Source organism: Pseudomonas sp. Con_6 (assembly GCF_059379395.1).
On sequence record NZ_CM182011.1, the window covers coordinates 57,672 to 169,153 of the forward strand.

A 111,482-nucleotide genomic window follows, 5' to 3' on the forward strand; every position below is an offset into this window, starting at 1 on the left:
GGGGCTGGCTGCAACCAGTACGGCCATCGCCCGGTAGAACGAGTCACGGAACGGCTCGTCAAGGAAAATGCCGGCAAATAGCAGCCCGACTACCAGCAGTAAAACCAACGGGACGAATATGCGTTGGAAGCGGTCCGTGAATCGCTGGGTCGGTGACTTCCTGACTTCGGCTTCACTGACCATCTTGATGACCCGCGCCAAGGTACTCTCCGTAGAGCGCCGTGTTACCTCAACCTCGATGAGCGTTTCGCCATTGATGGTACCGGCGAAGACTTTCGAGGCTGCATCCACTGCATCTGGCTTGCTGCGTGCGAGTTCGGCATCAGGAACAGGTTGCTTGTCCACGGGGACGCTCTCACCGGTTACTGGCGCCTGGTTGATACTTGAGGAGCCTACGACTACAAAACCATCGGCCGGCAGGCGGTCATTGGGGCGCACGATGACAACGTCACCGGGAACCAGCAGCTCCACGGGCATCTCCACCGTGCCATTTGCTCTGCGTACGATCGCGGTGGCTGGTGCGAGCTTGGACAGTGCCTCAATCGCTTTCTTGGCCCGCCCCATCGCGTAGCTTTCAAGGGAATGCCCCAGACTGAACAGGAACAGCAGCAGAGCCCCCTCCGCCCAGGCGCCGATGCTCGCGGCACCGACTGCGGCGAGAAGCATCAGCGAGTCGATCTCGAAGCGTTTCTGACGGATGTTGGTAACCGCTTCCTTAGTGGTGAACCATCCACCGAACACGTAGGCCGACACGTACAGAATCAGAGGCAGACGATCAATCAGGCCAAGTTTTCCTGCGAGAGCTCCGGCACCCAGGAGAGCACCACAGATCAGCGCGAAAATCAGCTCTGTGTTCATTCCAAAAATGCCGCCATGCTCATGGCTATGACCTTCATGCCCGGCTTGGTCATCAGGGCGTTCAAGCAAACTCTTCATAACTCGTCCCTTCTGGGGTCAAGGCTTCCAATTGCCCTCTGCAGTTGGGGAGCCGTCTCTGTTGGTTGGCTAAGATCTATTGCACGGTTTGCCCGAGCCCAGGCGTTAACATTTCGAAGCTATGGGGTATCGGGCGTAATAAAAAATGCCAGGCACTGCCTGGCATTTATGAATTCTCTAATTGTTCTGTTCAAATCGTTTACTACTTGTTGTTGATGCATTGCGAATACATCGAGTAACGAACAGTCTTGAGCGTGCCCTGGGAGTCCTCGAAGGTCATCAACCGTGGATAGACCTGGCAGGTACGGGGGTCCTGCGACTGACGTACGAATTTCGCAACGTCTATCTTCATGCCATATTTGTAATCCTGAATCTCTGGCATTGGCTTGCCATTTTTCTCCGCGTACTTGGCCACTGCGGTCTGGTGTTCCTTGGTGTATTGAAGCTGCTTGCTCTCGGAGAAAGTGTTGGCCTGCGAAGCCACCGAGAAAACAACAAGTGCAGCAGCGATAATTAGCTTTTTCATAAAACCCTCTCAATTTCAAAACTTCTCGGGCGTAACCTTAGCAATGCATAGGCATCACCGGCATGACGAGAAACTTACAATTTTGAAAGGTAAGTGCATCTACTTCACTTTAAACAAAAAAGCCCACAACACGTGTTGTGGGCTTCTCTTTAGCGGAGGCTGTTAGCTAACCACTTCGGCCTCGTCGCCGTCTTCATCCTTGCGGTGTGCCCAGTGATACAGGGCAGGCAGTACCAGCAAGGTCAGTGCGGTGGAGGACAGGATCCCGCCAATCACCACCGTCGCCAATGGCCGCTGAACTTCGGCACCGGTGCCGGTGGCCAAAGCCATCGGGATGAAGCCCAGGGACGCTACCAAGGCTGTCATCAGAACAGGTCGCAGACGGGTCAATGCACCTTCATCGACTGCCTGTCTGAGCGTTCGTCCCTCCTCCCTTAGCCCGCGGATGAAGGCAATCATCACCAGGCCGTTCAGTACTGCAACGCCGGACAGTGCAATGAAGCCGACACCTGCCGAGATCGACAGTGGGATGTCCCGCAGCCACAACGCCACAACACCACCGGTGAGTGCGAATGGAATACCGGTGAAGACCAGCATGCCGTCCTTCAGGTTGTTGAACATCAGGAACAACAAGGTCATGACCAGCAGCAAGGCGACTGGAACAACGATCTGCAGGCGTTTGGCAGCCGACTGCAGCTGCTCGAACTGGCCCCCCCAAGTCGTCCAGTAGCCCGCAGGGATTTGCACCTTCTTGTCCAGCGATGCGGTCGCCTCCTCAACGAAGGACCCCAGATCGCGGCCTCGAACGTTGGCGCTGACGATAACCAGACGTTTGCCGTTCTCGCGGCTGATTTGGTTCGGGCCCAGTTGCAGGTCCAGATTAGCGACCTGCGACAGCGGGATGAAACCGATCTGGTTGGCACCCTGAGCCGCATTGGCAGGCACCGGAATCAGCAAACTGGACATCCCCGCTACGTCGGTGCGAACGGTCTCAGGCAGGCGCACTACCATGTCGAACCGACGGTCGCCCTCATACAGCGTGCCGGCCTGGCGACCACCCACGGCGATAGCGATCGAGTTCTGAACATCCGCGATGTTCAGGCCGTAGCGTGCTGCTTTTTCGCGGTCAATGTTGATGGTCAGCACCGGCAGGCCGGATGTCTGCTCAACTTTCACTTCCGATGAGCCCGGGACCGCTTTGAGCGCTGCCGCGATCTTGTTGGCGGTGTTGTTGAGCACGTCCATGTCATCGCCGAAGACTTTCACAGCGACGTCACTACGCACGCCCGAAATCAGCTCGTTGAAACGCAGTTGGATTGGCTGCGACAACTCGTAGTTGCTTCCTGGAACACCCGCTGCGGCCTTCTGTACTTCAGCAATCAGCTCATCACGAGGCTTCTTCGGGTTAGGCCACTGATCCTGAGGCTTGAGCATGATGTAGGCGTCAGAGGCGTTCGGCGGCATCGGGTCAGATGCAATTTCTGCGGTACCCGAGCGTGCGAACATCCGCTCAACTTCAGGCACCTGCGCAATCACCGCTTTCTCCAGACGCTGCTGCATCTCGACAGATTGAGTGAGGCTCGTTCCAGGCACACGCATGGCCTGCATCGCAAAGTCACCCTCACTGAGGCTTGGGATGAACTCGCTACCCATACGACTTGCCAGCAAACCACTGAGCACGACCAAGGCTACTGCGGCCGAGAAAGCGATGTTCCGATGTCCCAGCACCCATTGCAGAACCGGTTCATAGCGCAGTCGAGCTGTGCGCATGACCACGCCTTCCTCTTCCTTCACCTTGCCAGTGACGAACATGGCAATAGCTGCAGGAACAAAGGTAACGGACAGGACCATTGCACCCAGCAGCGCCATCACAACGGTGAAGGCCATCGGGTGGAACATTTTGCCTTCGACGCCGGTGAGGGCGAAGATCGGCAGGTACACCACCATGATGATCAGCTGACCGAAGATCAGCGGCCGGCGAGCTTCTCGCGCCGCGGCAAAGACCTCGTGGAAGCGTTCGGTTTTGGTGAGCATGCGGCCATGCTTATGTTGCGCATGAGCCAGTCGACGGATCGCGTTTTCTACAATAACCACGGCACCGTCGACGATGATGCCGAAGTCGAGTGCCCCCAAACTCATTAAGTTGGCACTGACCTTGTTGTTGAACATGCCTGTGAAGGTGAACAGCATGGACAGCGGAATCACCATCGCGGTGATCAGAGCCGCACGGATGTTGCCGAGGAACAGGAACAGAATGGCGATAACCAGGATCGCGCCTTCCACCAGGTTCTTCTTCACCGTCGCGATGGCTTTTTCAACCAGGTTGGTACGGTCGTAAACAGTCACAGCCACCACGCCCTTTGGCAGGGTGCGGTTGATGTCCGCCAATTTGGCGGCGACAGCTTGAGATACGGTGCGGCTGTTTTCACCAATCAGCATGAACACGGTACCGAGCACGACTTCGCGGCCGTTCTCAGTAGCAGCACCTGTACGGAGCTCTTTACCGATGCTGACGTCAGCAACGCTGCTGATGCGAATCGGTGCACCATCCACACTGGTGATCACGATGTTGGCGATGTCTTCGATATTGCCTACCTGACCCGGTGCACGGATGAGCAACTGTTCACCATTACGCTCGATGTAGCCGGCACCGACGTTGGCGTTGTTACTTTCCAACGCTGCGACCAGGTCATTGAGTGTCAGCTTGTAGGTAGCCAGGCGCTTTGGATCCGGCGCAACCAGGAACTGCTTGGCATAACCGCCGATGGTATTGATCTCGGCCACACCCGGGACGTTACGCAGCTGAGGCTTGATGATCCAGTCCTGGATCACGCGCAGGTCGGTCGGGGTGTACGGCGTACCGTCCTCTTTGACCGCGCCATCTTCGGCTTCAACAGTCCACAGGAAGATCTCGCCGAGGCCGGTAGATACCGGACCCATGACGGCCTCTACACCTTCTGGCAGCTGTTCCTTCGCAACCTGCAGCCGCTCGTTGATCAACTGGCGGGCAAAGAAGATGTCAGTGCCATCCTTGAAGATCACGGTGACCTGAGACAGGCCAGAGCGAGACAGGGAACGGGTCTGCTGAAGGCCCGGGAGACCGGCCATGGCCGTTTCAACTGGAAACGTGATCCGTTGTTCGGTTTCCAAGGGCGAGTAACCAGGCGCTGCAGTGTTGATCTGCACCTGGACGTTGGTGATATCGGGTACCGCATCGATGGGCAGCTTTTGATAGCTGTAGATACCGATACCCGCCATGATCAGAACGGCGATCATTACTACGATGCGCTGCTCGATGGCGAATCTGATGATACGTTCAAACATGAGAAATCATCCTGTCAGTTCGCATCAGTGACCGTGTTCGGCAGAAGCTTTGCCGAGCTCGGACTTGAGTGTGAAGCTGCCACTGGTTGCTACCTGGGCGCCGGCTTCAATACCGTCGATGATTTCCACGTACCCATTGTCGCGGCGACCCAGTTTTACCGGGCGGGTGTCAAAGCCATCTGGGGTGCGTACGAATACCGAAGGTTTGTCTTCAACGGTCTGCACAGCGTGCTCAGGGACCGCTACGGCAACTCGATCGGTCTGGGAGGTGACCGCAATGTTTACGAACAGGCCTGGACGCCAGGCGCCGTTGGGGTTGGTCAAGGTGACGCGGACAGTAGCTGCACGGTTTTGCTCGCCCAGCAGGCTGCCGACATAACCCACCTTCCCTTCGACCTCGACGTTCATGTCAGGCGAAGAGACTTTCACTGCACGGCCAGTCGTGACCTTGCCCAGATCTGTCGGCGGAACTGCGAAGGTCGCCCAGACCTGATTCAGGTCGGAAAGGATGAAGGCGTTGGTCGCCTCGCTGACGACTTCGCCGACGGTCAGGTGTTTCTCCACTACCACGGCGTCGAAGGGAGCGCGGAGCTCGTAACGATTACCGCCAACGGAGTTAACCGAGGCACCGATTGCGCCGACCTTCTGCTTGGCGTTGGCCAAGGAGATCTCCGCTTCTTGCAGCGCTTGGCGTGCTTGGAGGTAGTCTTGCTCTGCAGAGATCTTGTCCTGCCACAGTTGCTTCTCACGTTCGAAGGTCACACGCGCCAGTTCGACGCGACGCTGTGCGGCCTGTTGTTCGCTGCGCAGGTCAGAGATCTGCTGGCTGGCGATTACCGCGAGGACTTGCCCTTTCTTGACCGTCTCGCCCAGGTTGGCCTGGACAGCCTCAACAACGCCAGGAACACGAGGAACCACGTGGGCAGTACGATCTTCGTCGAAGCGAATTTCGCCAGGGAAGCTCACGACGGTACCGAGGTCACGAGGCGCTGCAGCTTCCAGGGCAACACCAGCGGCCTTGATCTGTTCAGCGCTGAGCGTCAGCTTGCCCTCTTCTTCACCGCCCTCTTCGCTGTGGCCTTCTTCACCATGGCCCTCATCACCTTCCTCTTTGGCGGCAGATGCGGCTTTCTTTTCGTCGCCATGGCCATCGTTAGCGCCATGCTCGGCAGTACTGGCGGCCTGCTGTCCGGAACTGTTGTTCCAGGCAAGGCTGCCAAATCCGAGGGCTGCCACAGCGGCTACCGCGAGGGCGATCTTGCGTTTGTTATCCATTGCTACTCCTGCTGATCGTAGGCACCGGCTTGTTCAAGGCTGTGTGCCGAAGAAAATGTTTGGCCCGTTCAGCGAGTGCCGGCGGTTGAGCCGACTTCGCCATAAACCCTTTCCACCTGCGCACGCGCATTGGTCGCCGCTGCCAACGATTCGAGGTATTGGCCACGAGCGACGATCAAGGTGCGCTGGGCATCCAGCACTTCGATGAAACCGAATTTGCCCATCTCGAAGCCGCGGGTTGCGGTCTCTACGGCTTGTTGGGCTGAAGGCAGAATGGTCTTGTCGTAGGACTCGACCTCCTGCATGGCGGTGGACCATTGGTTCAACGCGGTTTGGGTTTCGGTGCGCAGGCGCAGCTCAACAGCATTGCGCTGGTCCCGGGCCTGATCTGCACGACGAGAAGCGGAAAGAATGTTGCCCTGGTTACGATCGAACAGCGGCAAAGGCATAGACAGGCCCACAGTGTTGACCCGCTCGCGCACAGAGCGGTCGTACTGGCTACCTACACTGACAGTAAGGTTCGGGATACGCTGAGCTTTCTCTGAGCCGAGCGAGGCATCGCTCTTGTCTATCTGCACCACGGCCTGACGCATTTCTGCTGTTTGGTCGAGCTTAGCCAGCAGATCTTCAGTGCGAGGTGGCAAGCCCGGGGAGAGGGTTGGCGATTCGAGTCGATCAAACACGGTGACTGAGCTCCCGGTAATTTGAGCGAGCTGTTGGTAAGCGGTCGCTTTTTCCGTTTCTGCACGTCGAACTTGCAGCTGGGCTTCGGCCAGTTGCACTTGAGCGCGGGTCGCCTCCACTGGGGACGACTTACCTGCGCGAACACGGCCATCGACGATGCGAAGACCGCGCTCAGTCAGTTCGAGAGATTGCTTGGCCAGGTCGAGACCTGTCTGGGCCCGCAACGCGGCGTAAAAGGCTTGGACGACATCTGCACGCAGGCCGTTAACGCGACGGTCTAACTCAAGCTGTGCGGCGGTCTGCCCGTATGTGGCGACGTCAACACGAGCCCCCCGCTTACCGCCCAGCTCAAGGGTCTGGCTGAGAGAGACAGTCGTCTGGCTGGTGTTACGACGGGTGTCTTCCACGTCATACGAGATTGTGGGGTTGGGGATAAGCCCGGCCTGCTTGCGAGCACCATCAGCGATCCCAATTTCTTGCCTGGCCGCGGCCAGGTCTGGGTTGGCATCCATGGCCGTCGAAAGCGCCTGGGGCAAGCTGATGCTTTGGGCAAGGGCTGCAGGCGCCATCAACCCAGAGATGACTGCACAGAGTGCAGCGATCTTCCAGGGCGAGACGGGGGTCTTGGGTAAGACATTGCGGTTATACCGGGGCACTTTGATGGTCCTCGTGCACAAACTTCGATAAAGCTTGGCGAGAACGCCGAAACAGCTGCCAAGCCCCACTTGATTAGGTGATGGCACTCTAATGAGCGGTAGCTATCAGAGGGGTGGCTAGAAAATTACAATTCCGTAAGAATGTCCTGTAATGCCCGAAAATACTGGGAAACCAAACCCGACACGATGATTTCGTTACAAGCAACGGAGATGGCAAACACGCGGTGCGAAGGCCCGAACAACAGGTAGATGACGAAATTGTAATTTTCCTATCACCCCCCCGTTATCTTCGGCCTGCAAATATGAGCTCGCGCTACGCTAGGCGCGCCGCCTGGTCAGAACAATTAACGACACCCGCGCCGGTAAACATAATAAAAACTGCCGTGAATCAAAGGAGCATCGGATGAAAATCAAAGTACCACTGTATTTGGCGGCAGTTTCTGCGCTGTCTGGAAGCTATGCTATTTCGGCACAGGCAGAAGACAAGCCAGAAGGCTTCATTGAAGGCAGCAGCCTTACAGTGCTGAACCGTAACTTCTACTTCAACCGTGATAACCGCGACAGCACTGCCCCCACTTATAACAGTGGCAAGGGCAACACCAACGGCTACTCCGAAGCCTGGGCGCACGCGATCATCAGCAAATTCAACTCTGGGTTTACCCAGGGAACCGTTGGCTTTGGCGTTGATGCCTTCGCCATGATCGGCCTCAAGCTCGACACCGGTGATGGGCGCAACGGCGGCCGTAGCTCCTTCGACGTGCTACCCGTTGATAACAAGGGCGAAGCTCGCGACGAATACACCAAGGTCGGCGGCGCAGCCAAAGTCCGCTTGTTCGATACCATCGTGAAAGTAGGTGATGTTTTCCCATCGACTCCGGTCGTTGCATCCGGCGACTCTCGCCTGCTGCCAGAAAGCTTCCGCGGCGTGACCGTTGAGAACACCAGCATCCAAGGCCTCACCCTGCAGGGTGGTCGTCTGCATGCGATGAGCCAGCCGGTCTCAAGCAACCTGAACGACAACTTCGTGACGTTCTACGGCGGCCCGGTCAACTCGCCATGGATCGGTTACGGTGGCGGTGACTACTCGATCAACGACAACTGGACTGTGAGCGTCTACGCCAGCCAGCTGAAAGACGTCTGGAATCAGTACTACGCCGGCACCAGCGTGGTTTACCCGCTGAGCGACGATCTGGCGCTGATCGGTGGCTTCAACTACTACAAAGCCGTAGATGAAGGTAAGAAGCGCCTGGGTGAATTCGACAACAACATCTGGAGTGCCAAGGTCGGCGTGCGTTACGGTGCCCATACCCTAGCCCTGTCGCACCAGCGCAACAACGGCGACGACGATTTTGACTACCTGCGTCAGTCGGACTCGATTTTCGTCGACAACTCCATCCAGTACAGCGACTTCAACTCGCCGAAAGAGCGTTCCTGGATGCTGCGCTATGACCTGAACTTCACCAGCTACGGCATTCCAGGCCTGACGTTCATGACCCGCTACGCCAGAGGCTCGGGCGCGGATTACTCGAACGCTAACCAGTTCTACATGCGCACTGATGACAACGGCAACCCGCTCGACAATCAGAAGCGTTGGGAGCGTGACGTCGAAGTCAAATACGTTGTCCAAACCGGTCCAGCAAAAGATCTGTCCTTCCGGTTGCGCCAGGCAACCACACGTGCCACTGCATTCGAATCGGATCTGGATGAAACCCGTGTGATCATTGAGTACCCGCTTTCGATTCTGTAATTCGCTAACTGGACCAGTTATTCATTAACTGGTCCTATTAGTAAAACGAGCATTACGAATTCACCTTGAGTGGCTTAAGTGCTCCTTTGGTAAAAGGTGGATATTTGGCGCCCATTGGGCGCCTTTTTTTGCCTAAAATTCAAGTAGGCGTTCGATTGTACGCATCGCATGCCGGTGAAGTTCATGACTACACCAATGACCAGTCTCTTCAATGTGAGCGACCTCGCCGTCATCTGAGCGGAACGAAGCCAGCACAAAGAAGAAAATAACCCAATACTTCATAAGGTCAAATCACCTGCTGGAGAGAGGGCCCGCAACTGTCAAACCCAAACCGCGACAAGATATACCGCCAGACTATCAACTGTATTACCTAGAAATTACAAATCCGTCATTTGAGCCCCGGCACGCTCATTTTGATTTACCATCCCTTTCAATAATGCCGGCGCGCGTGCGCGGTTAATTGCTCAGTGATATCGAGACAAAATCCCATGCGAATTCTGGTAATTGAGGATGAAGTAAAAACTGCGGAGTATGTGCGTCAAGGTCTGACGGAATGTGGCTATGTCGTAGATTGCGTCCACACCGGGTCAGATGGATTATTCTTGGCTAAGCAGCACGAATATGAGCTGATTATCCTGGATATAAATCTGCCAGAGATGGACGGTTGGCAGGTCCTTGAGTTGTTGCGTCGTAAAAACTGCCCTTCCCGTATCATGATGCTGACGGCGAGAAGCCGGCTGGCGGATAAGGTCCGGGGGCTGGAGAACGGAGCAGATGACTACCTGATCAAGCCATTTGAGTTCCCTGAGCTGCTGGCCCGGGTTCGCGCCTTGATGCGCAGGTCAGATCACCCTGCATCCGTAGAGGTCATTCGCGTCGCTGACCTGGAGCTTGATCAGAGCCGGCACAGGGCATTCAGGGACGGTCAGCGCATTGACCTGACCACGAAAGAATTCGCGTTACTGCATTACCTGATGCGTAATACCGGTGTGGTGCTGAGCCGCACCCAAATTATTTCGCAGGTTTGGGATATGAATTTTGACTGCGACACAAACGTTGTAGAGGTGTCGATTCGAAGACTCAGAGCCAAGATAGATGACCCTTTCGAGACCAAACTGATACATACGCTTCGGGGCGTAGGGTATGTGCTTGAAAAACGATAGTTGCCAAGCTCTCTAGTACCGAAAATCCGCTACATGCTCCCGTCGCTTGCGAACTTGAGGTTTCTGTTTACGATCCGCGGCGCTGATTCCTCACTCAACAAATGAGGTAGGCTGTACATGAGGTATAGCATTGATTATCAGCAGGTTTCGCAAGGACAATCCGATGCCAGCATTGATGCCTGTCCAGCTGACATTGTCTTCAACAGCGACCATGGCCTAGCTCTTATCCCGTGCGTTGGCGATGTTATCAACCTCCCCTCTACGGCGGTCAAAGAAGGGGTTTGCGGCATCGTTAGATCAAGGATTTTCAATTATCTCAGAGGTCCTGAAGAGCTGTACTGTCACGTCAATATTCTCGTTGAGGAGGCGGACATCAATTTCGAAAGTCTCATCTCGGAATACATGCGCAATCAGTCACGTGCTCGCTCGCCTTCTTCATAAAGTCGAAGGCGGGCCAGTCCATTAATGGTTGTGTATGGGTGAGGGTTCAGCAGAGCGAGCGCCTACTGAGCACCAGAGATGAATAGTCACAGCCTAGTGGTTTAACGCGGTACTGCTGGTGTACGCAGGGCCGGACTCATTGTTTTTTGAATGGCGCATTGCAGCACATAGAAATATAAAACCCCGGAAGCAAATACGATTGCGGACAGATAAGCAAACTCAGAGTCTAAAACCCCGGAAACCATATACAATTTAATCGTGATAGAACCCATAATAATTCCGGTACAGTACATGACGCCTGTGAACTGATTGCCCAAAAAACTCAGTATGCCGCTGAAGGCATTGTTCGCACTCAACAGCATTGCTTTCAGTATCGTCCAGCCGAGAACTGGCAGAAAAGCCTTGATCATGAAGGCGAATAACATCGACGATGCAAACAGTTTTATCGGGGTTTCTGCCCACGGCTTGATGGTGCCGTCTACTTCAACGCCGGTATACAAGATGATATTCAGAATAATCGCCATAAGGGTGCATATGCCGAGGCGTATCATTTCCCGCTTAAGCGGGGCCATCATTATCACTGCGTGAATCTTGTTTCCAAAGTATCGTTTTAGTCCTTGGATCGACATTTTTCTTCCTATGCTCTCGGGTATGACGCTGTTGTAGCGTTGTATGACGGTCATGCTTTTACCCGAAGAGAGGTGACGCTTCAACGGTCCTGAATTGCGCAGGGGATCTCATGTCCTTCCCCTGGCTGGGTAGCTTGCTGAGAAATTCTCATCTACCTGCGTGGCAACGATGCGGCCACCCCGCCGCCGTCAGAGCTCTGGAGGACTGGCTGCTGTCAGCAACTCATCGAGTGACGGAACCTTAGCGTTTGCACTGAGGACGAGTGTTCTGGATCGGAGTATGGATACATCAAAGAAAGATTCGCACTCGACTCTTCCGTTTACTTCTCTCCAGTGGGTGACTTCTGGTATCAACTCATTAGGCACCGGGTATAGTGCCATAGGGTTATGGAATACCTCCACTTCAGCAGACCACGGCTCGTAGCCATATTGCGGCCAGAGCTGACCGTAGTCGCTGGACGCTACATCCAACAGAAATGGGATACCTCGTGATGCTCCCGGAGAACGGTCGAAAAACTCACCAAACCGCAAGTATCGGTACCCGTCTAGATGAGCTCCACCTGAGATCGGCACTCGGCTGAGCTTTGGCACTGTGCAGGCATTGGTGAAAATGACCGCTGAAAGATGGGCATTTTCCATTAGCGTAAATAGGCCGTTGGGGCGCCCTGATAGCAGAGATGTCTCTTCCTCCACAGTTATCAGGTGCGTACCACGATGCGCAGATGAGTGAACTGCAAAGCCATAGAGATAGCTGATGAGCGACTCCCTGCTCCACAGCATTGAACTGGGCGCATGGAAATCGGCTAAGGCCAGAATGAGCGGCTTACCCTCCACGTGCGGTAGGGATTCGTAACGCTTGTCCAATTTGTTTTGGATGGTCCTCGCAAACCTTTCTGCAGCCGCTCCTAAGAAACGCTCATGTCGGTCAGCGGGTGGGGGGGACCGGCGAGGCGCCAAAATGCTCATACCGCTCTTCCGGGTTGGCTGTCACTGCTTCAACCCAGGCCTCATCTCCCAGCCTATTCTCGATGTGAAAATCGGGTGATTCTTTAGGCTGGGTGACCAAGAGTCCCTGTTCACGAAAAATCGCTAATAGGTGGGCTTCCCAGAGGCGGGTGTGAAAATTCTCAGTCTGGCAATCGGGAACCCAATTTCTGTCTGGGGATGGCAGTGCGAGATACAGTTGATTCAGCGCCCACGCCCCAATACGGCGGCTTGGATCAAATAGTGATTTGAACACCACGCTTGGTGTGCGCTTACCCATTCTGCTTAGAGGAGCACGTCGTCGTTCACCTGAAGGGAGTGGAAGCGGATGGGCTTGGGTATAGAGAAAATGGCTGATTGAGGCGCGGGCTTCAGACTCGCCAGTGGTGCGCTCACTATGGCTGAGGAGCACCCACACGCTATCGACACGACGCCGCAAGGTGACAATTCCGAAGCTGCCGGAATGGATATTTCGGGTTAGAGCGGCACAAGAAATTCCGTCCTCACTAAGCCATGCCCCTACTGGCGGGCTGTCCCCAAACCCCAACCCTCGTGGAAGCGACAAAGCGATTAGATCGAACATCGGCGCAGCAATTTCTTTCATTCGCTGATCTCGGCAGCCGTCAAAATGCATTCCATCAATGCCTCGGAGCGTGCCCGCCGGCGATGGCATCGGTGGAGGTACCTATTGAAGAAGGGGGCCTTGTTCCACCAGGACATCTCGGTTGGTGAAGATGGTCTCAATGGTTGCAGCCTCGGCAGCCACATGAGTCTTTCGCGTGATCTCTTCAAGGGCCAGTTCGAGCCGGTAGTCTTGGAAATACTCGTACAGCTTTTCAGAGCTCTCGGATATCTCCTCCCCACCATTCTTCGCGAACAAGATGTGGATGATCGCTGCGAGTGGGAGAGAGATGTCGAGATCCTTCTCTTCTGCATCTGAATCCGAGTTCAAACCGTCGAAATACCTCTCCAGATGACTCTGGAGCTCCTCAAGCCAGAACTGAGATAGGTTGCTTGGAAGGGAGCTTTCAGGCCCGGTCAGAAGGACTTCATCTCTGAATAGAGCCAGCAGATTGGGGTTTGCCATGGAGGACCTCACGATTAGATTTGAGAGCAACTGGTCAGCATAGTCCACCTCAAGATGACCACCTCCTTGACGCCCATCCTGGTGCTCCTGAGCATCAGACGAGTGAATCGCCCCGAAACCTGTAGATACAAAATGACCGCTTCTCGCCGTTAGCTGCCTTTCTTGAAGGACAGCTTTGGGTCGATAGCGGCCTTCGTGGAGGTTGGTGTCTACGGGGTCGGTTTAGTCAATCTGAATCTCCGGTTTCACCTCCGTGAGGCCGGCCATCGTCATGCATCAGATCTTGATTGACACGCGTGCCGCTTTGGATAGCCTTGCAATTGAGGGCTGCAACTGCGCATTTGTCGGGCCTGGGTACCAGCATGAGCCCCCCGCAATTTTGGCAGCAGAGGAAGCTGGTTCCTCTGAAGTAGTGACGGCGGGCATTGCCAGTCGGATTCTGAACCCAAGGTCGCCAGACTAGGAGCTAAAGGATCGCTGCGACTACTCCTCATCCCTTACCGAAAAGTCACGCGTCGGTCGTAAACGGCCCTTTCCAGGCCAATCAACTTTTGTGATTGGTGAGTAGGGATTTCTCGGCTTTTCTGTGAAAAGCACCCCTTCATTTCACAAAAAAAATGGCGAAGATTCCAATTTCACGGGGTCTGGCCTATCACCTATTTTGTGAACCTACACCGGGTTTCCCGCGCGACGAAAAGGCCAACCCTGCGAAGGGTTGGCCTTTTTTATTGTCTTGGCAAATGTGGCGCTTTTCATTGGTCCAGCTAGTGTCAGAAGACTGTCCACGAGGGATTCAACATGAAGCCATGGATGATTGCAGGCTTGGCGCTCGTGCTTGCCAGTCAAGCGCCGATGGCCGCGGAGCAGGAGCGTGAAGGTGACTACTGGTATGTGCAGACCAGCGCCTACACCCGGCATTGGAGCCATGACCCAGAGCACAATAATCACCAGGAACTGGTGGGTATCGAGCGTGTCTACACCGATGGCTTATTGTGGGGGGCGGCGACCTTCAAGAACTCCTTCTACCAGCGTTCCTACTACGCCTATCTCGGCAAGGTCTGGGAGAACGAGCGCTACCCGGTGTACGTCAAACTTAGCGGTGGTTTGATCGAAGGCTACAAGGGCGAGTACGACGACAAGATCCCACTCAACCACCTTGGCGTTGCACCGGTGATCATTCCTTCCTTCGGCGCCCATTGGGGACCGGTGGGCGCTGAATTCGTCGTGCTCGGCGCAGCCGCAGGGATGATCAACGTGGGACTTCGTTTCTGAGATGTTCCACGTGAAACACTAAAGGCCGAGTTCCTTCAGGCGCCGATACAGGGTGCGCTCACTCAGGCCCAAGTGTTTCGCCAACTCGCTGCGCGACCCTTCGAAGCGTTCCAAGGCATGAGCCAGCCGGCCGCGTTCGTCCTGTCCCCCTCGACGCTGTGCAACAAACGTCCCTTCCCCGGCGACTTCCGACGGCAGGTGCTGCATCCGGATAACACCGTCATCGGCGAACAGCCGAGCCCGTTCAAGGATGTTACGCAGCTCGCGGATATTGCCCGGGAAGCTGTAGGCCTGTAGCAGGCTCAATGCCTGCTTGTCGATCTGCGGCGCGACCGATCCGGCGATGCGGTGCAGCAGAGTTTCGATCAGCAGGGGCAGATCCTCTACTCGCTCCTTCAATGACGGCAAGCGAATAGGGAACCCGCTGATGCGGTAGTAGAGGTCTTCACGGAAGGTACCCGCCGCAGCCATCTCACGCAGCGGTTTGTGCGTGGCACAGACCAGACGGAAATCGGAGTGCACGGTTCGCAGGCTACCCACCGGACGGAAGCTCCCCGACTCGATCAGGCGCAGCAGCTTGACCTGCATCGCCAGAGGCACCTCGCCAATCTCATCGAGGAACAGCGTGCCGCCATGGGCCGCTTCCGCCAGGCCAATCTTGCGCTGCAGGGCTCCGGTGAAGGCACCCTTCTCATAGCCGAACAATTCACTCTCGAACAGCGACTCGGTCAGCCCGGTGCAGTCCACCACCACCAGAGGACCGTCGGCACGCGGACTGCCCAGATGCAGGGCGCGGGCGAAAAGCTCCTTACCGGTGCCTGACTCGCCTTGCAGCAGCACCGGAATTTGCGCCGGTGCCGCCCGTTGCAATCCCTCAAGTGCAATCTTGAACGCAGCAGAGCGACCCACCAGACCATTCTGCTGTGGCTGCGCGGAAGCCAGGGTGATGCGGTTCATCCGCTCAACGAAGGCGATCACCAGCCCGTGCTCGTCGAGGATCGGCCGCAGCTCTACATCCACATGCTCCGGTCCGCGCGGCGTGTGATGCACATGCAACATGCGCTCGGCGACCCGGCTCTCCCGCGCCTTGCGCATTGGGCAGACCTCTCCGGCCTGGTCACAGGGCACGGCGTAATGGTGCGAGACGCGATGACATTTGGCGCCCACTGCTCCCCCGCCGAACTGCCGTTGGTAGGCACTATTGGCGGCAAGGACGTTGTAGTCGGTGTCGAGCACGATCGAGGGCTGCGGGTCGTGTTCGAGATAGGACACCAGCGCCTGGATGGCGGGGTGGGAGATAAGGGTCATGGCAATACCTGGCAGAACGTGCCGCGAGCTTAACCGAAGACCCTTGCACTGCCAAAGACTGCCAAAGTCTGCCACCGACCTGCCATCTGCCACGGCAGTCGTTGTCAACCAGATGAGCCAGACTCAATGAATCCGGGCGCCCTCAAGCACAGCGGCAGTGGCATGCATCTTGAAAAACACCGGAAACGATTGATTGGCGAGCCTGCGTGCAAGGCGCCAGCCTGACCCCCGGAGAATGGGCAATGATCATTGGCGGCAACCTCTATGTGGAAGCGCTGTTCGACAGCGCGACCTGGACCATCAGCTATCTGGTGATGGACAACCAGACTCGTCACTGCGCCCTTGTCGACAGTGTCCTCGACTACGACCCCAAGTCCGGCCGGACCGATACCGCCAGCGCCGACCGCCTGATCGCGCGGGTGCGCGACCTGGGTGCCAGTGTGCAGTGGATCCTGGAGACCCATGTGCACGCCGACCACCTGTCCGCGGCCGCCTACTTGAAACAGGCCCTTGGGGGGCAACTGGCGATTGGCAGCCGGATCACCCAAGTGCAGAAGACCTTCGGCACCCTGTTCAATGCCGGTCCCGGTTTCGCCCGTGATGGTAGCCAGTTCGATGTGCTGCTGGATGACGAAAGCACCTTCGCCATTGGCAACCTCCGTGCCCGTGCCTGGAACACCCCCGGTCACACGCCCGCGTGCATGACCTACCTGATCGAAAGCGCGGGCGAGACCATCGCCTTCGTTGGCGACACTCTGTTTATGCCCGACTACGGCACTGCCCGCTGCGACTTCCCCGGTGCCGATGCCCGTACCCTGTTCCGCTCGATCCAGCGCATCCTCGCCCTGCCCGCCCGCACCCGTCTGTTCATGTGCCACGACTACCTGCCCGGTGGCCGCGAGCTGCGCTACATGACCACCGTGGAAGAGCAGCGCGCCAGCAATATCCATATCCGCGAAGGTATCAGTGAAGACGACTTCGTCACCATGCGCCAAGCCCGAGATGCCACCCTGGAGATGCCGGTACTGATGCTGCCGGCGGTGCAGATCAACATGCGCAGCGGCCAGTTTCCCGAGCCTGAGGACAACGGCGTGAGCTACCTGAAGATCCCGCTCAACGCCCTCTGAGCTGCCGTACCCGAATCATTATTAGAAAGGATGTACCCATGCCTGCTGCCCCCTCCTCTGCCACCCGCCGCGAGGCGGATCATCACACCGTGCTCGTCGTCGGCGCCGGTGCCGCCGGGATCGCTGTCGCCTCCAGCCTGCTGGCGCGTGATCGCTCGCTGGACATTGCCCTGGTCGATCCCGCCGACGTGCACTACTACCAACCCGGCTGGACCATGGTCGGCGGCGGCATCTTCAAGGCCGCCAGCACCGCCCGCACCATGGCCTCGACCCTCCCCGCCGGTGTGCGCTGGATCAAGGCTGCGGTCAGCAGCTTCGAGCCCGAGGCGCAGCGAGTGATCCTCGCCGACGGTCGTCGGGTGAGTTATCAACAGCTGATTGTCTGCCCCGGCCTCAAGCTCGACTGGAGCGCCATTGATGGGTTGGAAGAAACCCTCGGGCGCAATGGTGTGACCTCCAACTACCGCTACGACCTGGCGCCCTATACCTGGGAGCTGGTGCAGAACCTGCGGGAAGGCCGCGCGCTGTTCACCCAGCCGCCGATGCCGATCAAGTGTGCCGGCGCGCCGCAGAAGGCCATGTACCTGTCCTGCGACCACTGGCTGCGCAATGGCCGGATCGGTGCGGTTCGTGCGCAGTTCTTCAGTGCCGGTGCCGTGCTGTTCGGCGTCGCCGACTATGTGCCGGCACTGATGGAGTACATCGACCGTTACGCGATCGAGCTCAACTACGTCCACCGCCTGGTGGCTGTCGATGGCCCGAACCAGCGTGCCACCTTCATTCGTACCCTGCCCGACGGCAGCACGGAAACCGTGGTGCAGCCGTTCGATATGCTGCATGTGGTGCCGCCGCAAGTCGCGCCCGAGGTGATCCGCAGCAGCCCGCTGGCCGATGCCGGCGGCTGGCTGGATGTCGACCCGGCGACCCTGCGCCACCGGTCCTTCGCCAACATCCATGGCCTGGGTGACGTGCTCAACACCAGCAATGCCAAGACCGCCGCCGCTGCCCGCAAGCAGGCCCCGGTGGTGGCGAACAACGTGCTGGCGGCGCTCGGTCGGTTGTCGAAAGTGATGGCCTATGACGGCTATGGTTCCTGTCCACTGACCGTGGCCCGCGGCAAGATCGTCCTCGCCGAGTTCACCTACGGCGGCAAGCTGGCGCCGAGCTTCCCCGCCTGGCTGCTCGATGGCCGCAAGGCCACCAGCCTGGCCTGGTGGCTGAAGGCACAGGTGCTGCCGCCGCTGTACTGGCGCGGCATGCTCAAAGGCCGCGAATGGCTCGTCAAGCCGGTGCAGGAGGCACATTCGTGATGGAACACGATCTGCTTGGCGGCGGATTGGGCGCCATCGTCGGATTGATCCTGGCGCTGACTGGCGCCGGCGGCGGCATCCTCGCGGTACCGTTGCTGGTATTCGGCCTCGGCCTAAGCATGGTCGAAGCGGCGCCGATCGGTTTGCTGGCGGTGGGACTGGCGGCCGCCGTCGGAGCGATCCTCGGCTGGCGCCAGGGGCTGGTGCGTTACCGCGCGGCATTCTTCATCGCGGCGCTCGGGCTGGTCACGGCGCCATTCGGTTTGTGGCTGGCGCATCGCCTGCCCAACGCGCCACTGGCCCTGGGCTTCTCCGTGATACTGGTCTACGCCTGCTCGCGGATGTTGCTCAAGGCCCGCCGCGAGCTGCGCGGCGAGTCACCCTGCGCCAACCGCAAGCTGCAACCCTGCGTGCTCAACCCGCTGCAGGGCCGTCTTCGTTGGACCCTGCCCTGCGCCCGTGCCCTGGCCTTCACCGGCATGCTCAGCGGGCTGCTGTCGGGCTTGCTCGGGGTTGGTGGTGGCTTCGTCATCATTCCTGCGCTGGGCCGCTACACCAACCTGGACATGAAGAGCATGGTCGCCACATCGCTGGCGGTGATCGCCCTGGTTTCCACCGGTAGCGTGCTGACTGCCAGCCTCAGTGGCGTGATGCACTGGGCGGTCGGTGCGCCCTTCGCCATCGGTGCACTGGTCGGACTGCTCGGTGGCCGCCAGGTCGCCCATCACTTGGCTGGCCCGCGTCTGCAGCAGGCCTTCGCCGTGGTCGGGATTGGCGCGGCATTGTTGCTGGCGGGTAACACTCTATTCGGTTAATGCCTGGGTGCGCTCTGCGGCCCTTCGCGAGCAAGCTCGCTCCCACAGGTTGCTCGCGAAGGGCTGCGAAGCAGCCCCAAAAGTCTACTCGGCCAGTAGTTCGGCCTGTTCCTCCGCACACAGCGCCAGCAGGTAATCCCACACCACCCGCAACCGCACCGACTTGTGCAACTCCCGCCGCGTACTGATCCAGTAACTTCGCTGGATCGTCTCACTAGGCAGGATACGCACCAGCTCCGGGTCATGACGGGCCATATAGTTGGGCAGCACGGCGATGCCTAGCCCGGCCCGTGCCGCATGCTGCTGTGCGATCACGCTGGTGCTGCGGAATACCACGTTCGGCGCGCGGCAGAAGCTGTGAAGGAACAGCAGCTCCTGACTGAACAGCAGGTCGTCGACATAGCCGATCCAGCTGTGCCGGGCCAGGTCTTCGCGACTGTTCAGCGCTGGCGCCCGCGCCAGGTACTCACGGCTGGCGTACAGCGCCAGGCGGTAGTCAGTGAGCTTACGAGTGATCAGCAGGTCAGCGTTGGGCCGTTCCAGATGGATGCTGATTTCCGCCTCGCGGTTGATGATGCTGACGAAGCGCGGCACCGCCACCAGTTCTACCTCCAGCCCCGGATAACGCTCGAACAGCCCGCTCAGGCGCGGAGTGAAGAAGACGATGCCGATGCCTTCGGTGACCCCCAGGCGGATCTTGCCCAGCGGTGCGATGGCCTGGGTAATCTCTTCCTGGGCCAGCAGCGCGACATTCTCCATCGCCTCCGCATGCTTGAGCAGCGCCTGCCCGGACGGCGTCAGCTCATAGCCCTGGGCATGCTGGACGAACAACGCAGTGCCCAGGCTCTGCTCGATATTCTCGATATGCCGGGCCACTGTGCTGTGGGTGGTATTGAGGCGCTTGGCGGCGGTGAGCAGGCGCCCGCTGCGCTGGAGTTCAAGAAAAAACCGCAGATCATTCCAGTCGAACATGCTGTTCCCGTTAAGCCGGTGCTGCGCTAAAACGCACAGCGGTTGAGTGAAATCTCTCGTTTTCATCTCGAAAGTAATCAACAACACTGGAGGAAGACAAGAATAAAAATCAGGCGCGAGGTGTGAAATGCCATCAGCCGATCCGTCCTACGACTACGTCATCGTCGGTGCCGGCCCTGCCGGTTGCCTCCTGGCCAACCGTCTGTCCGCCGATCCGTCCTGCCGCGTCGCCCTGCTCGAAGCGGGCGGGCGCGACAACTACCCCTGGATTCACATTCCGGTGGGCTATCTCTACTGCATTGGCAATCCACGTACCGACTGGTGCTTCAAGACCGAGAACCAGCCCGGCCTCAACGGCCGCAGCCTGGGTTATCCGCGAGGCAAGGTGCTCGGCGGCTGCTCGTCGATCAACGGCATGATCTACATGCGCGGCCAGTCTGGTGACTACGACCGCTGGGCCGAGGAGGGTAATCCCGGCTGGGCCTGGAAGGATGTGCTGCCACTGTTCAAGGCCAGCGAACGGCACTTCGCCGGCAGTGCGGAGTTCCATGGTGGCGACGGCGAGTGGCGGGTCGAGCAGCAACGCTATTCCTGGGCGATCCTCGATGCCTTCCGCGAGGCGGCGGCGCAGCAAGGCATCGCCAGCGTCGACGACTTCAACGGTGGCGACAACCAGGGCTGTGGATACTTCCAGGTCAACCAGAAGGCCGGGGTGCGCTGGAACGCCTCCAAGGCCTTCCTGCGGCCGATCGCCAACCGCCCCAACCTCGATGTGCTGACCGGCGTCGAAGTCGACCGTGTGGTGCTGGAGAACGGCCGTGCGGTGGCGGTACGCGGACGCTGGCAAGGCCAGTGGCAGGCATTCGCCGCGCGCCGGGAGATTCTCCTGTGCGCCGGCTCCGTCGGCTCGCCAGGTATCCTCCAGCGCTCCGGTATCGGCCCGCGGCCACTGCTGGAGCGCCTGGGCATCGGCGTTCAGCACGAACTGCCAGGCGTCGGCGGCAACCTGCAGGACCACCTGCAACTGCGCCTGATCTACCAGGTGGACAACGTACGCACCCTCAACCAGGTTGCCAACAGTCTGCTCGGCAAGATGGGTATGGGTCTGCGTTACCTCTATGACCGCAGCGGACCGCTGGCCATGGCGCCGAGCCAGTTGGGCGCTTTCGTGCGTTCCGGCCCGGAGCAGGCCTCGCCGAACCTGCAGTACCACGTGCAGCCGCTGTCCCTGGACCGCTTCGGCGAGCCGCTGCATCGCTTCGCCGCTTTCACCGCTTCGGTGTGCAACCTGCGCCCGGTCAGTCGCGGGCGTGTGGATATCCGCTCCGCCGATCCTTCCGTGGCGCCGGTCATCGATCCCAACTACCTCAGCGATGCCCAGGACCTCAAGGTCGCCGCCCAGGCCATTCGCATCACCCGCGCCATCGTCGGCTCCCCTGCCCTAGCGCCGTTCTCGCCACGGGAATACCTGCCGGGCGCGGCGCTGAGCACCGAGGAAGAACTGCAGAAGGCCGCCGGCGCGATCGGCACCACCATCTTCCACCCCTCCGGAACCTGCCGCATGGGCAGCGGTCCGCTGGATGTAGTGGATGCACAGCTGCGCGTGCACGGCATCCCCGGCCTGCGGGTCGCGGATGCCTCGATCATGCCGAACATAGTGTCCGGCAATACCTGTTCCCCCACCCTGATGATCGCGGAGAAGGCCGCGCAACTCATCCTCCAGGGCCATGAAGCCGCTGGCAACCGCAGTGACCGAGCAACGATAACGACGCCCTGAACCCGGGGCGGCGCGCAACAGCGACACCGGCAGCAGTCGACCGGTGTCGACAGTGGAAAAAAACAATAATCACTGTGCCCCCGCAAGGGGCCGAGAGGACAGCACGATGTCGGACACCCTCCAGCAACAGGGCGCGACCGCGACGGCAGGCAGCCGCCGCGAAGAGCGCAAGATCATTTTCGCGTCATCCCTCGGGACGGTTTTCGAGTGGTATGACTTTTTTCTCTACGGGGCCCTGGCCGCGGTCATCAGCAAGCAGTTCTTCGCTGGGGTCAACGACACCACGGCGTTCATCTTCGCGTTGATGGCGTTTGCGGCCGGCTTCCTGGTTCGCCCCTTCGGTGCGCTGGTGTTCGGCCGCCTGGGCGACATGATCGGCCGCAAGTACACCTTCCTTGTCACCATTGTCCTCATGGGCCTGTCGACCTTCGCCGTCGGCCTGCTACCCACCTACGCCAGCATTGGCATTGCCGCGCCGATCATCCTCGTGGTGCTGCGCATGCTTCAGGGCCTGGCCCTGGGCGGTGAGTACGGCGGTGCGGCCACCTACGTGGCGGAGCATGCGCCGCCCGGCAAGCGTGGCTTCCACACAGGTTTTATCCAGTCCACCGCGACCCTCGGCCTGCTGCTGTCGCTGCTCGTGGTGCTGGGCAGCCGCTATATCAGCGGCGACCAGTTCGAGACCTGGGGCTGGCGCCTGCCCTTCCTGCTGTCCATCGTTCTGTTGGCGATCTCCACCTGGATCCGCATGAGCATGCACGAGTCGCCAGCCTTCGTGAAAATGAAGGCCCAGGGCAAGGTCAGCAAGTCGCCGATCCGCGAGTCCTTCACATCATGGCCGAACCTCAAGGTGGTGCTCACCGCGCTATTCAGCATCAACGCCGGGCAGGCGGTGACCTTCTACACTGCGCAGTTCTACGTACTGTTCTTCATGACCCAGATGCTCAAGATGGACCCGGCCCAGGCCAATACCCTGCTGATCATCAGTGTGGTGATCGGTGCGCCGTTCTTCGTCTTCTTCGGCTGGCTGTCGGACCGGGTCGGGCGCAAGCCGATCCTGATGCTCGGGCTGCTGCTGGCCACCGTGCTCTACTTCCCGCTGTTCAAGGCCCTGAGTCACTACGCCAATCCCCAGATCGACGCCGCCAGCCGCCAGTCGCCCATCGTGGTGATGGCCGACCCGGCCGCCTGCACCTTCCAGTTCGACCCTGTGGGTAAAGCCCGTTTCGACAGCCCGTGCGACAAGGTCAAGACCTTCCTGGTCAAGCAGGGCCTGCCGTACAGCTCGCAGTCGCTGCCAGCCGGTAGTGCAGTGGCGGTGACCATCGGCGAGCAGCGTATCGACGGCTTCGACGAAGCGGCCATGCGTTCGGCCATCGAGAAAGCCGGCTACCCGGCCAAGGCCGAGGCCGCCAATGTGAACGAGCCGATGGTGGTGCTGCTGATCGTGGTGATGATCCTGATCGCCACCATGACCTACGGCCCGCTGGCGGCTGTAATGGTCGAGCTGTTCCCCACCCGCATCCGCTACACCTCCATGTCCCTGCCCTACCACATCGGCAACGGCTGGTTCGGTGGCTTCCTGCCCACGGTGTCGTTCGCCCTGGTGGTGTACACCGGCGATATCTTCTACGGGCTCTGGTATCCGGTGCTGATCACCGGCGTCAGCCTGGTGGTCGGGCTGTTCTGCCTGAAAGAAACCCGTGATGTGGATATCGACAAGGTCTGAGAAATTCCAGGCACAAAAAAACCGGCTTAAAAGCCGGTTTTTTAATTCCGCGAAAAAACTTATGCACGATTTACATGAAGCGGTCATACACAGAAATATGTAGACAGATTAATGACTTAGCGCTTTTTTCCGCGATTGATCCAAATATTGTCAACAAGTTATCCACAGAACGCTCAGGCCACCGACGAGGTTTCGCTGGAGGCCGGTTGCGCCGGCAGAGAACCCATTTCGCGCTGGGTCTTTTCGTTCCATGCGGCAGCGCGGTCGTTGAGTTCGGCGATGGCCCGCGGACCGCTGCCTTCAGCCCACATCGGTTCGCCAATCACCACCTCGATGGTGCCGGCGCGCTTGCCCCAGCCTTCCTTCGGCCAGTACTTGCCGGCGTTGTGGGCAATCGGCAGCACCGGCAGGTCGGCGTTCACCGCCAGCGCCGCGCCGCTGCGCGAGAACTTGCCGATCTGACCGAAGGGCACGCGAGTGCCTTCCGGGAAGATCAGCACCCAGGTGTGTTCCTTGAGCAGCTTGTCGCCTTTGCTGGCGACCTGCTTGAGGGCGACCTTGGGGTTGTCACGGTCAATGGCGATGGGCCGCAGCATGGCCATCGCCCAGCCGAAGAACGGCACGTACAGCAGTTCGCGCTTGAGCACCTGGCTCAAGGGCTGGAAATAGGCGGAGAGGAAGAAGGTCTCCCAAGTGCTCTGGTGGTTGGAGACGATCACGCAGGGGCGCTCGGGGATGTGCTCGGCGCCGGTCACCTTGACCTTGATACCGAGGAACAGCCGCACCAGCACCAGTGCGAAACGGCACCAGTACACGTTGATGAAGCGATAACGGATACGGAAAGGCAGGAAAGGCGCGACAAAGAAACTCAGCGAGCACCAGAGCAGCGCACTGGTCCCCAGCAGCACATAGAAGAGTGCAATTCTGATCGCCTGCAGGATCGACATAGCGGCTTGTACCGTTGCGGGGAGCACCCGCCTTAGCAAGAACGCGCCCGTTAGGCGGGCGCGCTATTTGTGGATAAGTTCTCTGGCTAGGGTGGCCAGGTCGTCGAAAACCAGTGTATCCGGCGACACGCCTTTGGCGAGGGTCTTTTCACCCTTGCCGGTACGCACCAGGACCGGTTGTGCATCGACGGCCTTCGCGGCCTCCAGGTCACCCGGACTGTCGCCGACGAACCACACGCCGGTCAGTCCGACGCCGTAGTGTCCGGCGATCTGCCGCAGCATCCCGGGCTTGGGCTTGCGGCAATCGCAGCCCTCGTCCGGCCCGTGCGGGCAGTAGACGATCAGGCCGACCTCACCACCCAGCCCGCGCACCAGCTCGCGCAGGCGAGTGTGCATGGCGTCCAGGGTCGCCAGCGAATAGTAGCCGCGGGCGATGCCGGACTGGTTGGTAGCGATCGCCACCGTCCAGCCGGCCTGGCTCAACTGCGCGATGGCCTCGATCGAGCCGGGAATCGGAATCCACTCTTCCAGCGACTTGATGTAGGCGTCGGAGTCCTGGTTGATCACTCCGTCACGATCGAGAATCAGCAGTTTCAAGGCTTACCCCAGCAGCGAGATGTCGGCCACGCCCAGGAACAGGCCGCGCAGGCGGCTGAGCAGGGCGTAACGGTTGGCGCGCACGTTGGCGTCCTCGGCATTGACCATCACCGCTTCGAAGAACGCGTCTACCGGCTCGCGCAGGGCTGCCAGGCGAGCCAGCGACTCGGTGTACTGGCGCTGTGCGGCCATTGGCTGCACGGCCTGGTCGGCCTGCTGGATCGCCGAGTACAGGGAGAACTCGTTGGCGTTGTCGAAGTACTTCGGCTCGACGTGAGTGGCGATGGTGCCTTCAGCCTTGCCCAGCAGGTTCGACACGCGCTTGTTCACTGCGGCCAGGGCAGCGGCTTCCGGCAGCTTGCGGAACGACTGCACGGCTTGCACGCGCTGGTCGAAGTCCAGGGCGGAACCCGGCTTCAGGGCACGTACCGACAGGTAGGTGGCGACATCGATGCCTTCGTCTTCGTAGCGAGCACGCAGGCGATCGAAGATGAACTCCAGCACCTGTTCGGCCAGGCCGGCAGCCTTGACCTTGGCGCCGAACTGCTTGACGGCGAACTCCACCGCTTCGGTCAGGTCGAGGTCCAGCTGCTTCTCGATCAGGATGCGCAGCACGCCCAGGGCCGCGCGACGCAGGGCGTACGGGTCCTTGCTGCCGGTCGGCAGCATGCCGATGCCGAAGATGCCCACCAGCGTGTCGAGCTTGTCGGCGATGGCCACGGCCGCACCGGTCAGGGTCGATGGCAGTTCGGCACCCGCACCGCGCGGCATGTACTGCTCGTTCAGGGCCAGGGCGACGTCTTCCGGCTCGCCGTCGTTGAGGGCGTAGTAGTAGCCGGCAACGCCTTGCATCTCAGGGAATTCGCCGACCATCTCGGTGGCCAGGTCGCATTTCGACAGCAGGCCTGCACGCTGGGCGCGGGTGGCGTCGCCGCCGATCTTGCCGGCGATGAACGCGGCCAGCTTTCCGACGCGCTCGGCTTTCTCGAAGACGCTGCCCAGCTGGGCTTGGAACACCACGTTCTGCAAGCGCTCGTTGAAGCTTTCCAGCGGCTGCTTCTTGTCCTGCTTGAAGAAGAACTCGGCGTCGGTCAGGCGTGGGCGCACGACCTTCTCGTTGCCTTCGATGATCTGTTTCGGATCGCGGCTCTCGACGTTGGCCACGGTGATGAAGCGCGGCAGCAGCTTGCCGTCGACATCCAGCAGGCAGAAGTACTTCTGGTTGTCCTGCATGGTAGTGATCAGGGCTTCCTGCGGGACTTCGAGGAAGCGTTCCTCGAACGAGCACACCAGCGGTACTGGCCACTCGACCAGCGCGGTGACTTCGTCCAGCAGCGCCGGCGGCACGATGGCGGTGCCTTCCTGCTGCAGGGCAAGTTCCGCGGTGCGCTTGCTGATGAGGTCGCGACGCTCGGCGAAGTCAGCCAGGACGTAGGCCTTGCGCAGGTCTTCCTGGTAGTTGGCCGGGGCGCTGATACGCACGTTTTCCGGGTGGTGGAAGCGGTGGCCGCGGGATTCGCGGCCGGCCTGCTGGGCGAGGATGGTGCAATCGACAACGTCGTCACCGAGCAGCATCACCAGCCACTGGGTCGGACGCACGAACTCTTCCTTGCGGGCACCCCAGCGCATGCGCTTGGGAATCGGCAGGTCGTTCAGCGAATCCTCGACGATGGTCGGCAGCAGGCTGGCGGTGGCCTTGCCCGGGATGTGCTGGGAGAAGCGCAGTTTCGGACCGCTCTGGTCGATTTCCGACAGCTCCACGCCGCACTTCTTGGCGAAGCCCAGGGCGGCCTGGGTCGGGTTGCCTTCGGCGTCGAAGGCGGCCTGGCGGGGCGGGCCGTCGACGTTGATGCTGCGGTCTGGCTGCTGGGTGTCCAGGTTGCGGATCAGCACGGCCAGACGGCGCGGCGCGGCGAAGACTTTCTTGTCGCTATAGTTCAGACCGGCGGCCTGCAGGCCTTTCTCGATACCGGCGAGGAAGGCGTCGCCGAGCGTGGCGAGGGCTTTGGGTGGCAGTTCTTCGGTGCCCAGTTCTACCAGGAAATCTTGAGCACTCATTCCGCAGCCTCCAGCTTGGCCAACACTTCGTCACGCAATTCGGGGGTCGCCATCGGGAAGCCGAGGCGGGCACGGGCTTGCAGGTAGCTCTGGGCAACGGCCCGGGCCAGGGTGCGCACGCGCAGGATGTAACGCTGGCGCTCGGTTACCGAGATGGCGCGGCGGGCGTCCAGCAGGTTGAAGGTGTGCGAGGCCTTGAGGACCATTTCATAGGTCGGCAGTGGCAGTTCCAGCTCGATCAGGCGGTTCGCTTCGCTTTCGTAGAAGTCGAACAGTTCGAACAGCTTCTCGACGTTGGCGTGCTCGAAGTTGTAGGTCGACTGTTCCACTTCGTTCTGGTGGAACACGTCGCCGTAGGTAACCTTGCCGAACGGACCGTCGGTCCAGACCAGGTCATACACCGAGTCGACACCCTGCAGGTACATGGCCAGGCGTTCCAGGCCATAGGTGATCTCGCCGGTGACCGGCAGGCACTCGATGCCGCCGACCTGCTGGAAGTAGGTGAACTGGGTGACTTCCATGCCGTTGAGCCAGATTTCCCAACCCAGGCCCCAGGCGCCGAGGGTCGGCGATTCCCAGTTGTCCTCGACGAAGCGCACGTCGTGAACCAGCGGGTCCAGGCCGATGGCCTTCAGCGAGCCCAGGTACAGCTCCTGGAAGTTCGCCGGGTTCGGCTTCAGGACTACCTGGAACTGGTAGTAGTGCTGCAGGCGGTTGGGGTTTTCGCCGTAGCGACCGTCGCCAGGACGGCGGCTTGGCTGGACATAGGCGGCGTTCCAGGTTTCAGGGCCTACGGCGCGCAGAAACGTGGCGGTATGAAAAGTGCCGGCGCCCACTTCCATATCGTAGGGCTGAAGCACCACACAACCTTGCTCGGCCCAGTACTGCTGGAGCGCGAGGATCAAGTCTTGGAAGGTACGCACGGCTGGCGTAGGCTGGCTCACGAAATTCACCTGTTTCTAGGGCTGCGAATATAAAGAGCGGGAGTATAACCCGATTCGCCCCGGCCTCTACCCATGGTGCTTTATGCCACGTTGCTTTTGGTGTACCGACGATCCGCTGTACCAGACCTACCACGACGAGGAGTGGGGCACGCCGCAACGCGACCCGGGGCAGCTATTCGAGATGCTTCTGCTCGAAGGGTTCCAGGCCGGCCTGTCGTGGATCACTGTGCTGAAGAAACGCGCGCGTTATCGCGAGGTCATGTTCGGCTTCGATCCCCATCGGCTGGCGCAGATGAGCGACGAGGAGATCGAGGAGCGCATGCTCGATCCCGGCATCATCCGCAACCGTCTCAAGCTCAATGCCGCGCGGCGCAATGCGCGGGCGTGGCTGGCGCTGGAAGACCCGGCGACCTTGTTGTGGTCGTTCGTCGGTGGCCAGCCGAAGATCAATCACTTCACCGCCCGCGGCGAGGTGCCTGCCGTCACCGACGAAGCCAAGGCCATGAGCAAGGCCCTGCAGAAAGCCGGCTTCACCTTCGTCGGCCCGACCATCTGCTACGCCTTCATGCAGGCCACCGGCATGGTCATGGATCACACCACCGATTGCGATCGATACGCCGCCCTGCTGCGCTGACGGTTACAATGCCCGGCTTGTGTATGGAGGAACCTGCCTGTGGATAAATTCAAGGGCGCCTTGATGGTCGGGGCGTTGCGGTTGTTTGCCAAGCTGCCCTGGGGCGCGGTGCAGCGGGTTGGCGCGGCGATTGGCTGGATCATGTGGAAGGTCCCCAACAGCTCGCGCGAAGTGGTGCGCATCAACCTGGCCAAGTGTTTCCCGGAGATGGACCCGGTCGAGCGCGAGAAGCTGGTGGGGCGCAGCCTGATGGATATCGGCAAGTCCTTTACCGAAAGCGCCTGTGCCTGGATCTGGCCGGCGCAGCGCTCCATCGACCTGGTGCGTGAGGTCGAAGGGCTGGACGTGCTGAAGGATGCGCTGGCCTCGGGCAAGGGCGTGGTCGGCATCACCAGCCACCTGGGCAACTGGGAAGTGCTCAACCACTTCTATTGCAGCCAGTGCAAACCGATCATTTTCTACCGGCCACCGAAGCTCAAGGCTGTGGATGATTTGCTGCGCGAGCAGCGCGTGCAGTTGGGCAACCGCGTGGCGCCGTCGACCAAGGAAGGCATCCTCAGCATCATCAAAGAAGTACGCAAGGGTGGCCAGGTGGGGATTCCGGCGGACCCGGAGCCGGCGGAATCGGCGGGGATCTTCGTGCCGTTCCTCGGGACGAAGGCGCTGACCAGCAAGTTCGTGCCGAACATGCTGGCCGGGGGCAAGGCGGTGGGGGTGTTCCTGCATGCGCTGCGGCTGCCGGATGGCAGTGGCTTCAAGGTGATCCTCGAGGCGGCGCCGGAGGCGATGTACAGCCTTGATACCGAGACTTCGGCGGCGGCGATGAGTCAGGTGGTGGAGAAATATGTGCGGGCTTATCCGAGCCAGTACATGTGGAGCATGAAGCGCTTCAAGAAGCGGCCGGCTGGAGAGGCTCGCTGGTATTAAAGGCAGTACGCGGACCCTGTGGGAGTGGGTTTACCCGCGATTACGGTAGTGGATTCACCGACGCAATCGCGGGTGAACCCGCTCCCACAGGGTTCGCGGTGAATTCAGTTGCCGGCTTTTTCCAGCTTCTTCAAAAACACCACCATCTCCTTCTCGGCCTGCTTGTCCCCATGAGCCTGCGCCGCCACGATGCCCCGCTCCCAGGCCTCCCGGGCAGCAGAGTTATCCCCAGCCGCCACCCACGCCTTGCCCAACAGCTTCCACGCCGCCGAATACTTCGGATCCAGCTCCACACACCGCGCCAGATGCACCGCCGCCTGCGCCCCATTCCCCTCATCCAGCCACGACTTGCCCAGGCCAAACCGCAACAGGGCGTTATCCACACCCTTGGCCAGCATCTTTTCCAGCGATTCGCGCATCACGCCACTCCTCTCAGAAGAACGTCAGGCCGACGTGGAACAGCTTCTCCACGTCACGGATGTACTTTTTATCCACAACGAAGAGGATCACGTGGTCGCCGCTCTGGATCACCGTGTCGTCGTGGGCGATCAGCACTTCCTCGTCGCGGATGATCGCGCCGATGGTGGTACCAGGTGGCAGGTTGATGTCCTCGATGGCCTTGCCCACCACCTTGCTCGACTTCGAGTCACCATGGGCAATCGCCTCGATCGCCTCCGCCGCCCCCCGGCGCAACGAGTGCACGCTGACGATATCGCCGCGACGCACGTGGGCCAGCAAGGTGCCGATGGTGGCCAGTTGGGGGCTGATGGCGATATCGATCTCGCCACCCTGCACCAGGTCGACATAGGCCGGGTTGTTGATGATGGTCATCACCTTGCGCGCGCCCAGGCGCTTGGCCAGCAGCGAGGACATGATGTTGGCCTCGTCGTCGTTGGTCAGGGCCAGGAAGATGTCGGCGTCGGCGATGTTCTCTTCCAGCAGCAGGTCGCGGTCCGAGGCACTGCCCTGCAGCACCACGGTGCTGTCGAGGTTGTCCGAGAGATAGCGGCAGCGCGCCGGGTTCATTTCGATGATCTTCACCTGGTAGCGGCTCTCGATGGCCTCGGCCAGGCGTTCGCCGATCTGCCCGCCGCCGGCGATGACCACGCGCTTGTTGGTCTCGTCGAGTCGCCGCAGCTCGCCCATCACCGCCCGGATATGGGCCTTGGCGGCGATGAAGAAGACCTCGTCGTCGGCCTCGATCACCGTATCGCCCTGGGGCAGGATAGGCCGGTCGCGGCGGAAGATCGCCGCCACCCGGGTATCCACGTTGGGCATGTGCGCGCGGATCTGGCGCAGTTGCTGGCCCACCAGCGGCCCACCGTAGTAGGCCTTGACCGCCACCAGTTGGGCCTTGCCCTCGGCGAAGTCGATCACCTGCAGGGCGCCGGGTTGTTCGATCAGGCGCTTGATGTAGTGGGTCACCACCTGTTCCGGGCTGATCAGCACGTCCACCGGGATGGCTTCATTGTCGAACAGGCCGGCGCGGGTCAGGTAGGCCGACTCGCGCACCCGGGCGATCTTGGTCGGGGTGTGGAACAGGGTGTGGGCGACCTGGCAGGCGACCATGTTGGTCTCGTCGCTGTTGGTCACCGCCACCAGCATGTCGGCATCGTCGGCTCCGGCCTGGCGCAGGATGGTCGGGAACGAGGCGCGGCCCTGGACGGTGCGGATGTCCAGGCGGTCGCCCAGGTCACGCAGGCGGTCGCCATCGGTGTCCACCACGGTGATGTCGTTGGCTTCGCTGGCCAGGTGTTCGGCCAGCGTGCCGCCGACCTGCCCCGCGCCAAGGATGATGATCTTCATCCGCTGTCCCCTTCCCTAATTCCTGTTAGCCGCGCGAGGCGGCGATCTTGATCAGCTTGGCGTAGTAGAAACCGTCGTGGCCGCCTTCCTGGGCGAGCAACTGGCGACCGTGGGGCTGGCGGATGCCGGCGTCGGTAGCCAGGTCCAGCTCACGGGCGCCGGGGGTACGGGCGAGGAAGGCCGCGATCACCTCGGTGTTTTCCGTGGGCAGGGTCGAGCAGGTGGCGTAGAGCAGCATGCCGCCCACTTCCAGGGTCGGCCAGAGGGCGTCGAGCAGTTCGCCCTGGAGGCTGGCGAGGGCCGCGATGTCGTCGGCCTGGCGGGTCAGCTTGATGTCCGGATGGCGGCGGATCACGCCGGTGGCCGAGCACGGTGCGTCGAGCAGGATGCGCTGGAAGGTCTTGCCGTCCCACCAGTTGATGGTGTCGCGGGCGTCGCAGGCGATCAGCTGGGCGTCGAGGCCGAGGCGGTCGAGGTTCTCGCGGACCCGGGTCAGGCGCTTGGCTTCCAGGTCGATGGCGACCACGCCGGCCAGCTTCGGCTCGGCTTCCAGCAGATGGCAGGTCTTGCCGCCGGGGGCGCAGCAGGCGTCCAGCACCCGTTGGCCGGGGGCCAGCTCCAGCAGGTCGGCGGCCAGTTGCGCGGCTTCGTCCTGGACGCTGATCCAGCCTTGCTCGAAGCCCGGCAGGTTGCGCACGTCGCAGGCTTCTGCGAGGAGGATGCCATCGCGACTGAACTGGCACGGCGCGGCCTCGATGCCGGCTTCACGCAGCAGGTCGAGGTAGGCGTCGCGGCTGTGATGGCGGCGGTTGACCCGCAGGATCATCGGCGGATGAGCGTTGTTGGCGGCGCAGATGGCTTCCCACTGCTCCGGCCAGAAGGCCTTCAGCGACTTCTGCAGCCAGCGCGGGTGGGCGGTGCGTACCACCGGGTCGCGTTCCATCTCGGCCAGCAGGTCGTTGCCCTCGCGCTGGGCGCGGCGCAGCACGGCGTTGAGCAGGCCCTTGGCCCAGGGCTTCTTCAGCTTGTCGGCGCAGCCCACGGTTTCGCCGATGGCGGCGTGCTCCGGGACGCGGGTGTAGAACAGCTGGTACAGGCCCACCAGCAGCAACGCCTGGACATCGGCGTCGGCTGCCTTGAATGGTTTCTGCAACAGGCGCTCGGCCAGCGCTGACAGGCGTGGCTGCCAGCGCGCGGTGCCGAAGGCGAGGTCCTGGGTCAGGCCGCGGTCGCGGGCTTCGACTTTGTCCAGTTGCGTCGGCAGCGAACTGTTCAGCGAGGCCTTGCCGCTGAGTACGGCGGCAAGGGCCCGGGCGGCGGCCAGACGTGGGTTCATTGGCCAAGTACCGTGCCGGGGGTGAATTTCTCGCGACGGCTGTTGAACAGGTCGCTGAAGTTCAGCGCCTTGCCGCCGGGCAGTTGCAGACGGGTCAGGCACAGCGCGCCTTCGCCACAGGCGACGATCAGGCCGTCCTTGCTCGCGCAGAGGATTTCACCCGGCGCGCCCTTGCCCTCGGCGAGGGCCGCGGCCAGCACCTTCAGGGCTTCGCCGCCGAGCGTGCTGTGGCAGATCGGCCACGGATTGAAGGCACGCACCAGGCGTTCCAGCTCGACCGCCGGACGGTTCCAGTCGATGCGCGCTTCGTCCTTGTTCAGCTTGTGTGCATAAGTCGCCAGGGCGTCGTCTTGCACTTCGCCGTGCAAGGTGCCGGCATCGAGACCGGCGATGGCTTGCAGCACCGCCGGCGGGCCCAGTTCGGCAAGACGGTCATGCAGGCTGCCGCCAGTGTCTTCGGCGCTGATGGGCGTGCTCACTTTGAGCAGCATCGGGCCGGTGTCGAGACCCGCCTCCATGCGCATCACGGTGACGCCGCTCTCGGCATCGCCCGCCTCCACCGCGCGCTGGATCGGCGCGGCCCCGCGCCAGCGTGGCAGCAGCGAGGCGTGGCTGTTGATGCAGCCGTGTTTCGGAATATCCAGCACCACCTGCGGCAGGATCAGGCCGTAGGCCACCACCACCATCAGATCCGGTTGCAGCGCGGCCAGCTCGGCTTGCGCCTCAGGGTTGCGCAGGGTCGGCGGTTGCAGCACCGGGATGCCGTTGTCCACAGCCAGTTGCTTGACCGGGCTCGGCATCAGCTTCTGCCCGCGCCCGGCCGGACGGTCCGGCTGGGTGTAGACGGCGATGATTTCGTGCTGGCTGGCCAGCAGGGCCTTGAGGTGTTCGGCGGCGAACTCGGGGGTGCCCGCGAAGACGATGCGCATGCAGTTCTCGCTTAAAAGAAAAAAGGCTTGCCGGAGCAAGCCTTCTGGAGTGAGGAGGATCAAGCTTGCTGGCGGTGCTGCTTTTCCAGCTTCTTCTTGATGCGGTCGCGTTTGAGGTTCGACAGGTAGTCGACGAACAGCTTGCCGTTGAGGTGGTCGCATTCGTGCTGGATGCATACGGCGAGCAGGCCTTCGGCGATCAGTTCGAACGGCTTGCCATCGCGGTCCAGGGCCTTGACCCGGACCTGCAGCGGACGGTCGACGTTCTCGTAGAACCCTGGGACCGACAGGCAACCTTCCTGGTATTGGCCCATGTCGCGGGTCAACTCTTCCAGCTCGGGGTTGATGAACACCCGCGGCTCGCTGCGATCTTCGCTGAGGTCCATGACCACCACGCGCTTGTGCACGTTGACCTGGGTCGCGGCGAGGCCGATGCCGGGGGCTTCGTACATGGTTTCGAACATGTCATCCACCAACTGGCGGATGGCGTCGTCGACTTCCGTCACCGGTTTGGCGATGGTGCGAAGGCGCGAGTCCGGGAATTCGAGGATGTTCAGAATGGCCATAGGCGTATGAGCTGCACTGTGCGATGTGTGACAAACATGAATGCACATAATAAAGGGATTCGGCGCGTTCGGCACCTGTGAAAAGGTCGGCTAGGGTTGAAAAACCGGCTGTCGACGGCTCTTCGGAGGAGAGTTGTCAAAGCATTATCAACAGAGTTATCCACAGGTTGTAAAGGGTGGAGGCTCCCCGAAAGATCAAGGATGGTCTTATGTCTTGCGCTGAATTTCCTGCCTGCCCGCCTGCCGAACTGGAGGCGCGCTTGCGGTTGCAGCAGTTGCCCGAGATCGGTCCGCGGCGCTTCCTGAAACTGATCCAGGCTTTTGCTGGCGCCTCGTCCGCGCTTAGCGCCCCGGCCTCGGCATGGCTGGCGCTGGGGATGCCGCAGGCCGCCTGCGATGCCCGGCGCAGTACTGCAGTGCGTGACGGCGCCACGGCGGCGATGCGCTGGCTAGAGCGTCCCGGCCAGCATTTGCTGATGTGGGACGACCCCGGCTATCCGGCCCTGCTCGCCGAAATTCCAGACCCGCCGCCTCTGCTGTTCGTCGCCGGTAACGCCGCGCTTGTGGATAAACCCCAGCTGGCGATCGTCGGCAGCCGCCGGGCCACGCCATCCGCCCTGGGCACTGCGGCGGCTTTTTCCCGCAGTCTGGCGAAGGCCGGTTTCGTCATCACCAGTGGCCTCGCCCTGGGTATCGACGGTGTCGCACACCAGGCTGCGATCGATGCGGATGGCGAGACCATCGGTGTGCTCGGCACCGGGCTGGAAAAACTTTATCCACAGCGACACCGCACGCTGGCACGGAGCATGCTGGAAAAGGGTAGTGCGCTGATTTCCGAGTTTCCCCTGGACGCCGGTCCCTTGCCGGGCAACTTTCCCCGGCGCAATCGGATCATCAGTGGGCTCTCGCTGGGTGTGCTGGTGGTGGAGGCCAGCCTCGCCAGCGGTTCGCTGATCACCGCGAAGCTGGCGGCGGAACAGGGCCGCGAGGTGTACGCCATTCCTGGCTCGATCCACCATCCCGGGGCCAAGGGTTGCCACCAACTGATCCGCGATGGCGCGTTGCTGGTGGAAAGCATCGAGCAGATCCTCGACAGCCTGCGCGGCTGGCAGAACCTTTCGCCAGCGCCTGTGGATAAACCCGCTCATCCACTGGTCGCCCTGTTGCTCGCGGCGCCGCAAACCAGCGAAGCTCTCGCAAACAGTAGTGGCCAGCCATTGGCCAAGGTGCTGGCGGCCTTGACCGAGCTGGAGCTGGACGGGCTAGTCTGCAATCAAGCGGGACGTTGGTTTGCCCGCCCTGCCTAAGTAAACTGCGCATCAGCCTTGAAGCGGAGTGAAACGAAAATGGTCAACAGTTGGCGTGCGCAACAAGCCGCGCGGGAAATCCGGGCCGGAGCGGTGATCGCCTATCCGACCGAAGCGGTCTGGGGCCTGGGCTGTGACCCATGGAACGAAGAAGCGGTGGACCGCTTGCTGGCGCTCAAGTCGCGTTCGGTGAACAAGGGCCTGATCCTGATCGCCGACAACATCCGTCAGTTCGACTTCCTGTTCGAAGACTTCCCGGACCTCTGGCTCGACCGCATGGCCAGCACCTGGCCGGGTCCGAACACCTGGCTGGTGCCGCACCAGGGCATGCTGCCGGAGTGGATCACCGGCGTGCACGACACCGTGGCGCTGCGGGTCAGCGATCATCCGCTGGTACGTGACCTGTGTTCGCTGGTGGGGCCGCTGGTGTCCACCTCGGCCAACCCGGCCGGGCGTCCGGCGGCGAAGAGCCGGTTGCGGGTTGAGCAGTATTTCCACGGGCAACTGGATCTGGTCCTGGGAGGGGCCTTGGGTGGGCGGAAGAATCCGAGTGTGATTCGGGATCTGGCGACTGGAGAGATTGTTCGGGCCGGTTGATTTGTGTTGTGGCTGATGGCCTCATCGCGGGCAACGCCCGCTCCCACAGGTATCGCGTACACCGCCGGACCTTGTGGGAGCGGGCGTTGCCCGCGATGAGGCCATCAGCCACACAGCAACACTTCAGGGAATCAGAACAGTCGATCCAACGGTCCGCCGCGCCGACAGCTCTTCCTGCGCCTTGGCCGCCTCCGCCAGCGGATATCGCTGCTGGATATCCACCTTCACTTTCCCGCTAGCAATCACTGCGAACAGCTCATCAGCCATCGCCTGGGTGTTCTGCGCGTTGTTCGCATAGCTGGCCAGCGTCGGCCGGGTCACATACAACGAACCCTTCTGCGCCAGGATCCCCAGGTTCACCCCGCTCACCGCACCTGACGCATTGCCGAAGCTGACCATCAGTCCGCGCGGCGCCAGGCAGTCCAGCGAGGTCAGCCAGGTGTCCTGCCCCACGCCGTCATACACCACCGGGCATTTCTTGCCATCGGTCAGTTCCAGCACCCGCTGCGCCACATCTTCATGGCTGTAGTCGATGGTCGCCCACGCGCCCAGCGCCTTGGCCCGCTCGGCCTTTTCCGCCGAACTTACGGTACCGATCAGCTTCGCGCCAAGAGCCTTGGCCCACTGGCAAGCCAACGACCCGACCCCACCCGCTGCCGCATGAAACAGGATGATCTCGCCCGGCTGCACATCGTAGGTCTGGCGCAGCAGGTACTGCACGGTGAGACCCTTGAGCATCACGGCCGCGGCTTCCTCGAAACTGATGTTCTGCGGCAGCGACACCAGGTTGGCCGCCGGCAGTTCGTGCACTTCGCTGTAGGCACCCAGCGGGCCACCAGCGTAGGCCACGCGGTCACCGACCTTGAAGCGGTTCACGCCCTCGCCCACCGCCTCCACTACCCCGGCACCCTCGGTACCCAGGCCGGACGGCAGCGAAGGCGGCGCATACAGGCCACCGCGGAAATAGGTGTCGATGAAATTCAGACCGATGGCATGGTTGCGCACGCGGACATTGCCCGCTGCGGGCGCCTTGGGTTCGAACTCGACCAGGGTCAGGACCTCGGGGCCGCCATGCTGGCTGAACTGGATACGCTTGGCCATCTGCACTCTCCTTGGACATCGGGGAAAGGGTCTATCGGACGCCTTTTGCTTGACCGCCGTCAACACCGAGGGGCACATGCACGGTGGTATGCTGTGCGCCGAATTTTCCGCCAAGCCCGCTTCAAGGTGACCTGATGACTAGCCGCACCGAGGCCGTGAAAGCCTACCTGCTCGACCTGCAAGACCGGATTTGCGCCGCCCTGGAAAACGAAGACGGCGGTGCGCGTTTCGTCGAGGACGCCTGGACTCGCGAAGCCGGCGGCGGCGGACGGACCCGGGTGATCGGCGACGGCAAGGTCATCGAGAAGGGCGGCGTCAACTTCTCCCATGTCTTCGGCAGCGGCCTGCCGCCGTCCGCCAGCGCCCACCGTCCGGAACTGGCCGGCCGTGGCTTCGAGGCCCTCGGCGTGTCGCTGGTGATTCACCCGCACAACCCGCACGTGCCGACTTCCCACGCCAACGTGCGTTTCTTCATTGCCGAGAAGGACGGCGAGGAAGCGGTCTGGTGGTTCGGCGGTGGCTTCGACCTGACTCCGTACTACGGCAACGAAGAAGACTGCATCCACTGGCACCGTGTCGCCGAACAGGCCTGCGCGCCGTTCGGTGCTGATGTCTACCCGCGCTACAAGGCCTGGTGCGACCGCTACTTCCACCTCAAGCACCGTGGCGAGCCGCGTGGTATCGGCGGCCTGTTCTTCGATGACCTGAACGAATGGGACTTCGACACCTGCTTCGCCTTCATCCGCGCCATCGGCGACGCCTACATCGACGCCTACCTGCCGATCGTCCAGCGCCGCAAGGCCGAGGCGTACACTGCCGAGCAGCGTGAATTCCAGGAATTCCGCCGCGGCCGCTACGTCGAGTTCAACCTGGTCTACGACCGCGGCACCCTGTTCGGCCTGCAGTCCGGCGGGCGTACCGAATCCATCCTCATGTCGCTGCCGCCGCAGGTGCGCTGGGGCTACGACTGGAAGCCGGTACCGGGCAGCGACGAAGCGCGGCTGACCGAATACTTCCTGACGGATCGCGACTGGCTCGGTCTGGACAAGGCCGTACACTGAGCCCATTGTGCTCACCCCGTCTGACCCAGGAAGCGCGTGAATGGACCAGTATGTTGTATTCGGCAATCCCATCGGCCACAGCAAGTCGCCGTTGATCCACCGGCTGTTCGCCGCCCAGACTGGCGAAGAACTGGAATACGACACCCTGCTGGCCCCGCTGGACGACTTCAGCGCCTGCGCCCAGGGCTTCTTCAAGCAGGGGCTGGGTGCCAACGTCACCGTGCCGTTCAAGGAAGAAGCCTTCCGCCTGGTCGACAGCCTCACCCCCCGCGCCCAACGCGCCGGGGCGGTGAACACCCTCACCCGTCTCGATGATGGCCGCCTGCAGGGCGACAACACCGACGGCGCCGGGCTGGTCCGTGACCTCACCGTGAATGCCGGCGTGGAACTGACCGGCAAGCGCATTCTTCTGCTGGGTGCCGGTGGTGCCGTGCGTGGCGTGCTGGAGCCGTTGTTGGCGCACAACCCGGCCTCGCTGGTGATTGCCAACCGCACCGTGGAAAAAGCTGAGCAACTGGCTCGCGAATTCGCCGACCTGGGCCCGGTGGCAGCCAGCGGTTTCAACTGGCTGAAGGAGCCGGTGGACCTGATCATCAACGCCACCTCGGCGAGCCTTGCCGGCGAGCTGCCGCCCATCGACCCGAGCCTGATCATTCCGGGCCAGACCGTGTGCTACGACATGATGTACGGCAAGGAGCCGACGCCGTTCTGCGTCTGGGCCAAAGAGCATGGCGCGGGCAAGGTGCTGGATGGGTTGGGGATGCTGGCGGAGCAGGCGGCGGAAGCGTTCTTCATCTGGCGCGGCGTGCGTCCGGATACGGCGCCGGTGCTGGATGAGCTGCGCCGGCAACTGGCGCGGGCTTGAGTCCTTCTGGATTTCCAGAACCATAGAGGACCTTGTGGGAGCGGGTGAACCCGCTCCCACAAGGTTCCGCTATCAGATCAGCACACTCTGCGTCGACTTCGCCGAGGCGACGACCAGAAATGCCTTGGCGATCCGCATGTACAACAGCGACTCACCGAGCATTTCCTGATGACGCTTCTTGGCGGGCTCGGGAAGCCCCGAGGCGGCGGCAATGGCTTTCATGACGAACTCTTCGGCCTTGAGGATCGCTTCTTCGTGCGATACGCCGGGAGTGATGTAGGCATAGGGTGGATCGGGGACGAGTTTCTTCATGTTCAGTTCTCCAGGGGTAGATAACGGGGAACTGCCAACGCCGCTGTCAAACGGTTGGGTGGCAGCTGTGCATGGGTTGACAGACCAAGGACCCCTGGAGCCCCGGCGCACCGTGAGGTGCCCACACGCACAGCTGCCATAAGCAACTGCGGCACAGGGGATTCAGAGGCGGTCTGTCAAAACCGGTCGTTGATTTGGCAACGACGGACGAAGACTAGGCAGCGTTTCCCCACTACGCAACAGCTGATAAGCCGGCGGAGTATGCTTGGGAAATTGCCTACAAGAAAGCTGGAAATCGGTGAATTTCGTAGCCTGATGCGACCTTGCAGATCATGGCCCGCGTTATCCAGTTGCAGCCATGAACTGATTGAACTACCGAAGTTTCACTCTTCGAAATGAATCGGACACCTCTCCATGCCTTCCAGTTTCTGCAACTCCTCCACCACCTGCGGCCGCGCCCGGCGCAGGGTCAGCCCGCCGCCCTGGCGGCGCAAGCGCCGCGCCTCCTGGTGCAACATCTCCACCCCGGAATAGTCGATGAAGTTGATCTGCCGTGCGTCGATCACCACGTTCAGCGCATTGCAGCGTTGCAGGCGCACTTGCAGGTAGTGGCTGGCGCCGAAGAAGATCGAGCCGCCGACCCGCAACACATCCATTTCCCCTTCCCGCACCTGCTGCACGCGGGGCTGCGAGGTGCGCTTGAGGTAGAAGAACAGCGACGCCAGCACCCCGGCGTAGATCGCCGTCTGCAACTCCAGCAGCAGGGTGGCGCAGAAGGTCAGGGTCATCACCACGAACTCCGGGCGGCTGACCCGGTACAGCGCGCGGATCGCCCGGTGATCCACCAGCCCCCAGCAGATCAGCAGGATGCTGCCGGCCATGGCCGGGATCGGGATATGCGCGATCAACTGCGCGCCAGCGACGGCGAACAGCGCCACCCACAACGCAGAGAACACCCCGGCCAGCGGCGATTGCGCGCCGGCGTCATAGCTCAGCCCGGAGCGGGTGAAGGAGCCCGACGACAGGTAGCCGGAGAACCAGGCACCGACCATGTTCGACAGACCCTGGGCACGGATTTCCTGGTTGGCGTCGATCAGTTGCTCGGAACGGATCGATAGCGAACGGGCAATCGACAGGCTGGTGACCAGGCCGAGCATGCCCACCGCAACGGCGCCGGGCAGCAGGCGCAGGACCAGTTCCAGGTCCCACAGCGGAACCGGGCTCAGGGGGGGCAGCTTGCCGACGAAGGCGGAAACCCGGGCGACATGGCCGAACATCGCCGGCCAGAAGTACGCGAGCAAAGTGGTCCCCAGCAGACTTATCAACAGGGCCGGCCAGCGTGGGCGCAGCAGCTTTATGGCAAGGCCCAGCACCAACGAGGCCAGCCCCAGCAGCAGCGATGGCCAGTCGAGCTCGCCGGCATGGGTCAGCAGGCTTTCCAGGGTTCTCAGCGCTGTCGCCTGGCTCTCCAGGTCGAGGCCCATCAGGCTGGGCAACTGGCCCAGGGCAATGACCACCGCTGCGCCGCAGGTGAAGCCGATCACCACAGAATGGGAGACGAAGTTCACCAGCGCGCCGAAGCGCAGCATGCCCAGCAGCCACTGGAATACGCCGCCGAGGAAAGTCAGCAAGAGGATCAGGGTGATGTAGTCGCCGCTGCCCGGCACGGCCATCGGGCTGACGGCGGCATAGAGGACGATGGAGATGGCGGCGGTCGGCCCGCAGATCAGGTGCCAGGAGGAGCCCCAGAGGCAGGCGATCAGCACCGGGACGATGGCGGCGTAGAGGCCGTATTCGGCGGGCAGGCCGGCGATCAGGGCGTAGGCGATGGACTGCGGCAGGGCCAGGATTGCACCGCTCAGGCCCACCAGCAGGTCGCGGCGCACGCTGGTGCGGGTCTGCCGGGGCAGCCAGCGCAGGAAAGGCAGGAGTCTGTGGCGGTCGGGCCAGGGCATCGGGTCGCTCTTTACCGGTGAGGCTGTCAAGGGTGCGGGGTCTGGTGCGCTACCGCAAGTTCCCTCTCATGGAACAGCACATGACTTATTGATTTAGCGGGGACCTGTGGGAGCGGGTAAACCCGCTCCCACAGGGTATGCGTCGAGTTCTCGACTTGTGTTCCTCCCACACGGGTGGGTTACAGCCGGGCCTTCACCGCCGCCAGGGCGTCGCCGCCGTCGCGGGTACTGACGCCTTGCAGCCAGCCATCCAGCAACGCCGGGTTGGCGCGGATCCAGGCTTTCGCCGCATCGTCATAGCTGACCTTGTTATCCACAACATTGGCCATGATGGTGTTCTCCATCCCCTGGCTGAACGTCAGGTTGCCCAGCAGCCTGGCCACATTCGGACAGGCCTGTGCATAACCCTTGCGAGTCAGGGTGTAGACGCTGCCGCTGCTGCCGAACCACTGCTCGCCACCGGTCAGATAGCGCATCTTCAATTGCACGTTCATCGGGTGCGGCGTCCAGCCGAGAAACACGATCGGTTTATCGCGCTTCACCGCCCGCTGCACCTGGGCCAGCATCGCCTGTTCACTGGACTCCACCAGCTTCCAGCCGCCAAGGTTGAACTCGTTCTTGTCGATGATCGATTGCAACGACAGGTTGGCCGGGGCCCCTGAGCCGATGCCGTAGATCTTGTGATCGAACTCGCCGGCGCGTTTCTGCAGGTCGGCGAAGTCCTTCACGCCGGACTCCCATACCGCCTCCGGCACCGCCAGGGTGAACTCGGTGCCTTCGAGATTGCGCGACAGCCGGTCAACCTCGCCACTGGCGACGAACTTGTCGTGGAAGCCCTGCTGCGCCGGCATCCAGTTGCCGAGGAAGGCGTCGACCAGGCCGTCCTTGAGGCCGCCGTAGATGATCGGCACGGCCAGCGAATCGACCCGCGTCTGGTAGCCCGCGCCTTCCAGCAGGAAGCGCGCGACCGCGTTGGTGGCAGCGATGTCGCTCCAGCCCGGGTCGGCCATCCTGACCATTTCGCACTTGCTGTCGTCGGCCTTCACGGCGCCGACGACCAGGGTAAGAACAACCGCAACAACGCTTGTGGATAACCCTTTCATGCTGCGTCCCTCGAATGATTAACGGGCAGGTTGTGGATAACGCGCCTTGCGCTCCAGATCGTCGAGATCGATGTGGTTGCGCATGTACTGCTGACTGGCATCGACCAGCGGCTGGTGGTCCCAGCTCTTCAGCGTGCCGGTGGCCAAGGCTGCGGCGACGAAACGGCGGCGGCGCTGGCTGGCCAGCACCTGCTCGCGCAGTTGCGGGATGTTCCAGCGCTGACGGCACTCGGCAAGCAATGCCGCGACAAGATCGGCATGCCGTGGACGTTCGGCGAGGTTGTCGAGTTCCTGCGGGTCGGCCTCGACGTCGTAGAGCAGGCAGGGATCGTCCTCGCTGTAGATGAACTTGTACGCGCCGCGACGAATCATCATCAGCGGGCTGATGGTACCTTCGGCCATGTACTCGCCGATCACCTCGTCGTGCCCGCCCTCCCCGTTCAGGTGGCCGAGCAGCGAGCGGCCGTCCAGCGGCAGGTTGGCTTCGACGCTGCCGCCGGCCAGTTCCACCAGGGTCGGCAGCAGGTCGCAGGTGGACACCGAGGCGGTCACCCGCTTCGCCGCGAATTGCCCCGGCGCATGGACCAGTAGCGGCACCCGGGCGGACATCTCGAACCAGTGCATCTTGTACCAGAGCCCGCGCTCGCCAAGCATGTCGCCATGGTCGCCGGAGAACACGATCAGGGTGTCGTCGGCCAGATCGGTTTCTTCCAGGGTCTGCAGAAGCTTGCCGATGTTGTCGTCGATGTAGCTGCACGCGCCGAAATAGGCGCGGCGGGCGTCGCGGACCTTATCCACAGGCAGCGGCTTGTCCCACAGGTCGTAGACCTTGAGCAGGCGCTGCGAGTGCGGGTCCAGTTCGTGCTGGGCGAATGGCACCTTAGGCAGCGGGATCTCGTCGTCGCTGTAGAGGTCCCAGAACTCCCTTGGGATGGTGTACGGGTCGTGGGGGTGGGTCATCGACACGGTGAGACAGAACGGCCGCTCACCGCCCTCGCGGACATGGTCGTAGAGGTACTGGCGGGCCTTGAACACCACCTCCTCGTCGAAATCCAGCTGGTTGGTGCGCACGCAGGGTCCGGCCTGCAGCACTGAGGACATGTTGTGGTACCAGCTCGGGCGCTCGTGCGGCGCATCCCAGTTCACCGCCCAGCCGTAGTCGGCCGGGTAGATGTCGCTGGTCAGGCGTTCCTCGTAGCCGTGCAACTGGTCCGGGCCGCAGAAGTGCATCTTGCCCGACAGCGCCGTGCGGTAGCCGAGGCGGCGCAGGTAGTGGGCGTAGGTGGGAATGTCGGCGGGGAAATCGGCAGCGTTGTCGTAGGCGCCGATCTTGCTCGGTAACTGACCGCTGACCAGGGTGAACCGCGACGGCGCGCACAGTGGGCTGTTGCAGTAGGCGGAATCGAACACCACCGCCTCGGCGGCCAGGCGGCTCAGGTGGGGCATGCGGATCGGCGACGGCGCGTAGATCGGCAACAGCGGCGCGGCCATCTGGTCGGCCATGATGAAGAGGATGTTCTTGCGTTTCATAAGGTCACGGCATTCCATCGTCAGGCATTATGGGATACGGCTGTGGATAAGCCTGTTCCTCAACCGAAATCGGGTAAAGCCTGTGGGCGACAATGACTAGGATTAGCTGAGCTTATGTTTGAAGCACTGGAGGGCATGTCCCTGGACGTGTTGCGTGTGTTCGAGGCCGCGGCGCGTCATCACAGTTTCACCGCGGCGGCGGTCGAGCTGGGCACTACCCAGCCGGCGGTCAGCCAGCAGATCAAGCGCCTGGAAGAGCAGCTCGGCGCGCGCCTGTTCGACCGTATCTACCGCGGGATAGAGCTGACCGAGGCCGGTGTACTGCTGTACGAGCAAGTACACATGGGCATGCTCAATCTCGACGATGGCGTGTCCCAGGTGGCCGGGCGTGGCCAGCATGAAGTGCTGCGGGTGGCCACGGATTTCGCCTTCGCCGCGTACTGGTTGATGCCGCGTCTGCAGCGTTTTCACCAGGCCCATCCGCGGGTCGATGTGAGCCTGGTCACCAGTGAACGTAGCCACGCCATGCTGCGCCCGGACATCGATGTGGCGGTGCTGTTTGGTGACGGACGCTTCCGTCAGGGCGAGGCGCAGTGGTTGTTCGATGAGGAGGTTTTCCCGGTTTGCAGCCCGCGTTTGCTGGGGGAAAGGCCTGTTCCGCTGGCGCCGGAAAGCCTGGCCGAGCTGCCGTTGCTGCACCTGCGCGGCGAGTCGGCGAGCCGCTGGTTCGACTGGAGCGGTGTATTTCGCGAGCTGGGCCTGGCCAGCCCGCCGACCTCCGGACCGCTGCGATTCGACAATTACACCTTGCTCATTCAGGCCGCGATTGCCGGGCAAGGCGTGGCCATCGGCTGGCGCTATCTGGTCGACGCCCTGCTCGACCAAGGCCTGCTGTGCCGGCCTCTGAATGCATCAATTCGTTCCACAAAGGGATACTACGTGGTACGTCCTCCGCGTAAGCGGCGCAACGTACTGATCGAGCGATTCGTCGAGTGGTTGACGGAAGAACAGGCCGGGCAGCTCGTATAGACTGCGGCGCAGCGAGTTGTCGATTTCAGGAGTTCAGCGGTGGAAAGGATCAAGGGCTATCACGCCCACGTGTATTACGACGAGCGCACCTTCGAGCAGGCGCGGGAGTTGTGCGAAGAGACGGCCAAGCTGTTTCCGGTGACCATGGGCCGGATGCACCGCAAGCCGGTGGGGCCACATCCGGACTGGAGTTGCCAGCTGGCGTTCGAGCCGGAGTTGATCGGGGTGGTGTTGCCGTGGCTGGCGTTGTATCGGAAGGGATTGGTGGTGTTCCTGCATCCGCTGACTGGGGATGAGCTGGCGGATCACCGGGATCATGCGATCTGGATGGGGGCTATCCGGCCGCTGGATCTTTCGATCTTCGAGTGAATTCTGGGCATTGATGGTGTTGCTGATGGCCTCATCGCGGGCAACGCCTGCTCCCACAAGGTTTGGCGGTGTGCCAGGACCCTGTGGGAGCGGGCGTTGCCCGCGATGGGGCCATCACTATTTACAAGAAGGTCAGGCCTTGCGTGCGCCGCGTACACCTTCGGCCAGTGCCGAGCACAGCGCCAGGACGTTATCCACAGCCTGCTCCGGGTTGGCAGCGGTGGCGATCTTGTCCACCAGCGCCGACCCCACCACCACACCTTCCGCCAACCGCGCGATCGCCGCAGCCTGCTCCGGCGTACGAATCCCGAACCCAACGCTCACCGGCAGATCGGTATGCCGACGCAGACGCGCCACGGCCTCGGTCACATGCTCGGTGGTCGCCGAACCTGCACCGGTCACACCGGCCACCGACACGTAGTAGACGAAGCCCGAACTGCGCTCCAGCACTCGCGGCAGGCGTACGTCGTCGGTGGTCGGGGTGGTCAGGCGGATGAAGTCGATGCCCGCGGCCTGGGCCGGGGTCGCCAGTTCGGCATCATGCTCTGGCGGCAGGTCGACGATGATCAGGCCATCGACGCCGGCTTCATTGGCCTCGGCCACGAACTTCTCCACGCCAAAGCGATGGATCGGGTTGTAGTAGCCCATCAGCACGATCGGCGTGGTCTGGTTGTCCACACGGAATTCGCGAACCATCTGCAGGGTCTTGGCCAAGGTCTGGCCGGCATCCAGGGCGCGCAGGGTCGCCAGCTGGATGGCCACGCCGTCGGCCATCGGGTCGGTGAACGGCATGCCCAGTTCGATCACGTCGGCACCGGCCGCCGGCAGGCCCTTGAGGATCTTCAGGGAGGCGTCGTAGCCCGGGTCGCCGGCGGTGATGAAGGTCACCAGGGCGGCACGGCCTTCTTGCTTCAGCTCGGAAAAACGTTGTTCGAGACGGCTCATGCCTGCTTCTCCTGCTCTGCGGTCGCGGCCATATGGCTCATTACGGTTTGCATGTCTTTGTCGCCGCGCCCGGACAGGCAGATCACCATCAGGTGGTCCTTGGGCAGGGTCGGTGCGCGCTTGATGGCTTCAGCCAGGGCGTGGGAGCTTTCCAGCGCCGGGATGATGCCTTCCAGGCGGCAGCAGGTGTGGAACGCGCCGAGGGCTTCGTCGTCGGTGATGCTGACGTATTCGACGCGCTTGATCTCATGCAACCAGGAGTGCTCTGGGCCGATGCCCGGGTAGTCGAGGCCGGCGGAAATCGAGTGGGCATCGGTGATCTGGCCGTCCGCGTCCTGCAGCAGGTAGGTGCGGTTGCCGTGCAGCACGCCCGGTACGCCGCCGTTGAGGCTGGCGGCGTGCTTGTCGGTGTCGACGCCGTGGCCGCCGGCTTCGACGCCGATGATCTGCACGCTGGCGTCATCGAGGAAGTCGTGGAACAGGCCCATGGCGTTGGAGCCGCCACCGACGCAGGCGATCAGGCTGTCCGGCAGGCGGCCTTCCTTTTCCTGCAACTGGGCGCGGGTTTCCTTGCCGATGATCGACTGGAAGTCGCGGACCATCGCCGGGTACGGGTGCGGGCCGGCCACGGTGCCGATCAGGTAGAAGGTGTCGTCGACGTTGGTCACCCAGTCGCGCAGCGCTTCGTTCATCGCGTCCTTGAGGGTGCCGGTGCCGGCGGTGACCGGGACGATCTCGGCGCCCAGCAGCTTCATGCGGAACACGTTGGCCTGCTGGCGCTCGATGTCGGTGGCGCCCATGTAGATCACGCAAGGCAGGCCGAAACGGGCGGCGACGGTGGCGGTGGCCACGCCGTGCATGCCGGCGCCGGTTTCGGCGATCAGGCGTTTCTTGCCCATGCGCTTGGCCAGCAGGACCTGGCCGATGCAGTTGTTCACCTTGTGCGCGCCGGTGTGGTTGAGCTCTTCACGCTTGAAGAAGATCTTCGCGCCGCCGCAGTGCTCGGTCAGGCGCTCGGCGAAGTACAGCGGGTTCGGGCGGCCGATATAGTCGCGCTGGAAGTAGGCCAGCTGTTCGAGGAATTCCGGGTCGGCCTTGGCCGCTTCATATTCGCGGGCCAGGTCGAGCACCAGTGGCATCAGGGTTTCGGCGACGTAGCGGCCGCCGAAGGCGCCGAACAGGCCGTTGGCGTCGGGGCCGCTGCGAAGGTTGGTCTGGGTCATGGGTCGCTCCGGTAAGAAGGATTGTTCTGACAATGGGCCTACTCTAACCACGACAGGCCTCGCTGAAAACCGATAAGATCGCCGCAATATGTCAGGAAAACTCACACATCATGTCTCGTGAACTGCCCCCGCTGAATGCCCTTCGCGCCTTCGAGGTGACTGCCCGCCTGGGCAGTGTCAGTCAGGCGGCCGAGCAACTGCACGTGACTCACGGCGCGGTCAGCCGGCAATTGAAAGTGCTGGAAAGCCATCTCGGGGTCAGCCTGTTCGTCAAGGACGGACGCGGCCTCAAACTCACAGATGCCGGCCTGCGCCTGCGGGAAGTCAGCGGCGAGGCGTTCGAGCGCCTGCGCTCGGTCTGCGCCGAGCTGAGCCAGAGCGGTGCGGATGCGCCGTTCGTCCTCGGCTGCTCGGGCAGCCTGCTGGCGCGCTGGTTCATTCCCAGGTTGGGCCGCCTTAACGCCGACCTGCCGGACCTGCGCCTGCACCTGTCCGCCGGTGAAGGCGACCTCGACCCGCGCCGCCCGGGGCTGGATGCGCTGCTGGTGTTCGCCGAGCCGCCGTGGCCGGCGGACATGGAGGTGCATGTGCTGGCGCAGGAATGCGTGGGGCCGGTGCTCAGCCCGCACTTCGCCGGCTTCGAGCGCCTGCGGGACAAACCGGCCAGCGCCCTGCTCGACGAAGCGCTGCTGCACACCACCTCGCGGCCGCAGGCCTGGCCGGACTGGGCGCGGCAACAAGGTATCGAGCCCGGCGCGCTGCACTACGGACAGGCGTTCGAGCATTTGTATTACTTGCTGGAAGCGGCGGGTGCCGGTCTGGGTGTGGCGATCGCGCCGCAATCATTGGTGGCCGACGATCTGAGAAGCGGACGTCTGGCCGCGCCCTGGGGGTTCAGCCCTACCGAGGCGTCACTGGCGCTGTGGGTGCCGCGACGCGCCGCAGACGGGCGCGCCGAGCAGTTGGCGGGATGGTTGCGCGCGGAACTGGCGCAACAGGGCGATCAGTCGCCGCGCTTGCACATCAGGTAAGCAGCCAGAAGGCCGAGGGCGCCGATGGCCACGCCGGCGGTGGTCCAGGGATGTTGCTGGGCATAGTCGCGAGTGGCCAGGCCGGTCTCGCGAGTGCGGGTCTTGACCTCTTCGTACGCATCGCCGAGCAGTTCCCGGGAATGGCGCAGGGCGTTCTCGGCGCTGCCGCGCAGGGCCTTCAGGGTTTTGCGCGATTCGTCCGAGGCATCGTCTTTCAGGCTCTCCAGGGATTTCAGCAGGCTTTCGATTTCCGCTTCCATGCTTTGCAGCGAGGCTTTGCGTAGCGAGCTATTGGCCATGGTGACTCTCCTTCAGGGTTGAGTGAGGTGTGTAGGTTCCGACTCCGGGCCGCCAGGAAAGTGCAGTGCGATCGAACGTTTAGCGCGATGGCGATCTCAGAGGTAAAACGGCCCGGCGCTGCTAGGCTCAATGCGCACAGTCCAGAAGGAGAACAGCGATGTCCGATCATCACACGTACAAGAAGATCGAGCTTGTGGGCTCGTCCCCCACCAGCATCGAGGATGCGATCAACAACGCCCTGGCCGAAGCCGGCAAGAGCATCAAGCACCTGGAATGGTTCGAGGTGGTGGACACCCGCGGGCATATCCGCGACAACAAGGCGGCGCATTTCCAGGTAACCCTGAAAGTCGGGTTCCGCATCGCCAACAGTTGAAATGATTGAGCGGTTACATAGGCAAGGCTTCGAGGGGGACTCGGGGCCTTTGTCGTTTTGATCCAACAAGGAGAGCGATCAATGAAGCAGGTGATTCTGGCGGTAGCACTGATGGGCCTGGCCGGCGGCGCGTTTGCGGCGGGCAAGCCGTGTGAAGAGCTGAAGAGCGAGATTGCGGCCAAGCTGGATGCGAAGGGGGTGAAGCATTATTCGCTGGAGGTGGTGAACCGCGATGCCGGTGGCGGGCATGTGGTGGGGACCTGTGAGGCTGGCACCAAGGAAATCGTCTACAAGCGCGGTTGATCTTTCGGGCCTCATCGCTGGCAAGCCAGCTCCCACAAGGACCGCATGCACCGCGGACCCTGTGGGAGCTGGCTTGCCAGCGATTGCGGTCTAACTGCCCAGCACGGTCTGGGCCATCAGTTCATATGAGCGCACCCGGTCCGCATGGTCATACAGATCCGAGGTGAAGATCAGCTCATCCGCCCCGGTCTGCTCCAGCAACACTTCCAGCTTGGCCTTCACCTTCGCCGGACTGCCGATCATCGCCAGGCCGAGGAAATCCCCCACCGCGTCCCGTTCATGGGGCAGCCACAGCCCGTTCATGCTTTCCACCGGCGGCTTCTGCATCAGGCTCTGGCCGCGCATCAGCGCCAGGATGCGCTGGTACACCGAGGTCGCCAGGTACTCTGCCTGCTCGTCGGTCTCCGCCACCACCATCGGCACACCGAGCATCACGTACGGCGCATCGAGCACTGCCGACGGCTTGAAGTGGTTGCGATACACCCGGATCGCCTCGTGCATGAAGCGCGGCGCGAAGTGCGAGGCGAAGGCATAGGGCAAGCCCAACTGCCCGGCCAACTGGGCACTGAACAGGCTGGAACCGAGCAGCCAGATCGGCACATTGGTGTCATGCCCGGGCACGGCGATCACTTTTTGATCAGGGGTGCGCGGGCCGAGGTAGCGCATCAGCTCGAGCACGTCGTCCGGGAAATCGTCGGCGCTACCAGAACGCTCGCGACGCAGGGCGCGGGCGGTCATCTGGTCGGAACCCGGGGCGCGGCCCAGGCCCAGTTCGATGCGACCGGGGTAAAGACTGGCGAGGGTACCGAACTGCTCGGCGATCACCAGCGGCGCATGGTTGGGCAACATCACGCCGCCGGAGCCGAGGCGGATGGTCGAGGTGCCACCGGCCAGGTAACCCAGCAGCACCGAGGTGGCTGAACTGGCGATGCCATCCATGTTGTGGTGCTCGGCCACCCAGAAGCGGTGATAGCCGAAGCGTTCGGCATGTCGCGCCAGGTCCAGCGAGTTGCGCAGGGCCTGCGCCGGGCCGCCGTCCTGGCGCACCGGCACCAGGTCGAGGGTGGAAATCTTGATGTCCGTGAGTCGCTTCATGGAGTCTCCAAGGCAAACGAAAGCCGCCGGAATGGGCAGCCTGATGGTGCTTCTGTGGGGGCACTTGCCGGGGAATCAATCCCCGGGGCGACAAACCGGCTGAACTTGCCCGCAGGCCGGGCCTCTGAAATCAGGAACGGCGCCCACAGCGCCGGCAACCCGAGGAGGCATCATGAAAAAGACAGCATCGGCGCACTGGGAAGGCGGTCTTAAGGATGGCAAGGGCCATATTTCCACGGAGAGCGGCGCGCTCAAGCAGATTCCCTACGGCTTCAACACCCGCTTCGAAGGCACGCCGGGCAGCAACCCGGAAGAACTGATCGGCGCTGCCCACGCCGGTTGTTTCTCCATGGCGCTGTCGATGATCCTCGGCGAGGCCGGCTTCAAGGCCGAGAGCATCGACACCACCGCTGAAGTCACGTTGGACAAGCAACCCGACGGCTTCGCCATCACCGCCGTGCACCTGATTCTCAAGGCCAAGGTGCCCGGTGCCAGCGATCAGCAGTTCCAGGAACTGGCCAACAAGGCCAAGGCCGGCTGCCCGGTGTCCAAGGTGCTCAACGCGAAGATCAGCCTGGACGCCACGCTGCAGTCGTGAACGGTTGGTAGCAGAACCATGGCATGCTCCTTCGGTCCAACGTTCGTTGGCTGAAGTTCTCTTGCCACGAGGAAACTGCTCATGATCCGTAGTGCAATTGCTGTGCTGGTTTCGTTATTGGCGGTCAACGCCTTTGCCGCGCCCAAGCCGTGCGAGGAATTGAAGGCTGAAATCGAGGCCAAGATCCAGGCCCGCGGGGTGACGTCCTACACCCTGGAAATCGTGCCCAACAGCGAAGTCCACGACCAGAACATGGTCGTGGGCAGCTGTGAAGGCGGTACCAAGAAGATCATCTACCAGCGTAACGACCGTTGATTCACGGTACGCAGTGGGTCATCCGCTCTTCGGCCAGCACCTTGCGCTCGGCGTCGTAAAGCCGGGCGTTGGGCTGGTTGGCCACGGCCCTTGCTTCCAGGCGGTAGCGCTGGCCGGCCTTGAAGCCGTCGTACTCCACCGTCAGGTAGCAGGTGCGCTCGGTCGGGTCGGTGTTGAAACCGCCGCCGGTCTGGACCTCGTAGTCGAAACGCACTACCAGTTCGTGCTTGCCGGGCGTCACCTGGAAGAAGCGGCCGTCCTGCAGGCGCTTGCCGTCGAGGGCTTCGGCCATCACCAGCTTGCCGGGGGTGATGGTGTAGAAATCGACCCAGGCCTGTTTCTGGTCGACCGGGGGCATCGGGCTGGCGCAGGCGCCCAGGGTAGTGAAAGCGAGCAACATCGCTGGCTGGCGCATCGTGGTCTCCGCAGGCAGGCGATATAAACATCAAGCATAGCGCCATTAGTGGCCATCAGGTGCGCTGGCAGCCAGCCGGCATGCCGCTGCCGACCAGTTTGCTTCGTTCGTCATACAGTTTTGCCCAGGGCCGGAAGCCGATGGTGCCGGTTTCCAGGCGATAGCGCTGGCCGGCGCTGAAGTCGGCGAACTTCAGGTTGAGCTGGCAATCGCGCCACAGCGGCTCGCTGACCGGACCGATATTGCTCGGGTCGACCGGGAACAGGTAGCGCACGGTGAGCTGGTGATTGCCGGGTGGTACCTGGAAATAGCGCTTGTCGGCCCAGGCGCGGTCATCCACTTCGACGGCATGCAGGGTCTGGTCCTGGCCGGGGGCGAGGTCGACCCAGGCCTGTGACGGGTCCGGATCGGGCAGGCCGGCACAACCGGCGAGCGCCAGCAGGGTGCTGGCAGCGAGCATCGTTCGCATGGCAAAACTCCGGGCGGGCAGGATAGTCTTGAGGCGAAAGGACTTGAGCGAGACCACCCCACGCATGATTCGAATTCTTCTTCTGCTGCGCTCAAGCTCCGGGGCACTCGACCGCGTATTCAGGGTGTTTGTTCCCGTCCTTCTGCTCGGTCTGCTGAACGGTTGCAGCAGCCTCGGCTATTACAGCCAGCTCGGCGAAGGCCAGTTGCAGTTGCTGCGGGCGCGCACGCCGGTGGAAAAGGTGATCGCCGACCCGGCTACCGACGACAAGCTGCGCAGTCATCTGCAGCAGTCACAGCGGGCCCGAGTATTCGCTAGCGAGCACCTGAAGCTGCCGGATAACCGCAGCTACCGGGTGTATGCCGATATCGGCCGGCCCTATGTAGTGTGGAACGTGTTCGCCACGCCGGAGTTTTCCCTCGATCCGCTCACCCACTGCTTCCCCATCGCGGGGTGCGTGGCCTATCGCGGCTACTACAGCCAGGGTGGCGCACGTGGCGAGGCGGCGGTGCGCAAGCTGGAGGGGATGGATGTGTATATCGGCGGGGTCGAGGCCTATTCGACCCTGGGCTGGTTCGATGATCCGATCCTCAATTCCATGGTCGGCTGGGGCGACGAGCGCCTGGCCACGGTGATCTTCCACGAACTGGCGCACCAGCGCTTCTATGTGCAGGACGACACGGCGTTCAACGAGTCCTTTGCCACGTTCGTCGAGCAGGAGGGGACCCGGCAGTGGCGGGCCTTCCGTGGCTTGTCGGTGCAGGCGGCGGATGGTGGCAAGCAGCGCGACCAGTTCATCGCGTTGGTGCTGGCGACCCGGGAACGGCTCAAGGCGTTGTATGCGCGGCCTTTGACCGCGGAGGCGATGCGGGCGGCGAAGCAGGCGGAGTTCGAGCGGATGCGCCGGGAATACCGGCAGATGCGGGATGGCGAATGGGGCGGGGCCGGGCGTTTCGATGCCTGGGTCTACTCGCCGATGAACAATGCCAAGCTGCTGCCGTTCGGGCTGTATGACCAGTGGGTGCCGGCGTTTGCGGCGTTGTTTGCCGAGGTGGGTGGGGATTGGGAGCGGTTTTATCAGCGGGTGGAAGCGTTGGGGAAGCTGCCGATGGAGCAGCGGCAGCAAGCCCTCAAGAAATTGCAGGTTTGAATTGGGACCGCAAAGCGGTCCCAAAAACCTCACGGCCGCAGGAACGCCTGATGCATCTGCGCCAGCGTCGCAAAGTGATAAGCCGGCTGCTCCGCCACCAATTCTTCATGACTGCCAAACCCGTACCCTACCGCCACCGCTTCCAGCCCGTTGCTGCGCGCCCCGATCAGGTCATGCTTGCGGTCACCGATCATCAAGGTCTGCGCCGGATCCAGCCCTTCTTCCTGCAACAGATGCCCGATCAGTTCCACCTTGTTGGTCCGCGTCCCGTCCAGCTCGCTGCCGTAGATCACCTTGAAATGCCGGTCGAACTCGAAGTGCCGGGCAATCTCCCGGGCGAACACCCAGGGCTTGGATGTGGCGATATACAACGTACGCCCCTGCCCTTGCAGCTCGGCCAGCAGCTCGCGAACCCCGTCGAACACCCGGTTCTCGTACAGCCCGGTGACCTTGAACCGCTCCCGGTAGAAATTCACCGCCTCCCAGGCCTTGGCCTCGTCGAAGCTGTAGAACTGCATGAAGGCTTGCAGCAGCGGAGGGCCGATGAAGTGTTCCAGGCGGGTCAGGTCGGGTTCGTCGATGCCCAGCTTGGCCAGGGCGTACTGGATGGAACGGGTGATGCCTTCGCGCGGGTCGGTCAGGGTGCCGTCGAGGTCGAAGAGGATGTTCTGCTGATGCATGTCAGTCTCGCAAAAAGTGGAAGTCGTCACTCGGGCCGGTCGTAGCCTTCGGCCAAGTGCTGGTCCTTCAGGCGTACGTAGTTGGCGGCGCTGTAGGGGAAGAACGCGCGCTCCTTGTCGGTCAGCGGCCGCGCCTGCTTCACCGGGCTGCCGACATAGAGGAAGCCGCTTTCCAGACGCTTGCCCGGCGGCACCAGGCTGCCGGCGCCGATGATGACTTCGTCCTCGACGATGGCGCCGTCCATGATCGTGCTGCCCATGCCCACCAGGATGCGGCTACCCAGAGTGCAGCCGTGGAGCATGACCTTGTGGCCGATGGTCACGTCGTCGCCGATCAGCAGCGGAAAGCCGTCGGGGTTGAACGGGCCGGCGTGGGTGATGTGCAGCACGCTGCCGTCCTGCACGCTGGTGCGCGCACCGATGCGGATGCGGTGCATGTCGCCACGGATCACTGTCAGAGGCCAGACCGAGCTGTCATTGCCAATCTCGACATCGCCGATGACCACCGCGCTGCGGTCGACGAAGGCGCGCTCGCCGAGGCGTGGGGTGTGCTGCTGGAAGGTGCGGATGGCCATGGATAGCGTCCCTCTCTTGGGCTAATAAGCTGCGGGCGACCGCGATTGTAATTAAGATGGGCCGGTGTTTCTTCTGCCAAGGTGTCCAACCGTGAGTGCGAACAACCCGCTTCTGCAGTCCTATGACCTGCCGCCCTTCTCGGCAATCCGCGCCGAGCATGTATTGCCGGCGATCGAACAGATCCTGGCCGACAACCGCAAAGCCATCGACGCGATCCTCAAGGACCAGGGCCACAACCCCAGCTGGGCCGGCCTGGTTCTGGCCATGGACGAGCTGAATGACCGCCTCGGCGCAGCCTGGAGCCCCGTCAGCCACCTCAACGCCGTGTGCAACAGCGCCGAACTGCGCGAGGCCTACGAGGCCTGCCTGCCGGCCCTGAGCGCCTATTCCACCGAACTGGGCCAGAACCGCGAGCTGTTCCAGGCCTACGAGGCGCTGGCCGCCAGCCCCAAGGCCGCTGGCTTTGACGTGGCGCAAAAGACCATCCTCGAACACGCCCTGCGCGACTTCCGCCTGTCGGGCATCGACCTGCCGCCTGAGCAGCAGAAGCGCTACGCCGAAGTGCAGAGCAAGCTGTCCGAGCTGGGCAGCCGCTTCTCCAACCAGCTGCTCGACGCCACCCAGGCCTGGACCAAGCACGTCACCGACGAAGCCGCCCTCGCCGGCCTGACCGACTCGGCCAAGGCGCAGATGGCGGCCGCCGCCCAGGCCAAGGGCCTCGACGGTTGGCTGATCAGCCTGGAATTCCCCAGCTACTACGCGGTGATGACCTACGCCGAAGATCGCGCCCTGCGCGAAGAGGTCTACGCCGCCTACTGCACCCGCGCCTCCGACCAGGGCCCGAATGCCGGCCAGTTCGACAACGGCCCGGTGATGCGCGAGATCCTCGACCTGCGCCAGGAACTGGCCGAACTGCTGGGCTTCGCCAACTTCGCCGAGCTGAGCCTGGCGACCAAGATGGCCGAATCCAGCGACCAGGTGCTGGGCTTCCTGCGCAACCTGGCGCAGCGCAGCAAACCCTACGCCGCCCAGGACCTGGCCCAGCTCAAGGCCTACGCTGCCGAACAGGGCTGCCCTGACCTGCAGAGCTGGGACAGTGGCTTCTACGGCGAAAAGCTGCGCGAGCAGCGCTACAGCGTGTCGCAGGAAATCCTGCGCGCCTACTTCCCGATCGACAAGGTGCTGTCCGGCCTGTTCGCCATCGTCCAGCGCCTGTACGGCATCGAGATCGCCGAGCAGAAGGGCTTCGACACCTGGCACCCGGACGTGCGCCTGTTCGAGATCAAGGAGAACGGCCAGCATGTCGGGCGCTTCTTCTTCGACCTCTACGCCCGTGCCAACAAGCGTGGCGGTGCCTGGATGGACGGTGCCCGCGACCGTCGCCGCACCGCCGATGGCGCGCTGCAGAGCCCGGTGGCTAACCTGGTGTGCAACTTCACCCCGGCCGCCCCGGGCAAGCCGGCACTGCTGACCCACGATGAAGTGACCACCCTGTTCCACGAGTTCGGCCATGGCCTGCACCACCTGCTGACTCGCATTGAGCATGCCGGTGTGTCCGGCATCAACGGCGTGGCCTGGGACGCGGTGGAACTGCCGAGCCAGTTCATGGAGAACTGGTGCTGGGAGCCGGAAGGTCTGGCGCTGATCTCCGGTCACTACGAAAGCGGCGAGCCGCTGCCGCAGGACCTGCTGGAGAAGATGCTGGCAGCGAAGAATTTCCAGTCCGGCCTGATGATGGTCCGTCAGCTGGAGTTCTCGCTGTTCGACTTCGAACTGCATGCCCGTCACGGCGACGGCCGCAGTGTGCTGGAAGTGCTCGAAGGCGTGCGCGACGAAGTCTCGGTCATGCGCCCACCAGCGTACAACCGCTTCCCCAACAGCTTCGCGCACATCTTCGCCGGCGGTTACGCGGCCGGTTACTACAGCTACAAGTGGGCTGAAGTGCTGTCTGCCGACGCCTTCTCGCGCTTCGAGGAAGAAGGCGTGCTCAATGCCGAGACCGGCCGCGCCTTCCGCGAGGCGATCCTGGCCCGCGGTGGTTCGCAGGCGCCGATGCTGCTGTTCGTCGACTTCCGCGGTCGCGAACCGTCCATCGATGCGCTGCTGCGCCACAGCGGCCTGAGCGAGGACCTGGCGGCATGAGCACGACCCCAAAACGCTTTATCGCCGGTGCCGTGTGCCCGGCCTGCAGCCAGCCGGACAAGTTGAAGATGTGGAGCGTCGATGGTGTTCCGCACCGTGAGTGCGTCAACTGCGGGTTCTCCGACACCCTTAACGAGCAGGGCCTGTCGGTACCGAAGGAGCTGGGCACGCGGGTCAACCAGGAACAGGCGAAGGCGCCGAAGGCTGCGGTGCAGACGGTGCAGTTCTTTCCCAATCCGAAGCTGAAGAAGCCGCAGGAGTGACGGTTATGCCGCCCGGTGAGCGTTGCCGGGTGGCTTGCGCCGAAGCAGCTATCCCTCCATGTTCCAAAGGCTTATGTCGCGCAATGCGATGGGAGTTTCTTCAATGTCGGCGAGGCTGAAATTGCTTCGAACGGCCTGGCGCAGGCTTTCGTCCGCGTTCTGGAATTCCAGCTGGATTCGCGTGGGCGGCTCACCTTTGCGAATGGTGTATTCAGAGGTCCATTTCTGCCATTCCTTGGTACTTTGGAAAATCAAAGGCGCAACGATGCTTCCCTGACTGGTTTGATAGGCAAGAAGGCCGGCAGACACGGTGACTTTGTCCACGGGGTTGCCCTGTTCATCAGTGGCGCGATGCCAGAACGACAGGAACAGCTTGCCTGGCGGCGAAAAAACGAACTGACTCAGGCCCACCCTCCGTGCACCGAGTGCCACGACACAGTGCTTGCCGGGGGCATAGGACACCACTTTGAAGCGGGTGGGGTCGTCCGACACCCAGCCTTGCAGGTCACCTGAAGCGAAGTTGCCGTTCACCAGCAGTTCCATCGATTTTTCAGCCATATCAGCGATTTCCCGTGTTGCAGACAGTCTGCTCTTCTAACGGATCCGCCAGAAACTGAGCTTGGTCAGGGCGAGCGGCGATTCCTCGAACTGGATACCCAAGCTGCGTCCCAGCGCTTCGCTTGCGCTGTTCTCGATATTCTGAAAACGCATCTTGATTTCGGTCGGTGGCTCGCCGGCCTCGATCACCACCTCAGTGCTGGTCTGTCCCCATGCCTGTTTGGAAACCAGCAACATTGGCGATGTAACTAGATTTCCGTGGCTGTCGGTGAATGAAACGCCCCCTCCATGCAGCGTTCTCACATCCACCGGCCGACCTTGTTCGTTCGTTGCCCGATGCATGACGGACAGTTGATAGGTTCCCGGTTCGGCCCAGAAATACTGGGTCAGTGCCTCTTTGCCAGAGGCGGGTAGCTGCACCACGCAATGCCGGTTTTGTGAATACTCCATGACGATGTGCTTGGCCGGATCGAGGACGCCCCAACCATCCAGGTTGCCCGTCTGAAAACTGCCGTTGACGACCAGTTGCTCGTTGACTGCTGTCATTTGCGTGACCTCTTCATAAGCGCCATGAGGGCGCGGGATACGTCACGAGTTTCACGCCGTTAATGGGGGGTCCACAACTGACAGAAATGTCAGGTCCCGCGGCCAGCTGGCGGGAAAATGTGGGATTCACAGGCAAAGTTGGTGCTGTATTAATAAACAGTATGTGGGTTGTCTTCATGTCGGAGGACTGCGGTACAGACGTCGCAGTTCTTTCCTGATCCGAAGCTGAAGAAGCAGCAAGCCTGACCTGCAGTGGGCTGACCGCCAGCCAGCGGTCGGCCTATTGCAGGTCAGGCTTTAGCGAGATGTCACGTTTGAGCGAATGACGTGATCACTTGATGATGCCAAGGTTCTTTAGCCGGTATTCCATGGCAATGCTGGAGACAGAAAACTTGTAGGCGATTTGCCGGATGAAGTCTTCCGTTGGCATTCCGGTCGATCCGGTGGCGGTCCGATAAGCGGAGATGATTGCATTGGCCTCCTGAATGATCAGGGACTTCGGCATCAGCAACTGTGCAGCAAAGCCGTTTGCCTCCGACTCCTTGATGTCCCAGTAGGACTCACTTCGGCTCATGGTCTTTTGATTGTCCTTGAAGCCGCTTTTTACCTTGTCCGTGTGCAGGCAGAAGTGCCCGATCTCATGCGCCAGGGTGAATCGTCTGCGCGGCAGGTAGTTGTTCTGTATCGGATTGATGGATACCACAGGCTGATCGTTTTCGAAGCAGATCTGCCCGATGACGTCATCTTTCTCCAGGTTTGCATCGTCCTTGACCATGATTTCAAGGAAGTCGGCAATCCTGTCCAGTTGAACCGGTGCGGTGACCCTTTCGCCGGTGGCGTTTTCGTAAGCTGAAATGAGGTCGGCGGCGGAGCCGTAGATTTCAGTCATTCACGTCCTCCTTCGGTGACCAACCGTTCTTTCAACTCATCGATGATCTGTATTTCATGGGCGATTTTCGCGGCTGAAAACTGCTGTGTGATCACGTAGCCAGCGATTGCCAGGAGGACCGTGATGCCAACGAAGATGATGGTCGTGAACACGATGTAGGTGTTGGCAATGGCATAGGCGTCCGACGGCGTCTGTACCGATACGCTTTGAATCCAGCCGAGGATTCAGGGTGACAATGATCCTCCAGCGAATCCACAAAGCAGTAATCCGAGAATTTTGACGATTCTCAGCAGGGTCCTTCCTTTCTTGGCTTCCATGCAGCGACCTTGATGAACAAAGAACGGTATAAGTCATTTTGCCATATTGACATGGCGCTTAGTCAGGGCAGGCCCAGTGCGACGGTCTTTGGCATGTCCGGCTTCCGGTACTGGGTTTTTATACAGTCAAGCCTTGATTCGTGCAATGGTCTCAGGGGTCACTACCCGTGTCGAAAGCGCAGAAACCTGCCGGGCAGTTCTTCCCAATCCGAAGCTGAAGAAGCCCGGCGCGTAATGCTACCGGCGTGTCTTCGAGCGCAATGCCCAGCGTCTTCGTCTCCTGAAACGCGCAGCGCGAGTGAGCATTGCCAGCTTCAGGTCCGGCTACCGCCTGGCCGGAAAGCGTGGAAGCGGATGTGAAGTCTGTTACTGTATAAATAAACAGTATCAAGGTGGCTCATGATGGTCGCTCCAACGCCAGTTCGCGGTCGCGGCACCGCCCACAACCCGCACAACCGCTTCGCCCCCAACCGCTCGGTGGTCGAGGACGATGGCTGGTACCAGGAAGTGCCGCTGACCCAGGGCACCGAGGTCCGCATCGAGACCGCGAAGACCATCATCACCCGCAACAACTCCCCGGACCTGCCCTTCGATCGTTCCATCAATCCCTATCGCGGCTGCGAGCACGGCTGCATCTACTGTTATGCGCGGCCGAGCCATGCCTACTGGGACCTGTCGCCGGGTCTCGACTTCGAGACGAAGCTGATCGCCAAGACCAACGCCGCCGCAGTGCTGGAGCAGCAACTGTCGAAGCCAGGCTATGTCTGCGCGCCGATCAACCTTGGCTCCAATACCGATCCGTACCAACCCATCGAACGCGAGCAGCAACTGACCCGACGTCTGCTGGAAGTCCTGCTGCGCTATCGCCACCCGGTGACCATCGTCACCAAGGGCTCGCTGATCCTGCGCGACCTTGACCTGCTCACCGAGCTGGCGAAGCAGAACCTGGTTTCGGTGATGATCAGTCTGACCACCCTCGACGACGAACTGAAACGCACCCTGGAACCGCGTGCGGCAGCACCGAAGGCACGCCTGCGGGCGATCCGGGTCATGCGTGGGGCGGGGATTCCGGTGGGCGTGCTGTGTTCGCCGATGATCCCGATGATCAACGACAGCGAGCTGGAACGCCTGCTCGGAGCCGCCCGCGAGGCCGGCGCCCTGAGCGCCGCGTACATGCTGCTGCGCCTGCCGCTGGAAGTGGCGCCGCTGTTCGAGCAATGGCTGCGCGACCATTACCCGCAACGCGCCGACCACGTTCTCAGCCTGATCCGGCAAAGTCGTGGCGGCGAGCTCTACGACAGCCGCTTCGGTGCGCGAATGCGCGGCGAAGGGGTTTTCGCCGATTTGCTGGCGCAGCGTTTCGACAAAGCGATCCGGCGCCATGGCCTCAACCGTCGCGGCGGCCATTCGCTGGATTGCACGGCGTTCTGCCCGCCAGGCGGGCAGCTGTCGTTGTTGTAAAAACAATAATGGCCATTGGCGATTAATGCTTTTTTGATACTATGGAAAACCCGCCAAAAACTTCTGGAACGCCCGTTCTAGAGCGTTCTCAATTCAGTTTCAGTTAAGTTTCGCCACGTAGCGTAAGAATTCAGCTGGCCAGAAATGTGATTTGTTGACTACATCTGTAATCCAAGTGACGTAAGCCTGTCTGAATCCAACCCGGTAAAATGGACTTACCTTCGAACCTGTCAAAGAGGATCAATCATGTCGAACAAGGAACCCTCTCCGACCGGCCCGGCTACTCCTGAAGCCGAGACTGCCGATGGCGCCCTGAAACATATCGTCGATGGCTTCCTGCGATTCCATCACGAGGTCTTCCCGGAACAGGAAGAGCTGTTCAAGAAGCTGGCTACCGCGCAGAAGCCGCGGGCCATGTTCATTACCTGCGCCGACTCGCGGATCGTTCCCGAACTGATTACCCAGAGCTCGCCCGGCGACCTGTTCGTCACCCGTAACGTGGGCAACGTGGTCCCACCCTACGGGCAGATGAACGGCGGTGTGTCGACGGCCATCGAGTACGCGGTGATGGCGCTGGGCGTGCACCACATCATTATCTGTGGTCACTCCGATTGCGGCGCGATGCGTGCGGTACTCAATCCGCAGTCGCTGGAGAAGATGCCGACCGTCAAGGCCTGGCTGCGTCATGCCGAAGTGGCCCGTACCGTGGTCGAGGACAACTGCCAGTGCGGTACCGAGCATGAAAACATGCAGGTCCTCACCCGCGAGAACGTCATCGCCCAGTTGCATCACCTGCGCACCCACCCGTCGGTGGCGTCGCGTCTGGCGGCTGGCCAGTTGTATATCCACGGCTGGATCTACAACATCGAAACCAGCGAAATCTCCGCCTACGACGCCGAAAGCGACGCCTTCCTGCCGCTGACCCGCGGCCAGCCGATTCCAAGCGCTACGCCCAAAGGCCGCTTCTGATTTTCTGATCACCGCTGACCGAGCGCTGCACGCCGTGTAACCACGCGCGTGTGGCCGGCAGTCGGCTGCCTTGAATACACATGAATGCCTTGCCGCAGCGTCGGCGGGTTGGCGGCTGCCCGTCGTTCGGCGCAGCACGTCGACGCCTGCGCGCAGAGTGGCCAGAGGAATGGCCTGAAAAGGAGAACAGGATGAACATGACGCAACTCAAAGCGGCCTTGCCGCGGGACCTGCTGGCTTCCGTGGTGGTCTTCCTGGTGGCGCTGCCCCTGTGCATGGGGATCGCCATCGCTTCCGGGATGCCGCCGGCCAAAGGTCTGATAACCGGGATCGTGGGTGGCCTGTTGGTGGGCTGGCTGGCCGGCTCGCCCTTGCAGGTCAGTGGTCCGGCGGCCGGTCTGGCGGTACTGGTCTTCGAGCTGGTGCGCCAGCACGGCATGGCCATGCTCGGACCAATCCTGCTGCTGGCGGGGCTGCTGCAATTGCTCGCGGGGCGCTTTCGCCTCGGTTGCTGGTTCCGGGTCACGGCGCCGGCGGTGGTCTACGGCATGCTCGCGGGTATCGGCGTGCTGATCGTGCTGTCCCAGGTGCACGTGATGTTCGACAGTTCGCCGCTGCCCTCGGGCCTGGAAAACCTGCTGGGCTTTCCCGCTGTGCTGGGTGAGGCGCTGCCGCTGGAAAACACCGGCAGTGACTGGCAGGCCGGGGCCTTGGGGCTGGGCACCATTGCGGTGATGTGGGCCTGGGAGCGCTTCAAGCCACAGCGCCTGCGCTTCGTGCCGGGCGCGCTGCTCGGGGTGAGTGCGATGACCCTGCTGAGCATCGGCCTGGCCTTGCCGGTGAACCGCGTCGAGGTACCGGACAACCTTAGCGAAGCCATCGACTGGCTACGCCCGACCGACCTGCTGGCGCTGGCCGATCCGGCATTGCTGGTGGCGGCCTTCGCCCTGGCGTTTATCGCCAGTGCGGAAACCTTGCTCTCGGCTGCGGCGGTGGATCGCATGCACAGCGGCCAGCGCTCCGATTTCGACCGCGAACTGTCGGCCCAGGGCGTCGGCAACATGGTCTGCGGTGTGCTCGGCGCATTGCCGATGACCGGGGTGATCGTGCGCAGTTCGGCCAATGTCCAGGCCGGGGCAATCTCGCGGATGTCGGCGATCTTCCATGGTGCGTGGCTGCTGGCCTTCGTGGTCTTGCTGGGCAGCGTGCTGCAGCAGATTCCGGTGGCTAGCCTGGCGGGCGTACTGGTGTTTACCGGGATCAAGCTGGTGGACCTGAAGGCTTTCCGCGGGCTGGGGCGCTATGGCCGGATGCCGATGTTTGTCTATGCGGCGACCGCTCTGGCGATTGTTTTCACCGACCTGCTGACCGGTGTGCTGCTGGGCTTTGCTCTGACCCTGGTGAAGCTGGCGTTCAAGGCGGCGCGGTTGAAGATCAACATCAGCAGCCTGCCGCGCAAGGGGCATATGGAACTGCGGCTGAGCGGTGCAGCGACCTTCCTCAAGGTGCCAGCACTGACCCAGGCGCTGGACGGCATTGCGCCGGGCACCACCCTGCATGTACCGCTGGCCAACTTGAGCTATATCGACCATGCCTGCCTCGAGTTGCTGGAGGACTGGGGCCGGGCCAATGCCGCCACTGGATCGCGACTGGTCATCGAGTCGCGGCGCCTGAAACGGCGGGTCGAAGGCAGGGTGCGCACCACGATTGGTCTGGGTACCTGAGTCGACCGCCTTGTGGGAGCGAGCTTGCTCGCGAATGGGCGCGAAGCGGCCATTCGCGACGGTTCGGCGCCCTGACAAGCTCGCTCCCACAGGGTTACTGCCAGACCGTCAGAATTGTGTAGAAACTCACAACCATCCTGACCTACTATTGAGAATCAATACCACTTGCATTATTGCCGCGCGGACCTTTCATGTCTTCCCCAGCCCAGATGCTCTACACAAGACACGCTCCTTGGCTGCGGCTGTTCCTGCGCCGCCGCCTGGGCAATGGCTGGGATGCCGCCGACCTGCTGCATGACACCTTCTTGCGCGTGTTGCGCCGCCCCGTGGAGTTCGCCTGCCAGACCGGAGAGCGCTCGTACCTGGCGACCATCGCCAAGGGCCTGTGCATCGACCATTGGCGGCATGCCCAGATCGAGCGGGCCTGGCGCGAAAGCCTGGCGACGCAGCCGGAGGCGAGCCAGCCGTCCGCCGAACACACAGCGCTGATCATCGAAACCCTGCTGGAAGTCGACGCCATGCTCCTGCGCCTCCCGGGCAATGTCCGCGAGGCGTTTCTCATGGCCCAGGTCGAGGGCGTCACCTATGCCGTGATCGCCGAGCGCCTGGAAGTCAGCGAGCGCATGGTGAAGAAGTACATGGCCCAGGCCTTTCTCCACTGCGCCGTGCTCGAAGCCGAGCTCGACGGCCTGCTGGTGGAGTGAGGCGATGCGCGCGAGTCAGGAAAAACTCAGTCATGTCAGTCTCGAGCACGCCGCCCAGTGGTATGTGCGCATGCTCGAGGAAGGCGACCAGAGCAGTGTCCGCGAGCAGTGGCAGGTCTGGTTCGACCAGCATGTCGAGCACCAGGCCGCGTGGCGCTACATGGAGCGGGTCGGTGAGCGCTTCGCGCCGTTGCGCGGTGAAGGCGAGCGTGTCGGGCGGGTGCTGCGTGAACGCGGGCCGGCGCGCCTGAGTCGACGCCAGACGGTGAAATCGCTGCTGGTGCTGGCGGTGGGGTCGATGGCCGGTTTCGGCGGCTGGCAGACTGCTTCGCGCAATGGCTGGACCGCCGACCTGCACACCGGTACCGGCGAGAACCGGGAAGTCGCGCTGGCCGATGGCAGCACGGTGTGGCTGGGCGCGCAGACTGCTCTCGATACCCGTTTCGACGAGCGCCAGCGTCTGCTCGACCTGCGTTTTGGCGAAGTGCTCTTGCAATCGAGCGTGCGCGAGCGCCGGCCATTGCTTATGGAAACCGGTGCCGGCCTGTTGCAACTGGCGGCGACACCGCTTCGCGTCGCGCTGCGCTATGCCGACGGCAATGCGCGCCTCAATGTCTATCAGGGGCAGGTGGAGCTGTTTACGCGCAGCGGTGTCCGAGCGGTTGTCGAGGCTGGACAGCGGATCGACTTCAGCGCTCTCGCTGTTTCGGGCGTGGCGCCGGCCCAGATCGCCGGCGAATCCTGGGTGCGCAACCGGCTGACGGCCGAAGCCCTGTCGCTCGCCGAGCTGATCGACACCCTGGGCCGCTATCGCCCCGGCCACCTCGGCCTGCATCCCGACATCGCCCGCCTCGCGGTAATGGGCACCTTCCCGCTCGACGATACCGACCACGCCCTGCGTTTGCTGGAGGCAGCGCTGCCGGTGCGGGTCCAACGCCTGACCGACTGGTGGGTGACGGTCGAGCCGGCCTGAAAATTTTTCAGCGTGCGGTTCCCCTTTTTCGCTGTGGTCCGGTTCATCAGCAGAACCCTCCCACTTACTGCATGAACACAACAGGGACTGCCATGTCGTCGCCCCGCTCCTGCGTGTTGGCCCTCGTGCCGATGACCTTCCTCAGCTTCGCTCCACTGGCCCTGCTGCCCGCCGCCGTCCAGGCCGCCCAGGCCAGCGCCCGGGTACAGACCTTTCACGTGCCTGCGGGCAGCTTGAGCCACGTGCTCAACGACTTCAGCAGCCAGGCCGGGATCTACCTGGCGGGCAGTGACAGCCTCGCGGCCGGCAAGCGCAGTGCCGGGCTGGACGGTCAGTACAGCGTCGAACAGGCACTGACGTTGCTGCTCGGTGGCTCTGGCCTGGTTGCCGTGCCCCAGGGTGCCGGTGGCTATGTACTGCAACCGGCGCCGGAAGGCAGTGCGGTACAACTGGACGCGACCGCGATCAATGGCCAGGGCCTGGCCAGCAGCTACGGGCAGGACGACAAGGGCTACCGCGCCACCCACTCGGCAACCGCGAGCAAGACCAGCACCGCGTTGGCCGACACGCCGCGCTCCGTCTCGGTGGTCACCCGCCAGCGCATGGAAGACCAGAAATCCCAGAGCCTGACCGAAGTACTGGGCTACGTGCCGGGTATCTTTGCACCGCCGTTCGCTGCCGGTGACGGCGGAGCTGGCGACCTGTTCTTCATCCGTGGCTTCAACGCCACCGACTATGGCTATGGCCTGCTGCGCGACGGTCTGCGGGTGCAGGGCAACCGCTACGACACCACCAGCGAGCCCTATGGTCTGGAGCGCATCGAAGTGTTCCGCGGCCCGACTTCGATCCTCTACGGCGAGAACGCCCCGGGCGGCGTGGTCAATCTGGTGAGCAAGCGCCCGACCGCGCAATCCCGCGGCGAAGTGCAACTGAGCTACGGCTCCAACGACCGGCGCCAGCTGGGCATCGACGTCTCGGGCCCGCTGAGCGACAACGGCAACGTGCTCGGCCGTCTGGTGCTGCTCGGGCGCAAGTCGGACACCCAGGTCGATCACCAGCCAGACGACCGGCTGTACATCGCGCCGTCCCTGACCCTGAACTTCGACGAGCAGACCGACCTGACCCTGCTGGCCACCTACCAGCGCGATCGCACCCTGATGGAACTGGGCTACCCGGCCGCCGGCACCCTGCTGAACAACCCCAACGGCAAGATCGGCAAGCACGCGCTGCTGGGCAACCCGGACTGGGACAAATTCGAGCGCGAGGTCTGGACCCTGGGCTATGAGTTCCATCATCAGTTCAATGATGACTGGCAATACCGGCAGAACTCGCGCTACATGCAGTCGCGCATCGATCGCCACGAGATCTGGCCGGGCAGCCTGAACAATGGTGGTTTCGGGACCAACGTCAACAACACCGCCTACGACCGATACAACAAGTCCATCGCCTACTCGCTGGACAACCAGGTCGAAGGTCACTTCACCGTCGGCGCGCTGGAGAACACCCTGCTGGTCGGCGCCAGCCTCGATCGCACCTCGTTCAATCAGGACTGGAATGCCGGCTTCGGCGGCACGGTCAACGTGTTCAACCCGGTGTACACCGGTGATCCGGTAACCTCGACGCGGGTCCAGGATGCCCTGCTGGAACAGACCATGTACGGCGTCTACAGCCAGATCCAGACGCGCCTGGACAACTGGGTGATGCTGCTCGGCGGGCGCTACGACCGGGTCAACAGCCAGTTCCGCAACCGTGCCGGTACCCTCAATGGCGTGGCCGATCTTGACTACTGGGATGGTCAGTTCACCTGGCAGACCGGCCTGATGTACCAGTTCGACAACGGGGTCTCGCCCTATGTCAGCTACTCGACCGCGTACAACCCGATCCAGCAGGTCTCGAACGCCTCCGGCCCCCTGGACCCGACGCTGAGCGAGCAGTACGAGGTGGGCGTGAAGTATGAGCCCAAGGGCTGGAACACGCTGATCAGCGCATCGGTCTACGACCTGCGCAAGAAGGACGATTCGCTGCTCGACAGCACCACCGGCAACTACCGCAACATCGGGCGCAGCCGGGCCAAGGGTGTGGAGCTGGAGCTGAACAGCGATATCACCGAGAACGTCAACGTGACGGCGGCCTACACCTACACCGACTCGCGGATCACCAAGGACGTGGCGGGTTCGCTGCTGGAAGACCATCAGGTCACCGGCGTGCCGCGCAACCAGGCGTCGTTGTGGAGCAGCTACCGCTTCCTCGACGGCCAGCTCAAGGGTCTGCGCCTGAGTGCCGGCGTACGACACTTCGACAGCACCTTCGCGTACACCAGCCCTTCGCTGTACGGCAAGCTGGATACCGGTGACGTGACGCTGGTGGATGCGGCGGTGGGTTACCAGCTGGATGCGCACTGGTCGGCCGAGGTCAACGCGCGCAACCTGTTCGACCAGGAGTATGTGGCGGGCTGCAACAACGCCGGGCGTTGCTACTGGGGTGAAGAGCGGACGGTGATGGGGACGGTCAGTTACAACTGGTAAGGTTGTTGGGCCGCTTTGCGGCCCTTTCGCAATCAGTGTGGGGATTTACCGGAACGCCGGACCGCCGCGATCGGCGGCGAAGCCGTCGTAAACGCTAAGTCCCGAGTTTTCCTGACACACCGTGAAAGCAGGTTTTATGGCCGCTTTGCGCCCAATCGTGGATGAATCTGCACCCACGCCGACCGAGGAGGCCTGCAGAGCAGGCCTCTAGGGGTCAGGCAGTCTGCTGCTGCCCCAACTCCAGGCCCACACCCAACTGCCGCGACAGGCACGGCCAGCGCTTCCACGCCGCCCCCGTCTCCGGGCTGCTCAGCTTCTCGCGATACGCCTCCACCGATTCCAGGGCGAAGCTCTCGTCGTCGAGCATGTTGTCCAGTGAGTGGTGCACCACTTCATCCAGCTGGTTGGCGAATTCCTCGCCGATCAATTGATGGGCGATCAGGTTGGCAACCGTAGTGTCCAGGGGGATCAGCGGCTGCTGGAAATGCTTGATGTACAGGTCGTTGACCTCTTCCACCAGGCGATGGGCCAGGTAGGCTTCGTCCAGCAGGCAGTCCAGGCCGACATGGCCATTCATGATCTGCGGCGGAGTAATGAAATATTCCTCGGCGATCTTCAGCACCGGTTTGATCTGCGATTCGATTCCCGCCTCGCGGGCGACCGCATTGGCCGCTTCCAGCATTTCCGGGACCTGGTCGATGTAGGCGTTGACGAAGCGGTTCAACGCCCCTTGGGCGTCCTGCTCGGGCAGCTGGATCAACGGATGAAGGTGTGGCAACTGATGGATGAGCTGTTGTTGCAGTTGGCCGGTTTCGGATTCGTGTTGTTGGGCTCGGGTGATCTGCTCGCGCAATGCGGCAATGTTCATGACAACTCCAGGGACAAGCGATGACAAACGGAAGACACTAAGTTAGCCAAGTTTTTCTGTGCGCTAATACTCATTTCTCATAACCCTTATGCGCATTTGCCTATCAGGGTTATATCGAAATGCCATCACCGTTATAAGTCAATGTCTTACAGCGATCCGGGTCGATGGATTAGCGCCCAGTGGACGATTTCAGAGAGCGCATTGCGTGGTCCAGACCCCTGTCTATACTCCGCTGTGAGTGAGTTTTGGCTGATGAGGCCCGCCTGAAGTGCAGCGGGGGGCCGTCGTCAAAGTCCGCAGTCTTGACGTCGTGCCCCCAACCGCAGGCCCCGCCTCCGGGATAACAAGAACGATAAGGGGAACCCGCAATGATGCGACATCCACATGTCTGGATGGGCCTGCTGTTGTGGCCGTTTTTCACCCCGGCGCACGCCGCCTGGACGGTGAACATGGCCCCGGGGGCGACCGTCGTCAGCAACGCCGTGTTCGATCTGCACATGACCATCTTCTGGATCTGCGTGGTGATCGGCCTCGTGGTGTTCGGCGCGATGTTCTGGTCGATGATCATCCACCGCCGTTCAACCGGGCAGCAGCCCGCGCATTTCCACGAGCACACCTGGGTCGAGATCCTGTGGACCGTGGTGCCCTTCCTGATCCTGGTGGCCATGGCCATCCCGGCGACCAAGACGCTGATCGAGATCTACGACGCCAGTGAGTCGGACGTGGATATCCAGGTCACCGGCTACCAGTGGAAATGGCACTACAAGTACCTGGGTCAGGACGTCGAGTTCTTCAGCAACCTGGCGACCCCCGCCGATCAGATCCACGGCAAGGCGCCCAAGGACGAACACTACCTGCTCGAAGTCGACCAGCCGCTGGTACTGCCGGTGGGTGCCAAGGTGCGCTTCCTGGTCACCGCTGCCGACGTCATCCATTCCTGGTGGGTCCCGGCCTTCGCGGTCAAGCGCGACGCCATCCCCGGCTTCGTCAACGAAGCCTGGACCCGCGTCGAGAAACCCGGCATCTACCGCGGCCAGTGCACCGAGCTGTGCGGCAAGGACCACGGCTTCATGCCGGTGGTGGTCGAGGTCAAGTCGAAAGAGGACTACGAGAGCTGGCTCGGCGAGCGCAAGGCCGAGGCGGCCAAGCTCAAGGAACTGACCAGCAAGGAGTGGACCCTGCAGGAACTGGTGGAGCGTGGCGACAAGGTCTATCACACCACCTGCGTGGCCTGTCACCAGGCCGAAGGCCAGGGCCTGCCGCCGATGTTCCCGGCGCTCAAGGGCTCGAAGATCGCCACCGGGCCGAAGGAAGATCACTTGAACCTGGTGTTCCACGGCAAGGCCGGCACCGCCATGGCGGCGTTCGGCAAGCAGCTCTCGGAAGTCGACCTGGCCGCCGTCGTCACCTACGAACGCAACGCCTGGGGCAACAACAAGGGCGACATGGTCACGCCGAAAGACGTGCTGGCGATCAAACAGGCGGAAAGCAAATGAGCCGGTTTTCAGGAGACAGGACATGAGCACAGTGATCGACGACCACGGTCATGCCGGGCATGACCACGCCCACGGCCCGGCCAAGGGCCTGATGCGCTGGGTGCTGACCACCAACCACAAGGACATCGGCTCGATGTACCTGTGGTTCGCCTTCTGCGCCTTCCTGCTGGGCGGCTCGTTCGCCATGGTGATCCGTGCCGAGCTGTTCCAGCCTGGCTTGCAGATCGTCGAGCCGGCGTTTTTCAACCAGATGACCACCATGCATGGCTTGGTGATGGTCTTCGGCGCGGTGATGCCGGCCTTCGTCGGCCTGGCCAACTGGATGATCCCGCTGATGATCGGCGCGCCGGACATGGCCCTGCCGCGGATGAACAACTTCAGCTTCTGGCTGCTGCCGGCGGCGTTCGGGCTGCTGGTCTCGACCCTGTTCATGCCCGGCGGCGGGCCGAACTTCGGCTGGACCTTCTACGCCCCGCTGTCCACCACCTACGCGCCACAGAGCGTGACCTTCTTCATCTTCGCCATCCACCTGATGGGCATCAGTTCGATCATGGGCGCGATCAACGTCATCGCCACCATCCTCAACCTGCGCGCCCCCGGCATGACCCTGATGAAGATGCCGCTGTTCGTCTGGACCTGGCTGATCACCGCCTTCCTGCTGATTGCGGTGATGCCGGTGCTGGCCGGCGTGGTGACCATGATGCTGATGGACATCCACTTCGGCACCAGCTTCTTCAGCGCCGCCGGCGGCGGTGACCCGGTGCTGTTCCAGCACGTGTTCTGGTTCTTCGGCCACCCCGAGGTGTACATCATGATCCTGCCCGCGTTCGGCGCGGTCAGCTCGATCATCCCGGCGTTCTCGCGCAAGCCGTTGTTCGGCTACACCTCCATGGTCTACGCCACCGGGGCAATCGCCTTCCTCTCGTTCATCGTCTGGGCCCACCACATGTTCGTGGTCGGCATTCCGGTGGTGGGCGAGCTGTTCTTCATGTACGCCACCATGCTCATCGCCGTGCCCACCGGGGTGAAGGTGTTCAACTGGGTGAGCACCATGTGGGAGGGCTCGCTGACCTTCGAGACACCGATGTTGTTCGCCATCGCCTTCGTCATCCTGTTCACCATCGGCGGTTTCTCCGGGCTGATGCTGGCCATCGCCCCGGCGGACTTCCAGTACCACGACACCTACTTCGTGGTTGCCCACTTCCACTACGTGCTGGTGCCGGGGGCGATCTTCGGCATCTTCGCCTCGGCTTATTACTGGCTGCCGAAGTGGACCGGGCACATGTACGACGAAACCCTGGGCAAGCTGCATTTCTGGCTGTCCTTCGTCGGCATGAACATGGCCTTCTTCCCCATGCACTTCGTCGGCCTGGCCGGCATGCCGCGACGGATCCCGGACTACAACCTGCAGTTCGCCGACTTCAACATGATCAGCTCCATCGGCGCCTTCATGTTCGGCACCACGCAGTTACTGTTCCTGTTCATCGTCATCAAGTGCATCCGCGGTGGCGAGCCGGCACCGGCCAAGCCATGGGATGGCGCCGATGGTCTGGAGTGGACGATTCCATCGCCGGCTCCTTACCACACCTTCCAGACGCCACCGGAAGTGAAATAAAGGAGGGTTGCGGTCATGAGCGAAGGAGTCTCGATCAAGCGCCTGGTCAGTCGCCTGCTGATGCTGGCGGTGGTGATGTTCGCCTTCGGTTTTGCCCTGGTGCCGATCTATGACGTGATGTGCCGCGCGTTCGGCATCAACGGCAAGACTGGCGGCCAGTACGAAGGCTCCCAGGTGGTCGATCCGCAGCGTTCGGTGAAGGTGCAGTTCCTGTCCACCAACGCTATCGACATGGTCTGGGACTTCTATTCCACCGCCGACCAGATCGACGTCAACCCGGGGGCGGTGAACCAGATGATCTTCGTCGCCCATAACCCGACCGACAAACCCATGACCGCCCAGGCCATCCCCAGCATTTCCCCGGCCGAGGCGGCGGCGTACTTCCACAAGACCGAATGCTTCTGCTTCAGCCAGCAGGTGCTGCAGCCGGGTGAGCGCATCGAGATGCCGGTGCGCTTCATCGTCGACCGCGACCTGCCCAAGGATGTGAAACACCTGACGCTTGCCTACACGCTGTTCGATATCACCGCTCGCCAACCGCCGGTCGCCCATGTGGCCAGCACGAACCCGCAGAGCGCCCGATAAGGAGAACAATCATGGCCTCTCACGAGCACTACTACGTACCGGCGCAAAGCAAGTGGCCGATCATCGCCACCATCGGCATGTTCATCACGGTGTTCGGCCTCGGCACCTGGTTCAACGACATGAAGGCCGGCCACCCGGACTCCCATGGCCCGCTGATCTTCTTCGTCGGCGCGCTGTGCCTGGCCTACATGCTGTTCGGCTGGTTCGGCGCGGTGATCAAGGAAAGCCGCGCAGGCCTGTACAGCCCGCAGATGGACCGCTCGTTCCGCTGGGGTATGTCGTGGTTCATCTTTTCCGAGGTGATGTTCTTCATCGCCTTCTTCGGCGCGCTGTTCTACGTGCGGCACATGTCCGGGCCGTGGCTCGGCGGCGAAGGGGCCAAGGGTGTGGCGCACATGCTCTGGCCGAACTTTCAGTTCACCTGGCCGCTGTTGCATACCCCGGACCCGAAACTGTTCCCGCCGCCCAGGGAAGTCATCGATCCCTGGCACCTGCCGCTGACCAACACCATTTTGCTGGTCAGCTCCAGCGTGACCATCACCATCGCCCACCATGCCCTGCGCAAGGATCATCGCGGCCCGCTGAAATTCTGGCTGGCGCTGACCGTCGCCCTCGGCATCGCCTTCCTCATCCTCCAGGCCTACGAGTACCACGAGGCCTACACCAAGCTTGGCCTGACCCTGGGGTCGGGGATCTACGGCGCGACCTTCTTCATGCTCACCGGCTTCCACGGTGCCCACGTGACCATGGGCACCCTGATTCTCTTTGTGATGCTGATGCGGATCCTCAAAGGGCACTTCAACGCGGACAAGCACTTCGGCTTCGAGGCGGCCAGCTGGTACTGGCACTTCGTCGATGTGGTCTGGGTGGGGTTGTTTATCTTCGTCTACGTGCTGTGACGGGAGGGTTTACCAGGGCGCGTGTGACACCAGCTGGCCGCTGACGAAACCCCAGGTGATCAGGCCCAGGGTCACAGCGGCCAGGCACACGCGAATGGTCAGGGCCTTGAGCAGGCGGGTGGATTCCCCTTCGTCCTTGACCAGGAACACCAGGCCGCTGAACAGACTGGCGATGGTAGCCAGCAACATTACAACGATCGCGGCTTTGAGCATGACGACAACTCCGGGGGACGTGATGCATTCCAGTATAGCGACAGCCCCTGCGGGGGCCCGATGAGAGCCTTTCGCCCCGGTCTGGTGCCGACCCTGGTGGTGCTGGCACTGCTGCCGGTGCTGGTCGGCCTGGGTGTCTGGCAGCTTGGCCGTGCCGACCAGAAGCGCGCGCTGCTGGAGGTTTACGCCGAGCGCGAGATCGAGGCGCCGGTGCCGGCCGGGCAACTGCTGGATGAGGCGGATCCGGCCTATCGGCGCGTCCATCTGCGCGGTCATTTCGACGGCGAGCACAGCGTGCTGCTGGACAGCCGCATGCGTGACGGTCAGGCCGGTGTCGAACTGCTGCAACCCTTCTACGACGAGCCCAGCGGGCACTGGTGGCTGGTCAACCGTGGCTGGCTGCCGTGGACCGACCGTCGCGTGCCGGTGAGCTTCGACACCCCGCAGCAGACCCTCGACCTCAGCGCCTGGGTCTACATCGCCCCCGGCGCCAGCTTCCTGCTGCGCGCCGATGCGCCCGCGGGCGACTTCCCACGGCTGCTCAACAGCGCCGAGCCGGCGCATCTCTGGGAACAACTGGCCCGCGACGGCTACGCCCACGAGCTGCGCCTGGAGCCAGGCCCGGCTGCCTTTCGCGTGGACTGGCCGCTGGTCGCCCTCGGCCCGGAAAAACACCTGGGCTACGCCGTGCAGTGGTTCGCCCTGGCGACGGCCCTGATCGCGCTTTACCTGTACTTCGGATGGCATCGACACAATAAAAAGGAGAAAGACCATGGGAGTCGCCACGGGACCACTCGACATGTCTGACGGCAAGGCGCCAAGGAGTCGCGCCAAGGGACGCCTGCAACTGATCCTCATCCTGCTGGTGGTGATCGGGCCGATGATGCTCGCCACGGGCATGTACAAGCTGCAATTCTGGGTGCCGGACGGGCGCAGCTACCACGGCGAGATGATCGGTGATGGCAGGACGCTCGCCGACCTCGGCGTGCAGGCCCCGGAAGAGCGCTGGCAATTGCTGGTCAGTGCGCCGAAGGACTGCGCCGTGGACTGCCAGCAACTGGTGTACCTGGCGCGGCAGATCAATATCGGCCTGGGCCGCGATGCCAGCCGCGCTACCCACGCCCTGGCCAGTGTCGAGCCGGTCAGCGGCGCCTACCTCGGCAAGCTGGACAGCGAATACCCGCAACTGCAGCGCTACCCGCTGGACGCCACCCGCTATGGCGCCCTGGCGCCGAACCGCAGCGAGGCGCAGCTGTGGATCGTCGATCCCCACGGCAACCTGGTGCTGCGCTACGACGCGCGGGTCAAAGGCAAGGACGTGCTCAACGATCTGCGCCACCTGCTCAAGCTGTCCAATATCGGTTAGGAGCGCGCCATGACCCGACCTGGATATCGCCTCGCCGTGTTCGCCACCGGACTGGCGCTGCTGGTGGTGCTGCTCGGCGCCTATACCCGCCTGACCCACGCCGGCCTCGGCTGCCCGGACTGGCCCGGCTGCTACGGCTTCATCAGCGTGCCCAAGACCGAGGCGCAGCTGGCCCATGCCGAGCTGCACTTCCCCGACTCGCCGGTGGAAGCGCACAAGGGCCGCAACGAGATGGTCCACCGCTACTTCGCCGGCACCCTGGGCCTGGTGATCGCCATGCTGGCGGTGCAGGCGCTGCGCCGCCATGGCCGTGACGGCCAGCCCTATCGCCTGCCGTTGCTGGTGCTCGGCGTGGTGTTCATGCAGGCGGCGTTCGGCATGTGGACTGTGACCCTGCAGCTCTGGCCGCAGGTAGTGACGGCCCATCTGTTGGGTGGCTTTGCCACCTTGAGCCTGCTATTCCTGCTCAGCCTGCGTCTGTCTCGTGCCTATATGCCGCTACCGGGTCTGCCGCGTCGGATACGCCGGCTGGCAGCCGTAGCGCTGGTACTGGTTATCGGCCAGATCGCCCTGGGTGGCTGGGTCAGTGCCAACTATGCGGCGGTGGCCTGTATCGACCTGCCGACCTGTCATGGCGAGTGGTGGCCAAACGCGGACTTCGCCAACGGTTTCCACCTGACCCAGCACATTGGTCCGAACTACCTGGGCGGCCAGCTCGACAGCGAGGCCCGCACCGCGATCCATATCACCCATCGCCTCGGTGCGCTGATCGTCACCTGCGTGCTGCTGACCCTGGCCTGGCAACTGCACCGGGTGGGCCTGCGCCGCCTGGCCAAGCTGGTGGTGGCGGCGTTGCTGCTGCAGATCGGTCTCGGCATCAGCAACGTGCTGTTCCACCTGCCGCTGGCGGTGGCCGTGGCGCACAACGCCGGCGGCGCCGGGTTGCTGCTGACCATGGTCCTGGTCAACTACCGCACGCGCCTGGCCATGCAACCGCGGGCGCGGCGCGTCAGCATCGGCTGGCGCCTCACCCCGCTGCGCCTGGCGGGTGATGTTCACTATCTGGGAGACAATCCATGGCAGCGCTTCTGACTGAAAGCCAGGCCCGTGCCGGCTGGCGCGACTACCTGGAGCTGACCAAGCCCAAGGTGGTGGTGCTGATGCTGATCACCTCGCTGGTGGGCATGTTCCTCGCCACCCGCGCCGGGGTGCCGTGGACCGTGCTGCTGTTCGGCAACCTTGGCATCGGTCTGTGTGCTGGCGGGGCGGCGGCGGTGAACCACGTGGTGGACCGGCGCATCGACGCTCTTATGGCCCGTACCCACAAGCGCCCGCTGGCCGAAGGACGGGTCGCGCCGCTACCAGCCCTGCTGTTCGCCCTGCTGCTGGCGCTGGCCGGGATGGCGCTGCTGCTGGCCTTCACCAACCCGCTCACCGCCTGGCTGACCCTGGCCTCGTTGCTGGGCTACGCGGTGGTCTACACCGGCTTTCTCAAGCGCGCCACGCCGCAGAACATCGTGATCGGCGGCCTCGCCGGGGCGGCGCCACCGCTGCTCGGCTGGGTGGCGGTCAGCGGCCACCTGAGTGCCGAACCGCTGCTGCTGGTGCTGATCATCTTCGCCTGGACCCCGCCGCATTTCTGGGCCCTGGCCATCCACCGCAAGGCCGAGTACGCCAAGGCGGATATCCCCATGCTGCCGGTGACCCATGGCGAGCACTACACCAAGGTGCACATCCTGCTCTACACCTGTGTATTGCTTGCGGTGAGCCTGCTGCCGTTCGCCATCCATATGAGTGGGCCGCTCTACCTGGCCTGCGCCATGTTCCTGGGGCTGCGCTTCCTGCAGTGGGCCTGGGTGTTGTACCGTGGCGTTCGGCCGCACGCTGCGATCAAGACCTTCAAGTACTCTGTCTGGTACCTGTTCCTGCTCTTCATCGCGCTGCTCGTAGACCACTACTTACTGCTGAATCTATGACTCGAACCCAGAAAACCGTCTTTATCCTCGTCGCCCTGGTCGCATTGATTCTCGGGCTCACCATCAACAAGGTGCTGCACGGTCGCAGCCAGGGCAACCCGGCCGAACTGATCGATGCCGGCATCATCCTGCTGCCGCAGAGCCGCTCGGTGCCCGATCTGGAAATGACCGACGCGGATGGCCAGCCGGTCAAGGTCGACCAGTTGAAAGGCAAGTGGTCGCTAGTGTTCTTCGGCTACACCTTCTGCCCGGACATCTGCCCGACCACCCTGGCGCAGTTGCGCCAAGTGAAGAGTGAGTTGCCGAAAGAGGCGGTCGACCGGATGCAGGTGGTGCTGGTCAGCGTCGACCCGAACCGCGACACGCCGACTCAACTGAAACAGTACCTGGGCTATTTCGACAAGGATTTCCGCGGCCTGACCGGCTCGCTGGAGAACACCCAGAAACTGGCCAATGCCTTGAGCATTCCGTTCATTCCGGCGGATACCAGCAAGCCTGGGTACACCGTGGATCACAGCGGCAACCTGGCGATCATCGGGCCGGACGGGGCACAGCGGGGGTTCATTCGGGCGCCGTTCAACAACCAGAAGCTGGTGGCGCAATTGCCGGGGTTGGTGAAGCGGGATTGAGGCGGAGCTGAGGGAAGGGAAATACTGCCGGGCTGCACGGACCCTGTGGGAGCGGGTTCACCCGCGATTGCGATGGTGGCTTCACTACCGTAATCGCGGGTGAACCCGCTCCCACAGGTCCCTGCTAAATCAATGAGCTATCAGAACGCCGGAATCACCGCGCCCTTGTACTTCTCCTGGATGAACTGCTTCACCTCAGGCGAGTGCAGGGCACCGACCAGCTTCTTGATGGCATCGGCGTCCTTGTTGTTCGGACGAGCCACCAGGATGTTCACGTAAGGCGAGTCGGCACCTTCGATGACCAGGGCGTCTTTCTCAGGATTCAGCTTGGCTTCCAGCGCGTAGTTGGTGTTGATCAGCGCCAGGTCGACCTGGGTCAGCACGCGCGGCAGGGTGGCGGCTTCCAGTTCGCGGATCTTCAGGTTTTTCGGGTTCTCGGCGATGTCCTTCGGCGTCGACAGGATGTTCGCGGCGTCCTTCAGCTTGATCAGGCCGGCCTTCTGCAGCAGCAGCAGGGCACGACCGCCGTTGGTGGCGTCGTTCGGGATCACCACGTTGGCCCCCGACGGCAGTTCGTCCAGCTTCTTGAACTTGGTGGAGTAGGCGCCCAGCGGCTCGATGTGCACGCCGGCAACGCTTACCAGATTGGTGCCCTTGCCCTTGTTGAACTCATCCAGGTACGGCTGGTGCTGGAAGAAGTTGGCGTCCAGGCGGCCTTCCGCGACCTGTACGTTAGGCTGGATGTAGTCGGTGAAGACCTTGATCTTCAGGTCCACGCCTTCCTTGGCCAGGGTCGGCTTGACGAATTCGAGGATCTCGGCGTGCGGCACCGCAGTGGCGGCGACGCTCAGGGTTTCCGCAGCGTTGGCGGAAATGGCCGCGAAGGCGGCGACAGCAGCAAGCAGTTTTTTCATTCCATCACTCCTTGAGGGGGCCGGACCGGCCCCCGGTGTGTCGGTCACGCCGACCCTTCATTTACGGGAAAAGTGCACCACCAGTTTGTCGCCGACGCTCTGCAGAACTTGAACCAGTATCAGCAGCAGGACCACGGTGACGATCATCACGTCGGTCTGGAAACGCTGGTAGCCGAAGCGGATCGCCAGGTCGCCCAGGCCACCGGCGCCGACCACGCCGGCCATGGCGGTGTAAGACACCAGGGTGATGGCGGTGACGGTGATGGCGGCGAAGATGCCCGGCCGCGCTTCCGGCAGCAGGGCGTTCATGATGATCTGTCGGGTGCTGGCGCCCATCGACTGGGTAGCCTCGATGATGCCGCGGTCCACCTCGCGCAGCGCGGTCTCGACCAGGCGCGCGAAGAACGGCGTGGCGCCCACCACCAGCGGCGGGATGGCGCCTTCGACACCCAGGGAGGTGCCGGTGATCAGCACGGTGATCGGGATCATCACGATCAGCAGGATGATGAACGGCAGCGAACGCAGGATGTTCACCACCAGCGACAGCAGGGCGTAGATGCCCTTTTGCTCGAACATCTGCCGCGGACCGAACATGAACAGCAGCACGCCCAGCGGCAGGCCCAGCAGTACGGTGAAGAACAGCGAGCCGAACAGCATGATGAAGGTGTCGCCGGTGGCCAGCCAGATCTCGGACCAGTCGACGTTGGCGAAGAAATTCAGGGCGTCCATCAGCGCAGTACCTCCATATGAACGTCAGCCGCGGTGAAGCGGGCGAAGGCCGCTTCCATGTCGCCGCCGGTGACGGCCAGGGTCAGTTGCCCATAGGGGGTGTCCTTGATGCGGTCGATGCGACCGGCAAGGATGCTGTAGTCGACGCCTGTTTCGCGGGCCACGGTGCCCAGCAGCGGCGCGTAGGTGGCATCGCCCTGGAAGGTCAGGCGCACGATGCGGCCCGGTACGTGGGCGAAGTCGTCGCGCTGCTCGGCCTCGTCGACCTGCTCGTCTTCCTGGACGAAACGCTTGGTGGTCGGGTGTTGCGGGTGCAGGAACACGTCTGCCACCGGGCCCTGCTCGACGATGCGCCCGGCATCCATCACCGCGACCTTGTCGCAGACGCGGCGGATCACGTCCATTTCATGGGTGATGAGCACGATGGTCAGGTTCAGCTCGCGGTTGATCTCCGCCAGCAGTTGCAGGACCTGGCCGGTGGTCTGCGGGTCGAGGGCGCTGGTGGCCTCGTCGCACAGCAGGATCTTTGGCCGGGTCGATAGGGCCCGGGCGATGCCGACGCGTTGCTTCTGGCCGCCGGACAGCTGTGCCGGGTACTTCTTCGCATGCTCGGACAGGCCAACGCGTGCCAGCAACTCGGCGACCCGTACGTCGATTTCCTTGCGCGACAGCTCGCCGGCCAGGGTCAGCGGCAGGCCGACGTTGTCGGCGACGGTCTTCGAAGCGAGGAGGTTGAAGTGCTGGAAGATCATTCCGACCTGCTGGCGGAAACGGCGCAGGTGGCTGGCATCGAAGGCGGTGACGTCTTCGCCGTCGACGATGATCTTGCCGCCGCTTGGCGCCTCCAGGCGGTTGATCAGGCGCAGCAGGGTGCTCTTGCCGGCACCCGAGTGGCCGATCAGGCCGAACACCTGGCCGTTCTCGATGCTCAGGCTGGTGGGGTGCAGCGCGGGGATGTCCCTACCGCCTACGCGGTAGGTCTTGTGGACTTGTTGGAACTCGATCACGTAGCGAACCTTGTGGGGCGCATGGGAATGGGATCAGCGGTTAGCCGGTCGCGCATTTTAGCCTGTTCGCTTAGAGGTTCTTAGCATTTATTTCGTAATCGCCCAATGCTGCGGGCATAACGCGATCAGTGGTCAATCCGATGGAACGTCGGTCAAGGCGCCTCAGTCACTAGCAAAACAGCCCGTAACGGGCGAAACGCGATGACCTGATGAGGACCGTACGCCATGCCCAGCAAGAAAGACGCGCCCAAGGAAAGCCAGCTCGCCGGAACCCGGACCCCCGACCGGGCCAACACCAACGCCAAGCTGCAAAGCCTGGAGTCCGTGCGCAGCGATGCCACCGGCCAGGCCCTTCGTACCAACCAGGGCGTGAAGATCGCCGACAACCAGAACAGCCTCAAGGCTGGCAACCGCGGCCCGTCGCTGCTGGAAGACTTCATCATGCGCGAGAAGATCACGCATTTTGACCATGAGCGCATCCCGGAGCGCATCGTCCATGCCCGCGGTACCGGTGCCCATGGCTACTTCCAGTCCTACGGCAACCACGCCGAGCTGACCAAGGCCGGCTTCCTTCAGGACCCCGAGAAGATCACCCCGGTGTTCGTGCGCTTCTCGACCGTGCAGGGGCCGCGCGGCTCGGGCGATACGGTGCGCGACGTGCGTGGCTTTGCCGTGAAGTTCTTCACCGACGAGGGCAACTTCGATCTGGTGGGCAACAACATGCCGGTGTTCTTCATCCAGGATGCGATCAAGTTCCCCGACTTTGTCCACGCGGTGAAGCCCGAGCCGCACAACGAGATCCCCACCGGCGGTTCGGCGCATGACACCTTCTGGGATTTCGTCTCGCTGGTGCCGGAGTCGGCGCACATGGTGATCTGGGCCATGTCCGACCGGGCCATCCCGAAAAACCTGCGGACCATGGAAGGCTTCGGCGTGCACACCTTCCGCCTGATCAACGCTGAGGGCGTGGCCAGCTTCGTCAAGTTCCACTGGAAACCCAAGCAGGGCGTGCTGTCGCTGCTCTGGGACGAGGCGCAGAAGCTCGCCGGCAAGGACACCGACTACCACCGCCGCGATCTCTGGGACGCCATCGAGACCGGCAACTACCCGGAATGGGAGCTGGGCGTGCAGATCGTCCCTGAGGCGGACGAACACAAGTTCGATTTCGACCTGCTTGACCCGACCAAGATCATCCCCGAGGAACTGGTGCCGGTGACCCCGTTGGGCAAGATGGTGCTCAACCGCAACCCGGATAACTTCTTTGCCGAGGTCGAGCAGGTTGCCTTCTGCCCGGGGCATATCGTGCCGGGCATCGATTTCACCAACGACCCGCTGCTGCAGGGGCGGTTGTTCTCGTACACCGATACCCAGATCAGCCGCCTCGGCGGGCCGAATTTCCACGAAATCCCGATCAACCGCCCGCTGGCGCCGAACCACAACGGCCAGCGCGATGCCATGCACCGGGTCACCCTGGACAAGGGCCGGGCTGCCTACGAGCCCAACTCCATCGACAGTGGCTGGCCGAAGGAAACCCCGCCGGCAGCGCGTGATGGCGGCTTCGAGTCGTACCAGGAGCGTATCGACGCGCACAAGATCCGCGAGCGCAGCCCGTCGTTCGCCGATCACTTCTCCCAGGCGCGGCTGTTCTTCCACAGCATGAGTCCGAACGAGCAGCAGCATATCGTTAACGCCTACAGCTTCGAGCTGGGCAAGGTGGAGCGCGAGCATATCCGTGTCCGCGAAGTGAACGAGATCCTGGCCAATATCGACCTCGACCTGGCGGCCAAGGTGGCGTCCAACCTGGGCCTGCCGGCGCCGAAAGCGGGGACCGTGGACGTGCCGAAGCTATCGCTCAAGGCTTCACCGGCGCTGAGCCAGTTGAATCATCCCGGCGAAGGCGTGAAGGGCCGCAAGGTGGCACTGCTGGTGGCGGATGGTGTCGATGGCGCGCTGGCCGACAAGCTGACCAAGGCGCTGGAGGCCGAGAGCTTGCAGATCAAGGTGCTGGGCCCGACCTCGGCGCCGGTGAAGACTGCGGACGGGAAGACATTGGCGGTGGATGCCTCGATGGAAGGGCTGCCGTCGGTGGCGTTCGACGCGGTGTGGGTGGTGGGTGGCAAAGGGGTGGATGCGCTGAAGGCCGACGGGACGGCGGTGCATTTCATCCTTGAAGCCTACAAGCACCTCAAGCCGGTGGCCGGGGACAAGGAGGCCAAGGCCTGGTTCGACGAACTCAGGCTGAAGGCCGATACCGGCTTGCTGGCGGGGAGTGATGCGAAGACCTACAAGGCCTTCGTGAAGGCCATTGGCATGCATCGGGTATGGGCGCGAGAGGCCACCGTCAAGGCTATTCCAGCCTGATCTCAAGGCTTGCAGAGAACTTGTGGGAGCGGGCAACGCCCGCTCCCACAGGGATCGTGTTCAGCCGATCTTACTCGGTGCGACTTGGAGTGAGGACCACCTGCGCCGGCTGGGTGCGCTGGATTTCATGGCGCTGGTTCAGCTCGAAGGACGGGTCACGCTTGTCCACCCGCTTGGCCAGCAAGGTCGACAGCCATGGATAGTCCGCCTTGCGCGGCACCTGGAACAGCACCTCGCACTGGTAATTCACCACATCAGCGGCGATATCGTCGAGTTGGCGGCGCAATTTGCCGATATCACGAATCTCCAGGGCAATCACCGTGCTTGGCGCGGTCGGATCGATCACCTTGGCTTTTGGCTTGGCCTCGGCCGCCTTCAGCGCCGCTTCGGCGCGCTCCAGCTCGGCCTTGCGCGCCTGGGCGATCGCACCGTTGACTCCACCGGTCAGCGCCGGTGCCTTGGGCATCAGCGCGCGGGCGCGGCTCAGGGCGGTCGCCGCAGCGTTCACATCACCCTTCTGCAGGACGATCTGGCTGCGTTGCAGATAGGCCTCGGCCAGTTGCCGCTGGTACTGCTCAAGGCGGCTGTCGTCCGGCGATTGTGCCTGGAGCGTGGCCAACTGGTCCTCGGCGGTGGCCAGCTCGTTGCTGGCGATGTTCTGCTGCAATTGCTGCCAGGCATCCGGCTCGGCGGGCACGGCCGTGCTTTCCACCGGCTTGCTGGCGCAGGCGGACAGAATCAGGGAAAACGCGGCAAGGAGCAGATAACGGGAGGCGAACGGCTTCATTCCTACGACTCTCTATTTGCGCGAAAAACGAGCAAGTCTACACCCAGTCCGTGGGCGGGAACATCATTCCTTCCTGGATTCAGGATGCCGGACAGCACCGTGCGGGTGCTGCCCGAGAGCGATCAGCGCTTGGGCAGGGCCAGACTCAGCAAGAATAGCACCGCGGCACAGACCACGATCGACGGGCCGGCGGGGGTGTCCTTGAACCAGGACATGGCCAGGCCGCCACAGACCGCGACCACCCCGATGACGCTGGCACCCAGGGCCATCTGCTCCGGCGAGCGTGCGTGTCGCTGGGCGGCGGCGGCGGGAATGATCAGCAGCGAGGTGATCAGCAGCACGCCGACGATCTTCATCGCCACGGCGATCACCACCGCGATCAGCAGCATCAGCGCCAGGCGCAGGCCGGCCACTGGCAGGCCTTCGACCCGCGCCAGTTCCTCGTGCACCGTCACCGCCAGCAGCGGTCGCCACAGAGCGCCCATGAGCAGCAGCACCGCGGCGCTGCCGCCCAGGATCCAGGCGAGGTCCGTCGGGCTGATCGCCAGCAGGTCGCCGAACAGGTAGGCCATCAGGTCGATACGCACGTCGTGCATGAAGCTCAGTACCACCAGGCCCAGGGAGAGCGTGCTTGGCGCCAGGATTCCCAGCAGGGTGTCCGAGGCCAGTGGTTGGCGCTGTTGCAGGGTCACCAGGAGGATCGCCAGCAGCAAGCAGCCGACGGTCACCGCCAGCGCCGGACTGATGTCGAGCATGAAGCCCAAGGCCACGCCGAGCAGTGCGGCGTGGGACAGGGTGTCGCCGAAATAGGCCATCCGCCGCCAGACCACGAAGGAGCCGAGCGGACCGGCGACCAGCGCCAAAGCCAGGCCTGCGAGCAGGGCGTAGAGCAGGAAATCAGCCATGCTTGCAGTGTTCTCCGTGGACATGCGGGGCGACCACCGAGCCGTGCAGGTCGTGGCTGTGGTCGTGATGGTGGTGATAGATGGCCAGGCTCGGCGCATTGTTGCCGAACAGTTCGACGAAGGCCGGGTCGCCGCTGACCTGCTCCGGGTGTCCGGAGCAGCAGACATGACGGTTGAGGCAGACCACCTGGTCGGTGGTGCTCATCACCAGGTGCAGGTCGTGGGAGACCATCAGCACGCCGCAGCCGTGGCGGTCACGCAGGCGAGTGATCAGGCTGTACAGCTCGGCCTGACCGGCGACGTCGACGCCTTGCACCGGTTCGTCCAGTACCAGCAGCTCGGGCTCGCGCAGCAGGGCGCGGGCCAGCAGTACGCGCTGCATCTCACCGCCGGAGATGGTCTGGATAGGGCTGTCGATCACCTGCTCGGCGCCGACTTCTTCCAGCGCTGCCAACGCTGCAGCGCGGTCCACGCCGGGGACCAGGCGCAGGAAGCGCAGCACCGAAAGCGGTAGCGTCGCGTCCACCTGGAGTTTTTGCGGCATATAGCCGATGCGCAGCTTCGGCTTGCGCCAGACGCTGCCGCTGCCCGGCTTGAGCAGGCCGAGCACGGCGCGCACCAGGGTGGTCTTGCCGGCGCCGTTGGGGCCGATCAGGGTGACGATCTGGCCGGGTTCGACGGTCAGGTCGATGCTGTCGAGGATGGTCTGCCCGGAAATGGCGACGCCCACCTGCTGCAGGCGGATCAAGGCGTTGCTCATCACGCGCTCCGGCAGTTGCCGCAGAGCCCGACCACTTCGACGGTCTGCGTCTCGACGCTGAAACCGACGTCATTGGCGCTGGCGAGGATGGCGTTGCTGATCGCCGGCTGTTCCAGCTCGATGGCCACGTGGCAGTTGCGGCAGATCAGAAACTGGCCCTGGTGCGCATGCTCCGGGTGGCTGCAGCCGATGAAGGCGTTGAGCGAGGCGATGCGGTGCACAAGACTGTTTTCGAGGAGGAAATCCAGCGCCCGATAGACGGTGGGCGGCGCGGCGCGGCGGCCGTCCTGTTCGCTCAGCACGGCGAGGATGTCGTAGGCGCCCAGCGGCTTGTGGCTCTGCCAGACCAGCTCCAGCACGCGCCGGCGCAGGGCGGTCAGACGCAGTCCCTGGCGTGTGCACAGGGCGTCGGCTTCGGCCAGAGCGGTGTGGACGCAGTGGGAATGGTCGTGGGGACGATTGGCCAGGGGAGTATTCGGCATGGGCGGCGACGGTTCTGGATGGAGACGTTATTATGTTACCTGTTCTTGCATCAGTGAGTGCTCATCGTGTCCCGATTTTTTGCCCTTTTTGTCGCTTTTGTCTCAACGATGACGGTGCTGTCCCCGGCCCGCGCCGAGGTCCGCGTACTGACCAGCATCCAGCCGCTGCAACTGATTGCCGCAGCGGTGCAGGAGGGCGTCGGCAAGCCGGAGGTACTGCTGCCGCCGGGTGCTTCGCCGCACCATTACGCGCTGCGGCCATCCGACGTACGGCGGGTGGGCGAGGTCGATCTGCTCTACTGGATCGGTCCGGACATGGAAGGTTTCCTGCCTCGTGTGCTGGGCACCCGCAGCAAGCCGACCGTGGCGGTGCAGGGCCTGCCGGACATGAAGCTGCGCCACTTCGGCGAGGACAGCCATTCCCACGACGAATCGGATGATCCGGACGAGCACGACCATGACCACCGTCCCGGCAGCCTCGATGCGCACCTGTGGTTGTCCACGGTCAATGCCCGGGTGATTGCCGCGAAGATGGCCAGCGACCTGAGCGCGGCCGATCCGGCCAATGCGGCGCGTTATCAAAGCAACCTGAAGGCCTTTGGTGAACGCCTCGATGCGCTGGACCAGCGTTTGAAAGCACGCCTGGCGGGCGTGGCGGGCAAGCCGTACTTCGTCTTCCACGAGGCGTTCGACTACTTCGAGTCGGCCTATGGTGTGCAGCACACGGGTGTCTTCAGCGTGGCCTCGGAGGTACAGCCAGGGGCCCAGCATGTGGCAGCGATGCGCAAGCGCCTGCAGGAAGTGGGCAAGACCTGCGTGTTCAGCGAGCCGCCGCTGCGGCCAAGGCTGGCCGAGACCCTGACGGCGGGGTTGCCGGTGAAACTGGCGGAGCTGGATGCGCTGGGCGGGACCTTGCCGGTGGATGCCAAGGGCTATGAGACGCTGCTGGACAATTTGGGGAATGGCCTGGCCGGCTGCCTGGAAAGTCTGTAGCGCCTGATTTGGGACCGCGCAGCGGTCCCAATGGGTCAAAGTGCAAACGGCAGCATCACCTCGACATTCTGCCGCGCCGCCAGCCGCACCTCGAACTCCGCCGGATCGTGGATCAACACATCCATCCCCGCGAACGACTCCGCCGCGATCAACCGCGACAGCCAGAACCTTACACAAGCCACCCGCAGCATCACCGGCCACAGCTCGGCTTCCGCTGCCGTGAACGGCCGTAGCGCCGCATAGGCGCCGAGGAACGCCCGGGCCAGCACCCCGTCGATCTGTCCGCTTTCATCGCTGCACCAGTCGTTCAGGGAAATCGCCAGGTCGTACAGCATTGGCCCGGAGCAGGCGTTGTAGAAGTCGATCACACCCGTCAGGTGTGTCCCTTCGAACATGGTGTTGTCACGGAACAGGTCGGCATGCACGTTGGCCCGTGGAAGCGCCATGATTCGCGCATGATTGGCGGCGATCTCTTCCAGACTGCCCTTGAGCAGCGCCTGCTGGCCTGCATTCAGCCGCTCCATCAGCTCGTTGCCGGCTTCCAGCATCCAGTCCAGGCCACGGTCGGTCTTGCGTTCCAGCACCTTGTCGCGGGTCGCCAGGTGCAGGTGGGCCATGAAATCGGCGATCTGCACGCAATGCTGGGCATTTGGCGCCTTGGGGTGTTTGCCGGCCAGGCGCGGTTGCAGCAAGGCCGGCTTGCCGGCGAGCTCGCGCAGGGCCACGCCGTCAGTGGCGCGCAGGGCGTAGGGCACCGGCAGGTCGGCTTCATGCAGCACGTCGAGCAGTTCGATGAAGAACGGCAGGTCCTGGATCGGCCCGCGCTCCACCAGTGTCAGCACGAACTCCCCCTGTTCGAGGCTGATGAAGAAGTTGCTGTTCTCGGTACCGGCGGCGATGCCCTGGAAGTCCAGCAGGCGGCCCAGTCCATAGGGGGCCAGAAAGGTTTCCAGCTCGGGCCGGGTCAGGGGGGTGAACACAGACATGGTCAAAAACGGCTCATGCAGGCACGTCGTCGCGACGTGCCGGGTGGATGTTAAGGGTCCGCATCACCACTCGAAGATCTTCCACGCGGGAATCAGCATGTCGGGCTGGTCGGACCTGATGAAGTTGGCATCGGTGCCATCGGCGCGCACCAGGAAGTACGGCTTGCCGTTCTTCGGGGTGATCTTGATGGCGTACAGGAAACCGTTCTGCCGGTACTCCTGGATGGTCTTGTCGCCTTCCTGGCGAATGGTTACTTCCGGCTCGGCGGAGGGCGCATCGTCCGCCGCCAGGGCCGCGACAGGCGTGCCGACCAGCAGACCGAGCAACAACAGGCGATTGAGTGTACCCATGATAACCTTGTCCCTTTGTCGTCAATGATCCGGACATTCTAGCGCCGGGCCCGTCGAAAAGGTTGATTCCGCTCATGAGCCAAACCCCCCTCGTCCTGGTGGACGGTTCTTCGTACCTCTACCGTGCCTTCCACGCGCTGCCGCCGCTGACCACGTCCAAGGGCATGCCGTCCGGCGCGATCAAGGGTGTGCTGAACATGCTCAGGAGCCTGCGCAAGCAGTATCCGGACAGCCCCTTCGCCGTGGTCTTCGACGCCAAGGGCGGGACCTTCCGCGACGAGATGTTCGCTGACTACAAGGCCAATCGCCCGAGCATGCCCGACGACATGCGCGTGCAGATCGAGCCTCTGCACGCCGCCGTACGCGCCCTGGGCTTCCCGCTGCTGTGTGTGGAGGGCGTCGAGGCCGACGACGTGATCGGCACCCTGGCTCGCAGCAGCGCAGCGGCAGCACGTCCGGTGGTGGTTTCCACCGGCGACAAGGACATGGCCCAGTTGGTGGACGAACACGTTACGCTGGTCAACACCATGACCGGAACCGTGCTGGATATCGAAGGCGTAAAAGGGAAATTCGGTGTCGCTCCGGAGCAGATCATCGACCTGCTGGCGCTGATGGGCGATACCGCGGACAACATCCCCGGGGTCAAGGGCGTTGGCGAGAAGACTGCGGTCGGCCTGCTGGTTGGTGTGAATGGCGGCCTCAAGGAGCTGTACGACAACCTCGACATTGTTCCGACCCTGCCGATCCGCGGCGCCAAGACCCTGCCCGCCAAGCTCCTGGAAAGCAAGGAAATGGCCTTCCTTTCCTACCAGTTGGCGACCATCAAGTGCGACGTCGAGCTGGAGGTCGGCCTGGATGACCTGCACTTGGGCCAGCCGGACTACGACAAGCTGATGGAGTTGTACACCGAGTTGGAGTTCAAGGGCTGGATCGGCGAGCTGGAACGCGAAGCCCGGCGTGCCATCCAGCCGGCGCCGGTGGCCGAGCTGGACCTGGCTGTGGCCGTGGTCGGCGACGACGCGGTAGTGGTGGCCGAGGTGGAAGTGCCGGTGGAGCCGGTCTACGAGACCATCCTCGACCAGGCCCGCTTCGACGCCTGGCTGCAGAAGCTCAAGGACGCCCCGCTGTTCGCCTTCGATACCGAAACCACCGGGATCGATGCGCACCAGGCGCAGCTGGTGGGCGTGTCTTTCGCGGTCAAGGCCTTTGAAGCGGCCTATGTTCCGCTGACCCACAGCTACCCGGACGCCCCGGCGCAACTGGACCGCAACACCGTGTTGAAGGCCCTGAAACCGCTGCTGGAAGACCCGAACAAGCTCAAGGTCGGTCAGCATGCCAAGTTCGACATGAACATTCTCGCCAACTGCGCCATCGACGGCGACCAGGCCAACGGCATCACCGTGCGCGGCGTGGCCTTCGACACCATGCTCGAATCCTACGTGCTCAACTCCACGGCGATCCGTCATGACATGGACAGCCTGGCGAAGAAGTACCTCGACTACACCACGGTGAAATTCGAGGACATTGCCGGCAAGGGCGCCAAGCAGGTGACCTTCGACAAGATCCACCTGGACAAGGCCGGCCCCTACGCCGCCGAAGACGCCGACGTAACCCTGCGTCTGCACCAGACCCTGTTCCCGCAGCTGCAGGCGATCCCGACCCTGGCCAGCGTGGTCACCGACATCGAGATGCCGCTGGTGCCGGTGCTGGCGCGCATCGAGCGCCAGGGCGCGCTGGTGGATGCCGACCTGCTCAAGGTGCAGAGCCAGGAGTTGGGCGACAAGATGGTCGAGCTGGAGCGCCAGGCCTTTGAACTGGCTGGCGAGGAATTCAACCTCGGTTCGCCGCGCCAGCTCGGCGCCATCCTCTACGACAAGTTTGGCCTGCCGGTACTGAAGAAGACCGCCAAAGGTCAGCCGTCCACCGCCGAGGAGGTGCTGGATGAACTGGCCGAGGAAGGCTATCCGCTGCCGCGGGTGCTGATGCAGTACCGCTCGCTGAGCAAGCTGAAGAGCACGTACACCGACCGCCTGCCGGAGCAGATCAACCCGCGGACCGGGCGCATCCACACCTCCTACGGTCAGGCCGTGGCGGCCACCGGGCGGCTATCGTCCAGCGACCCGAACCTGCAGAACATTCCGGTGCGCACCGCCGAAGGCCGGCGCATCCGCCAGGCGTTCGTCGCGCCCAAGGGCTACAAGCTGCTGGCGGCGGACTACTCGCAGATCGAACTGCGCATCATGGCCCACCTGTCCCGTGACGAAGGCCTGATGAACGCCTTCCGCGACGGCCTCGACGTGCACACCGCCACTGCCGCCGAGGTGTTTGGCGTTGCTCTCGACCAGGTGACCTCCGACCAGCGGCGCAGCGCCAAGGCGATCAACTTCGGCCTGATCTACGGCATGGGCGCGAAGAAACTTGGCAAGGACATCGGCGTCGAAACCAAACAGGCCAAGACCTATATCGATGCCTACTTCGCCCGCTACCCGGGCGTTCGCGAGTACATGGAACGCACCCGCAAGCAGGCCGCGGAGCAGGGCTTCGTGGAAACCCTGTTTGGCCGTCGCCTGTACCTGCCGGCGATCAACTCCAGTCGCCCGGCGGAACGCGCCGGCGCCGAGCGAACGGCGATCAACGCGCCGATGCAGGGCACTGCGGCGGACATCATCAAACGCGCCATGGTGGCGGTGGACAACTGGCTGGAAAACTCGGGGCTGGACGCTCGGGTGATCCTTCAGGTGCACGACGAACTGGTGCTGGAAGTGCGCGAGGACCTGGTCGAGCAGGTTCGCGAAGAAATCCGTCCGTACATGAGCCACGCCGCTCAACTCGATGTGCCGCTGCTGGTGGATGTGGGAATTGGCTCGAACTGGGACGAAGCGCACTGATCGTGCGGGTAAGTGCTGCGACATAAGGTCGCGGCACTTGCCGGCTCCGGAAGCCGGGCATTAAGAGATTTCCTACTTATCGCAAATAGTTTCTACACGCCCGGAACTAATCCGGTGAATCGACACTCAGAGGTACTGAATGGCTGGTGAAGCCCTTCAATGCTCCTATGTTGTGTTAAGTGTTGGCAGATATCCGGACCCCGCCCTAGCGGTTCGGAACTTGAACCCCGAACTTCCCCCTCCCCATACGAAGTCCGGGGTTTTTTTTGCCCGGAATTTACCGGGCAGCCCTTATTCCGCGGGCTTGTCAGCCAGTTCCAGCCAGCGTGCGAGCACCCCGTAGGCCTCTTCCAGGCCCTGGCGCTTGGGCGCTGAGAACAGCTGGATGGTGATGCTGTCGCCCCACCCTTTGCGGATTTGCGACTGCACCTTGAGCAGGGTGTTCTTGGCTGCGCCGAAGGTCAGCTTGTCGGCCTTGGTCAGCAGGATGTGCATCGGCATGCCACTGGCCTTCGACCAGTCGAGCATCATCTTGTCGAAGTCGGTCATGGGATGGCGCACGTCCATCATCAGGATCAGACCCTTCAACGCCTCGCGGCTGCCCAGGTAGGCCTCTAGGTGGCGCTGCCAGTGCTGCTTGAGCGGGATGGGTACTTTTGCATATCCGTAGCCCGGCAGGTCGACCAGACGCCGATCGTCGTCCAGACTGAAGAAGTTCAACAACTGGGTCCGACCCGGGGTTTTCGAGGTGCGCGCCAGGCTGGCGTGGGTCAGGGTGTTGAGGGCGCTGGACTTGCCGGCGTTCGAGCGACCGGCGAAGGCGACTTCGTAGCCTTCGTCAGGCGGACACTGGTCGACCTTGGCGGCACTGAGGGCGAATTTTGCCGTCTGGCAAAGTCCGAGGATGGGGTTTTTGACTTGCATGGGATGTCCGAAGTGAGCGTTGCCCGGGGTGGGTGCGGCAGGGTGTGTCGTTTCCGTTTCGGCAACGGGAGTATATAATGCCCTAGATTTTGTGTGCGCATTATCCCAGCGTAGGACGATGTGCACGGGGGCTCAGACTTTAAAGGTTGCGCACTAGAACGCAATGAGCTTCCAACCCTGAAGGGTCGTTCGATGACGAATTGGCTGCTTGCAATCGGTGTCTTGATACCGTTTTCCAGCGCTCAGGCTACACAGGATCCCGAGGCGTTGTACAACCGCACGTGTGCGGCCTGTCACGCCGGGCAGCTGCCACAGGCCCCCCGAGCGGGTGACCGTGCAGCCTGGGAGCCAAGGCTGGCGCAGGGTATGGAGATATTGGTCGGGCATGTAACCCAGGGTTTCAAGGCTATGCCACCGCGTGGATTGTGCATGGACTGCAGTGCCGAGGACTACCAGGCCATCATCCGTTGGATGAGCCAGTAGACCCGATACATAACTCTTTCACCCTTAGCCGTAGTTGGATTAGCTGATGAACAAACTTATCGTGAGTCTGCTGTTGACCCTGGGCGTTACAGGCGGCGTCAATGCCGCTGACAAGATCGTTGGCGATGCTACTGCCGGTCAGGCGAAAACGGCGGTTTGTGGCGCCTGTCACAATCCGGACGGCAACAGCCTGGCTCCGAACTTCCCGAAACTGGCCGGCCAGGGCGAGCGTTATCTGGTCAAGCAACTGAACGATATCAAGTCGGGCAAGCGCACCGTCCTGGAAATGACCGGTCTGCTGACCAACCTCAATGACCAGGACTTCGCCGACATCGCCGCGTACTTCGCCAGTCAGAAAGGCAGCGTTGGCGCCGCCGATCCAGCGCTGGTCAAGCGTGGTGGCGAACTGTTCAACGGTGGCGACCTGTCGAAAGGCCTGCCCGCCTGCACCGGCTGCCACTCCCCGAATGGTGCTGGCCTGGCTGCCGCCGGCTTCCCGCACCTGGGTGGCCAGCACGCGCAGTACATCACCAAGCAGCTGACCGATTTCCGCGAAGGCGATCGCACCAACGACGGCGATGCCACCACCATGCGCACCATCGCTTCCAAGCTGAGCAACAAGGACATCCAGGCACTGGCCAGCTATATCCAGGGCCTGCACTGATCCTCGGGCGCTACGTTAACGCTGCGTTAATGAGGCGTCTGGAACATGAAAAGGGTGGCTTCGGCCGCCCTTTTTTATTGTTTCTGCCGTTACACTTACGAACTCGAACCCGCCTTGGCCTGTCAGAAGACACGTCGTTCAAGGGGCGACTCAAAGACTGCTCAGGAGTGAAGCATGCGTAATCTGATTCTCAGCGCCGCGCTGGTGGCCGCCAGCGTACTCGGTATGAACGCCCAGGCTGCGGAGCCGGTGGCGGGCAAGGAATATATCGAGCTGAGCAACCCGGTGCCGGTGTCCCAGCCAGGCAAGATCGAGGTCGTCGAGCTGTTCTGGTATGGCTGCCCGCACTGCTACCACTTCGAACCGACCCTCAATCCATGGATCGACAAGCTGCCGGCCGACGTCAACTTCAAGCGCGTGCCCGCCATGTTCGGTGGCCCGTGGGACGCCCACGGCCAGATGTTCCTGACCCTCGAAGCCATGGGTGTCGAGCACAAGGTTCACGCCGCGGTATTCGATGCCATCCAGAACCAGCACAAGCGTCTGACCAAGCCTGAGGAAATGGCCGAGTTCCTGGAAACCCAGGGCGTGGACAAGGACAAGTTCCTCGCCACCTTCAACTCCTTCGCCATCAAGGGTCAGGTCAACCAGGCCAAGGAGCTGGCGAAGAAGTATGAAATCACCGGCGTGCCAAGCATGGTGGTCAATGGCAAGTACCGCTTCGACCTTGGCACTTCCGGCGGTCCGGAAGGCGTGCTGAATGTCGCCGACCAACTGATCGCCAAGGAACGCGCCGCTAAGTAAGCGGCGAGCACCATGGCACGCTGGAGAAGCGAGCGGGTCGTTGGCCTGTGTGATCCACGGGTCAACGAGCACCATCTGGGCGACGACAACCTGCCGCAGGACGGTCGCCTGCGCTTGCTCAGCTTCAACATCCAGGTCGGGATCAGCACCGAGCGCTACCGGCACTACGTGACCCGCAGTTGGCAGCACCTGCTGCCGCACACCGGACGCTCCGGCAACCTGCAGAAGATCGGCCAGTTGCTCAACGATTTCGACCTGGTCGCTCTGCAGGAAGCCGATGGCGGCAGCCTGCGCTCGGGCTACGTGAACCAGGTCGAGCACCTGGCTCACCTCGGTGCCTTTCCCTACTGGTACCAGCAGCTCAACCGCAACCTCGGGCGTTTTGCCCAGCACAGCAATGGCGTGCTCAGTCGCCTGAAACCGCAGTTGCTGGAAGATCACCCGCTGCCAGGCCCGGCCGGACGCGGGGCGATCCTGGTGCGCTTCGGCGAAGGCGAGGATGCCCTGGTGGTGGTGATGATGCACCTTGCCCTGGGCTCCAAGACCCGCGCCCGGCAACTGGCCTATATCCGCGAGCTGATCAGCGGCTACCGGCACCAGGTGCTGATGGGTGACATGAACACCCACGCCACCGACCTGCTGCAACACTCGCCCCTGCGCGACCTCGGCCTGATCGCCCCGCAGGTCGAAGCGACCTTCCCCAGCTGGCGTCCACAACGTTGCCTGGATCACATTCTGCTCAGTCCGAGCTTGACGCTGGAGCGCGTCGAAGTCCTTTCCCAGCCAATCTCCGATCATTTACCGGTCGCGGTTGAGATTCGTTTGCCTGATGCTCTGACTGTGGATACGCTTCCGGTTTTGCGTTAGTCCGCGGGTCCGGGCATGAGCGACGAAGCAGAACGCTGGAAAGAGAAATACCTCAAGAGCATCGAACAGCAGGAAAAGCTGGAGCGCCGTTGGGAGGCCCGGCTCGACTTGTTGCGTCGCGGCCTCGTGCGCAGCACCCTGGCCGCTGAAGGCAGCGACAAGGTGGTCGACGAGTGCATGAAGGAAATGCGCGACGTCATTCGCACCGACAACATGGACGCCGCCCTCGCTGGCCTTATCCCCCGCCTCGAAAAAGCCGTGCTCGACTCCGAGCAGCGCCGGGCGACCCGCGTGACCCAGGTGACCACCGCGCTGACCTCACTGGTCAACCAGTTGCAGGTGCTGTCGCTGCCGAGCGAAGTCCGGCGGCCGTTGAAGAAGCTCGGCAAGCAGGTGGAAACCCGCGCCGGCCAGTCGCGGGAAGTGCCGTTGCTGCTGAGCGAGCTGAGCAAGCTGCAGGGCGAAGCCCTCGGCGCGCTGACCAATCCTGAAGAGCACAACAAGCCTGGTTTTTTGCAACGCCTGTTCGGTGGCCGTGATGCTGCGGTCGAGCCGGTTGCGGAAAGCCCCGTGTCAGAGCAGTTGGCACCTGCGCCAGCACGCAAACCCGAGGCGCCGCCGATCGCCGACGTCGACGAGTTGAGCCCGTCCCCGCAGACGCCGGAACCGCCGGAACCGCCGCGTGCGGGCCCGGTCCTGGTCGAAGCCGAACCGATGGTGCTGATCCAGCCGGTGGTCGAGGAGCCCGCTGCGGACGAAACCGTGGAGGCTGTCGTCGAACCAGAGCCTGAGGTCGAGGCGCAAGTGGAGCCCGAGGCAGCCGAAGCGGTTACCGAGTCCGCCGCTGAACCCCCTGTGCCAGAGCCTGAGGCAGTCGACTCCAGCGAACCGGAGATGACCCCGGAAGAGCTGTTCTATTCCCTGCCTGACGGCACCGAACCGACCTACAGCTCGGTTGCCGCCCATATCGAGGACACCCTGCTCGGCCTGCTCGACGACCTTAGCCTGCCCGAGCGCCACCGCCCCCAGGCCGAGTCGATGCGTGAGCGCCTGGAGCACGGCCTGAACTGGTACGAACTGCTGCCGGTGCTGGATGACCTTGCCGTGCTGATGCTGGCCATCACCGACAGCGGTCAACACGAGTTCGAAGCCTACCTGCAACAGCTCAACGAGCGCCTGGAGTCGTTCCAGAGCCATCTGCAGGAGGCCAGCGAAGGCCATGCCGACAACCAGTCCGCCGAGCGCGACCTGAACACCCAACTGCGCGAACAGGTCGATGGCCTGCACAGCAGCGTGCAGGGCGCGGCGGATCTCGACAGCCTCAAACATGTGCTGGAGGGCCGCCTTGAAGGCCTGCTTGGCACCATGGACGAACACCAGCACCAGCGAGACAAGCGCGAGCAGGAGATGGCCACGCGCCTCAAGGGCCTGTCCGAGCGGGTCGCGCATATGGAGCAGGAAGCCCAAGGCTACCGCGAGCACCTCGAGGAGCAGCGGCAGAAGGCTCTGGTCGACCCGCTCACCGGTCTGCCCAACCGTGCCGCCTGGTCCGAACGCCTGGACCTGGAAGTCGCCGACTGGACGGAAAAGGGTGGCCACCTGCTGATGGCCATCCTCGACCTCGATCACTTCAAGCGCATCAACGACAGCTACGGCCACCTGGCCGGCGACAAGGTGTTGAAGATCGTCGCCAACGAACTGCGCAAGCGCCTGCGCGCCCGGGACTTCATGGCCCGCTTCGGCGGCGAGGAGTTCGTCCTGCTGATTCCGCAGACGCCGCTTTCTGGTGGTCTACAGTTGGCGGAGAGCCTGCGCGCGGCGGTGGAAGCCTGTCCGTTCCACTTCAAGGGCGAGCGGGTCACCATCACTCTGTCGGTGGGCGTCACCGCGTTCCGTTCCGGCGAGCGCAGCGACGTGGTGCTCAAGCGCGCCGACGAAGCCCTGTACCGGGCCAAGCACCTGGGTCGCAACCGCGTCGAACAGGGGTGAGCGGCCTGACCTGAGGTACGTTATGCTATTGCATTACAGACTTCCCAGGCGTCGTCCCCTTTTCATGAAAGCGTTTTTCTCCGTCCTGCTGCTCGCGCTGTTGGCAGGCTGCACCAGCGGTCCGCAATTGCGGGTGGACCGCAGCCACACTTCGCTCAACCAGGACAGCCGCGTCCAGCTCGTCATCCTGCACTACACCAATGCCTCACTGGAGCGCTCGCTGGCCCTGTTGACCCATGGCGAAGTGAGTAGTCACTACCTGATCGGCGACGATCGCAACGCTACCGTGTATCAACTGGTCGATGAGAACCGTCGTGCCTGGCACGCTGGTGAAAGCCAGTGGGAGGGCCGGACCTGGCTGAACTCGACCTCCATCGGCATCGAGATCGTCAATCCCGGCTACACCGACACGCCGACGGGGCGGGTCTGGCACCCGTACAGCGAGGCGCAGGTGCAGTCGCTGATCCTGTTGCTCAAGGACATCGCCAGGCGCAACAACATCCAGCCACGGCACATCATTGGCCACAGCGATATCGCGCCGCTGCGCAAGCTCGACCCTGGACCGATGTTCCCGTGGAAGCGCCTTGCCGACGAAGGGCTGGGACTCTGGCCGGATGCGCGAGCGGTGGCGCAGCAGCAGGCGCGTTTCGCGGTCAATCCGCCGAGCGCGGCCTGGTATCAGCAGCAACTGGCACGGTTTGGCTATGCAGTGCCGCAGACCGGTGAATTCGATGTGGCTACCCGGCATGTGATCGCGGCGTTCCAGATGCGTTTCCGTCCGCAGCGCTTCGATGGACAGCCGGATGCGCAGACGGCTGCGATGCTTCAAGTCCTCAATACTATGCGCTAGGTCTTTCAGGGGCCAACGATGGGGCCCTGAAAGACACCGCCAAACGGCCAGGCTGACTTCCCCGGGAATTGCTATACCTCAAGGTATTCAACGGGATATTTCCGATGTCACCTGCCCTGCTGCTGCGCGGCCTGTTATATCGACCCTGGCTCCTGGCAACGCTGGCAGCCTCGGCGAGCGCCGTTTTGCTGTTGCTAGGCAGTCTGGGCGTGGCGATGCACCAGGTGCAGGTCAACGAAAGCGAGCAGATGAATGCCCGCGGCGAACGCTTTCTTGAGCGTCTGGAACAGATCTTCGGTCAGCTACGCCAGGGCGTCGATCAGCTCCAGGCTCAGTCGGTACGCGGTTGCGGCTTCGAAATGATCTCGACCCTGCAGCAGGTGGCCTTCAACAACCGCTTCGTCTACGAAGCGGCGTACACGGACGATCAGCAGACCTGCTCCAGCCGACTCGGCGACCGTACCTTCGAATCCCTGCCTCCGCCGGATATCCGCGGCCCCACCTACAGCTACTGGCTGAACACCAGCACCGAACCTGACGACAACCGTGCCGCCCTGATCCTCGGTCGCGGCCCCTTTCGCGTCTCAACCTCGCGCGGTCACCTGACAGACGTGGTCGACCTGCCTGTCGGCGGTAGCCTGCTGGTGGTGCTCGATCGAGGGGCCCGTGCCGTACCGGTATTGGGGGCGCTGCAGCACTGGCCGCCGAAAGGCGTCAACTGGCCACCAGCGACCAGCGATGCGCTGATCGAGCTGCCGGACCGCCTGCTCTATCGCATGCCGACCAAGTCCCCGGACTATCAGCTTGTACTGATTGCTCCGCGCAGTACCCAGCCGTTGAAATTGAGCGGTGTGCTCTGGTTGCTGTTCCCCGGCAGCCTGCTGCTGGCTTGGTGCATCGGCTGGGCGGTGCTGCAGCTGGTGCGGCAGAGCCGTTCGATGAGTTCGGAACTGCAGGGGGCGTTGCGTCGCGGCGAGTTGCAGGTGCTCTACCAGCCGATCTTCGAGTTGACCAGCCGCCGCTGTGTCGGCGCCGAAGCCTTGGTGCGATGGCGCCGCCCTGATGGCACGCTGACCAGCCCGGATCTGTTCATTCCGCTGGCGGAAAACACCGGACAGATCCGCCAGATCACCGATTTCGTCCTGCAACGCGTGTTCGACCAACTGGGCCAGGTACTGCGGGCCAATCCGCAACTGTACATCTCGGTTAACCTGGCGGCATGTGATGTCATGGTGCCCCGCATCGGCCGGGTCGCCGCGCGGCTGCTGGCGACCCACCATGTGGCGGCCAGCCAGATCGCCTTCGAGGTCACCGAGCGTGGGCTGATCGATGTGGTGGTGGCCAGGGACAATCTCCAGGCCTTGCGTGCGGTGGGGCATCAGGTGCTGATCGATGATTTCGGCACAGGCTATTGCAGCCTCGCCTACCTGCAGACCTTGCCAGTGGACTGCCTGAAGATCGACAAGGCCTTCATCGATGCTCTCGGTCATGACGCCGCCAGTAGCGGTGTGGCCCCGCACATCATCCGCATGGCCCATGCCCTGCAATTGCGGGTGATCGCCGAAGGCATCGAGTACGAAGACCAGGCGCTGTTGCTCAACAGTGAAGGGGTCGCCTACGGTCAGGGCTGGCTGTTCGCGCATCCCCTGAATGCGCGGCAGTTCGTCGAGCTGATTACCCGTGGCCGGCGACGCGGGCCGCGGCGGATCGATGATGAGGCCTGATCGGCATCTGAAGGTTTGACGCGGTCCTTGTGGCAGCTGGCTTGCCAACTGCCACAAGGACCGCGTCAACTTCAGACCGGCAGCGCCATATAGAACTGGGTGCCGTGATCCGGTCGCGAATACACCCCCATGCGCCCACCATGCAATTGCACGATCTCCTTGCACAACGCCAGCCCTAGGCCCGCCCCGCCTTTCTTGCGCCCGACCTGAACGAATGGTTCGAAGATCCGTCCCTGCTGGCTGTAGGCAATACCCTCGCCACTGTCCTCGACGCTGACGATCACCCGCTCGCCGTGGCGCCGGGCCTGCAGACGGATGCGTCCGCCGCTGCCGGTGTGGCGGATGGCGTTGTCCAGCAGGTTGTCGAGGACCCGGTCGAGCTGGGCGATATCCGCCTGGATCCGCGGCAATGGGGTACCCACTTCCAGTTGCAGATCGATCTGCTTGGCCGCCGCCGTGTCGGAGTACCGGACCCGGGCGCGCTCAAGCAAGTCGTCCAGGGCGCAGATGCTGCGATCCAGCTTCTGCTGGCCGCTCTGGTAGCGGGAGAAGTTGAGCAGGTCGTTGATCAGTTGGGTCAGGCGCTGCATTTCTTCGCCGATAGTGTCCAGCAGGTCGCCTTCACGGGATTGCTCGGGAAACTTGACCCGTTCACGCAGCAGGCCGAAGGCCATGTGCATGCCGGTGACCGGCGTGCGCAACTCATGGGAGGCGCGCAGGACGAATTCGCTGCGTACCCGCTCGAAGGCGCGCTGCTCGGTGACGTCGTGCAGTACCATCACTGCGCCGAGGATCTGCCCGTCCGGGCGGCACACCGGGGTCAGGCTGTAGGTCAGGACACGGTTTTCCTTGTCGATCTCCAGGTGCAGGTCTTCCGGCACCCGCTCCAGGCTGCCGCCGCGCAGGACCAAGTGCAGTTGCTGGTCCAGCTCCGGCCGCTGCAGGGCCTCGCCGAGGCGGTTGCCTGCGCGCGAGTCGTCCCAACCGAGCTGGCGCTGGGCCACCGGGTTGAGGTGTTCCAGGCGGCCCTGTCGGTCGATGATCAGCAGGCCGTCGTCGATGCTGTCGAGCACTGCCTGCAAGCGCTGCTGGCCGGCCAGCAGTTCATCGACATTGGTCGCCTGGTGCTCGCGCAGGGCCTCGGCCATAAGACCGAAGCGCTTGGTCAGCTGGTTGATTTCCAGGGCCGAGGTCACCGGCAGGGTCACATCGAAGTTGCCCAGGCCGACCTGGTCGGCGGCGCTGGCCAGGGCCTCGATCGGCTGGCCGAAGCGCCGGGCAATGCCGTGGGCGGTGAGAAAACCGAGGGCCAGAACCGCCAGGCCGACCAGTCCGAGCACGCCAGACATCAGCACCGCACGATCCCGCGAGACCTTCTCGGCGCTGCGGATCTGCTCCACCGCCTGCTTGTGCGAGTCGATGAGGGTCCCGCGCAGGGCACCGAAGGCTTGGCCCAGCGGCTCGTCGACACTCAGGCTGAGGGCCGGGTTGCGGGTTTCGCGCAGGCTCTCGAGGAACCGCTGGAACTCGCGGTTGGCCCGGGAGAAATCGTCGCTGCCCTCGGTCTCCTGCTCGTGGCGCAAACCCTCGTCGAGCAGTTGCTGGAACTGCGTCTGCAGCCCGGCAAGGACCGTCGGGTCAGCGCCGTCGTCGAGGATCTGGGTCAACTGGTCGCTGAGGTTCTGTCGCAGCTTCAGGCCCATGTCCAGGACGAAGGCGTTGTTGCGGATCAGCGTCTGCTGCGAACTGGCCATCTGTTGCACGCTGACCAGGCTCAGCAGCAGGCCCAGCAGGGCCACGGTCATCAGCGCCGAAATGCTGAGGAAGAGCCGTGTCCGCAGCTTCATCGCCCACTTCATAGGTTGTACTGCTTGCGCTTGCGGTACAGGGTCGAGGCGTCGATGCCGAGGGTTTTGGCGGCCTGGTCGAGAGTGTCGCTGGTGGCCAGTACCGCGCCGATATGCGCGCGCTCCAGTTCATCCAGGCTCAGCGCGGCACCGATGCGCGGGGCGTTGCTGGTGGGTTGCTCGGCCATGCCCAGGTGGCTGATCTCGACCTTTTCCTGCGGGCAGATGATGCTGGCGCGCTCGATGACGTTGCGCAGCTCGCGGATGTTGCCCGGCCAGCGGTAGTTGAGCAGTGCCGCGCGGGCCTCGTCGCTGAAGCCCCGGGCCGGCCGTGAGTATTCCTTGACGAAGCGGGCGAGGAAACGCTCGGCCAGGGTCAGGATGTCCTCGCTGCGTTCGCGCAGCGGCGGCAGGTGCAGGGTGATGACGTTGAGGCGGTAGAGCAGGTCTTCACGGAAACGGCCGTCGCGAACCATATCCTCGAGGTTGAGGTTGGTCGCGGCGAGGATGCGCACGTCGGCACGGCGGGTCACCGGGTCGCCGACCCGCTCGTATTCCTTGTCCTGGATAAAGCGCAGCAGCTTGGGCTGCAGGGTCAGCGGGAAGTCGCCGATCTCGTCGAGGAACAGGGTGCCGCCGTCGGCCTGGTTGACCCGGCCCAGGGTGCTTTCGCTGGCCCCGGTAAAGGCGCCGCGACTATGGCCGAACAGTTCGCTTTCCATCAGTTCGGCGGTCAGCGACGGGCAGTTGATGGTTACGCAGGCCTTGCGCGCACGCTTGCTCCAGCCGTGGATGGCGCGGGCCAACTCGCCTTTACCCGTCCCGGACTCGCCGAGGATAAGGATGTTCGCGTCGGTGGTGGCGACCTGTCGGGCGGTTTCCAGCACCACCATCATGGCCGGGCTGTGGGAATCCAGGCCGTCCTTGGGCTTGCGCACTTCGCCTTCCAGGGCTTCCAGGCGGGCGGAGAGCTGACGCACTTCCAACTGCTTGGCGGTAGCCAGGCGCAGTTGGTCGGGGCTGCAGGGCTTGACCAGGTAATCGGCGGCGCCGGCCTGGATTGCGTCCACTGCAGTGTCCACGGCGGAGTGGGCGGTGACGATCACCACCCGCATCCACGGTGCCTGGATGCGCATCTGCGCCAGCACGTCGAGGCCGTTGTCCTCGCCCAGGCGAAGGTCGAGGAAACACAGGTCGAATACCTGCCGCTGCAGCAGGGTCTCGGCCTGCGCCGCGCTGTTCGCGGTGGCGACGGTATAGCCCTCGTCCTCCAGGCAATAACGGAAGGTACGCAAAATGGCGGACTCGTCGTCCACCAACAGAATGCGGCCTTGAGGGTCAGGGGCTGACTCCATTTTCCTGCGCTCCTTAGGAATTATCTTGGTTAGTGTCGGAAAAATCGGGCAAGTTGCATGGTTGATTCTGATTCATTCCTTCCATTGCATGCTAGCTCGCTGTTTTCAACCGTCTGTCGGGGTTTTTGACGCGGGAAAACCGTCGCCCGTCATGCAAAACGCACGACCGCACCGGGGGGCATCGTGCAGGATGCGCCCCAGAGGCTATCTCGTGTAATCGTAAGTTATTGATTTATAACGATAAATTAAAATATGAAAGTCTGGCATGCAGGCTGCAATGACTCTTCCAGGTCATAACAAGATGCAGCAAGAGGAGCCCGGCACATGAAACGTACCCTCGCCGCCCTGGTGCTTATATCGCCACATCATTTGCGTCAGGCGCTGTTTTGCGTGCTGGCACTGCTGTTGACACTGGTGGCCGGGCAATTGCAGCACGCCTGGCAGACGAAACAGGTCGACAGCCAACTCGCTACCCAGGTCGCGCGCATTCATGAAAGCCGCGCCATGCCATTACCCACCGCTCCCGTGATGCGCTCCCGGGCGCTCCCCGCCGCCAGCGCGCAGGAAACCGCGCCGGTCGAGCGCTGGGTGTTTTAAGCGAGAGCGAGACGGAACCTTTTCCAAAACAGAAGGAGAATCACCATGTTGAGTTGGGCCATCACCTTCCTGATCATCGCCATTGTCGCTGCCGTGCTGGGCTTCGGTGGTATCGCCGGCGCCGCTACCGGTATCGCGAAGATCCTCTTCATTATCTTCCTGGTGCTGTTCGTGGCTTCCTTCTTCTTTGGTCGTCGCGGTCGAGGCTGAGTCAATGAAAGGCGTGATACGCAACGCCCTGGCCGTCGCTCTGTTGCTGGGCGGCGGTTCGGCGGCAATGGCGGCCAATGACGGCCAGGTCCGGGCCAGCGAACTGCTCGGCTCGGACCCCGAGTATCGGGAAACCTGGCAGGACGTGGTCAAGAAGGAGGAGCGCTTGCCGGATTGGGTGATCAATCTGAGCGGCGTGTCCGAGCAGCAAATGTCCGCGGTCGAGGAAGAGGGCGACAAGTATCTGGTGGGGCCGGTCTGCGAGAGCGCCGGCAAGTGCCTGAACAAGCGCTTGATCGTGGCCTTCAGTTGGGACAAGGACAAGGCCTACGGCATGTTGGTCGAGGTGCCCGAAGGGCTGCCAGCCGACAAGTCGCCGACCCGCCATGCCGACTATCGCTGGATCGGCAAGCCCGACGAAGGCATGCAGGCTATGCTCAGGGAACAGCTCAAACGTGATCCGAACTGGTACTGAGGCGCCGCCGGGCGCATCAGTGCTCTAGCGGAAGCTGAACTTTTCTGCCGTTCTGGCTTCCATGCTGCGGCCACCCGAGGAAGGTGACCGCATGACCAAGGGGCCGGGCCGCTCTGATTGTTGCAGGATCGGAGGGGCCTAGGGGTACAAGGAGTGCCTCCGCCGAGGGCCGGGTCAGGCAAGCAATGCCGGGAACGGGTCTGTCAGGTGTTCTGGAAACGGAACGGCTTGAACGGACCCTCCCGGCAGCATCTCTTCCGTCATTTCCTTCCGGCAGATGGCAAATCGGTCACCCGCTCGTCCGTCCGGGAAATTTTTTTCGCGATTTTTCTGACGCTGCATCGGCCATTTTCACCCATTCGGATTGTCGAACACTGACGCTTTTCTAGTAATGGTTACCCTGCGAATCGGCCGCAATATGGCGGATCGGTCCTATTCGGAATTCCGAACACCTCCTTTGCAACCCTTTGAGACGCCCGTTTTTCGGCAAAAAAGTCATGCCGATTCGGCATGGGCTACTCGTTTCCGGCATTAGACTGGGCCCCTTCCCCCCTGAATAGTTGCGCCTTTTTTCGCCAGCCGGCGTTCGTATCCGTTCGCTCGCGACGACCCTGCGCGGTGTCGTTGGCTGTCGCCGAAGAAGGTTTCAGAAAGGCTTTCAGCCGCTCTGGAATGCCGGTTGCAGCGCAATGCCCGTGTCCACTTGAACAAAAAGGTAATGACATGAAGAAGGCAAAACTGAGCCTCGCCTGGCAGATCCTCATCGGTCTGATGCTGGGTATCGCCATCGGCGCCTTGCTGAATCACTTCAGTGCAGAAAAGGCATGGTGGATCAGCAACGTCCTGCAGCCGGCCGGTGACATCTTCATTCGCCTGATCAAGATGATCGTCATCCCCATCGTGATTTCGTCGCTGATCGTGGGTATAGCCGGGGTAGGCGACGCGAAGAAACTTGGCAGTATCGGCCTCAAGACCATCATCTACTTCGAGATCGTCACCACCATCGCCATCGTGGTCGGCCTGGTCCTGGCCAACCTGTTCCACCCGGGTGCCGGCATCGACATGAGCACCCTGGGCACCGTGGACATCTCCAAGTACCAGGCCACTGCGGCCGAGGTACAGCATGAACACGCGTTCATCGAGACCATCCTCAACCTGATTCCGTCGAATATCTTCGCGGCGCTGATGCGCGGTGAAATGCTGCCGATCATCTTCTTCTCGGTGCTGTTCGGCCTGGGCCTGTCGAGCCTCAACGCGGAAATCCGCGACCCGCTGGTGAAGACCTTCCAGGGCGTTTCCGAAGCCATGTTCAAGGTCACCCACATGATCATGAACTACGCCCCGATCGGCGTATTCGCCCTGATCGCCGTGACCGTCGCCAACTTCGGCTTCGCCTCGCTGCTGCCGCTGGCCAAGCTGGTGCTGCTGGTGTACTTCGCCATCGCCTTCTTTGCCTTCATGGTGCTGGGCCTGGTGGCGCGCCTGTTCGGCTTCTCGATCATCAAGCTGATGCGCATCTTCAAGGACGAACTGGTCCTGGCCTACTCCACCGCCAGCTCCGAAACCGTGCTGCCGCGGGTCATCGAGAAGATGGAAGCCTACGGTGCGCCGAAGGCCATCTGCAGCTTCGTGGTACCGACCGGCTACTCGTTCAATCTCGACGGTTCGACCCTGTACCAGAGCATCGCGGCGATCTTCATCGCCCAGCTGTACGGCATCGATCTGTCGATCAGCCAGCAACTGCTGCTGGTGCTGACCCTGATGGTTACCTCCAAGGGTATCGCCGGCGTGCCGGGCGTGTCCTTCGTGGTCCTGCTGGCCACCCTGGGCAGCGTCGGCATTCCGCTGGAAGGCCTGGCCTTCATCGCTGGTGTCGACCGCATCATGGACATGGCGCGTACCGCGCTGAACGTGATTGGCAATGCCCTGGCGGTGCTGGTGATCGCCCGTTGGGAAGGCATGTACGACGCCGAGAAAGGCCAGAAGTACTGGAACTCGCTGCCGCACTGGCGCAGCAAGGAAGCGGTTGCCGAAGGCAAGACCGTCAATTCCTGAGTCCTGCCTGACCTGAAGAAAGCCCCGACCCGTCGGGGCTTTTTGTATCCGGTCGCCGTGACGCGGACCCAGTGGGAGCGGGTTTACCCGCGATTACGATAGTGAGTTCACCACCGCAATCGCGGGTAAACCCGCTCCCACAAGGTCCGCGCCGTACCTTCGATGACGACACCACTTCAGGTGGCCGCTATCATTCAGCCCATCTGCAAGGGGACTTTCGAATGCTCAACGGCCTGTGGCTCGGTTTTTTCGTGGTGGCGGCCATTTCCGCCCTGGCCCAGTGGCTGGTAGGAGGGAACGCGGGGATCTTCGCGGCGATGGTGGAAAGCATCTTCGCCATGGCCAAGCTCTCGGTGGAAGTCATGGTCCTGCTGTTCGGTACCCTGACCCTCTGGCTGGGCTTTCTGAAGATCGCCGAGCAGGCCGGCATCGTCGAATGGCTGGCAAAGGTCCTCGGCCCGTTGTTCCGCCGCCTGATGCCGGAAGTCCCGCCCGGCCACCCGGCTCTCGGCCTGATCACCCTCAACTTCGCCGCCAACGGCCTGGGCCTGGATAACGCGGCCACGCCCATCGGCCTAAAGGCCATGCGCGCGCTGCAGGAACTGAACCCCAGCCCGACCACCGCCAGCAATGCGCAGATCCTGTTCCTGGTGCTTAACGCCTCGTCCCTGACCCTGCTGCCGGTGACTATCTTCATGTACCGCGCCCAGCAAGGCGCCATGGATCCGACCCTGGTGTTCCTGCCGATCCTGCTCGCCACCAGCTGTTCGACCCTGGTCGGCCTGCTCTCGGTGGCCATCGTCCAGCGTCTGCGCCTGTGGGACCCGGTGGTGCTCGCTTACCTGGTGCCCGGCGCGCTGTTGCTCGGCGGGTTCATGGCCTTGCTGGCGACCCTGTCCGCCACCGCTCTGGCCAGCCTGTCGTCGATCCTCGGCAACCTGACCCTGTTCGGCCTGATCATGCTGTTCCTGTTGATTGGCGCGCTGAAGAAGGTAAAGGTGTACGAAACCTTCGTCGAAGGCGCCAAGGAAGGCTTCGACGTGGCCAAGAACCTGCTGCCGTATCTGGTGGCGATGCTCTGCGCCGTTGGCGTGCTGCGTGCCTCCGGGGCTCTGGAGTTCGGCCTCGACGGTATTCGCCACACGGTGGAATGGCTGGGCTGGGACACCCGCTTCGTCGACGCCCTGCCCACCGCCATGGTCAAGCCGTTCTCCGGCAGCGCGGCGCGGGCAATGCTGATCGAGACCATGCAGACCCATGGCGTCGACAGCTTCCCGGCCCTGGTCGCGGCCACGGTGCAGGGCAGCACCGAAACCACCTTCTACGTGCTGGCGGTGTACTTCGGCGCCGTCGGCATCCAGCGCACCCGCCATGCCGTGGGCTGCGCCCTGCTCGCCGAACTGGCCGGGGTGCTGGGCGCCATCGGCGTCTGCTACTGGTTCTTCGCCTGACGGTACTGATTGCCCTGATCCAGGGTCCAGTCCAGCAGTTGCGCGGTCAGTTTGTCGGTGGCCTGGCCCAGCCCGGCCACCACCGCCGGCACGCTCTTGTCGGCCTGGGGCTGGCGCACTTCGAAAATGCGGCTGGTCAGCGTGCGCTGGCTGCGCCCATCCACCAGCCGGGCATCGAGGCGCACCACCACGTCGATGCCCTGCGCCGTGTACTCGCTCTGGAACGCCTGCAGCTCGCCCACCAGCTCGAAATCCGATTGCAGGTTGCTGTCGTCGGCGCTCAGCCGCGGCACCCGACCGTCACGCTGGAAGGCATCGAGGATACGGTTGCGCAGCAAGGCCGGTGCCGGATCGGTCCAGCGCGCGCCCTTGTAGCTGCTGAGCACGTTGCCCTGCGGCACCACGGCGATGCGCGGCACGTTCAGCGCGTCACTGGTGATCGGCTTGTTGACCCGCAGCGACCAGTTTACCGGCGCCGCCGCAGAACGCGCCGCGGCCGTCGCCGGCAGGCGGTAGACGTCGGCATTCTCCGCCTGCGGGAGGATCGAGCAGGCGCTGCTCAGGCTGATCAACAGGGCCAGGGACAGGCGGCTGGCGAGGCTCATGGCTCAAACTCCTTGCTTTGGTCACGGCCGAGCAGGTAGCCGCTGGGGTTGGCCTCAAGGCGTCGGGAGATGGCCTTGAGCGAGTTGAGGGTGTCGCGCAGTTCACGCAGCGCTGGCGACAGGTCGCGAAAGCCCTGGGCGCCGCTGTCGAGGGCTTCGCGGTTGCTTTCCAGCAGGGCGTTGAGGGTCGCGGTGCTCTGCGCCAGGGACTTCATCGCGTCGTCGGCACTGCGAGCGATTTCCGGCCCGCGGCTGCCCAGCAACTGGTTGGCATTGCGCATCAGCTCGCCAGTTTGCTCCAGCGCGGTGCCGGCCTGCTTGCCCAGGCTCGACAGCTGCTTGATCGCCTGGCTGATGTCGTCGCGTTGGGCGGCGACGGCGCCGGTGGTCTGTTCCAGGTTGGCCAGGGTGGCGCTGAGGCGATCGGTGTTTTCCCGGGAGAACAGACGATTGGCGTTGTGCAGCAGCAGGTTGATGTTGGTCACCAGGTCGCTGCTGTCGGTCAGCAGGCGCGAGATCGGCGACGGCGTGGCGACGATGATCGGTAGCTTGCCGCCCTTGCCTTCCAGCGGCGGGCTGTCCGGGGTGCCGCCGCTGAGCTGGATCAGCGAGGTGCCGGTGACCCCTGTGAGGGTCAGCTTGGCCTGGGTGTCCTGTTTCACCGGGGTGTCGGCGTTGAGGCGGATATGCGCCAGCACCCGGCGCGGGTCGCTGGGGTCGAGGCGCAGGCTCATCACGTCGCCCACCTTGATCCCGCTGTACTGCACGGCGCTGCCGCGGGACAGGCCGGTGACCGCCTCGTTGAACACCACCTCGTAGTCCTTGAAGGTCGAGTCGACGCTGGACTTGGCCAGCCACAGGCCGAAGAGCATGGCGCCGGCCACCACCAGCACGGTGACCATGCCGATCAGCACATGATGTGCACGGGTTTCCATCTCAATTCTCCTTCAGCGCTTTCGCGGCGGTGTAGGCCGCACGGCCACGGGGGCCATGGAAATATTCGTGAATCCACGGTTCGTCGTACGCCGCCACCTCGTCGATCGGCGCGGCCACCAGCACCTTCTTCTGCGCCAGCACGGCGACGCGGTCGCTGATGGTGTAGAGCGTGTCGAGGTCGTGGGTGATGAGGAACACGCTTAGGCCCAGGGCGTCGCGCAGGGTCAGGATCAACTGGTCGAAGGCCGCGGCGCCGATGGGGTCGAGGCCGGCGGTGGGTTCGTCGAGAAAGAGGATGTCCGGGTCCAGGGCCAGGGCGCGGGCCAGGGCGGCGCGCTTGATCATGCCGCCGGACAGCGAGGCGGGGAATTTGTCCGCCGCTGACTGCGGCAGGCCGGCCAGGGCCAGCTTGACCCCGGCCAGGTGCTCGGCGTCATCGCGGCTCAGGCCCGCGTGCTCGATCAGCGGCAAAGCGACGTTCTCGGTGACAGTCAGCGATGAAAACAGCGCGCCCTTCTGGAACAGCACGCCGAAGCGTCGTTCGATCAGCGAGCGCTGCTGCTCGCTGGCGCTGGACAGGTCCTCGCCGAACACCCGCACCTGGCCCTCGTTGGGCCGGCGCAGACCGACGATGCTGCGCAGCAATACCGACTTGCCGCTGCCGGAGCCGCCGACCACGGAGAGGATCTCGCCGCGGTACAGGTCGAGATCGAGGTTCTCGTGCACGCTCTGCGGGCCGAAGCGGTTGCACAGGCCGCGGACTTCGATGACTTTTTCCCGCGGGTCGTCGCTCACCAGCCCATCTCCATGAAGAACAGCGCGGCCACGGCGTCGAGCATGATCACCACAAAGATCGACTGGACCACCGCCGAGGTGGTGTGGGCGCCGACCGATTCGGCGCTACCGCTGACCTTGAAGCCTTCCAGGCAGCCGATGGCGGCGATCAGGAAGGCGAAGAACGGTGCCTTGACCAGGCCGACCAGGAAGTGCTGCACGCCGATATCGCTTTCCAGCAGCGAGAGGAACATGGCCGGCGAGATATCCAGCGACAGCGCGCAGACCACGCCGCCGCCAATGATGCCGCAGAGCATGGCGAGGAAGGTCAGCAACGGCAGGGCGATCAGCAGCGCCAGCACCCGCGGAATCACCAGCATTTCCACCGGATCGAGGCCCAGGGTACGAATCGCGTCGATTTCCTCGTTGGCCTTCATCGAGCCGATCTGTGCGGTGAAGGCGCTGGCGGTGCGGCCGGCCATGAGGATGGCGGTGAGCAGCACGCCGAATTCACGCAGGAAGGAGAACGCCACCAGGTCCACGGTGAAGATGCTGGCGCCGAAGCTGGCTAGCACCGTGGCGCCGAGGAAGGCCACTACTGCGCCGACCAGGAAGGTCAGCAGGGCAACGATAGGCGCGGCGTCGAGGCCGGTCTGTTCGATATGGGCGACCACCGGGGTGATGCGCCAGCGTTTCGGCTGGAAGGCGCGGGTGACCAGGGTAGCGATGATCAGGCCGATGAAGCCGAGCAGTTGCCGGCTGTCCTGATAGAGGGTGTCCACTGCGGCGCCGATGCGTGCCAGCAATTGGGTCAGGACCGGGATCTCCGGATGCCGGGGCGGGATGCAGAATTCGTTGAGCGACCACTGCACGCTGTGCAGCAGGTGGCGGCTGGCTTCGGGTAGCGGGCTGTCGGCTTCCAGTTGCTTGAGGCGCTGCGGACCGAGCAGCTCGACCAGCAGTGAGGCGCCGGCGGTGTCGAGCTTGCCGAGTTGGCTCAGGTCTACCGAAGCCTCTTCGCCGAACTGGCCGCCGAGGACGCTGGCGCTGTGCTTGAGGCTGGCGTAGTTGGCCAGGGTCCAGTCGCCGCTGAGCCGCAGGCAGGGCGGGCTGCTACTGGTGTCGAGGATGGCGCTGGCGGGGCTGGGAAGGCTGGTCATAGGCTCCGTTCGTTCCAGGGCGCGTCGGTGCGCCGCCCGTCAGCATAGCGCCACTAATTTGCAGGTGCTTGACTGTCGTCCACTACCCGGAAGCGCAGCACACCAATGACCTGGCCATCTTCGGTCAACACCCGCACCTGCCAGCGACCCACCGGGTTGCTCGGGAACACCTGCTTGTGGGTCCAGGCACGGTAGCCTTCCTTGCGTCCGCCGTTGATGTCCAGGGCGATGCGGTCCACCTCTTTGCCGTCGAATTGCCAGACATGGTAGATCCGCTCGTTCAGCCCGCGTGGCGCCTTGATCGCGGTGTAAGCGTAGAGCCCGGCGCTGCGGATCTGGCTGGCGGGAACTTCCTTGAGGCTGTCGCCGGGGGTGCGGTTCTGCACCTGGGTACTGATCGCCACCTCGGTCATCCACAGGGTCGCCGGCGGTACCCAGGAGCGCAGCAGCCAGCCGGCGCCGCCGACCGCCAGGGTCATCAGTACCAGGGCCACGCCGCGGCGCCAGTGGTTGATCGGGAAGCTGCTGGCCAAGCTCGGGAAGGACAGCAGCATGGCCGTGCCGAGGGCCAGCTTGAAGCTTTGCGCGGTGGTCAGGTGGAGGATGATCGGCAGCGCGGTTAG

The 111,482-nt window shown here is 62.8% G+C and carries 111 protein-coding genes (2 of these 111 cut by a window edge); 55 read left to right on the forward strand and 56 right to left on the reverse strand.

Annotated elements, in window-relative coordinates; genetic code table 11:
- From AC5QPF_RS00275 to AC5QPF_RS00295, 5 genes are all read right to left on the reverse strand, one after another.
- Positions 1–936, reverse strand: the 5' end (the start) of a protein-coding gene (locus tag AC5QPF_RS00275) for a heavy metal translocating P-type ATPase (RefSeq protein ID WP_010951452.1). It extends 1,062 nt beyond the left edge of the window; the window shows 936 of its 1,998 coding nt (coding positions 1–936); its start codon is at positions 934–936; the stop codon falls past the left edge of the window.
- A 202-nt stretch (positions 937–1,138) separates the two neighbouring features.
- A complete protein-coding gene (locus AC5QPF_RS00280; protein WP_003253432.1) occupies positions 1,139–1,462 on the reverse strand; it encodes a DUF2790 domain-containing protein in 324 nt (107 codons plus the stop codon).
- Between the two features lie 162 nt (positions 1,463–1,624).
- The gene (locus tag AC5QPF_RS00285) at positions 1,625–4,786 is read right to left on the reverse strand and encodes a CusA/CzcA family heavy metal efflux RND transporter (RefSeq protein ID WP_010951454.1); all 3,162 of its coding nucleotides are present in this window, start codon (positions 4,784–4,786) and stop codon (positions 1,625–1,627) included.
- A 24-nt stretch (positions 4,787–4,810) separates the two neighbouring features.
- The gene (locus AC5QPF_RS00290) at positions 4,811–6,061 is read right to left on the reverse strand and encodes an efflux RND transporter periplasmic adaptor subunit (RefSeq protein WP_010951455.1); all 1,251 of its coding nucleotides are present in this window, start codon (positions 6,059–6,061) and stop codon (positions 4,811–4,813) included.
- Between the two features lie 68 nt (positions 6,062–6,129).
- The gene (locus tag AC5QPF_RS00295) at positions 6,130–7,401 is read right to left on the reverse strand and encodes a TolC family protein (protein ID WP_010951456.1); all 1,272 of its coding nucleotides are present in this window, start codon (positions 7,399–7,401) and stop codon (positions 6,130–6,132) included.
- 403 nt (positions 7,402–7,804) lie between these two features.
- On the opposite strand from AC5QPF_RS00295, the gene AC5QPF_RS00300 reads away from it, so the two are divergent.
- The 3 genes from AC5QPF_RS00300 (at position 7,805) to AC5QPF_RS00310 (ending at position 10,752) form a co-directional block, all read left to right on the forward strand.
- Positions 7,805–9,148, forward strand: a complete 1,344-nt coding sequence (locus tag AC5QPF_RS00300) for an OprD family porin (RefSeq protein ID WP_003253422.1) — start codon at positions 7,805–7,807, stop codon at positions 9,146–9,148.
- Between the two features lie 488 nt (positions 9,149–9,636).
- On the forward strand, positions 9,637–10,311 hold the full coding sequence (locus AC5QPF_RS00305; RefSeq protein WP_003253420.1) for a heavy metal response regulator transcription factor: 675 nt from the start codon (positions 9,637–9,639) through the stop codon (positions 10,309–10,311).
- Between the two features lie 117 nt (positions 10,312–10,428).
- Positions 10,429–10,752, forward strand: a complete 324-nt coding sequence (locus AC5QPF_RS00310; RefSeq protein WP_010951457.1) for a hypothetical protein — start codon at positions 10,429–10,431, stop codon at positions 10,750–10,752.
- A gap of 101 nt (positions 10,753–10,853) precedes the next feature.
- On the opposite strand, the gene AC5QPF_RS00315 is transcribed toward AC5QPF_RS00310, so the two are convergent.
- From AC5QPF_RS00315 to AC5QPF_RS00325, 3 genes are all read right to left on the reverse strand, one after another.
- On the reverse strand, positions 10,854–11,381 hold the full coding sequence (locus tag AC5QPF_RS00315; protein ID WP_012269855.1) for a hypothetical protein: 528 nt from the start codon (positions 11,379–11,381) through the stop codon (positions 10,854–10,856).
- 925 nt (positions 11,382–12,306) lie between these two features.
- Entirely contained in the window at positions 12,307–12,969 is a 663-nt protein-coding gene (locus tag AC5QPF_RS00320) for a hypothetical protein (RefSeq protein ID WP_226342902.1), read from the reverse strand.
- Between the two features lie 81 nt (positions 12,970–13,050).
- Positions 13,051–13,452 carry a hypothetical protein gene (locus AC5QPF_RS00325; protein WP_012269857.1) on the reverse strand — a complete coding sequence of 134 codons (402 nt, stop codon included), beginning with the start codon at positions 13,450–13,452 and terminating at the stop codon, positions 13,051–13,053.
- 852 nt (positions 13,453–14,304) lie between these two features.
- Between AC5QPF_RS00325 and AC5QPF_RS00330 the strand changes: the two genes are divergently transcribed.
- Complete coding sequence (locus AC5QPF_RS00330) at positions 14,305–14,724, forward strand: sn-glycerol-3-phosphate transporter (RefSeq protein WP_494964288.1); 420 nt, start codon at positions 14,305–14,307, stop codon at positions 14,722–14,724.
- 18 nt (positions 14,725–14,742) lie between these two features.
- Here the strand turns inward: AC5QPF_RS00330 and AC5QPF_RS00335 are convergent, their stop codons facing one another.
- A complete protein-coding gene (locus tag AC5QPF_RS00335) occupies positions 14,743–16,032 on the reverse strand; it encodes a sigma 54-interacting transcriptional regulator (protein ID WP_494961514.1) in 1,290 nt (429 codons plus the stop codon).
- Between the two features lie 242 nt (positions 16,033–16,274).
- On the opposite strand from AC5QPF_RS00335, the gene AC5QPF_RS00340 reads away from it, so the two are divergent.
- The 3 genes from AC5QPF_RS00340 to AC5QPF_RS00350 are packed head-to-tail and all read left to right on the forward strand — an operon-like array spanning position 16,275 to position 19,284.
- Positions 16,275–17,159, forward strand: a complete 885-nt coding sequence (locus AC5QPF_RS00340; protein ID WP_494961515.1) for an MBL fold metallo-hydrolase — start codon at positions 16,275–16,277, stop codon at positions 17,157–17,159.
- A 38-nt stretch (positions 17,160–17,197) separates the two neighbouring features.
- Positions 17,198–18,469, forward strand: coding sequence for an FAD-dependent oxidoreductase (locus AC5QPF_RS00345; RefSeq protein WP_494961516.1), 1,272 nt, complete (start codon positions 17,198–17,200; stop codon positions 18,467–18,469).
- Positions 18,466–19,284 (forward strand): TSUP family transporter, encoded by an 819-nt coding sequence (locus tag AC5QPF_RS00350; protein WP_494961517.1) that lies wholly within the window; start codon positions 18,466–18,468, stop codon positions 19,282–19,284. The genes AC5QPF_RS00345 and AC5QPF_RS00350 overlap by 4 nt, the downstream gene beginning before the upstream one ends.
- 84 nt (positions 19,285–19,368) lie before the next feature.
- On the opposite strand, the gene AC5QPF_RS00355 is transcribed toward AC5QPF_RS00350, so the two are convergent.
- Complete coding sequence (locus AC5QPF_RS00355) at positions 19,369–20,256, reverse strand: LysR substrate-binding domain-containing protein (protein WP_494961518.1); 888 nt, start codon at positions 20,254–20,256, stop codon at positions 19,369–19,371.
- Positions 20,257–20,383: 127 nt separating this feature from the next.
- Here AC5QPF_RS00355 and AC5QPF_RS00360 point away from each other — a divergent pair, with 127 nt between their 5' ends.
- Complete coding sequence (locus AC5QPF_RS00360; protein ID WP_494961519.1) at positions 20,384–22,033, forward strand: GMC family oxidoreductase N-terminal domain-containing protein; 1,650 nt, start codon at positions 20,384–20,386, stop codon at positions 22,031–22,033.
- Positions 22,034–22,139: 106 nt separating this feature from the next.
- Positions 22,140–23,762, forward strand: a complete 1,623-nt coding sequence (locus tag AC5QPF_RS00365) for an MFS transporter (RefSeq protein ID WP_494961520.1) — start codon at positions 22,140–22,142, stop codon at positions 23,760–23,762.
- Between the two features lie 173 nt (positions 23,763–23,935).
- Here AC5QPF_RS00365 and AC5QPF_RS00370 read toward each other — a convergent pair whose 3' ends face one another.
- From AC5QPF_RS00370 to glyQ, 4 genes are all read right to left on the reverse strand, one after another.
- Positions 23,936–24,709, reverse strand: a complete 774-nt coding sequence (locus tag AC5QPF_RS00370; protein WP_494961521.1) for a 1-acyl-sn-glycerol-3-phosphate acyltransferase — start codon at positions 24,707–24,709, stop codon at positions 23,936–23,938.
- A 63-nt stretch (positions 24,710–24,772) separates the two neighbouring features.
- Positions 24,773–25,306, reverse strand: coding sequence for a D-glycero-beta-D-manno-heptose 1,7-bisphosphate 7-phosphatase (gene gmhB, locus AC5QPF_RS00375; protein ID WP_494961522.1), 534 nt, complete (start codon positions 25,304–25,306; stop codon positions 24,773–24,775).
- A 3-nt stretch (positions 25,307–25,309) separates the two neighbouring features.
- Complete coding sequence (glyS, locus tag AC5QPF_RS00380; RefSeq protein ID WP_494961523.1) at positions 25,310–27,364, reverse strand: glycine--tRNA ligase subunit beta; 2,055 nt, start codon at positions 27,362–27,364, stop codon at positions 25,310–25,312.
- Complete coding sequence (gene glyQ, locus AC5QPF_RS00385; protein ID WP_075802064.1) at positions 27,361–28,308, reverse strand: glycine--tRNA ligase subunit alpha; 948 nt, start codon at positions 28,306–28,308, stop codon at positions 27,361–27,363. Before glyQ ends, glyS begins: the two co-directional genes overlap by 4 nt.
- An 82-nt stretch (positions 28,309–28,390) precedes the next feature.
- Here glyQ and AC5QPF_RS00390 point away from each other — a divergent pair, with 82 nt between their 5' ends.
- Both AC5QPF_RS00390 and AC5QPF_RS00395 read left to right on the forward strand, forming a co-directional pair.
- The gene (locus AC5QPF_RS00390; protein ID WP_494961524.1) at positions 28,391–28,942 is read left to right on the forward strand and encodes a DNA-3-methyladenine glycosylase I; all 552 of its coding nucleotides are present in this window, start codon (positions 28,391–28,393) and stop codon (positions 28,940–28,942) included.
- Between the two features lie 39 nt (positions 28,943–28,981).
- The gene (locus tag AC5QPF_RS00395) at positions 28,982–29,869 is read left to right on the forward strand and encodes a lysophospholipid acyltransferase (protein WP_494961525.1); all 888 of its coding nucleotides are present in this window, start codon (positions 28,982–28,984) and stop codon (positions 29,867–29,869) included.
- A 104-nt stretch (positions 29,870–29,973) separates the two neighbouring features.
- Here AC5QPF_RS00395 and AC5QPF_RS00400 read toward each other — a convergent pair whose 3' ends face one another.
- The 5 genes from AC5QPF_RS00400 to def are packed head-to-tail and all read right to left on the reverse strand — an operon-like array spanning position 29,974 to position 34,506.
- Complete coding sequence (locus AC5QPF_RS00400) at positions 29,974–30,288, reverse strand: tetratricopeptide repeat protein (RefSeq protein ID WP_494961526.1); 315 nt, start codon at positions 30,286–30,288, stop codon at positions 29,974–29,976.
- 13 nt (positions 30,289–30,301) lie between these two features.
- Positions 30,302–31,675: a Trk system potassium transporter TrkA gene (gene trkA / locus AC5QPF_RS00405; RefSeq protein WP_494961527.1), complete on the reverse strand. Its 1,374-nt coding sequence runs from the start codon at positions 31,673–31,675 to the stop codon at positions 30,302–30,304.
- Between the two features lie 25 nt (positions 31,676–31,700).
- Positions 31,701–33,011: a 16S rRNA (cytosine(967)-C(5))-methyltransferase RsmB gene (rsmB, locus tag AC5QPF_RS00410; protein ID WP_494961528.1), complete on the reverse strand. Its 1,311-nt coding sequence runs from the start codon at positions 33,009–33,011 to the stop codon at positions 31,701–31,703.
- Positions 33,008–33,940, reverse strand: a complete 933-nt coding sequence (gene fmt, locus AC5QPF_RS00415) for a methionyl-tRNA formyltransferase (protein WP_494961529.1) — start codon at positions 33,938–33,940, stop codon at positions 33,008–33,010. The genes rsmB and fmt overlap by 4 nt, the downstream gene beginning before the upstream one ends.
- 59 nt (positions 33,941–33,999) lie before the next feature.
- Positions 34,000–34,506: a peptide deformylase gene (gene def / locus AC5QPF_RS00420; RefSeq protein ID WP_330072921.1), complete on the reverse strand. Its 507-nt coding sequence runs from the start codon at positions 34,504–34,506 to the stop codon at positions 34,000–34,002.
- A 209-nt stretch (positions 34,507–34,715) separates the two neighbouring features.
- On the opposite strand from def, the gene dprA reads away from it, so the two are divergent.
- Entirely contained in the window at positions 34,716–35,813 is a 1,098-nt protein-coding gene (dprA, locus tag AC5QPF_RS00425) for a DNA-processing protein DprA (RefSeq protein ID WP_494961530.1), read from the forward strand.
- A gap of 39 nt (positions 35,814–35,852) precedes the next feature.
- On the forward strand, positions 35,853–36,410 hold the full coding sequence (gene tsaC, locus AC5QPF_RS00430; protein ID WP_494961531.1) for an L-threonylcarbamoyladenylate synthase type 1 TsaC: 558 nt from the start codon (positions 35,853–35,855) through the stop codon (positions 36,408–36,410).
- Positions 36,411–36,533: 123 nt separating this feature from the next.
- Here tsaC and AC5QPF_RS00435 read toward each other — a convergent pair whose 3' ends face one another.
- Positions 36,534–37,511 (reverse strand): NADPH:quinone reductase, encoded by a 978-nt coding sequence (locus AC5QPF_RS00435; RefSeq protein ID WP_494961532.1) that lies wholly within the window; start codon positions 37,509–37,511, stop codon positions 36,534–36,536.
- A 134-nt stretch (positions 37,512–37,645) separates the two neighbouring features.
- On the opposite strand from AC5QPF_RS00435, the gene hemF reads away from it, so the two are divergent.
- Positions 37,646–38,572: an oxygen-dependent coproporphyrinogen oxidase gene (hemF, locus tag AC5QPF_RS00440; RefSeq protein ID WP_494961533.1), complete on the forward strand. Its 927-nt coding sequence runs from the start codon at positions 37,646–37,648 to the stop codon at positions 38,570–38,572.
- Between the two features lie 40 nt (positions 38,573–38,612).
- On the forward strand, positions 38,613–39,437 hold the full coding sequence (gene aroE / locus AC5QPF_RS00445) for a shikimate dehydrogenase (protein ID WP_494961534.1): 825 nt from the start codon (positions 38,613–38,615) through the stop codon (positions 39,435–39,437).
- Positions 39,438–39,509: 72 nt separating this feature from the next.
- Here the strand turns inward: aroE and AC5QPF_RS00450 are convergent, their stop codons facing one another.
- The 4 genes from AC5QPF_RS00450 to betC all read right to left on the reverse strand — a co-directional run bounded on the left by AC5QPF_RS00450 (position 39,510) and on the right by betC (position 44,337).
- Entirely contained in the window at positions 39,510–39,749 is a 240-nt protein-coding gene (locus AC5QPF_RS00450) for a hypothetical protein (RefSeq protein ID WP_494961535.1), read from the reverse strand.
- Positions 39,750–40,132: 383 nt separating this feature from the next.
- Positions 40,133–41,704, reverse strand: coding sequence for a SulP family inorganic anion transporter (locus tag AC5QPF_RS00455; protein WP_494961536.1), 1,572 nt, complete (start codon positions 41,702–41,704; stop codon positions 40,133–40,135).
- 179 nt (positions 41,705–41,883) lie between these two features.
- The gene (choX, locus tag AC5QPF_RS00460; RefSeq protein ID WP_494961537.1) at positions 41,884–42,807 is read right to left on the reverse strand and encodes a choline ABC transporter substrate-binding protein; all 924 of its coding nucleotides are present in this window, start codon (positions 42,805–42,807) and stop codon (positions 41,884–41,886) included.
- A gap of 18 nt (positions 42,808–42,825) precedes the next feature.
- Positions 42,826–44,337: a choline-sulfatase gene (betC, locus tag AC5QPF_RS00465; RefSeq protein ID WP_494961538.1), complete on the reverse strand. Its 1,512-nt coding sequence runs from the start codon at positions 44,335–44,337 to the stop codon at positions 42,826–42,828.
- A gap of 114 nt (positions 44,338–44,451) precedes the next feature.
- On the opposite strand from betC, the gene AC5QPF_RS00470 reads away from it, so the two are divergent.
- The gene (locus AC5QPF_RS00470) at positions 44,452–45,366 is read left to right on the forward strand and encodes a choline sulfate utilization transcriptional regulator (RefSeq protein WP_494961539.1); all 915 of its coding nucleotides are present in this window, start codon (positions 44,452–44,454) and stop codon (positions 45,364–45,366) included.
- A 39-nt stretch (positions 45,367–45,405) separates the two neighbouring features.
- Positions 45,406–45,735 (forward strand): DOPA 4,5-dioxygenase family protein, encoded by a 330-nt coding sequence (locus tag AC5QPF_RS00475; RefSeq protein ID WP_494961540.1) that lies wholly within the window; start codon positions 45,406–45,408, stop codon positions 45,733–45,735.
- Positions 45,736–45,867: 132 nt separating this feature from the next.
- On the opposite strand, the gene trpA is transcribed toward AC5QPF_RS00475, so the two are convergent.
- Together trpA and trpB are read right to left on the reverse strand one after the other, a co-directional pair.
- Positions 45,868–46,680 (reverse strand): tryptophan synthase subunit alpha, encoded by an 813-nt coding sequence (trpA, locus tag AC5QPF_RS00480; protein WP_494961541.1) that lies wholly within the window; start codon positions 46,678–46,680, stop codon positions 45,868–45,870.
- Positions 46,677–47,903 (reverse strand): tryptophan synthase subunit beta, encoded by a 1,227-nt coding sequence (gene trpB, locus AC5QPF_RS00485; protein WP_458979812.1) that lies wholly within the window; start codon positions 47,901–47,903, stop codon positions 46,677–46,679. Before trpB ends, trpA begins: the two co-directional genes overlap by 4 nt.
- A gap of 110 nt (positions 47,904–48,013) precedes the next feature.
- Here trpB and AC5QPF_RS00490 point away from each other — a divergent pair, with 110 nt between their 5' ends.
- Positions 48,014–48,934 (forward strand): LysR substrate-binding domain-containing protein, encoded by a 921-nt coding sequence (locus AC5QPF_RS00490; protein ID WP_494961542.1) that lies wholly within the window; start codon positions 48,014–48,016, stop codon positions 48,932–48,934.
- Here AC5QPF_RS00490 and AC5QPF_RS00495 read toward each other — a convergent pair.
- The gene (locus tag AC5QPF_RS00495) at positions 48,907–49,233 is read right to left on the reverse strand and encodes a DUF883 family protein (RefSeq protein WP_494961543.1); all 327 of its coding nucleotides are present in this window, start codon (positions 49,231–49,233) and stop codon (positions 48,907–48,909) included. The genes AC5QPF_RS00490 and AC5QPF_RS00495 overlap by 28 nt on opposite strands.
- 158 nt (positions 49,234–49,391) lie before the next feature.
- Between AC5QPF_RS00495 and AC5QPF_RS00500 the strand changes: the two genes are divergently transcribed.
- On the forward strand, positions 49,392–49,607 hold the full coding sequence (locus AC5QPF_RS00500; RefSeq protein ID WP_042121737.1) for a dodecin: 216 nt from the start codon (positions 49,392–49,394) through the stop codon (positions 49,605–49,607).
- An 81-nt stretch (positions 49,608–49,688) separates the two neighbouring features.
- On the forward strand, positions 49,689–49,910 hold the full coding sequence (locus tag AC5QPF_RS00505; RefSeq protein ID WP_494961544.1) for a DUF1161 domain-containing protein: 222 nt from the start codon (positions 49,689–49,691) through the stop codon (positions 49,908–49,910).
- 90 nt (positions 49,911–50,000) lie between these two features.
- Here AC5QPF_RS00505 and AC5QPF_RS00510 read toward each other — a convergent pair whose 3' ends face one another.
- On the reverse strand, positions 50,001–51,005 hold the full coding sequence (locus AC5QPF_RS00510; protein ID WP_494961545.1) for an MsnO8 family LLM class oxidoreductase: 1,005 nt from the start codon (positions 51,003–51,005) through the stop codon (positions 50,001–50,003).
- 172 nt (positions 51,006–51,177) lie between these two features.
- Between AC5QPF_RS00510 and AC5QPF_RS00515 the strand changes: the two genes are divergently transcribed.
- Entirely contained in the window at positions 51,178–51,603 is a 426-nt protein-coding gene (locus tag AC5QPF_RS00515; RefSeq protein ID WP_494961546.1) for an OsmC family peroxiredoxin, read from the forward strand.
- 81 nt (positions 51,604–51,684) lie between these two features.
- On the forward strand, positions 51,685–51,918 hold the full coding sequence (locus tag AC5QPF_RS00520) for a DUF1161 domain-containing protein (RefSeq protein ID WP_494961547.1): 234 nt from the start codon (positions 51,685–51,687) through the stop codon (positions 51,916–51,918).
- 1 nt (position 51,919) lies between these two features.
- Here AC5QPF_RS00520 and AC5QPF_RS00525 read toward each other — a convergent pair whose 3' ends face one another.
- Both AC5QPF_RS00525 and AC5QPF_RS00530 read right to left on the reverse strand, forming a co-directional pair.
- Positions 51,920–52,333, reverse strand: a complete 414-nt coding sequence (locus AC5QPF_RS00525; RefSeq protein WP_494961548.1) for a PA0061/PA0062 family lipoprotein — start codon at positions 52,331–52,333, stop codon at positions 51,920–51,922.
- A gap of 55 nt (positions 52,334–52,388) precedes the next feature.
- Positions 52,389–52,802 (reverse strand): PA0061/PA0062 family lipoprotein, encoded by a 414-nt coding sequence (locus AC5QPF_RS00530; protein ID WP_494961549.1) that lies wholly within the window; start codon positions 52,800–52,802, stop codon positions 52,389–52,391.
- Positions 52,803–52,884: 82 nt separating this feature from the next.
- Between AC5QPF_RS00530 and AC5QPF_RS00535 the strand changes: the two genes are divergently transcribed.
- The gene (locus AC5QPF_RS00535; RefSeq protein ID WP_494964289.1) at positions 52,885–53,952 is read left to right on the forward strand and encodes an aminopeptidase; all 1,068 of its coding nucleotides are present in this window, start codon (positions 52,885–52,887) and stop codon (positions 53,950–53,952) included.
- A 29-nt stretch (positions 53,953–53,981) separates the two neighbouring features.
- On the opposite strand, the gene AC5QPF_RS00540 is transcribed toward AC5QPF_RS00535, so the two are convergent.
- Both AC5QPF_RS00540 and AC5QPF_RS00545 read right to left on the reverse strand, forming a co-directional pair.
- On the reverse strand, positions 53,982–54,632 hold the full coding sequence (locus tag AC5QPF_RS00540; RefSeq protein WP_494961550.1) for an HAD hydrolase-like protein: 651 nt from the start codon (positions 54,630–54,632) through the stop codon (positions 53,982–53,984).
- A 26-nt stretch (positions 54,633–54,658) separates the two neighbouring features.
- Complete coding sequence (locus AC5QPF_RS00545) at positions 54,659–55,207, reverse strand: gamma carbonic anhydrase family protein (RefSeq protein ID WP_494961551.1); 549 nt, start codon at positions 55,205–55,207, stop codon at positions 54,659–54,661.
- A gap of 91 nt (positions 55,208–55,298) precedes the next feature.
- Between AC5QPF_RS00545 and prlC the strand changes: the two genes are divergently transcribed.
- Together prlC and AC5QPF_RS00555 are read left to right on the forward strand one after the other, a co-directional pair.
- Positions 55,299–57,350 carry an oligopeptidase A gene (gene prlC / locus AC5QPF_RS00550; RefSeq protein ID WP_494961552.1) on the forward strand — a complete coding sequence of 684 codons (2,052 nt, stop codon included), beginning with the start codon at positions 55,299–55,301 and terminating at the stop codon, positions 57,348–57,350.
- The gene (locus tag AC5QPF_RS00555) at positions 57,347–57,613 is read left to right on the forward strand and encodes a YheV family putative zinc ribbon protein (RefSeq protein WP_494961553.1); all 267 of its coding nucleotides are present in this window, start codon (positions 57,347–57,349) and stop codon (positions 57,611–57,613) included. Before prlC ends, AC5QPF_RS00555 begins: the two co-directional genes overlap by 4 nt.
- Positions 57,614–57,661: 48 nt before the next feature.
- On the opposite strand, the gene AC5QPF_RS00560 is transcribed toward AC5QPF_RS00555, so the two are convergent.
- The 4 genes from AC5QPF_RS00560 to AC5QPF_RS00575 form a co-directional block, all read right to left on the reverse strand.
- A complete protein-coding gene (locus tag AC5QPF_RS00560) occupies positions 57,662–58,171 on the reverse strand; it encodes a carbohydrate binding domain-containing protein (RefSeq protein WP_494961554.1) in 510 nt (169 codons plus the stop codon).
- Positions 58,172–58,207: 36 nt separating this feature from the next.
- Positions 58,208–58,717 carry a hypothetical protein gene (locus AC5QPF_RS00565; protein ID WP_494961555.1) on the reverse strand — a complete coding sequence of 170 codons (510 nt, stop codon included), beginning with the start codon at positions 58,715–58,717 and terminating at the stop codon, positions 58,208–58,210.
- A gap of 331 nt (positions 58,718–59,048) precedes the next feature.
- Positions 59,049–59,606, reverse strand: coding sequence for an ImmA/IrrE family metallo-endopeptidase (locus AC5QPF_RS00570; protein WP_494961556.1), 558 nt, complete (start codon positions 59,604–59,606; stop codon positions 59,049–59,051).
- Positions 59,603–59,758 carry a hypothetical protein gene (locus AC5QPF_RS00575; RefSeq protein ID WP_494961557.1) on the reverse strand — a complete coding sequence of 52 codons (156 nt, stop codon included), beginning with the start codon at positions 59,756–59,758 and terminating at the stop codon, positions 59,603–59,605. The genes AC5QPF_RS00570 and AC5QPF_RS00575 overlap by 4 nt, the downstream gene beginning before the upstream one ends.
- A 567-nt stretch (positions 59,759–60,325) precedes the next feature.
- On the opposite strand from AC5QPF_RS00575, the gene AC5QPF_RS00580 reads away from it, so the two are divergent.
- From AC5QPF_RS00580 to AC5QPF_RS00605, 6 genes are all read left to right on the forward strand, one after another.
- A complete protein-coding gene (locus AC5QPF_RS00580; protein WP_494964290.1) occupies positions 60,326–61,384 on the forward strand; it encodes a PA0069 family radical SAM protein in 1,059 nt (352 codons plus the stop codon).
- 246 nt (positions 61,385–61,630) lie between these two features.
- On the forward strand, positions 61,631–62,353 hold the full coding sequence (locus AC5QPF_RS00585) for a carbonic anhydrase (RefSeq protein WP_494961558.1): 723 nt from the start codon (positions 61,631–61,633) through the stop codon (positions 62,351–62,353).
- 191 nt (positions 62,354–62,544) lie between these two features.
- Positions 62,545–64,077 carry a SulP family inorganic anion transporter gene (locus tag AC5QPF_RS00590; RefSeq protein WP_494961559.1) on the forward strand — a complete coding sequence of 511 codons (1,533 nt, stop codon included), beginning with the start codon at positions 62,545–62,547 and terminating at the stop codon, positions 64,075–64,077.
- A gap of 191 nt (positions 64,078–64,268) precedes the next feature.
- The gene (locus AC5QPF_RS00595; RefSeq protein ID WP_494961560.1) at positions 64,269–64,781 is read left to right on the forward strand and encodes a sigma-70 family RNA polymerase sigma factor; all 513 of its coding nucleotides are present in this window, start codon (positions 64,269–64,271) and stop codon (positions 64,779–64,781) included.
- A 4-nt stretch (positions 64,782–64,785) separates the two neighbouring features.
- Positions 64,786–65,754, forward strand: a complete 969-nt coding sequence (locus AC5QPF_RS00600; RefSeq protein WP_494961561.1) for a FecR domain-containing protein — start codon at positions 64,786–64,788, stop codon at positions 65,752–65,754.
- 92 nt (positions 65,755–65,846) lie between these two features.
- Positions 65,847–68,279, forward strand: a complete 2,433-nt coding sequence (locus AC5QPF_RS00605) for a TonB-dependent siderophore receptor (RefSeq protein ID WP_494961562.1) — start codon at positions 65,847–65,849, stop codon at positions 68,277–68,279.
- 214 nt (positions 68,280–68,493) lie between these two features.
- On the opposite strand, the gene AC5QPF_RS00610 is transcribed toward AC5QPF_RS00605, so the two are convergent.
- The gene (locus tag AC5QPF_RS00610; protein WP_494961563.1) at positions 68,494–69,147 is read right to left on the reverse strand and encodes a hypothetical protein; all 654 of its coding nucleotides are present in this window, start codon (positions 69,145–69,147) and stop codon (positions 68,494–68,496) included.
- A 368-nt stretch (positions 69,148–69,515) separates the two neighbouring features.
- Between AC5QPF_RS00610 and coxB the strand changes: the two genes are divergently transcribed.
- From coxB to AC5QPF_RS00630, 4 genes are read left to right on the forward strand one after another with little or no spacing between them, the layout of a single operon-like run.
- A complete protein-coding gene (coxB, locus tag AC5QPF_RS00615; protein WP_494961564.1) occupies positions 69,516–70,643 on the forward strand; it encodes a cytochrome c oxidase subunit II in 1,128 nt (375 codons plus the stop codon).
- Between the two features lie 22 nt (positions 70,644–70,665).
- Complete coding sequence (gene ctaD / locus AC5QPF_RS00620) at positions 70,666–72,258, forward strand: cytochrome c oxidase subunit I (protein ID WP_494961565.1); 1,593 nt, start codon at positions 70,666–70,668, stop codon at positions 72,256–72,258.
- 15 nt (positions 72,259–72,273) lie between these two features.
- A complete protein-coding gene (locus tag AC5QPF_RS00625) occupies positions 72,274–72,843 on the forward strand; it encodes a cytochrome c oxidase assembly protein (protein WP_494961566.1) in 570 nt (189 codons plus the stop codon).
- Positions 72,844–72,854: 11 nt separating this feature from the next.
- On the forward strand, positions 72,855–73,742 hold the full coding sequence (locus AC5QPF_RS00630; RefSeq protein WP_494961567.1) for a cytochrome c oxidase subunit 3: 888 nt from the start codon (positions 72,855–72,857) through the stop codon (positions 73,740–73,742).
- A 9-nt stretch (positions 73,743–73,751) separates the two neighbouring features.
- On the opposite strand, the gene AC5QPF_RS00635 is transcribed toward AC5QPF_RS00630, so the two are convergent.
- The gene (locus AC5QPF_RS00635) at positions 73,752–73,955 is read right to left on the reverse strand and encodes a twin transmembrane helix small protein (RefSeq protein ID WP_494961568.1); all 204 of its coding nucleotides are present in this window, start codon (positions 73,953–73,955) and stop codon (positions 73,752–73,754) included.
- A 60-nt stretch (positions 73,956–74,015) separates the two neighbouring features.
- Between AC5QPF_RS00635 and AC5QPF_RS00640 the strand changes: the two genes are divergently transcribed.
- From AC5QPF_RS00640 to AC5QPF_RS00660, 5 genes are read left to right on the forward strand one after another with little or no spacing between them, the layout of a single operon-like run.
- Positions 74,016–74,762, forward strand: coding sequence for an SURF1 family cytochrome oxidase biogenesis protein (locus tag AC5QPF_RS00640; RefSeq protein ID WP_494961569.1), 747 nt, complete (start codon positions 74,016–74,018; stop codon positions 74,760–74,762).
- Positions 74,728–75,321, forward strand: a complete 594-nt coding sequence (locus AC5QPF_RS00645) for a PA_0111/PP_0108 family redox-active disulfide protein (RefSeq protein WP_494961570.1) — start codon at positions 74,728–74,730, stop codon at positions 75,319–75,321. The genes AC5QPF_RS00640 and AC5QPF_RS00645 overlap by 35 nt, the downstream gene beginning before the upstream one ends.
- A gap of 9 nt (positions 75,322–75,330) precedes the next feature.
- Positions 75,331–76,413: a COX15/CtaA family protein gene (locus tag AC5QPF_RS00650; protein WP_494961571.1), complete on the forward strand. Its 1,083-nt coding sequence runs from the start codon at positions 75,331–75,333 to the stop codon at positions 76,411–76,413.
- The gene (cyoE, locus tag AC5QPF_RS00655; RefSeq protein ID WP_494961572.1) at positions 76,398–77,297 is read left to right on the forward strand and encodes a heme o synthase; all 900 of its coding nucleotides are present in this window, start codon (positions 76,398–76,400) and stop codon (positions 77,295–77,297) included. The genes AC5QPF_RS00650 and cyoE overlap by 16 nt, the downstream gene beginning before the upstream one ends.
- Positions 77,294–77,926: an SCO family protein gene (locus AC5QPF_RS00660; protein WP_494961573.1), complete on the forward strand. Its 633-nt coding sequence runs from the start codon at positions 77,294–77,296 to the stop codon at positions 77,924–77,926. Before cyoE ends, AC5QPF_RS00660 begins: the two co-directional genes overlap by 4 nt.
- Before the next feature lie 140 nt (positions 77,927–78,066).
- On the opposite strand, the gene AC5QPF_RS00665 is transcribed toward AC5QPF_RS00660, so the two are convergent.
- Genes AC5QPF_RS00665 through AC5QPF_RS00675 form a run of 3 tightly spaced genes read right to left on the reverse strand, consistent with a single transcriptional unit; the run spans position 78,067 to position 80,576 of the window.
- Complete coding sequence (locus AC5QPF_RS00665; RefSeq protein WP_494961574.1) at positions 78,067–78,840, reverse strand: MetQ/NlpA family ABC transporter substrate-binding protein; 774 nt, start codon at positions 78,838–78,840, stop codon at positions 78,067–78,069.
- 57 nt (positions 78,841–78,897) lie between these two features.
- Complete coding sequence (locus AC5QPF_RS00670; RefSeq protein ID WP_494961575.1) at positions 78,898–79,569, reverse strand: methionine ABC transporter permease MetI; 672 nt, start codon at positions 79,567–79,569, stop codon at positions 78,898–78,900.
- Positions 79,569–80,576, reverse strand: coding sequence for an ATP-binding cassette domain-containing protein (locus AC5QPF_RS00675; RefSeq protein ID WP_494961576.1), 1,008 nt, complete (start codon positions 80,574–80,576; stop codon positions 79,569–79,571). Before AC5QPF_RS00675 ends, AC5QPF_RS00670 begins: the two co-directional genes overlap by 1 nt.
- A 225-nt stretch (positions 80,577–80,801) precedes the next feature.
- Here AC5QPF_RS00675 and katE point away from each other — a divergent pair, with 225 nt between their 5' ends.
- Positions 80,802–82,937 carry a catalase HPII gene (gene katE, locus AC5QPF_RS00680; protein ID WP_494961577.1) on the forward strand — a complete coding sequence of 712 codons (2,136 nt, stop codon included), beginning with the start codon at positions 80,802–80,804 and terminating at the stop codon, positions 82,935–82,937.
- A 70-nt stretch (positions 82,938–83,007) separates the two neighbouring features.
- Here the strand turns inward: katE and AC5QPF_RS00685 are convergent, their stop codons facing one another.
- From AC5QPF_RS00685 to zur, 4 genes are all read right to left on the reverse strand, one after another.
- On the reverse strand, positions 83,008–83,724 hold the full coding sequence (locus AC5QPF_RS00685; RefSeq protein WP_494961578.1) for a PA5502 family lipoprotein: 717 nt from the start codon (positions 83,722–83,724) through the stop codon (positions 83,008–83,010).
- A 122-nt stretch (positions 83,725–83,846) separates the two neighbouring features.
- On the reverse strand, positions 83,847–84,629 hold the full coding sequence (znuB, locus tag AC5QPF_RS00690) for a zinc ABC transporter permease subunit ZnuB (protein ID WP_494961579.1): 783 nt from the start codon (positions 84,627–84,629) through the stop codon (positions 83,847–83,849).
- Complete coding sequence (gene znuC / locus AC5QPF_RS00695) at positions 84,622–85,389, reverse strand: zinc ABC transporter ATP-binding protein ZnuC (RefSeq protein WP_458979846.1); 768 nt, start codon at positions 85,387–85,389, stop codon at positions 84,622–84,624. Before znuC ends, znuB begins: the two co-directional genes overlap by 8 nt.
- A complete protein-coding gene (zur, locus tag AC5QPF_RS00700) occupies positions 85,389–85,871 on the reverse strand; it encodes a zinc uptake transcriptional repressor Zur (RefSeq protein ID WP_494961580.1) in 483 nt (160 codons plus the stop codon). The genes znuC and zur overlap by 1 nt, the downstream gene beginning before the upstream one ends.
- A 66-nt stretch (positions 85,872–85,937) precedes the next feature.
- Between zur and AC5QPF_RS00705 the strand changes: the two genes are divergently transcribed.
- A complete protein-coding gene (locus AC5QPF_RS00705) occupies positions 85,938–86,864 on the forward strand; it encodes a metal ABC transporter solute-binding protein, Zn/Mn family (RefSeq protein ID WP_494961581.1) in 927 nt (308 codons plus the stop codon).
- A 35-nt stretch (positions 86,865–86,899) separates the two neighbouring features.
- On the opposite strand, the gene AC5QPF_RS00710 is transcribed toward AC5QPF_RS00705, so the two are convergent.
- Positions 86,900–87,850, reverse strand: coding sequence for a homoserine kinase (locus AC5QPF_RS00710; RefSeq protein WP_494961582.1), 951 nt, complete (start codon positions 87,848–87,850; stop codon positions 86,900–86,902).
- A 63-nt stretch (positions 87,851–87,913) separates the two neighbouring features.
- The gene (locus AC5QPF_RS00715; RefSeq protein ID WP_494961583.1) at positions 87,914–88,201 is read right to left on the reverse strand and encodes a DUF2782 domain-containing protein; all 288 of its coding nucleotides are present in this window, start codon (positions 88,199–88,201) and stop codon (positions 87,914–87,916) included.
- A gap of 74 nt (positions 88,202–88,275) precedes the next feature.
- Between AC5QPF_RS00715 and polA the strand changes: the two genes are divergently transcribed.
- Positions 88,276–91,089, forward strand: coding sequence for a DNA polymerase I (gene polA / locus AC5QPF_RS00720; RefSeq protein ID WP_494961584.1), 2,814 nt, complete (start codon positions 88,276–88,278; stop codon positions 91,087–91,089).
- 291 nt (positions 91,090–91,380) lie between these two features.
- Here polA and yihA read toward each other — a convergent pair whose 3' ends face one another.
- The gene (gene yihA / locus AC5QPF_RS00725) at positions 91,381–92,013 is read right to left on the reverse strand and encodes a ribosome biogenesis GTP-binding protein YihA/YsxC (protein ID WP_494961585.1); all 633 of its coding nucleotides are present in this window, start codon (positions 92,011–92,013) and stop codon (positions 91,381–91,383) included.
- A 192-nt stretch (positions 92,014–92,205) separates the two neighbouring features.
- Here yihA and AC5QPF_RS00730 point away from each other — a divergent pair, with 192 nt between their 5' ends.
- The 7 genes from AC5QPF_RS00730 (at position 92,206) to AC5QPF_RS00760 (ending at position 99,394) form a co-directional block, all read left to right on the forward strand.
- On the forward strand, positions 92,206–92,496 hold the full coding sequence (locus AC5QPF_RS00730; protein WP_494961586.1) for a c-type cytochrome: 291 nt from the start codon (positions 92,206–92,208) through the stop codon (positions 92,494–92,496).
- A 46-nt stretch (positions 92,497–92,542) separates the two neighbouring features.
- Positions 92,543–93,160 (forward strand): c-type cytochrome, encoded by a 618-nt coding sequence (locus AC5QPF_RS00735; RefSeq protein ID WP_494961587.1) that lies wholly within the window; start codon positions 92,543–92,545, stop codon positions 93,158–93,160.
- Between the two features lie 174 nt (positions 93,161–93,334).
- Positions 93,335–93,964 (forward strand): thiol:disulfide interchange protein DsbA, encoded by a 630-nt coding sequence (gene dsbA / locus AC5QPF_RS00740; RefSeq protein ID WP_494961588.1) that lies wholly within the window; start codon positions 93,335–93,337, stop codon positions 93,962–93,964.
- Between the two features lie 12 nt (positions 93,965–93,976).
- Positions 93,977–94,831 carry an endonuclease/exonuclease/phosphatase family protein gene (locus AC5QPF_RS00745; RefSeq protein ID WP_494961589.1) on the forward strand — a complete coding sequence of 285 codons (855 nt, stop codon included), beginning with the start codon at positions 93,977–93,979 and terminating at the stop codon, positions 94,829–94,831.
- Between the two features lie 15 nt (positions 94,832–94,846).
- Positions 94,847–96,820 carry a diguanylate cyclase gene (locus tag AC5QPF_RS00750; protein WP_494961590.1) on the forward strand — a complete coding sequence of 658 codons (1,974 nt, stop codon included), beginning with the start codon at positions 94,847–94,849 and terminating at the stop codon, positions 96,818–96,820.
- A gap of 64 nt (positions 96,821–96,884) precedes the next feature.
- Positions 96,885–97,670, forward strand: coding sequence for an N-acetylmuramoyl-L-alanine amidase (locus AC5QPF_RS00755; protein ID WP_494961591.1), 786 nt, complete (start codon positions 96,885–96,887; stop codon positions 97,668–97,670).
- Positions 97,671–97,774: 104 nt separating this feature from the next.
- Positions 97,775–99,394, forward strand: a complete 1,620-nt coding sequence (locus AC5QPF_RS00760; protein WP_494961592.1) for an EAL domain-containing protein — start codon at positions 97,775–97,777, stop codon at positions 99,392–99,394.
- Positions 99,395–99,465: 71 nt separating this feature from the next.
- Here AC5QPF_RS00760 and AC5QPF_RS00765 read toward each other — a convergent pair whose 3' ends face one another.
- On the reverse strand, positions 99,466–101,253 hold the full coding sequence (locus tag AC5QPF_RS00765; protein WP_494961593.1) for an ATP-binding protein: 1,788 nt from the start codon (positions 101,251–101,253) through the stop codon (positions 99,466–99,468).
- Positions 101,250–102,596 carry a sigma-54-dependent response regulator transcription factor AlgB gene (gene algB, locus AC5QPF_RS00770; RefSeq protein WP_494961594.1) on the reverse strand — a complete coding sequence of 449 codons (1,347 nt, stop codon included), beginning with the start codon at positions 102,594–102,596 and terminating at the stop codon, positions 101,250–101,252. Before algB ends, AC5QPF_RS00765 begins: the two co-directional genes overlap by 4 nt.
- 324 nt (positions 102,597–102,920) lie before the next feature.
- Here algB and AC5QPF_RS00775 point away from each other — a divergent pair, with 324 nt between their 5' ends.
- Genes AC5QPF_RS00775 through AC5QPF_RS00785 form a run of 3 tightly spaced genes read left to right on the forward strand, consistent with a single transcriptional unit; the run spans position 102,921 to position 103,878 of the window.
- Positions 102,921–103,193: a hypothetical protein gene (locus AC5QPF_RS00775; RefSeq protein WP_494961595.1), complete on the forward strand. Its 273-nt coding sequence runs from the start codon at positions 102,921–102,923 to the stop codon at positions 103,191–103,193.
- Between the two features lie 45 nt (positions 103,194–103,238).
- A complete protein-coding gene (locus tag AC5QPF_RS00780) occupies positions 103,239–103,403 on the forward strand; it encodes a DUF1328 domain-containing protein (protein WP_042127667.1) in 165 nt (54 codons plus the stop codon).
- Between the two features lie 4 nt (positions 103,404–103,407).
- Positions 103,408–103,878 carry an Ivy family c-type lysozyme inhibitor gene (locus tag AC5QPF_RS00785; protein ID WP_494961596.1) on the forward strand — a complete coding sequence of 157 codons (471 nt, stop codon included), beginning with the start codon at positions 103,408–103,410 and terminating at the stop codon, positions 103,876–103,878.
- Positions 103,879–104,052: 174 nt separating this feature from the next.
- On the opposite strand, the gene AC5QPF_RS00790 is transcribed toward AC5QPF_RS00785, so the two are convergent.
- Complete coding sequence (locus AC5QPF_RS00790) at positions 104,053–104,220, reverse strand: hypothetical protein (protein WP_494961597.1); 168 nt, start codon at positions 104,218–104,220, stop codon at positions 104,053–104,055.
- Positions 104,221–104,601: 381 nt separating this feature from the next.
- Here AC5QPF_RS00790 and gltP point away from each other — a divergent pair, with 381 nt between their 5' ends.
- A complete protein-coding gene (gene gltP, locus AC5QPF_RS00795) occupies positions 104,602–105,933 on the forward strand; it encodes a glutamate/aspartate:proton symporter GltP (RefSeq protein ID WP_494961598.1) in 1,332 nt (443 codons plus the stop codon).
- 221 nt (positions 105,934–106,154) lie between these two features.
- The gene (locus AC5QPF_RS00800) at positions 106,155–107,384 is read left to right on the forward strand and encodes a nucleoside recognition domain-containing protein (RefSeq protein ID WP_494961599.1); all 1,230 of its coding nucleotides are present in this window, start codon (positions 106,155–106,157) and stop codon (positions 107,382–107,384) included.
- On the opposite strand, the gene AC5QPF_RS00805 is transcribed toward AC5QPF_RS00800, so the two are convergent.
- The 5 genes in view from AC5QPF_RS00805 to AC5QPF_RS00825 are tightly spaced (at most 53 nt apart) and all read right to left on the reverse strand, a layout consistent with a single transcriptional unit that may run on beyond the window.
- Complete coding sequence (locus AC5QPF_RS00805; protein ID WP_494961600.1) at positions 107,366–107,989, reverse strand: ABC-type transport auxiliary lipoprotein family protein; 624 nt, start codon at positions 107,987–107,989, stop codon at positions 107,366–107,368. The genes AC5QPF_RS00800 and AC5QPF_RS00805 overlap by 19 nt on opposite strands.
- Entirely contained in the window at positions 107,986–108,924 is a 939-nt protein-coding gene (locus AC5QPF_RS00810) for an MlaD family protein (protein ID WP_494961601.1), read from the reverse strand. The genes AC5QPF_RS00805 and AC5QPF_RS00810 overlap by 4 nt, the downstream gene beginning before the upstream one ends.
- 1 nt (position 108,925) lies before the next feature.
- Positions 108,926–109,720 carry an ATP-binding cassette domain-containing protein gene (locus AC5QPF_RS00815; RefSeq protein ID WP_494961602.1) on the reverse strand — a complete coding sequence of 265 codons (795 nt, stop codon included), beginning with the start codon at positions 109,718–109,720 and terminating at the stop codon, positions 108,926–108,928.
- The gene (locus tag AC5QPF_RS00820) at positions 109,717–110,859 is read right to left on the reverse strand and encodes an MlaE family lipid ABC transporter permease subunit (RefSeq protein WP_494961603.1); all 1,143 of its coding nucleotides are present in this window, start codon (positions 110,857–110,859) and stop codon (positions 109,717–109,719) included. Before AC5QPF_RS00820 ends, AC5QPF_RS00815 begins: the two co-directional genes overlap by 4 nt.
- A gap of 53 nt (positions 110,860–110,912) precedes the next feature.
- Positions 110,913–111,482, reverse strand: partial view of a DUF5924 family protein gene (locus AC5QPF_RS00825; protein ID WP_494961604.1) — the 3' portion only. Its footprint extends 450 nt past the window's final position; only the last 570 of its 1,020 coding nucleotides appear in the window; the start codon falls outside the window, past its right edge; it ends in the stop codon at positions 110,913–110,915.

Coding starts and splice junctions, on each gene's coding strand:
- AC5QPF_RS00280 (WP_003253432.1), bottom strand. CDS start 1,462: ATGAAAAAGCTAATTATCGCTGCTGCACTTGTTGTTTTCTCGGTGGCT.
- AC5QPF_RS00285 (WP_010951454.1), bottom strand. CDS start 4,786: ATGTTTGAACGTATCATCAGATTCGCCATCGAGCAGCGCATCGTAGTA.
- AC5QPF_RS00290 (WP_010951455.1), bottom strand. CDS start 6,061: ATGGATAACAAACGCAAGATCGCCCTCGCGGTAGCCGCTGTGGCAGCC.
- AC5QPF_RS00300 (WP_003253422.1), top strand. CDS start 7,805: ATGAAAATCAAAGTACCACTGTATTTGGCGGCAGTTTCTGCGCTGTCT.
- AC5QPF_RS00305 (WP_003253420.1), top strand. CDS start 9,637: ATGCGAATTCTGGTAATTGAGGATGAAGTAAAAACTGCGGAGTATGTG.
- AC5QPF_RS00310 (WP_010951457.1), top strand. CDS start 10,429: ATGAGGTATAGCATTGATTATCAGCAGGTTTCGCAAGGACAATCCGAT.
- AC5QPF_RS00315 (WP_012269855.1), bottom strand. CDS start 11,381: ATGTCGATCCAAGGACTAAAACGATACTTTGGAAACAAGATTCACGCA.
- AC5QPF_RS00320 (WP_226342902.1), bottom strand. CDS start 12,969: ATGAAAGAAATTGCTGCGCCGATGTTCGATCTAATCGCTTTGTCGCTT.
- AC5QPF_RS00325 (WP_012269857.1), bottom strand. CDS start 13,452: ATGGCAAACCCCAATCTGCTGGCTCTATTCAGAGATGAAGTCCTTCTG.
- AC5QPF_RS00330 (WP_494964288.1), top strand. CDS start 14,305: ATGGCCGCGGAGCAGGAGCGTGAAGGTGACTACTGGTATGTGCAGACC.
- AC5QPF_RS00335 (WP_494961514.1), bottom strand. CDS start 16,032: ATGACCCTTATCTCCCACCCCGCCATCCAGGCGCTGGTGTCCTATCTC.
- AC5QPF_RS00340 (WP_494961515.1), top strand. CDS start 16,275: ATGATCATTGGCGGCAACCTCTATGTGGAAGCGCTGTTCGACAGCGCG.
- AC5QPF_RS00345 (WP_494961516.1), top strand. CDS start 17,198: ATGCCTGCTGCCCCCTCCTCTGCCACCCGCCGCGAGGCGGATCATCAC.
- AC5QPF_RS00355 (WP_494961518.1), bottom strand. CDS start 20,256: ATGTTCGACTGGAATGATCTGCGGTTTTTTCTTGAACTCCAGCGCAGC.
- AC5QPF_RS00360 (WP_494961519.1), top strand. CDS start 20,384: ATGCCATCAGCCGATCCGTCCTACGACTACGTCATCGTCGGTGCCGGC.
- AC5QPF_RS00365 (WP_494961520.1), top strand. CDS start 22,140: ATGTCGGACACCCTCCAGCAACAGGGCGCGACCGCGACGGCAGGCAGC.
- AC5QPF_RS00370 (WP_494961521.1), bottom strand. CDS start 24,709: ATGTCGATCCTGCAGGCGATCAGAATTGCACTCTTCTATGTGCTGCTG.
- glyS (WP_494961523.1), bottom strand. CDS start 27,364: ATGAGTGCTCAAGATTTCCTGGTAGAACTGGGCACCGAAGAACTGCCA.
- AC5QPF_RS00390 (WP_494961524.1), top strand. CDS start 28,391: ATGCCACGTTGCTTTTGGTGTACCGACGATCCGCTGTACCAGACCTAC.
- AC5QPF_RS00400 (WP_494961526.1), bottom strand. CDS start 30,288: ATGCGCGAATCGCTGGAAAAGATGCTGGCCAAGGGTGTGGATAACGCC.
- trkA (WP_494961527.1), bottom strand. CDS start 31,675: ATGAAGATCATCATCCTTGGCGCGGGGCAGGTCGGCGGCACGCTGGCC.
- rsmB (WP_494961528.1), bottom strand. CDS start 33,011: ATGAACCCACGTCTGGCCGCCGCCCGGGCCCTTGCCGCCGTACTCAGC.
- fmt (WP_494961529.1), bottom strand. CDS start 33,940: ATGCGCATCGTCTTCGCGGGCACCCCCGAGTTCGCCGCCGAACACCTC.
- def (WP_330072921.1), bottom strand. CDS start 34,506: ATGGCCATTCTGAACATCCTCGAATTCCCGGACTCGCGCCTTCGCACC.
- dprA (WP_494961530.1), top strand. CDS start 34,716: ATGTCTTGCGCTGAATTTCCTGCCTGCCCGCCTGCCGAACTGGAGGCG.
- tsaC (WP_494961531.1), top strand. CDS start 35,853: ATGGTCAACAGTTGGCGTGCGCAACAAGCCGCGCGGGAAATCCGGGCC.
- AC5QPF_RS00435 (WP_494961532.1), bottom strand. CDS start 37,511: ATGGCCAAGCGTATCCAGTTCAGCCAGCATGGCGGCCCCGAGGTCCTG.
- hemF (WP_494961533.1), top strand. CDS start 37,646: ATGACTAGCCGCACCGAGGCCGTGAAAGCCTACCTGCTCGACCTGCAA.
- aroE (WP_494961534.1), top strand. CDS start 38,613: ATGGACCAGTATGTTGTATTCGGCAATCCCATCGGCCACAGCAAGTCG.
- AC5QPF_RS00450 (WP_494961535.1), bottom strand. CDS start 39,749: ATGAAGAAACTCGTCCCCGATCCACCCTATGCCTACATCACTCCCGGC.
- AC5QPF_RS00455 (WP_494961536.1), bottom strand. CDS start 41,704: ATGCCCTGGCCCGACCGCCACAGACTCCTGCCTTTCCTGCGCTGGCTG.
- choX (WP_494961537.1), bottom strand. CDS start 42,807: ATGAAAGGGTTATCCACAAGCGTTGTTGCGGTTGTTCTTACCCTGGTC.
- betC (WP_494961538.1), bottom strand. CDS start 44,337: ATGAAACGCAAGAACATCCTCTTCATCATGGCCGACCAGATGGCCGCG.
- AC5QPF_RS00470 (WP_494961539.1), top strand. CDS start 44,452: ATGTTTGAAGCACTGGAGGGCATGTCCCTGGACGTGTTGCGTGTGTTC.
- trpA (WP_494961541.1), bottom strand. CDS start 46,680: ATGAGCCGTCTCGAACAACGTTTTTCCGAGCTGAAGCAAGAAGGCCGT.
- trpB (WP_458979812.1), bottom strand. CDS start 47,903: ATGACCCAGACCAACCTTCGCAGCGGCCCCGACGCCAACGGCCTGTTC.
- AC5QPF_RS00490 (WP_494961542.1), top strand. CDS start 48,014: ATGTCTCGTGAACTGCCCCCGCTGAATGCCCTTCGCGCCTTCGAGGTG.
- AC5QPF_RS00495 (WP_494961543.1), bottom strand. CDS start 49,233: ATGGCCAATAGCTCGCTACGCAAAGCCTCGCTGCAAAGCATGGAAGCG.
- AC5QPF_RS00500 (WP_042121737.1), top strand. CDS start 49,392: ATGTCCGATCATCACACGTACAAGAAGATCGAGCTTGTGGGCTCGTCC.
- AC5QPF_RS00505 (WP_494961544.1), top strand. CDS start 49,689: ATGAAGCAGGTGATTCTGGCGGTAGCACTGATGGGCCTGGCCGGCGGC.
- AC5QPF_RS00510 (WP_494961545.1), bottom strand. CDS start 51,005: ATGAAGCGACTCACGGACATCAAGATTTCCACCCTCGACCTGGTGCCG.
- AC5QPF_RS00515 (WP_494961546.1), top strand. CDS start 51,178: ATGAAAAAGACAGCATCGGCGCACTGGGAAGGCGGTCTTAAGGATGGC.
- AC5QPF_RS00520 (WP_494961547.1), top strand. CDS start 51,685: ATGATCCGTAGTGCAATTGCTGTGCTGGTTTCGTTATTGGCGGTCAAC.
- AC5QPF_RS00525 (WP_494961548.1), bottom strand. CDS start 52,333: ATGCGCCAGCCAGCGATGTTGCTCGCTTTCACTACCCTGGGCGCCTGC.
- AC5QPF_RS00530 (WP_494961549.1), bottom strand. CDS start 52,802: ATGCGAACGATGCTCGCTGCCAGCACCCTGCTGGCGCTCGCCGGTTGT.
- AC5QPF_RS00540 (WP_494961550.1), bottom strand. CDS start 54,632: ATGCATCAGCAGAACATCCTCTTCGACCTCGACGGCACCCTGACCGAC.
- AC5QPF_RS00545 (WP_494961551.1), bottom strand. CDS start 55,207: ATGGCCATCCGCACCTTCCAGCAGCACACCCCACGCCTCGGCGAGCGC.
- AC5QPF_RS00555 (WP_494961553.1), top strand. CDS start 57,347: ATGAGCACGACCCCAAAACGCTTTATCGCCGGTGCCGTGTGCCCGGCC.
- AC5QPF_RS00560 (WP_494961554.1), bottom strand. CDS start 58,171: ATGGCTGAAAAATCGATGGAACTGCTGGTGAACGGCAACTTCGCTTCA.
- AC5QPF_RS00565 (WP_494961555.1), bottom strand. CDS start 58,717: ATGACAGCAGTCAACGAGCAACTGGTCGTCAACGGCAGTTTTCAGACG.
- AC5QPF_RS00570 (WP_494961556.1), bottom strand. CDS start 59,606: ATGACTGAAATCTACGGCTCCGCCGCCGACCTCATTTCAGCTTACGAA.
- AC5QPF_RS00580 (WP_494964290.1), top strand. CDS start 60,326: ATGGTCGCTCCAACGCCAGTTCGCGGTCGCGGCACCGCCCACAACCCG.
- AC5QPF_RS00585 (WP_494961558.1), top strand. CDS start 61,631: ATGTCGAACAAGGAACCCTCTCCGACCGGCCCGGCTACTCCTGAAGCC.
- AC5QPF_RS00590 (WP_494961559.1), top strand. CDS start 62,545: ATGAACATGACGCAACTCAAAGCGGCCTTGCCGCGGGACCTGCTGGCT.
- AC5QPF_RS00595 (WP_494961560.1), top strand. CDS start 64,269: ATGTCTTCCCCAGCCCAGATGCTCTACACAAGACACGCTCCTTGGCTG.
- AC5QPF_RS00600 (WP_494961561.1), top strand. CDS start 64,786: ATGCGCGCGAGTCAGGAAAAACTCAGTCATGTCAGTCTCGAGCACGCC.
- AC5QPF_RS00605 (WP_494961562.1), top strand. CDS start 65,847: ATGTCGTCGCCCCGCTCCTGCGTGTTGGCCCTCGTGCCGATGACCTTC.
- AC5QPF_RS00610 (WP_494961563.1), bottom strand. CDS start 69,147: ATGAACATTGCCGCATTGCGCGAGCAGATCACCCGAGCCCAACAACAC.
- coxB (WP_494961564.1), top strand. CDS start 69,516: ATGATGCGACATCCACATGTCTGGATGGGCCTGCTGTTGTGGCCGTTT.
- ctaD (WP_494961565.1), top strand. CDS start 70,666: ATGAGCACAGTGATCGACGACCACGGTCATGCCGGGCATGACCACGCC.
- AC5QPF_RS00625 (WP_494961566.1), top strand. CDS start 72,274: ATGAGCGAAGGAGTCTCGATCAAGCGCCTGGTCAGTCGCCTGCTGATG.
- AC5QPF_RS00630 (WP_494961567.1), top strand. CDS start 72,855: ATGGCCTCTCACGAGCACTACTACGTACCGGCGCAAAGCAAGTGGCCG.
- AC5QPF_RS00635 (WP_494961568.1), bottom strand. CDS start 73,955: ATGCTCAAAGCCGCGATCGTTGTAATGTTGCTGGCTACCATCGCCAGT.
- AC5QPF_RS00640 (WP_494961569.1), top strand. CDS start 74,016: ATGAGAGCCTTTCGCCCCGGTCTGGTGCCGACCCTGGTGGTGCTGGCA.
- AC5QPF_RS00645 (WP_494961570.1), top strand. CDS start 74,728: ATGGGAGTCGCCACGGGACCACTCGACATGTCTGACGGCAAGGCGCCA.
- AC5QPF_RS00650 (WP_494961571.1), top strand. CDS start 75,331: ATGACCCGACCTGGATATCGCCTCGCCGTGTTCGCCACCGGACTGGCG.
- cyoE (WP_494961572.1), top strand. CDS start 76,398: ATGGCAGCGCTTCTGACTGAAAGCCAGGCCCGTGCCGGCTGGCGCGAC.
- AC5QPF_RS00660 (WP_494961573.1), top strand. CDS start 77,294: ATGACTCGAACCCAGAAAACCGTCTTTATCCTCGTCGCCCTGGTCGCA.
- AC5QPF_RS00665 (WP_494961574.1), bottom strand. CDS start 78,840: ATGAAAAAACTGCTTGCTGCTGTCGCCGCCTTCGCGGCCATTTCCGCC.
- AC5QPF_RS00670 (WP_494961575.1), bottom strand. CDS start 79,569: ATGGACGCCCTGAATTTCTTCGCCAACGTCGACTGGTCCGAGATCTGG.
- katE (WP_494961577.1), top strand. CDS start 80,802: ATGCCCAGCAAGAAAGACGCGCCCAAGGAAAGCCAGCTCGCCGGAACC.
- AC5QPF_RS00685 (WP_494961578.1), bottom strand. CDS start 83,724: ATGAAGCCGTTCGCCTCCCGTTATCTGCTCCTTGCCGCGTTTTCCCTG.
- znuB (WP_494961579.1), bottom strand. CDS start 84,629: ATGGCTGATTTCCTGCTCTACGCCCTGCTCGCAGGCCTGGCTTTGGCG.
- znuC (WP_458979846.1), bottom strand. CDS start 85,389: ATGAGCAACGCCTTGATCCGCCTGCAGCAGGTGGGCGTCGCCATTTCC.
- zur (WP_494961580.1), bottom strand. CDS start 85,871: ATGCCGAATACTCCCCTGGCCAATCGTCCCCACGACCATTCCCACTGC.
- AC5QPF_RS00710 (WP_494961582.1), bottom strand. CDS start 87,850: ATGTCTGTGTTCACCCCCCTGACCCGGCCCGAGCTGGAAACCTTTCTG.
- AC5QPF_RS00715 (WP_494961583.1), bottom strand. CDS start 88,201: ATGGGTACACTCAATCGCCTGTTGTTGCTCGGTCTGCTGGTCGGCACG.
- polA (WP_494961584.1), top strand. CDS start 88,276: ATGAGCCAAACCCCCCTCGTCCTGGTGGACGGTTCTTCGTACCTCTAC.
- yihA (WP_494961585.1), bottom strand. CDS start 92,013: ATGCAAGTCAAAAACCCCATCCTCGGACTTTGCCAGACGGCAAAATTC.
- AC5QPF_RS00730 (WP_494961586.1), top strand. CDS start 92,206: ATGACGAATTGGCTGCTTGCAATCGGTGTCTTGATACCGTTTTCCAGC.
- AC5QPF_RS00735 (WP_494961587.1), top strand. CDS start 92,543: ATGAACAAACTTATCGTGAGTCTGCTGTTGACCCTGGGCGTTACAGGC.
- dsbA (WP_494961588.1), top strand. CDS start 93,335: ATGCGTAATCTGATTCTCAGCGCCGCGCTGGTGGCCGCCAGCGTACTC.
- AC5QPF_RS00745 (WP_494961589.1), top strand. CDS start 93,977: ATGGCACGCTGGAGAAGCGAGCGGGTCGTTGGCCTGTGTGATCCACGG.
- AC5QPF_RS00750 (WP_494961590.1), top strand. CDS start 94,847: ATGAGCGACGAAGCAGAACGCTGGAAAGAGAAATACCTCAAGAGCATC.
- AC5QPF_RS00755 (WP_494961591.1), top strand. CDS start 96,885: ATGAAAGCGTTTTTCTCCGTCCTGCTGCTCGCGCTGTTGGCAGGCTGC.
- AC5QPF_RS00760 (WP_494961592.1), top strand. CDS start 97,775: ATGTCACCTGCCCTGCTGCTGCGCGGCCTGTTATATCGACCCTGGCTC.
- AC5QPF_RS00765 (WP_494961593.1), bottom strand. CDS start 101,253: ATGAAGTGGGCGATGAAGCTGCGGACACGGCTCTTCCTCAGCATTTCG.
- algB (WP_494961594.1), bottom strand. CDS start 102,596: ATGGAGTCAGCCCCTGACCCTCAAGGCCGCATTCTGTTGGTGGACGAC.
- AC5QPF_RS00775 (WP_494961595.1), top strand. CDS start 102,921: ATGAAACGTACCCTCGCCGCCCTGGTGCTTATATCGCCACATCATTTG.
- AC5QPF_RS00780 (WP_042127667.1), top strand. CDS start 103,239: ATGTTGAGTTGGGCCATCACCTTCCTGATCATCGCCATTGTCGCTGCC.
- AC5QPF_RS00785 (WP_494961596.1), top strand. CDS start 103,408: ATGAAAGGCGTGATACGCAACGCCCTGGCCGTCGCTCTGTTGCTGGGC.
- AC5QPF_RS00790 (WP_494961597.1), bottom strand. CDS start 104,220: ATGCAGCGTCAGAAAAATCGCGAAAAAAATTTCCCGGACGGACGAGCG.
- gltP (WP_494961598.1), top strand. CDS start 104,602: ATGAAGAAGGCAAAACTGAGCCTCGCCTGGCAGATCCTCATCGGTCTG.
- AC5QPF_RS00800 (WP_494961599.1), top strand. CDS start 106,155: ATGCTCAACGGCCTGTGGCTCGGTTTTTTCGTGGTGGCGGCCATTTCC.
- AC5QPF_RS00805 (WP_494961600.1), bottom strand. CDS start 107,989: ATGAGCCTCGCCAGCCGCCTGTCCCTGGCCCTGTTGATCAGCCTGAGC.
- AC5QPF_RS00810 (WP_494961601.1), bottom strand. CDS start 108,924: ATGGAAACCCGTGCACATCATGTGCTGATCGGCATGGTCACCGTGCTG.
- AC5QPF_RS00820 (WP_494961603.1), bottom strand. CDS start 110,859: ATGACCAGCCTTCCCAGCCCCGCCAGCGCCATCCTCGACACCAGTAGC.